Annotated in this window: 102 protein-coding genes and 9 tRNA genes (1 of these 111 running past the window's edge); 46 read left to right on the forward strand and 65 right to left on the reverse strand. The window is 41.0% G+C overall.

The features are described 5' to 3' along the window. Positions 1–95 precede the first annotated feature (95 nt). The 6 genes from AN391_RS02055 to AN391_RS02080 all read right to left on the reverse strand — a co-directional run bounded on the left by AN391_RS02055 (position 96) and on the right by AN391_RS02080 (position 4861). Positions 96–169 (reverse strand) — tRNA-Cys (locus AN391_RS02055). A gap of 27 nt (positions 170–196) precedes the next feature. Further along, a tRNA-Gly gene (locus tag AN391_RS02060) sits at positions 197–272 on the reverse strand. A gap of 205 nt (positions 273–477) precedes the next feature. After that, positions 478–1023: a CDP-diacylglycerol--glycerol-3-phosphate 3-phosphatidyltransferase gene (gene pgsA / locus AN391_RS02065; RefSeq protein WP_055013860.1), complete on the reverse strand. Its 546-nt coding sequence runs from the start codon at positions 1021–1023 to the stop codon at positions 478–480. Positions 1024–1065: 42 nt separating this feature from the next. Further along, positions 1066–2889, reverse strand: a complete 1824-nt coding sequence (gene uvrC / locus AN391_RS02070) for an excinuclease ABC subunit UvrC (RefSeq protein WP_055013861.1) — start codon at positions 2887–2889, stop codon at positions 1066–1068. 11 nt (positions 2890–2900) lie between these two features. Next, positions 2901–3551: a UvrY/SirA/GacA family response regulator transcription factor gene (gene uvrY / locus AN391_RS02075; protein WP_004589511.1), complete on the reverse strand. Its 651-nt coding sequence runs from the start codon at positions 3549–3551 to the stop codon at positions 2901–2903. Between the two features lie 158 nt (positions 3552–3709). Then, positions 3710–4861, reverse strand: coding sequence for a dicarboxylate/amino acid:cation symporter (locus tag AN391_RS02080; protein WP_055013862.1), 1152 nt, complete (start codon positions 4859–4861; stop codon positions 3710–3712). A gap of 371 nt (positions 4862–5232) precedes the next feature. Between AN391_RS02080 and cysK the strand changes: the two genes are divergently transcribed. After that, entirely contained in the window at positions 5233–6201 is a 969-nt protein-coding gene (gene cysK / locus AN391_RS02085) for a cysteine synthase A (RefSeq protein WP_055013863.1), read from the forward strand. Between the two features lie 145 nt (positions 6202–6346). Further along, entirely contained in the window at positions 6347–6781 is a 435-nt protein-coding gene (locus AN391_RS02090; RefSeq protein ID WP_055013864.1) for a hypothetical protein, read from the forward strand. Positions 6782–6859: 78 nt separating this feature from the next. Here AN391_RS02090 and AN391_RS02095 read toward each other — a convergent pair whose 3' ends face one another. After that, positions 6860–9136, reverse strand: coding sequence for an acyl-CoA dehydrogenase (locus AN391_RS02095; RefSeq protein WP_055013865.1), 2277 nt, complete (start codon positions 9134–9136; stop codon positions 6860–6862). Positions 9137–9303: 167 nt separating this feature from the next. Between AN391_RS02095 and AN391_RS02100 the strand changes: the two genes are divergently transcribed. Further along, a complete protein-coding gene (locus AN391_RS02100) occupies positions 9304–11151 on the forward strand; it encodes a M2 family metallopeptidase (protein WP_055013866.1) in 1848 nt (615 codons plus the stop codon). An 89-nt stretch (positions 11152–11240) separates the two neighbouring features. Here AN391_RS02100 and AN391_RS02105 read toward each other — a convergent pair whose 3' ends face one another. The 7 genes from AN391_RS02105 to AN391_RS02135 all read right to left on the reverse strand — a co-directional run bounded on the left by AN391_RS02105 (position 11241) and on the right by AN391_RS02135 (position 17273). Then, positions 11241–12035: a putative porin gene (locus AN391_RS02105; protein ID WP_055013867.1), complete on the reverse strand. Its 795-nt coding sequence runs from the start codon at positions 12033–12035 to the stop codon at positions 11241–11243. Positions 12036–12234: 199 nt separating this feature from the next. Beyond that, the gene (locus AN391_RS02110; RefSeq protein WP_004589518.1) at positions 12235–12609 is read right to left on the reverse strand and encodes a PH domain-containing protein; all 375 of its coding nucleotides are present in this window, start codon (positions 12607–12609) and stop codon (positions 12235–12237) included. Then, positions 12609–13517 carry an ABC transporter ATP-binding protein gene (locus AN391_RS02115; RefSeq protein ID WP_055013868.1) on the reverse strand — a complete coding sequence of 303 codons (909 nt, stop codon included), beginning with the start codon at positions 13515–13517 and terminating at the stop codon, positions 12609–12611. Before AN391_RS02115 ends, AN391_RS02110 begins: the two co-directional genes overlap by 1 nt. Beyond that, positions 13514–14341, reverse strand: a complete 828-nt coding sequence (locus AN391_RS02120) for an ABC transporter permease (RefSeq protein ID WP_055013869.1) — start codon at positions 14339–14341, stop codon at positions 13514–13516. The genes AN391_RS02115 and AN391_RS02120 overlap by 4 nt, the downstream gene beginning before the upstream one ends. Positions 14342–14505: 164 nt before the next feature. Next, positions 14506–15684 carry a cystathionine beta-lyase gene (locus AN391_RS02125; protein WP_055013870.1) on the reverse strand — a complete coding sequence of 393 codons (1179 nt, stop codon included), beginning with the start codon at positions 15682–15684 and terminating at the stop codon, positions 14506–14508. Positions 15685–15693: 9 nt separating this feature from the next. Next, complete coding sequence (gene nudC, locus AN391_RS02130) at positions 15694–16617, reverse strand: NAD(+) diphosphatase (protein WP_055013871.1); 924 nt, start codon at positions 16615–16617, stop codon at positions 15694–15696. 152 nt (positions 16618–16769) lie between these two features. Further along, on the reverse strand, positions 16770–17273 hold the full coding sequence (locus tag AN391_RS02135) for an NYN domain-containing protein (protein ID WP_055013872.1): 504 nt from the start codon (positions 17271–17273) through the stop codon (positions 16770–16772). 166 nt (positions 17274–17439) lie between these two features. On the opposite strand from AN391_RS02135, the gene AN391_RS02140 reads away from it, so the two are divergent. Together AN391_RS02140 and AN391_RS02145 are read left to right on the forward strand one after the other, a co-directional pair. Continuing rightward, entirely contained in the window at positions 17440–18063 is a 624-nt protein-coding gene (locus tag AN391_RS02140) for a hypothetical protein (protein ID WP_055013873.1), read from the forward strand. After that, positions 18063–18806: a DUF3307 domain-containing protein gene (locus AN391_RS02145; protein WP_055013874.1), complete on the forward strand. Its 744-nt coding sequence runs from the start codon at positions 18063–18065 to the stop codon at positions 18804–18806. The genes AN391_RS02140 and AN391_RS02145 overlap by 1 nt, the downstream gene beginning before the upstream one ends. 100 nt (positions 18807–18906) lie before the next feature. Here AN391_RS02145 and AN391_RS02150 read toward each other — a convergent pair whose 3' ends face one another. Continuing rightward, complete coding sequence (locus AN391_RS02150; RefSeq protein WP_055014121.1) at positions 18907–20301, reverse strand: DEAD/DEAH box helicase; 1395 nt, start codon at positions 20299–20301, stop codon at positions 18907–18909. Positions 20302–20590: 289 nt separating this feature from the next. Continuing rightward, positions 20591–21430, reverse strand: coding sequence for an isopenicillin N synthase family oxygenase (locus AN391_RS02155; RefSeq protein ID WP_055013875.1), 840 nt, complete (start codon positions 21428–21430; stop codon positions 20591–20593). Positions 21431–21696: 266 nt separating this feature from the next. On the opposite strand from AN391_RS02155, the gene AN391_RS02160 reads away from it, so the two are divergent. The 3 genes from AN391_RS02160 (at position 21697) to AN391_RS02170 (ending at position 24232) form a co-directional block, all read left to right on the forward strand. Further along, positions 21697–22899: a bifunctional alpha/beta hydrolase/OsmC family protein gene (locus AN391_RS02160; RefSeq protein ID WP_055013876.1), complete on the forward strand. Its 1203-nt coding sequence runs from the start codon at positions 21697–21699 to the stop codon at positions 22897–22899. Between the two features lie 152 nt (positions 22900–23051). Beyond that, positions 23052–23663, forward strand: a complete 612-nt coding sequence (locus AN391_RS02165; RefSeq protein ID WP_055013877.1) for a hypothetical protein — start codon at positions 23052–23054, stop codon at positions 23661–23663. Next, positions 23660–24232 (forward strand): hypothetical protein, encoded by a 573-nt coding sequence (locus tag AN391_RS02170; RefSeq protein ID WP_055013878.1) that lies wholly within the window; start codon positions 23660–23662, stop codon positions 24230–24232. The genes AN391_RS02165 and AN391_RS02170 overlap by 4 nt, the downstream gene beginning before the upstream one ends. Positions 24233–24335: 103 nt before the next feature. On the opposite strand, the gene AN391_RS02175 is transcribed toward AN391_RS02170, so the two are convergent. Then, on the reverse strand, positions 24336–25082 hold the full coding sequence (locus AN391_RS02175; RefSeq protein ID WP_055013879.1) for an alpha/beta hydrolase: 747 nt from the start codon (positions 25080–25082) through the stop codon (positions 24336–24338). Positions 25083–25208: 126 nt separating this feature from the next. On the opposite strand from AN391_RS02175, the gene AN391_RS02180 reads away from it, so the two are divergent. Continuing rightward, a complete protein-coding gene (locus AN391_RS02180) occupies positions 25209–25532 on the forward strand; it encodes a hypothetical protein (RefSeq protein ID WP_055014122.1) in 324 nt (107 codons plus the stop codon). A gap of 76 nt (positions 25533–25608) precedes the next feature. On the opposite strand, the gene AN391_RS02185 is transcribed toward AN391_RS02180, so the two are convergent. The 3 genes from AN391_RS02185 to aspS form a co-directional block, all read right to left on the reverse strand. Beyond that, on the reverse strand, positions 25609–26205 hold the full coding sequence (locus AN391_RS02185) for a pentapeptide repeat-containing protein (protein ID WP_055013880.1): 597 nt from the start codon (positions 26203–26205) through the stop codon (positions 25609–25611). Positions 26206–26234: 29 nt separating this feature from the next. Then, entirely contained in the window at positions 26235–26465 is a 231-nt protein-coding gene (locus AN391_RS02190) for a hypothetical protein (protein ID WP_055013881.1), read from the reverse strand. Between the two features lie 203 nt (positions 26466–26668). Beyond that, a complete protein-coding gene (aspS, locus tag AN391_RS02195) occupies positions 26669–28447 on the reverse strand; it encodes an aspartate--tRNA ligase (RefSeq protein WP_055013882.1) in 1779 nt (592 codons plus the stop codon). 247 nt (positions 28448–28694) lie between these two features. Here aspS and AN391_RS02200 point away from each other — a divergent pair, with 247 nt between their 5' ends. Both AN391_RS02200 and AN391_RS02205 read left to right on the forward strand, forming a co-directional pair. Next, complete coding sequence (locus tag AN391_RS02200) at positions 28695–29543, forward strand: DUF72 domain-containing protein (RefSeq protein WP_055013883.1); 849 nt, start codon at positions 28695–28697, stop codon at positions 29541–29543. Positions 29544–29556: 13 nt separating this feature from the next. Continuing rightward, entirely contained in the window at positions 29557–30051 is a 495-nt protein-coding gene (locus tag AN391_RS02205) for a M48 family metallopeptidase (protein WP_055013884.1), read from the forward strand. Positions 30052–30286: 235 nt separating this feature from the next. On the opposite strand, the gene AN391_RS02210 is transcribed toward AN391_RS02205, so the two are convergent. After that, positions 30287–30976 carry a DUF3334 family protein gene (locus AN391_RS02210; RefSeq protein ID WP_055013885.1) on the reverse strand — a complete coding sequence of 230 codons (690 nt, stop codon included), beginning with the start codon at positions 30974–30976 and terminating at the stop codon, positions 30287–30289. Positions 30977–31092: 116 nt separating this feature from the next. Here AN391_RS02210 and cmoA point away from each other — a divergent pair, with 116 nt between their 5' ends. The 5 genes from cmoA to AN391_RS02235 all read left to right on the forward strand — a co-directional run bounded on the left by cmoA (position 31093) and on the right by AN391_RS02235 (position 35454). Next, positions 31093–31818, forward strand: coding sequence for a carboxy-S-adenosyl-L-methionine synthase CmoA (cmoA, locus tag AN391_RS02215; protein WP_055013886.1), 726 nt, complete (start codon positions 31093–31095; stop codon positions 31816–31818). A gap of 12 nt (positions 31819–31830) precedes the next feature. After that, a complete protein-coding gene (cmoB, locus tag AN391_RS02220; RefSeq protein WP_055013887.1) occupies positions 31831–32799 on the forward strand; it encodes a tRNA 5-methoxyuridine(34)/uridine 5-oxyacetic acid(34) synthase CmoB in 969 nt (322 codons plus the stop codon). A 201-nt stretch (positions 32800–33000) separates the two neighbouring features. Beyond that, positions 33001–34053 carry a phosphoribosylformylglycinamidine cyclo-ligase gene (purM, locus tag AN391_RS02225; protein ID WP_055013888.1) on the forward strand — a complete coding sequence of 351 codons (1053 nt, stop codon included), beginning with the start codon at positions 33001–33003 and terminating at the stop codon, positions 34051–34053. Next, positions 34053–34700: a phosphoribosylglycinamide formyltransferase gene (gene purN / locus AN391_RS02230; RefSeq protein ID WP_004588939.1), complete on the forward strand. Its 648-nt coding sequence runs from the start codon at positions 34053–34055 to the stop codon at positions 34698–34700. The genes purM and purN overlap by 1 nt, the downstream gene beginning before the upstream one ends. Before the next feature lie 16 nt (positions 34701–34716). Then, a complete protein-coding gene (locus AN391_RS02235; RefSeq protein WP_055014123.1) occupies positions 34717–35454 on the forward strand; it encodes a DUF3108 domain-containing protein in 738 nt (245 codons plus the stop codon). A 71-nt stretch (positions 35455–35525) separates the two neighbouring features. Here AN391_RS02235 and AN391_RS02240 read toward each other — a convergent pair whose 3' ends face one another. After that, on the reverse strand, positions 35526–36290 hold the full coding sequence (locus AN391_RS02240) for a class II glutamine amidotransferase (protein WP_055013889.1): 765 nt from the start codon (positions 36288–36290) through the stop codon (positions 35526–35528). Positions 36291–36587: 297 nt separating this feature from the next. On the opposite strand from AN391_RS02240, the gene fadE reads away from it, so the two are divergent. Further along, positions 36588–39044, forward strand: coding sequence for an acyl-CoA dehydrogenase FadE (fadE, locus tag AN391_RS02245; protein WP_055013890.1), 2457 nt, complete (start codon positions 36588–36590; stop codon positions 39042–39044). A gap of 3 nt (positions 39045–39047) precedes the next feature. On the opposite strand, the gene AN391_RS02250 is transcribed toward fadE, so the two are convergent. The 15 genes from AN391_RS02250 to dnaQ form a co-directional block, all read right to left on the reverse strand. After that, positions 39048–40160 carry a DUF6136 family protein gene (locus AN391_RS02250; RefSeq protein ID WP_055013891.1) on the reverse strand — a complete coding sequence of 371 codons (1113 nt, stop codon included), beginning with the start codon at positions 40158–40160 and terminating at the stop codon, positions 39048–39050. Continuing rightward, positions 40157–40747, reverse strand: a complete 591-nt coding sequence (locus tag AN391_RS02255) for an ATP-binding cassette domain-containing protein (protein ID WP_055013892.1) — start codon at positions 40745–40747, stop codon at positions 40157–40159. Before AN391_RS02255 ends, AN391_RS02250 begins: the two co-directional genes overlap by 4 nt. Positions 40748–40947: 200 nt before the next feature. Beyond that, the gene (locus tag AN391_RS02260) at positions 40948–42081 is read right to left on the reverse strand and encodes a PepSY domain-containing protein (protein ID WP_055013893.1); all 1134 of its coding nucleotides are present in this window, start codon (positions 42079–42081) and stop codon (positions 40948–40950) included. A 17-nt stretch (positions 42082–42098) separates the two neighbouring features. Continuing rightward, on the reverse strand, positions 42099–44138 hold the full coding sequence (locus AN391_RS02265) for a TonB-dependent receptor domain-containing protein (protein WP_055013894.1): 2040 nt from the start codon (positions 44136–44138) through the stop codon (positions 42099–42101). 111 nt (positions 44139–44249) lie between these two features. Continuing rightward, a complete protein-coding gene (locus AN391_RS02270; RefSeq protein WP_055013895.1) occupies positions 44250–45605 on the reverse strand; it encodes a histidine kinase sensor domain-containing protein in 1356 nt (451 codons plus the stop codon). Next, positions 45602–46315, reverse strand: a complete 714-nt coding sequence (locus AN391_RS02275; RefSeq protein ID WP_055013896.1) for a response regulator transcription factor — start codon at positions 46313–46315, stop codon at positions 45602–45604. Before AN391_RS02275 ends, AN391_RS02270 begins: the two co-directional genes overlap by 4 nt. A gap of 240 nt (positions 46316–46555) precedes the next feature. Continuing rightward, a tRNA-Asp gene (locus tag AN391_RS02280) sits at positions 46556–46632 on the reverse strand. A gap of 53 nt (positions 46633–46685) precedes the next feature. Further along, positions 46686–46762 (reverse strand) — tRNA-Asp (locus tag AN391_RS02285). Positions 46763–46799: 37 nt separating this feature from the next. Continuing rightward, a tRNA-Asp gene (locus AN391_RS02290) sits at positions 46800–46876 on the reverse strand. A gap of 37 nt (positions 46877–46913) precedes the next feature. Continuing rightward, a tRNA-Asp gene (locus AN391_RS02295) sits at positions 46914–46990 on the reverse strand. Positions 46991–47021: 31 nt separating this feature from the next. Then, positions 47022–47098, reverse strand: a tRNA-Asp gene (locus tag AN391_RS02300). 41 nt (positions 47099–47139) lie between these two features. Further along, a tRNA-Asp gene (locus tag AN391_RS02305) sits at positions 47140–47216 on the reverse strand. A gap of 27 nt (positions 47217–47243) precedes the next feature. Further along, positions 47244–47320, reverse strand: a tRNA-Asp gene (locus AN391_RS02310). A 98-nt stretch (positions 47321–47418) separates the two neighbouring features. Then, positions 47419–48789: a TIGR03503 family protein gene (locus tag AN391_RS02315; RefSeq protein WP_055013897.1), complete on the reverse strand. Its 1371-nt coding sequence runs from the start codon at positions 48787–48789 to the stop codon at positions 47419–47421. A gap of 8 nt (positions 48790–48797) precedes the next feature. Continuing rightward, positions 48798–49511 (reverse strand): DNA polymerase III subunit epsilon, encoded by a 714-nt coding sequence (gene dnaQ / locus AN391_RS02320; protein WP_055013898.1) that lies wholly within the window; start codon positions 49509–49511, stop codon positions 48798–48800. A 68-nt stretch (positions 49512–49579) separates the two neighbouring features. Between dnaQ and rnhA the strand changes: the two genes are divergently transcribed. Continuing rightward, a complete protein-coding gene (gene rnhA, locus AN391_RS02325; protein WP_055013899.1) occupies positions 49580–50044 on the forward strand; it encodes a ribonuclease HI in 465 nt (154 codons plus the stop codon). Positions 50045–50122: 78 nt separating this feature from the next. On the opposite strand, the gene AN391_RS02330 is transcribed toward rnhA, so the two are convergent. Further along, positions 50123–50899 carry a class I SAM-dependent methyltransferase gene (locus AN391_RS02330; protein ID WP_004585979.1) on the reverse strand — a complete coding sequence of 259 codons (777 nt, stop codon included), beginning with the start codon at positions 50897–50899 and terminating at the stop codon, positions 50123–50125. A 53-nt stretch (positions 50900–50952) separates the two neighbouring features. On the opposite strand from AN391_RS02330, the gene gloB reads away from it, so the two are divergent. Together gloB and AN391_RS02340 are read left to right on the forward strand one after the other, a co-directional pair. Further along, the gene (gloB, locus tag AN391_RS02335) at positions 50953–51726 is read left to right on the forward strand and encodes a hydroxyacylglutathione hydrolase (protein ID WP_055013900.1); all 774 of its coding nucleotides are present in this window, start codon (positions 50953–50955) and stop codon (positions 51724–51726) included. Positions 51727–51910: 184 nt separating this feature from the next. Further along, the gene (locus tag AN391_RS02340; RefSeq protein WP_055013901.1) at positions 51911–53488 is read left to right on the forward strand and encodes a LysM peptidoglycan-binding domain-containing protein; all 1578 of its coding nucleotides are present in this window, start codon (positions 51911–51913) and stop codon (positions 53486–53488) included. Between the two features lie 279 nt (positions 53489–53767). Here the strand turns inward: AN391_RS02340 and AN391_RS02345 are convergent, their stop codons facing one another. From AN391_RS02345 to AN391_RS02355, 3 genes are read right to left on the reverse strand one after another with little or no spacing between them, the layout of a single operon-like run. Further along, a complete protein-coding gene (locus tag AN391_RS02345; RefSeq protein ID WP_055013902.1) occupies positions 53768–54217 on the reverse strand; it encodes a flavodoxin in 450 nt (149 codons plus the stop codon). After that, a complete protein-coding gene (gene truC, locus AN391_RS02350; RefSeq protein ID WP_055013903.1) occupies positions 54217–54981 on the reverse strand; it encodes a tRNA pseudouridine(65) synthase TruC in 765 nt (254 codons plus the stop codon). The genes AN391_RS02345 and truC overlap by 1 nt, the downstream gene beginning before the upstream one ends. Beyond that, complete coding sequence (locus AN391_RS02355; protein ID WP_055013904.1) at positions 54974–55294, reverse strand: YqcC family protein; 321 nt, start codon at positions 55292–55294, stop codon at positions 54974–54976. Before AN391_RS02355 ends, truC begins: the two co-directional genes overlap by 8 nt. A gap of 105 nt (positions 55295–55399) precedes the next feature. On the opposite strand from AN391_RS02355, the gene AN391_RS02360 reads away from it, so the two are divergent. Further along, entirely contained in the window at positions 55400–56428 is a 1029-nt protein-coding gene (locus AN391_RS02360; RefSeq protein ID WP_055013905.1) for a DUF3549 family protein, read from the forward strand. Continuing rightward, complete coding sequence (locus AN391_RS02365; protein ID WP_055013906.1) at positions 56428–56727, forward strand: DUF3301 domain-containing protein; 300 nt, start codon at positions 56428–56430, stop codon at positions 56725–56727. Before AN391_RS02360 ends, AN391_RS02365 begins: the two co-directional genes overlap by 1 nt. Positions 56728–57467: 740 nt before the next feature. Here the strand turns inward: AN391_RS02365 and AN391_RS02375 are convergent. Continuing rightward, positions 57468–58112, reverse strand: a complete 645-nt coding sequence (locus AN391_RS02375; RefSeq protein ID WP_055013908.1) for an N-acetyltransferase — start codon at positions 58110–58112, stop codon at positions 57468–57470. A gap of 210 nt (positions 58113–58322) precedes the next feature. Here AN391_RS02375 and AN391_RS02380 point away from each other — a divergent pair, with 210 nt between their 5' ends. The 3 genes from AN391_RS02380 (at position 58323) to AN391_RS02390 (ending at position 59722) form a co-directional block, all read left to right on the forward strand. Then, a complete protein-coding gene (locus tag AN391_RS02380) occupies positions 58323–58562 on the forward strand; it encodes a DUF2789 domain-containing protein (RefSeq protein ID WP_055013909.1) in 240 nt (79 codons plus the stop codon). 109 nt (positions 58563–58671) lie between these two features. Then, the gene (locus tag AN391_RS02385; protein WP_004585969.1) at positions 58672–58935 is read left to right on the forward strand and encodes a hypothetical protein; all 264 of its coding nucleotides are present in this window, start codon (positions 58672–58674) and stop codon (positions 58933–58935) included. Between the two features lie 13 nt (positions 58936–58948). Then, entirely contained in the window at positions 58949–59722 is a 774-nt protein-coding gene (locus tag AN391_RS02390; protein ID WP_055013910.1) for a Zn-ribbon-containing protein, read from the forward strand. Positions 59723–59766: 44 nt separating this feature from the next. Here the strand turns inward: AN391_RS02390 and syd are convergent, their stop codons facing one another. Beyond that, positions 59767–60306, reverse strand: coding sequence for a SecY-interacting protein (gene syd, locus AN391_RS02395; RefSeq protein ID WP_055013911.1), 540 nt, complete (start codon positions 60304–60306; stop codon positions 59767–59769). 59 nt (positions 60307–60365) lie between these two features. Here syd and queF point away from each other — a divergent pair, with 59 nt between their 5' ends. Then, complete coding sequence (gene queF / locus AN391_RS02400) at positions 60366–61211, forward strand: NADPH-dependent 7-cyano-7-deazaguanine reductase QueF (protein ID WP_055013912.1); 846 nt, start codon at positions 60366–60368, stop codon at positions 61209–61211. A gap of 67 nt (positions 61212–61278) precedes the next feature. Here the strand turns inward: queF and AN391_RS02405 are convergent, their stop codons facing one another. The 3 genes from AN391_RS02405 to AN391_RS02415 are packed head-to-tail and all read right to left on the reverse strand — an operon-like array spanning position 61279 to position 67557. After that, positions 61279–62160, reverse strand: coding sequence for a peptidylprolyl isomerase (locus AN391_RS02405; RefSeq protein WP_055013913.1), 882 nt, complete (start codon positions 62158–62160; stop codon positions 61279–61281). Positions 62161–62170: 10 nt separating this feature from the next. Beyond that, entirely contained in the window at positions 62171–65854 is a 3684-nt protein-coding gene (locus AN391_RS02410; protein ID WP_055013914.1) for a translocation/assembly module TamB domain-containing protein, read from the reverse strand. Next, entirely contained in the window at positions 65854–67557 is a 1704-nt protein-coding gene (locus tag AN391_RS02415; RefSeq protein ID WP_235576465.1) for an autotransporter assembly complex family protein, read from the reverse strand. The genes AN391_RS02410 and AN391_RS02415 overlap by 1 nt, the downstream gene beginning before the upstream one ends. A gap of 227 nt (positions 67558–67784) precedes the next feature. Between AN391_RS02415 and AN391_RS02420 the strand changes: the two genes are divergently transcribed. Then, complete coding sequence (locus tag AN391_RS02420) at positions 67785–68120, forward strand: ribonuclease E inhibitor RraB (protein ID WP_055014124.1); 336 nt, start codon at positions 67785–67787, stop codon at positions 68118–68120. A gap of 16 nt (positions 68121–68136) precedes the next feature. Here the strand turns inward: AN391_RS02420 and AN391_RS02425 are convergent, their stop codons facing one another. From AN391_RS02425 to AN391_RS02450, 6 genes are all read right to left on the reverse strand, one after another. After that, the gene (locus AN391_RS02425) at positions 68137–69888 is read right to left on the reverse strand and encodes a DEAD/DEAH box helicase (protein WP_055013916.1); all 1752 of its coding nucleotides are present in this window, start codon (positions 69886–69888) and stop codon (positions 68137–68139) included. 173 nt (positions 69889–70061) lie between these two features. Beyond that, positions 70062–70364, reverse strand: a complete 303-nt coding sequence (locus tag AN391_RS02430) for an H-NS family nucleoid-associated regulatory protein (protein ID WP_055013917.1) — start codon at positions 70362–70364, stop codon at positions 70062–70064. 153 nt (positions 70365–70517) lie between these two features. After that, positions 70518–73337, reverse strand: coding sequence for a TonB-dependent receptor domain-containing protein (locus AN391_RS02435; RefSeq protein ID WP_055013918.1), 2820 nt, complete (start codon positions 73335–73337; stop codon positions 70518–70520). A 451-nt stretch (positions 73338–73788) separates the two neighbouring features. Then, a complete protein-coding gene (locus AN391_RS02440) occupies positions 73789–74655 on the reverse strand; it encodes a class I SAM-dependent methyltransferase (RefSeq protein ID WP_055013919.1) in 867 nt (288 codons plus the stop codon). A 67-nt stretch (positions 74656–74722) separates the two neighbouring features. Continuing rightward, the gene (locus AN391_RS02445; protein ID WP_055013920.1) at positions 74723–77344 is read right to left on the reverse strand and encodes a TonB-dependent receptor domain-containing protein; all 2622 of its coding nucleotides are present in this window, start codon (positions 77342–77344) and stop codon (positions 74723–74725) included. Between the two features lie 245 nt (positions 77345–77589). Further along, a complete protein-coding gene (locus AN391_RS02450) occupies positions 77590–79932 on the reverse strand; it encodes a DNA polymerase II (RefSeq protein WP_055013921.1) in 2343 nt (780 codons plus the stop codon). Positions 79933–80165: 233 nt separating this feature from the next. Here AN391_RS02450 and dinG point away from each other — a divergent pair, with 233 nt between their 5' ends. From dinG to rsmS, 6 genes are read left to right on the forward strand one after another with little or no spacing between them, the layout of a single operon-like run. Further along, complete coding sequence (gene dinG, locus AN391_RS02455) at positions 80166–82241, forward strand: ATP-dependent DNA helicase DinG (RefSeq protein WP_055013922.1); 2076 nt, start codon at positions 80166–80168, stop codon at positions 82239–82241. Continuing rightward, positions 82241–83017 (forward strand): TSUP family transporter, encoded by a 777-nt coding sequence (locus AN391_RS02460; RefSeq protein WP_055013923.1) that lies wholly within the window; start codon positions 82241–82243, stop codon positions 83015–83017. The genes dinG and AN391_RS02460 overlap by 1 nt, the downstream gene beginning before the upstream one ends. Continuing rightward, a complete protein-coding gene (locus AN391_RS02465; RefSeq protein ID WP_055013924.1) occupies positions 83018–83626 on the forward strand; it encodes a primosomal replication protein in 609 nt (202 codons plus the stop codon). Further along, complete coding sequence (locus AN391_RS02470; RefSeq protein ID WP_055013925.1) at positions 83626–84522, forward strand: histone deacetylase; 897 nt, start codon at positions 83626–83628, stop codon at positions 84520–84522. The genes AN391_RS02465 and AN391_RS02470 overlap by 1 nt, the downstream gene beginning before the upstream one ends. Positions 84523–84571: 49 nt before the next feature. Then, the gene (locus AN391_RS02475) at positions 84572–84853 is read left to right on the forward strand and encodes a late competence development ComFB family protein (protein ID WP_055013926.1); all 282 of its coding nucleotides are present in this window, start codon (positions 84572–84574) and stop codon (positions 84851–84853) included. Then, positions 84837–84989, forward strand: a complete 153-nt coding sequence (gene rsmS, locus AN391_RS20320) for a pleiotropic regulatory protein RsmS (RefSeq protein ID WP_024033713.1) — start codon at positions 84837–84839, stop codon at positions 84987–84989. The genes AN391_RS02475 and rsmS overlap by 17 nt, the downstream gene beginning before the upstream one ends. A 2-nt stretch (positions 84990–84991) precedes the next feature. Here rsmS and AN391_RS02480 read toward each other — a convergent pair whose 3' ends face one another. Then, a complete protein-coding gene (locus AN391_RS02480; protein WP_055013927.1) occupies positions 84992–85516 on the reverse strand; it encodes a hypothetical protein in 525 nt (174 codons plus the stop codon). 105 nt (positions 85517–85621) lie between these two features. On the opposite strand from AN391_RS02480, the gene AN391_RS02485 reads away from it, so the two are divergent. Further along, positions 85622–86506, forward strand: coding sequence for a DMT family transporter (locus AN391_RS02485; protein ID WP_055013928.1), 885 nt, complete (start codon positions 85622–85624; stop codon positions 86504–86506). Positions 86507–86535: 29 nt separating this feature from the next. On the opposite strand, the gene AN391_RS02490 is transcribed toward AN391_RS02485, so the two are convergent. Both AN391_RS02490 and AN391_RS02495 read right to left on the reverse strand, forming a co-directional pair. Beyond that, on the reverse strand, positions 86536–87534 hold the full coding sequence (locus AN391_RS02490; RefSeq protein WP_055013929.1) for a cupin domain-containing protein: 999 nt from the start codon (positions 87532–87534) through the stop codon (positions 86536–86538). An 18-nt stretch (positions 87535–87552) separates the two neighbouring features. Then, positions 87553–88293, reverse strand: a complete 741-nt coding sequence (locus tag AN391_RS02495) for an SDR family NAD(P)-dependent oxidoreductase (RefSeq protein ID WP_055013930.1) — start codon at positions 88291–88293, stop codon at positions 87553–87555. Positions 88294–88422: 129 nt separating this feature from the next. Between AN391_RS02495 and hisD the strand changes: the two genes are divergently transcribed. Genes hisD through AN391_RS02520 form a run of 5 tightly spaced genes read left to right on the forward strand, consistent with a single transcriptional unit; the run spans position 88423 to position 93207 of the window. Further along, complete coding sequence (gene hisD, locus AN391_RS02500; RefSeq protein ID WP_055013931.1) at positions 88423–89697, forward strand: histidinol dehydrogenase; 1275 nt, start codon at positions 88423–88425, stop codon at positions 89695–89697. 3 nt (positions 89698–89700) lie between these two features. Further along, positions 89701–90705, forward strand: a complete 1005-nt coding sequence (locus tag AN391_RS02505) for a LacI family DNA-binding transcriptional regulator (RefSeq protein WP_055013932.1) — start codon at positions 89701–89703, stop codon at positions 90703–90705. Between the two features lie 14 nt (positions 90706–90719). Further along, the gene (locus tag AN391_RS02510) at positions 90720–91421 is read left to right on the forward strand and encodes an alpha/beta fold hydrolase (protein WP_055013933.1); all 702 of its coding nucleotides are present in this window, start codon (positions 90720–90722) and stop codon (positions 91419–91421) included. Beyond that, the gene (locus AN391_RS02515) at positions 91418–92185 is read left to right on the forward strand and encodes an HpcH/HpaI aldolase/citrate lyase family protein (RefSeq protein ID WP_055013934.1); all 768 of its coding nucleotides are present in this window, start codon (positions 91418–91420) and stop codon (positions 92183–92185) included. Before AN391_RS02510 ends, AN391_RS02515 begins: the two co-directional genes overlap by 4 nt. Further along, the gene (locus AN391_RS02520) at positions 92185–93207 is read left to right on the forward strand and encodes an ester cyclase (RefSeq protein WP_055013935.1); all 1023 of its coding nucleotides are present in this window, start codon (positions 92185–92187) and stop codon (positions 93205–93207) included. The genes AN391_RS02515 and AN391_RS02520 overlap by 1 nt, the downstream gene beginning before the upstream one ends. Positions 93208–93272: 65 nt before the next feature. Here AN391_RS02520 and AN391_RS02525 read toward each other — a convergent pair whose 3' ends face one another. Next, a complete protein-coding gene (locus AN391_RS02525; RefSeq protein ID WP_055013936.1) occupies positions 93273–94286 on the reverse strand; it encodes a polyketide cyclase in 1014 nt (337 codons plus the stop codon). A 237-nt stretch (positions 94287–94523) separates the two neighbouring features. On the opposite strand from AN391_RS02525, the gene AN391_RS02530 reads away from it, so the two are divergent. From AN391_RS02530 to AN391_RS02545, 4 genes are read left to right on the forward strand one after another with little or no spacing between them, the layout of a single operon-like run. After that, positions 94524–96134: a sodium:solute symporter family transporter gene (locus AN391_RS02530; RefSeq protein ID WP_055013937.1), complete on the forward strand. Its 1611-nt coding sequence runs from the start codon at positions 94524–94526 to the stop codon at positions 96132–96134. A 10-nt stretch (positions 96135–96144) separates the two neighbouring features. After that, a complete protein-coding gene (locus AN391_RS02535) occupies positions 96145–97110 on the forward strand; it encodes an ester cyclase (protein WP_055013938.1) in 966 nt (321 codons plus the stop codon). Positions 97111–97119: 9 nt separating this feature from the next. Continuing rightward, entirely contained in the window at positions 97120–98223 is a 1104-nt protein-coding gene (locus AN391_RS02540) for an ester cyclase (RefSeq protein WP_055013939.1), read from the forward strand. Then, positions 98220–99074 (forward strand): hypothetical protein, encoded by an 855-nt coding sequence (locus tag AN391_RS02545; RefSeq protein ID WP_055013940.1) that lies wholly within the window; start codon positions 98220–98222, stop codon positions 99072–99074. The genes AN391_RS02540 and AN391_RS02545 overlap by 4 nt, the downstream gene beginning before the upstream one ends. 339 nt (positions 99075–99413) lie before the next feature. Here AN391_RS02545 and AN391_RS02550 read toward each other — a convergent pair whose 3' ends face one another. The 5 genes from AN391_RS02550 to AN391_RS02570 all read right to left on the reverse strand — a co-directional run bounded on the left by AN391_RS02550 (position 99414) and on the right by AN391_RS02570 (position 106791). Then, the gene (locus AN391_RS02550; protein ID WP_055013941.1) at positions 99414–101816 is read right to left on the reverse strand and encodes a TonB-dependent receptor; all 2403 of its coding nucleotides are present in this window, start codon (positions 101814–101816) and stop codon (positions 99414–99416) included. A 351-nt stretch (positions 101817–102167) separates the two neighbouring features. Further along, on the reverse strand, positions 102168–104522 hold the full coding sequence (locus tag AN391_RS02555; protein WP_055013942.1) for a TonB-dependent receptor: 2355 nt from the start codon (positions 104520–104522) through the stop codon (positions 102168–102170). Positions 104523–105024: 502 nt separating this feature from the next. After that, on the reverse strand, positions 105025–105537 hold the full coding sequence (locus AN391_RS02560; RefSeq protein WP_055013943.1) for a CC0125/CC1285 family lipoprotein: 513 nt from the start codon (positions 105535–105537) through the stop codon (positions 105025–105027). Between the two features lie 25 nt (positions 105538–105562). Beyond that, a complete protein-coding gene (locus AN391_RS02565; RefSeq protein WP_055013944.1) occupies positions 105563–106303 on the reverse strand; it encodes an anti-sigma factor in 741 nt (246 codons plus the stop codon). After that, positions 106300–106791 (reverse strand): RNA polymerase sigma factor, encoded by a 492-nt coding sequence (locus tag AN391_RS02570; RefSeq protein WP_055013945.1) that lies wholly within the window; start codon positions 106789–106791, stop codon positions 106300–106302. Before AN391_RS02570 ends, AN391_RS02565 begins: the two co-directional genes overlap by 4 nt. A gap of 135 nt (positions 106792–106926) precedes the next feature. Here AN391_RS02570 and AN391_RS02575 point away from each other — a divergent pair, with 135 nt between their 5' ends. Further along, positions 106927–108273, forward strand: coding sequence for a S8 family serine peptidase (locus AN391_RS02575; protein WP_055013946.1), 1347 nt, complete (start codon positions 106927–106929; stop codon positions 108271–108273). On the opposite strand, the gene AN391_RS02580 is transcribed toward AN391_RS02575, so the two are convergent. From AN391_RS02580 to AN391_RS02590, 3 genes are all read right to left on the reverse strand, one after another. Next, positions 108257–109210 (reverse strand): surface lipoprotein assembly modifier, encoded by a 954-nt coding sequence (locus AN391_RS02580; RefSeq protein WP_055013947.1) that lies wholly within the window; start codon positions 109208–109210, stop codon positions 108257–108259. The two genes, AN391_RS02575 and AN391_RS02580, sit on opposite strands and share 17 nt — an antisense overlap. 62 nt (positions 109211–109272) lie before the next feature. Beyond that, entirely contained in the window at positions 109273–110154 is an 882-nt protein-coding gene (locus tag AN391_RS02585) for a hypothetical protein (RefSeq protein ID WP_055013948.1), read from the reverse strand. A gap of 136 nt (positions 110155–110290) precedes the next feature. Continuing rightward, positions 110291–112528, reverse strand: coding sequence for an exonuclease domain-containing protein (locus AN391_RS02590; RefSeq protein ID WP_055013949.1), 2238 nt, complete (start codon positions 112526–112528; stop codon positions 110291–110293). A gap of 89 nt (positions 112529–112617) precedes the next feature. On the opposite strand from AN391_RS02590, the gene AN391_RS02595 reads away from it, so the two are divergent. Then, a complete protein-coding gene (locus tag AN391_RS02595; RefSeq protein ID WP_055013950.1) occupies positions 112618–113112 on the forward strand; it encodes a dual specificity protein phosphatase family protein in 495 nt (164 codons plus the stop codon). 93 nt (positions 113113–113205) lie between these two features. Here AN391_RS02595 and AN391_RS02600 read toward each other — a convergent pair whose 3' ends face one another. Beyond that, positions 113206–114213, reverse strand: coding sequence for a hypothetical protein (locus AN391_RS02600; RefSeq protein WP_055013951.1), 1008 nt, complete (start codon positions 114211–114213; stop codon positions 113206–113208). A 437-nt stretch (positions 114214–114650) separates the two neighbouring features. Between AN391_RS02600 and AN391_RS02605 the strand changes: the two genes are divergently transcribed. Next, on the forward strand, positions 114651–115343 hold the beginning of the coding sequence (locus AN391_RS02605; protein WP_055013952.1) for a sugar porter family MFS transporter. It continues 732 nt past the right edge of the window; the window shows 693 of its 1425 coding nt (coding positions 1–693); its start codon is at positions 114651–114653; the stop codon falls past the right edge of the window.

The following is a 115343-nucleotide window of genomic DNA, read 5'->3' on the forward strand; positions in this document are numbered from 1 at the left end:
ACGACTTGTTAGTCGAGGGATTTTAAATCCCTTGTGTCTACCAATTCCACCACTCGGGCATCGAGTTTGCTATTTAAAGCATGTGGAGTGTTGAATGGAGGCGGAACCCGGAGTCGAACCGAGGTGGACGGATTTGCAATCCGCTGCATGGCCACTCTGCCATTCCGCCAAACCGTTGGACAACCTAATGAAAACTTGGAGCGGCACACGAGGCTCGAACTCGTGACCTCGACCTTGGCAAGGTCGCGCTCTACCAACTGAGCTAGTGCCGCATTATTTAATTATCTGCGTTATTCAACATCTTGCGATGTTTGCGCTGGTAATTAAGTAACTTTGGTTTTCTTTATCTTAGGGGCTATGCCCTCTCAACACGGACGCATTCTACAGAGATTATTAAACGCGTCAACACAAAAAATGCCACTTTTGAACTGTTTGATTATTTTTTATCTAAAACGGTGCGTTATTAGACGTTTACAATCAATTTTTGGTCAATTCACTCCATGCGGCCATTAAATATTGCACCATAGAACTCAGTGTTAAATAGGTAGCTATATACAATAAGGCAAAACTTAAATAGACCATCCACGTGTCAAATTGCCATATCAGGCCAATAATCGCCAGCATTTGCGCTGCGGTTTTTATTTTGCCCATATTTGATACTGCTACATTACCACGTTTACCTTGTTCGGCCATCCATTCGCGTAATGCAGAGATCACTATTTCACGGCTGATGATAATAAGCGCGGGGATTGTCATATACATAGACTGATAATGATCAGAGAGCGCAACAAGTGCAGCACACACCATAACCTTATCAGCTACCGGGTCTAAAAATGCACCAAAAGGCGTAGATTGCTCTAGCTTTCGCGCTAAATAGCCATCAAGTATATCGGTAATTGATGCCAGCCAAAAAATAAAAGCGGCAGCAAAAAACGCCCAGCTATAAGGCAAGTAAAATATCACCAAAAATATGGGGATAAGAAAAAGTCTAAAGGTTGTGAGTGTGTTTGGAATATTCCACATAACTACTTGGATATGTCTTTTTTTCTATATTCGCATGAAGGGCTAGCCCTTGTCATGCAAATGGTTAAATATCTTCTCAGCCATGTCAGGACTGATCCCAGGAACTTTTTTTAACTGTTCTATATTAGCAGCTTTTACCCCTTGCATGCCCCCTAAATATTTTAATAATGTTTGGCGACGCTTAGAGCCTACTCCGTTGATCTCTTCTAATAATGATTGCGTGCGCTGTTTTTGGCGCTTATTACGGTGCCCTGCAATGGCAAATCGATGCGATTCATCGCGTATATGCTGGATTAAATGAAGCGCTGGCGCATCCGAATCCATAGGAATCGTCTTTCGCCCGCCATCTATTAATAAGGTTTCAAGGCCTGGCTTTCTGCTTGTGCCTTTTGCTACACCCACTAACAGCGGCATTTTAGCATGTGGCCACGTAGCAAAGTATTGCTCAGCACGGCCTAGTTGCCCTTTACCACCGTCAATAAATATAACGTCAGGAATTTTTTCTTCATCTACCACTTTGTTATAGCGCTTGTTAAGGGCAAACTCCATTGCTGCGTAATCATCACCGCCGGTTATACCTGTCACGTTGTAACGCCTGTACTCTTTGTTATTTGGACCTTGCGAATCAAATACAACACAACTGGCTACTGTGTTCTCTCCCATGGTGTGGCTGATATCAAAACATTCCATTCTGTTTATATCATCTAACCCTAGGGTCGCTTTTAATTGTGCATAACGTTTGTTTATAGAATCTTGCGTACTTTGTTTTACGGTAATACTGTTTAGTGCATTTTTATTAGCAAGCTGAAGGTATTGTGCTCGCTCTCCGCGGGTAACCACTTTAAGGGATACTTTGCGCTCACTAATTTGCGTTAGGGCTTCACTCAATGCACTACTTTCTTCAATCTCAAACGGTAAAATAATTTCTTTTGCTATGCGCCCTGTCGCACCCGGCGCTAAATAATATTGCCCTAAAAACGAAGTGAGTATTTCCTCTTGGCCTGAATCTTTAGGCACCTTAGGGAAGTAGGTTTTACTGCCTAACACTTTATGATCGCGGATCATTAATAAGTGAATCCCATTTAGTCCATTTAAGTGCGCAAAACCCACCACATCCATTTCAGCAAAATTACCTGAAATAGACTGTTGCTCCTGCATTTTGCGAAGCAGCATGATTTGGTCACGCACTTTTGCTGCAAGCTCAAAGTTAAGATCTTTACTCGCCGCTTCCATTTTTTTTATTAAATCGGCTATTACTTCGTGCGACTTGCCAGTTAAAAACTTACGTACATAATCAACTTGTTCGGCGTACTCTTGCTCCGTCACTTTATTAACACACGGTGCGGAGCAACGCTTTAGCTGATACTGCAAACATGGACGGCTTCTGGCACGGTAATAGGCATCTTCGCACTGACGAACCGGAAATATTTTTTGCATTAAACGCAAACTTTCTGACACTGCACCAGCGCTTGGGAAAGGCCCAAAGTACTCGCCTTTTACCTTGCGGCTGCCTCTATGAAAGGCTAAACGCGGATGTTTATGACTGGTCAGTAATATATAGGGGTATGACTTATCATCACGTAGTAAAATGTTATAACGCGGCTGATATTTTTTTATAAGGTTGTTTTCAAGCAGTAGCGCTTCGGTTTCGGTGTTTGTAAGCGTCACTTCAATATCGAAAATATTACTCACTAACACACGGGTTTTGCTGTCGGTTAGATTAGATCTAAAGTAGCTACTTACCCGTTTTTTTAAGTTTTTAGCTTTACCGACATAAATAACTTGATGTTCACTATCAAGCATACGGTATACACCCGGCTCACTTGATAGCGTTTTTAAAAATTGGGCGTGATCGAATTCAGACATAAATTAAAAAATTAATGAGATACGTCTATATCAATCATTTTATGGCGAATAGCCAAATGAGTAAGCTCTACGTCGCCTCCTACGTTTAATTTTTCAAACATACGGTAACGGTAGCTATTAACTGTTTTTGAACTTAAATTTAAGCGCTCAGCAATATCTTGTGCTTTTTCACCTTTGGTGATCATTAGCATGATTTGTAGCTCGCGCTCAGATAAACTTTGAAAAGGGTTTTCGTCGGTACGCCCTGTTACTTGCGCCAGGGCAATTTGCTGTGCAATTTCAGGGGCTATATAACGCTGTCCCGCATGAACAGAACGTATAGCACGAACCATTTCATCAGAACCCGCACCTTTGGTTAAAAAGCCATGCGCGCCAATTTGCATCACTTTTGATGGAAATGGGTCTTCGCAATTAACCGTAAGCACAATAATTTTTACGTCTGGGCAATAGCGACAAATCTTTTTAGTAGCCTCTAAGCCGCCCATACCAGGCATGTTCATATCCATTAATACAATATTAGGTGCGTGCTGGCGACAAAACTGTACCGCAGCCTCTCCATCTTTAGCTTCGCCTACCACTTTAAAACCACGTACGTCATCTAATATACGTTTTATACCAGTTCGTACCAGCTCATGGTCATCAACTAAAAGCACATTAATCAATGTAATACCCTCATTAACCTAACAATACGCGACAAACAATCTAATTTGCCACATTACCACAGTTAAAGCGAAACAATAACTAATATTATTGCTTCGCTTTAGGTTTACTCATCTTTTAGCATTATTTTACTACTGCTAAAAACCAGTACTTTAGCTTTTTATGACGCTGCTTTTTCGCTAAAACGGTCTACCCAAAGGGCAATAATACCATCGCCTGTAACATTACATGCTGTACCAAAACTATCTTGCGCAAGGTAAAGAGCAATCATTAATGCAACAGCCCCTTCGTTAAAGCCAAGCATGCTGGTTAATAAGCCCAGCGCCGACATTACTGCTCCGCCAGGTGCACCTGGCGCTGCAATCATGACTACCCCTAACATCATAATAAACGGTAGCATCCCCACTAAAGAGGGAACTTCCATACTTGGCGATAAAAACATAACGGCCATTGCACATGTCACAATCGTAATAGTAGAGCCCGATAAGTGAATGGTAGCGCACAGTGGCACGGTAAAGTTTGCTACATCTTCTTTTACGTTATTTGCTTTACTTGATTGCAACGAAACTGGAATTGTAGCCGCGCTCGACATTGTCCCCAACGCTGTAAAATAAGCAGGCAGCATATTTTTAACTAACTCCAACGGGTTACGTTTAAGCAGTAACCCTGTAGAAACATACAATACGGTTAACCACAGCCAATGCATAACAAGTGCTGCAATAAGCACTACACCAAATGTTTGCAGTGTATCTACCACGGTACCAGCTACGGTCATTTCTGCAAATACACCCGCTATATAAAATGGTAACGCTGGAATAATTACTTTAGATAATAATGCATCGATTACATCGCGACCCTGATCAGACACTTTTTTAAGTGCTTCTAACTCAAGTTGGCTCATGCCTATGCCAAATACGAACGCAGTCACAAGGGCTGTCATTACCCCCATCAGCGGTGGGATTTCTAAATCAATAAAACTGCCAATTTCTGTAGCTACTTCGGCTTCAAATGTAATATTTCCACTTAAAAGTGGGATAACCGCACTTACCAGTAAAAATGCAAGCGTACCTGCAATTACTGTAGAGCTATAAGCAAAGCCAACTGTTTTACCTAATAAATGGCCTGACCCTTTAGGCAAGCCAGCAATTCCCGAAGCAATAAAAAATAAAATAATTAATGGGATGGTAAAAGATATGAGTTGGCCAATAAGTTCTTTAATAGTAAATAAAAGCTCAACACCAGTGAGAGGCACATAAAGCCCGACTAAAATACCGGCCACAATACCGGCAATTAATTTTAAGATTAACTTCATTGTGATTGCTTAGTTGAATTGAATATAGATAGTGTGTTTTTAACATGTTTTAGACGCGTTGTGTGATAAAAGTATTCAAGTTATATTCATGTGCACAAATAACACACAAAATCATCTCAATTATTAGCCTATCTCGCGCATTTTTTAACTAAGTGACAAGGTTTACTCTTTAAATTTAAAAATAAGCCCGCATTCTTAATAACTAAAGCAACAATAATAACTAATTTTTATTTCGGCTAGTTATAAGCTCAATAGATATATGTTATAGCCAAACTTTACTTTAGTTTTTTTAAACTCGCAGTAAAGTGTATTTATATAGTTAATAGCAAAGGCTATTAACACATTGATCAGATTGTATCCAAAGGAACATTATGTCTACTATTTTTGAAGATAACTCACTAAGCATTGGTAATACACCACTGGTAAAACTTAATCGCGTAACAGGCGGTAACGTTTACGCTAAAGTAGAATCGCGTAACCCTAGCTTTAGTATTAAATGTCGTATTGGTGCATCAATGATTTGGGAAGCTGAAAAATCAGGTCAGCTTGTTGAAGGTAAAGAACTAATTGAACCTACATCGGGTAATACAGGTATCGCCCTTGCATTTGTTGCAGCAGCACGTGGTTACAAATTAACACTCACCATGCCCAATACAATGAGCTTAGAGCGCCGCAAACTATTAAAAGCATTAGGCGCTAACTTAGTGCTGACAGATGGTGCTAAAGGTATGAATGGCGCAATTGAAAAAGCAAAAGAAATTCAAGCAACCGATCCAGAAAAATACATTTTATTACAACAGTTCGAAAACCCAGCTAACCCTAAAATTCACTTTGAAACAACGGGTCCAGAAATTTTTGAAGCACTTAATGGCAATATCGACTTTTTTGTAGCAGGCGTAGGCACTGGCGGTACTATTACAGGTGTTAGTCGTTACCTTAAAAACGAAAAAGGCCTAGATGTTAAAGCGATTGCAGTTGAGCCAACTAATTCACCTGTTATTAGCCAAACGCTTGCAGGCGAAGAAGTTAAACCAGGTCCACATAAAATACAGGGCATTGGCGCGGGCTTTATTCCTGGTAACCTTGATTTAAGTGTGATTGATACTGCTGAGCAAGTATCAAACGAAGATGCGATTGCAATGGCTCATGAACTAATGAAAAAAGAAGGTATTTTAGTAGGTATTTCTTCGGGCGCAGCGGTTGTTGCCGCTAAACGCTATGCTGAAAAACCAGAAAACGCGGACAAAAACATTGTGGTAATTTTACCAAGTGCAACGGAGCGTTACTTATCAAGCCCACTTTTTGCAGAAGAATTTAGCGAGCAAGAATTAGTACAGTAAACTTCTCTCCTTGAGATACTAAAAAGGATGCTTATGGCATCCTTTTTTATTATTTATGATTCGATTTTCTATTTATTACGCGGTGCTGCTTTACATCTTGTTTAATTAATCACACACTTTAAAAAATTAATTAAAAAAATACACCATGAAAAAAATAACAACTTATTTAAGTTTTATAGTTTGCATATTTTTAACCGCCTGTGGCGATAACGTGCAAACACTGGGCGACTCACCCGGCGACACAGCCACTGCCTACTTTGATGCGTTATACAATCAAAAAGATTTACAAAAAGCCAGTACAATGGCCACCCCAAATCTCAGCCGCATAATGAAATCTTACGGCACCGCTAAACAATTTGCCCGAAACTTAGTCAACCTACAATACGATGAAGTTGTGATTGAAGTCGATATGACCAATATGAGTGTGCGCGAACAATATGGTGATAACGCCAAAATAAATCTAATTTTTACCGGTTATTTTAATGGCGATAAAATTGACGATATGCGCAGCGTAAAAATGCTTCGTAAAAAAGGGAAATGGTATATAGACAAAATAGTGGCAGACCCTTACGCACGCTAAACGCGAGCTGCAAATACTCAATTATAAAAAAGGCCTCAAATACGAGGCCTTTTGCATTTTAGCTAAATGTGAATTTTATCAAAGCTCACCGGGTTTAAAGTTATCAACGGCAATGGCTTGTTTTCTTAGTTTATTGGTATGGTGCATTGCATCGGCATCAGCTTGCTCTAAAAAGCCTTGCTCTAACGCATAATTAATCGCGCCTTCTATATCCAGTGTCGCAGGTACCTTACCTTTTCGCTGCCATTGTTTTAAGTCTTTAAACTGTGTTTGCATATCGTGCATAGCTAAAAAAGCATTTTCCATCACGCCCGTGCCCGCATTTTCATCTACATAACATAAGTGCGTTAAACGGTTTCTAAACACCCCTGGTTGCGTCATATGCTCGCAAATACTTTGGGCTGTTTCATCACTTGGCTTGTGGTAATGATTCCCCAGCGGAAACACAATGCGTTTAAGTAAAAAGTTAACCACCGGGTTTGAAAAGTTTTTGAAAAAGCCATCAAACGCTTGGCCAATTTCATACAATGAGTTTTCAATTGCGTATTTCACAAACGGTAAGTCAGCTTGCTGACGACCTTCATCTTCAAAGCGCTTTAACACTGTAGACGCTAAATATAAATGACTTAGTACATCACCTAAACGCGCTGAAATCATCTCTTTACGCTTTAGCTCGCCACCAAGTACCAACATGGCTACATCGGTTGTAAAAGCAAGGCCTCGACTCATTCTGCTTAGCTGTTTGTAGTAAACAGCGGTTGCACCACACACGGGCGCTTTAGCAAAACAGCTACGTGTTAAGCCATGCAAAAAAGCCATGCCTGCATTACTGGCTGCAAATAAAATATGCTTCATCAATAAACTATCAAATTGATCAAGTGCTGCATCGTCGTCTTCCATTGCGGCAGCTTCCATTTCTTTTAACACAAACGGATGACAACGGGTGGCACCTTGTCCAAATATCATTAGGTTACGCGTTAAAATATTAGCCCCTTCAACCGTAATAGATACCGGAATGCCCATATAACCATGGGCTAAATAGTTATTAGGGCCCACTTGTATTCCTTTACCTGAGTGAATATCCATTGCATCGTTCATTACCGTACGGCCCATTTCGGTCATATGGTATTTTGCGATGGCGGTCACCACCGAGGGGCTTAATTTTAAATCAATGGCACCGGCAGTCATTAACCGTGCTGACTCAAGTGTATATGTTAATCCGCCAATACGGGCTAGTGCTTCTTGTACACCTTCAAACTGGCCAATAGATACACCAAACTGCTGGCGCACCATGGCGTAAGCAGAGGTCATTTTTGACGCTAAATGCCCTGTTGCCGTACTCAGTGCTGGCAATGAAATACCGCGCCCAGCACTTAAACACTCAACCAGCATACGCCAGCCTCGTCCTGCACCTTGTTGACCACCAATAATCCAATCTAGTGGAATAAATACATCTTTACCGTAAGTAGTCCCGTTCATGAATGCCATATTTAAAGGATAATGGCGCTCGCCGGTTTCTACCCCTTCGTGATCGGTAGGAATTAGTGCGCAGGTAATACCAAGCTCTTTTTCATCACCAAGTAGCCCATCGGGGTCATACATTTTAAAAGCAAGGCCAAGTACAGTTGCAATAGGCGCCAGTGTAATATAGCGCTTAGACCAATTTAAACGCAGGCCTATTACCTCTTCACCATTATGCTGGCCTTTACATACTACGCCAGAGTCAGGGATACTACCTGCATCAGAGCCAGCTTCTGGGCCAGTAAGTGCAAAACACGGCACATCTTTACCGTTAGCAAGTGTTGGTAACCAGCGCTCTTGTTGTTCTTTTGTACCGTAATGTAGTAATAACTCACCTGGGCCTAAGCTGTTAGGCACCATAACCGTCACAGCGGCAGTTAAGCTTTTAGTGGCAATTTTTGACACTATGGTTGAATTAGCAATGGCAGAGAACTCTCTCCCACCAAATTTTTCAGGAATGATCAGCGCAAAAAAGCCTTCTGTTTTTAAGTAATCCCAGACTTCTTTTGGCAGGTCTTTGTCTTTTTGTACAATTTGGTAATCATCTAGCATCGCCAGTAGCGTGTTAACCTGATTATCCATAAAGTCACTTTCTTTAGCACTAAGCTCAGGTTTAGGAAAGTTATGCAGTTTTTGCCAATCTGGGTTACCACTAAATAGCTCACCATCCCACCATACATCGCCGGCTTCCATTGCCTCTCGCTCAGTTTGCGAGAGCGGCGGAAGTACCTTTTTAAACATTTTAAACGTAGGACGGCTGATCAGGTTGAGGCGAATATCTTTGACTGCAAAAATAACCACCACCACGACCAGCAATATTATAAATACCGACATGAGCACATTCCTTTTACATTGAATGAAAATAGTAACTTAATTATGACCCATCTTAGTTTAAATACAATCATTGCGCGATGTGCCACACGCCTTAACGTATTAATTTCATTGTTTTAAACATCGCTGCTATTATCACTCTCTTAATAACAATAAACCAAAGGAATACAATGAACACACCACGCTTTAAATTAAGTATGAGCGCCTTAATAGTCGCAAGCACATTAGCGCTGAGCGCCTGCGAAGCTGAAATAGCCATAGACACTACCGATTCAGCACAATCAGAGTCTCCTCTTACAAAACAAGATGCCAATGCGTTTATTGCCAAAGCCGAGCAAGAACTCAGTGAGCTTTACCTAGAGTCGAGCCGCGCTGAGTGGATTTACGCAAATTTTATAACACACGACACCTCGGCGTTATCTGCCGAGGTTAATCGTAAAATGACCGAGTCGGTCGTACGTTTAGCTAATCAGGCAGCCCAATTTGACGACTTAGCGCTGGATTACGATGCACGCCGCAAGCTTAATAAACTTAAACTTGCGCTTACTTTACCCGCTCCACAGGACGCTGAAAAAACAGCTCAGCTTTCAACTATTGTGGCAGAGCTAGGTGGTTTATACGGTAAAGGTAAATATTGTAAAGACGATGGCAGCTGTTTAAGCCTTGGTGATATGACCGCAAAAATGGCCACCAGCCGTGATTACAACGAGCTACTTGATTTATGGCAAGGGTGGCGTCAAATTTCAAAGCCAATGCGCCCACTTTACGAGCAACAAGTAACCCTAACAAACGAAGGGGCTAAAGAGCTAGGTTATGCTGATACCGGCGCAATGTGGCGCAGCAAGTACGATATGCCCGCCGATGACTTTACAACCGAGCTTGACCGCATTTGGGGGCAAGTAAAGCCACTTTATAACTCACTGCATTGCCATGTACGCGCTAAATTAGGCGATAAATACGGCACCGATAAAGTGCCACAAGATGAGCCTATTCCTGCGCATTTATTAGGAAACATGTGGGCACAAGCATGGGGTAACATTTACGATGTAGTCGCACCAGAAAACGCCGATCCGGGTTACGATGTTACCGAGCTATTAGCTAAAAATAATTACGACGAGCTTAAGATGGTAAAAGGGGCTGAAACCTTTTTTACCTCAATGGGATTTGAGCCACTGCCAGAGACCTTTTACGAGCGCTCATTATTTGTAAAACCAAAAGACAGAGACGTGCAGTGTCATGCCTCTGCATGGAATATAGACAGTAAAGACGATTTACGTATTAAAATGTGTATTCAACGCACAGGCGAAGAGTTCTCTGTTATTCATCATGAGCTAGGCCACAATTTTTATCAGCGCGCTTATAATAAACAGCCTTTATTTTATCAAGAAAGTGCCAACGATGGTTTTCATGAAGCGATTGGCGACACCATTGCCCTTTCGGTTACACCAGGCTACTTAAAAGAAATTGGCTTACTAGAGCAAGTACCTGATGAGTCAAAAGACATTGGCTTACTAATGAAAATGGCGCTAGATAAAGTCGCCTTTGTGCCCTTTAGCTTAATGGTTGACCAATGGCGCTGGCAGGTATTTTCGGGCCAAGTAAAGCCACAAGATTATAATAAAGCATGGTGGGAGCTACGTGAAAAATACCAAGGTGTGAAAGCGCCTATTGCACGCAGCGAAGACGACTTTGACCCTGGTGCTAAATACCACGTACCAGGCAACACTCCTTATACACGTTACTTTTTAGCGCATATTTTACAGTTTGAATTTCATCGTAGTTTATGTGAAATAGCCGGTAACGATAAAGCCATTCACCGCTGCTCTATTTACAACTCAAAAGAAGCAGGCGAAAAACTAAACGCAATGCTTGAAATGGGCTCTTCTCGTCCATGGCAAGAAGCCCTTGAAACCATCACTGGCAAGCCGCAAATGGATGCAACCGCCATGCTTGATTACTTTGCACCGCTGCAACGCTATTTAGATGAGCAGAACAAAGGCCGTAATTGCGGCTGGTAATATAATTAAGCTCAAACATTAAAAACAACAAAGCCCGCTAATTAAGCGGGCTTTTTAATACTCTTGTTTTAACTAAGTCAGAAACTTAATTAAAACTGAAAACGCATGTTTGCAAAGTATGCATCGTTATCAGAGTCATCTGCATTGTTCTCGTAACCTACTTTAAGACCAATGTTTTTATTGATGAAGTGCTGAGCACCAAAGCTGTATGTATCTTGCTTGTTGTAGTTAGCAAATACCGAGGTTGCTTTTGAGAAGTAGTAGTTAGTTTCTGCTACCCACTGGTTTTCTGCATCTTCAATGCTCTCGTATTTACCTTCAAACGTTAAAAAATTACCTTGTTGTAAGTCTATAAAGTATTTAGCTGCAACGGCGCGGTAATCAAAATCGTCATCTGCGGTAAGTGTTACACCTACGTAGTCTGTGCTGTTTAGCATGTGATTGTATGCTAAATCAAACAAAGCAAAGTCATCGCCGTCTTTGTTTTCAACAAGCGTTACTTTTGCTAATAAATCAGGGTTAAAGAAGTAGCCACCAGTTAGCTTGTAAAGCTCACCGTTAGAGCCCGAATCTGGGTCAAGGTTTTCGTAAGAAGCACCTACTAAAAATTCATTAATGAAGTACTCACCACCAACATTCGTTAAATCGCCAAAGTCGTCATCAGCGTAGCTGCCGTATACGTTAGTTTGCTTATTGATGTATTCAAACTGATCGTACGGACCTAATGTTTTTTTAGGAGATAGGTAATAAATAGAGTCTACAGCAACAGTGTCGTTGTTATCGCTATCTTTGTAGCTTAAATTACTGATTGAATTGTAGCTGTCTGCAGCAGCCGCAGTGCTAGATAATAAAATGCTTGAAATAATAACTGCTAATTTTTTCATTGTAAGACTTCCCTTTGTGCATTGCTTTTTATGCTTTAGCTCATTGACTAAAGTGGGGACATGCTAACGCTGAGAAACTGAATGAAAACTTAATTAAGCAGTTGTATTTATTAAGTTAATTGTAAGTAGGTGTAAGAAACTGTAAATTTAAAGTAGTTGCAACATGTAGTCAACAACTACTTAAAACATGTTCAGCAAATTAAAGCGCATGCTGACTTATTACACGATAAACTTCGTTAATATTATCGCCCGATTTAAATTCTTTACTAATAGGCGTTGGATCTGACCCTATCCAAATTTTAAGCTCGGCGTCTAAGTCAAAGTGCCCTGCACTTTCTTTACTAAACTTAGTAATTTTAGAGTAAGCAATACTCACCATTTCCATTTTAGAGCCGGTCATACCTTGCTTATCAATTAAAATTAAACGCTTATTAGTAAAAATAAACATATCGCGAATCACCTTATAGGCTTTTTCTACTTGCTCGCCATCTATTAGCGTATTGGCAAGCACTTTTTCTAAATCAGAATCATCTACTTCGCTTGCGTTACCCATTAAACCACTGAGTAGTCCCATTATACTTTCTCCTGTGTAAATATTTGATTTTCTAATGTGTGGCCATTTACCAACTGCCTATATTGCCAATTTTGCTGATGGCAAAAGTTTAATAAAGCAATATCAAGTGGCTCACCGATTGGTTGGTACTCAATCACGTATTCTTTATGTTGGCTCATATACACACGGCTTACACCTGCTAACGCCTGCAGTTGCTGCTCCACATTTTGATACGCCTCGTTGAGCATTAAGGTATAAAAGTGAGTATGCATATTGTTGTCTTTTGTTTGGTGCTCGCTCAAAATGCCCTTATCTAGGTGGAGCACTTGGGAGCATAATCGCTCAAGTTCGGTTAAATCGTGCGAGCTTAAAATAAAGGTGGCCTCGCTACTTAAGCTCGATACCAGCTCGCGCACCTCTCTGGCATGAATAGGATCAAGCCCTGCTGTGGCCTCATCAAGCATCACTATTTTCGGCGAGCCAATCAGCGCTTGCGCTATCGTTACCCGTTTTCGCATACCATGAGATAAATCGCCCGCACGCTGTTTAGCGACTTCTTTTAAGCCAACTAAATCGAGTACGCGCAGCGCTTCATTGTGGCTTTGTTTAGCACCCATACCTTGCAACTTGCCATAAAACGCCAGTTGCTTATCTATATTAAAACGTGGATCTAACTGCGCATCTTGTGGCAAAGCACTCACTTGGTTAAACAATGCAGCGCTTCCAGGCTTATGTCCTAAAATACTCAGCTCACCATGGCTTGGGTTAATATAGCCGCACAATAAACTAAATAATGTGGTTTTACCGGCACCATTGGGGCCCACTAGCGCAACTGGCGCACCTTTACTAATTTCAAAGTTCACATTATTAAGTGCTTGCTTTGCGCCATACGATTTACACAAGCCGCTGGCTTTTATTAATACGCTCATAGCGAACTCCTTGTAAATAATTTATGTGCAATAGCGATAAATACAGCGCTTTGTATAAGTGGTACACCTAATGCGCTTAATAAAGGTAAGTTTTGTCCTGCTAATAACTCAGAGTTAACACCTGGGAATATATAATCGAGCGCATTTAAAGCCGGTACCTGCCATGCCAATATTCCTACAACAATGCCGCCTCCAGCAAAATATAAAATAGCCAATACAATGGCTAAACGTGATGAGCGAGCAAAGGTATTTATTAAACACATTAGTGCGATAAATGGGCTAAGCACTATTACCATGACCATAAAAATAGAAAGTGCGCGAATAAAGCCGCCCATTAACAAGCTGGGATCTCTATAACCAAGCACACCTAGTGTGGCAACAAGGGTTATAGCTAATAAACACGCCAATACACCAAGTTGCCCTAAAAAACGGCCAAATAAAATTTCAAAGCGCGTAGCGCGCAGCGATATAAACCTTAGCGTGCCACGCTCTCTATCGCCAACGGTTTGATCGCTTGATATAAAAATAGCAAACAGCGGAAAGCTATACAAAGCAACCAGCCAGTACATAGCAAATTCGGCTTCAGGCCAATCAAGTAACTTACTTAGGCCAATGCTGCCTGAAATATCGCGCACCATTTGTTCAAAATCAGGTGCACTAATAATGCTAACTGCTTGCCCTATTGGGTAGCGCAATATTAATAACCAAACTAGCGCAAAAGCGGCCATAGCAATTAAGCCGCGTTTAGTTAAAAACATACGTACTAGCTCAAAGCCCGCTATTTGGGTTAATCGCCCTATGTTTAGTAATGATGATGTTGCCATTGGCTTTCCTTAATGACGTTGCTCATGCTTTAAAATTAAGCGTAATATAACCACAGTAAGTGTAAACACCTTGAATTACCAGCAAAAAAAAGCTCACCTTAAGTGAGCTTTGTAACAAACCATTTAAATGTAACAGGCCAAACTCCGTTTATTTTGGCCAAATTTTATAAATGCTGCTGATATACTTTAAGCGCTTGGCTTAAGTCGTTAATTAAATCATCAACGTCTTCAAGGCCAATATGTAAGCGGATCACCGGGCCTAAATCCCAACCGGTTTTAGAGCGAAGCCCTTTCATGGTTAAATTAGCCGTCACTAGGCTTTCAAAACCGCCCCACGAAAAGCCCATTTTAATATGCTCAAGGCTATCTAAAAATGCATCAATGGCTTTTTGGTTACCGGTTTTCATTATAAATGAGAACAACCCATTGCTGCCATCAAAGTCGCGCTTAAAAAATTCATGCCCAGGGCAGGTTTCAAATGCAGGGTGGCGAATATGATCAACTAACTCATGTTGCTCAAGCCATTTTGCCACCTCTATAGCCGCCTTTTCGTGTTGGTTTAAACGCACCGCCATTGTACGTAAACCTCTAAGCGCTAAATAAGCATCATCGGCACTAGTGCACTGCCCTAATAAATACGACTGTTCACGCAGGGTTGGCCAGTACTTTTTATTTGCCACTGCGACCCCCATCATTACATCAGAATGGCCAACAATGTACTTAGTTGCTGCTTGAATACTAATATCCACGCCGTGCTCAAGTGGGCGGTAATGCAAGCCATTGCCGTAGGTGTTATCTAGCATGGTCATAATATTATGCTCATTGGCTACCTTTACCATAGCAGGCACATCTTGTATTTCCATGGTAATAGAACCTGGCGATTCTAAAAATAGCACCTTTGTGTTTGGCTGAATATACTCTTTAATACCCGCGCCTATTGTCGGGGGGTAATACGTGGTTGTTATTCCAAGGCCTGCTAAAATTTTATCGCAAAAATCACGCGTTGGTTCATACACGTTATCAACCATTAATATGTGATCGCCCGCTTTTACAAACGACAATAACGCTTGGCTTATTGCCGCTGCACCGCATGGGTAAAGCGCGCAGCCTTCGCCGCCCTCAAGCTCAGTAATCGCTTCTTGCAGGGCAAAATGCGTACTTGTGCCACGCCGACCATAAAATAAAGTTTTATCGCCGCGGGTTTTAGCCGCGTTTTTTAAATCGGCCACGCTATCAAATACAATCGTAGAGGCACGTTGCACCACAGGATTTACTACACCATGGGTATAGGCTTTTTTACGCCCTGATGACACTAACTGCGTGTTTTTATTTTTGCTCGACATTATTAATCCTTAAACCTTATTTGTAAGCCATTGTTCAATTAAAAAGCGCGAAATTGAATCGACCCGCGGGAGTTTATAATGATCGCCTTCATCGCCCATATTGCCAAACGCCCTCACTTCTTCGCGAGTAAACCATTTAGCATCGTCTAATTCGTCTTTATCTACGTTTATTTGCTCAGTTTTAGCCTCTGCAATAAAACCTAGCATAATAGATGAAGGAAAAGGCCATGGCTGAGAAGCAATGTAACGTACATTTTCAACATCAACGCCCGCCTCTTCTTTTACTTCACGCGCTACAGCTTGCTCTAGTGTTTCACCTGGGTCTACAAAACCCGCCAATGACGAATACATGCCTTGCTGCCATATTGCTTGGCGACCCAATAAACAGCGATCTACGCCATCTTCAAATACTTTAGTAACCACCATAATAACCGCAGGGTCAGTACGTGGAAATGTAGGGTGTTTACAGTGCTCGTTTTCACATAGGCGTGAGTGCCCTGCCTCTACTAATGTATTTTTACTGCCACAACGTCCACAAAAACTATGCGTTGCATGCCAATAACATAAGCCACGGGCAAGTGCGGCGATAGAGCCATCTTTTATATCAACGTGAGGGCCATATTGGCGTATATCAAAAAACTGTGCGTCGCCTATAACGTGATTGAGTTCGTCGTCGTGTATGGCTGAAACATCTAACGCAAACACACCCTGTTGCTCGGTATTTGAGCCTAAATAAATAGCGTTTGATAAATCTAAATGGGCAATTTGCTGATAAGTTAAGTAGCACACTTGAGCTGCGTCTTTATAAAACAAAGTGTGGTTATTATTCACCAAAAGCCACTTACTTTGTGCCGACATTTGCGCGTTTAACCACGCCGCGTTTTTACGAAAATTAGACCCGCGGTCTAATGGCATGTCGCTGTAATAAAGCATGTGAGTCCTCAATAACATGGTATGGCGTAAAATTACCATAACCGCTGAGTAAACCCAATTTATTACAGTAATAAAAAAAGCCTATATTAGCTTTATAGGCTCTTTATTAAAAACTCTCATGTTGCAGGCACTTAGCTGCTATATTTCACGCTTTAAAGTAGCAAATTGTCATCAATTAAGTGAAACTGCTCAGCACTTTGTTTAAGCACCTCAGCGGTTAACTTATCGGCGCCGTACACATCGCATGGTACATTGTATTGATTTTTTAAATGCCCGAGCAATAAAGCAAAGTCGCCATCACCAGAGAGCAAAATAACTTTATCGAGGTTTTTACCTTGCTCTAGCATATCTATGGTTATGCCTACATCCCAATCCCCTTTTGCGCTGCCGTCACGGCGCTGAATAAACGGCTTTAGTTTTACCTCAAAGCCAATAGCACGCAAAATATTTTGAAACTGGTTTTGTTTTTCGTCACCACGGTGAATGGCATACGCGAACGCGCACTCTATTGAGTATTGCTGTTTCATAAGCGCCCAGAATGCATTGTAATCAAAATTTTTACGGTAACTTTCGCGGCACGTGTAATAAATGTTTTGTACATCAACAAAAATACCGACTCGTGGCTTACTAGTTTGCTGATCGTTTTGTAAAGTCATTTGTTTCCTTAAGTACTCACAATTCAGCGTAGCTGAAATAAATAGCTATAAACGAGTGAGCCTTGCAATTTTGTTTTAAGTAACCTAAATTGGTTACTTAATTAAATGTAACCAAATTTGGTTACCTGATTTTATGTAACTGCATTAAGTTACTTTTTGGATTTTTATGATTGGTGTGATCAGCGGCGATATAATTAAATCGCAAAAAATACCTAAGCAACAATACGATGCCATGCTTTATCAGTTAGCGCAAAGTTTGCGTGCAAATTGTGACAAATCATCATTGTGGACCATGTACCGAGGCGATGCCTTTCAGCTACAAATAAACCAAAGTGAGCAATTAATAAAAACCGCTATTATTATTTATTTGCATTTAAAGTCGGCAGGTTATGAGCTGCGCCAAAGCATGGCCTTAGGCGAGATAGATAACCCACGCAGTGATATAAAAACAGCCACCGGCTCGGCCTTTGTGCTCTCTGGGCAAGGCCTTGATAAAATAGCCAACCAGCGCTTTACCTTACAGGTAGCAAAGCACAGCATAGATGAAGGCTTTAGCCTTAATCTTGCCTTTGTAGATACTTTGCTTAGCAAAATAACGCAAAAACAAGCTAATGCACTATACGTGTATTTAACTCAAGCCGATAACAGCCATGCAGCTTTAGCAAAAGAGCTCAATACCAGTCGCGAAAACGTGACTAAGTTATTAAACCTAGCCAATTATCAGCTAATAGAGCGCTTTATAATACATGCTAAGCAGGTCATAACCACGATTTCAAAAGGAAGTGAGTAATGGGGTTTTCGTTATTATTAGTGGCATTAATTATAGGCCACCTAGTCAGTGACTTTTTTTTACAACCAATGAGCTGGGTAAACGATAGAAACACCCATCACTTTAAAGCTAAAAAACTTTACCTGCATGTATTAGTGCACGGTGTGGTGAGCGCTATTATTTTAGCGTTTTGGGAGTATAGCTATGGCTGGCAACAACTAAGCACCGTGTTACTTTCTACAGCGGCAATTATGCTTAGCCACTACCTAATAGATATTACTAAGTCGTACTCAAATAAAGGGGTTGTGCCCTTTTTACTCGACCAAATAGCGCATATAGCCGTAATAATAGCACTGTGTATTTATATAACTGATAACCAAAGTTTAATCGCGTACGCAAGCGCACTTGCCACTGACCCGAAAGTACTTTGGGTTGTATGCGGATATTTAATTATATTAAGCCCAAGTGCCGTATTTATAAGAATGATGCTTGAAAGGCTCACCGCTAACTTTTCAAGTGAGGGCAGCTTACCACTGGCCGGACAAAGCATTGGCATGCTAGAGCGCGTATTAATGCTGAGCTTTATATTACTTGATCAATTTGCGGGGCTTGGTTTTTTGCTTGCAGCCAAATCGGTCTTTAGGTTTGGTGATTTAAGTGCCAGTAAGGATAAAAAGCTCACCGAGTACGTTATGCTTGGCACCTTATTAAGTGTAAGTGTTACCTTGTTTGTAGGTTTAGCCGTTAATTCGTTGATTAGGTAAGTGTAAATTTCAGATAATAAAAAACGCGCTACTTCTATTAAAAAGGTAGCGCGTTTTTTATTGGTGTTTAATTAAAGACCAATACAATCATTAATAATGATTAATCGTTATTATTTGCACGACGACGGCGTTGGCCATTGCCACCCACCGATTGACGCTTTGCCCATGGGTTTTGTGCATTATCATCGGTTCTAGCCGCTGGTTTTTTAGAGCCACCACGGCGAGGGCCTGTACCGTTGCCGCCATTGTTAGGCTTTTTACTGCTTGGCTTATCAGACTTAGGTTTGTTAAACGGCTGCTTTGCTTTTTTAGGCTTTTTAGGTTTAATTGGGCGCGCATCTAATGCGCGCTCAGGTACGGGGCTAGTTGGTTCAAACCCAGGCTCTTCAGCGCGAGGGATAAGCTCACCAATAAAACGTTCAATACCGTATAAATCAGCAGCGTCATCGGCAGTTACAAACGAAATAGCATGCCCTGATGCACCAGCACGGCCTGTACGACCAATACGGTGCACGTAATCTTCGTATACATTTGGTAAGTCGTAGTTAACCACATGCGGTAGTTCAACAATATCTAGACCACGTGCCACTATATCGGTCGCTACAAGTACACGTACTTCACCGCTTTTAAAGCCATCTAATGCTTTAACACGGGCACCTTGTGATTTATTACCATGAATAGCGGCGCCTGCAATGTTATCACGCTCGAGTTGTTTAACTAAACGGTTAGCACCGTGCTTGGTACGGCTAAACACTAATACTTGTTGCCAATCGTTGCTACGAATTAAATGGCTAAGTAATGCGGTTTTACGCGATTTATCAACCGCATAAACGCTTTGTGTTACGCTTTTAGCCGTGGTGTTTTTTGCCGCAACTGATATTTCAACAGGGTCATTAATTAGCCCTTTTGCTAACGCACGAATATCATCTGAAAACGTGGCCGAAAACATTAAGTTTTGGCGTTTAGGTGGCATTTTAGCAATCAGGCGTTTAATGTCGTGAATAAACCCCATATCAAGCATGCGGTCAGCTTCATCAAGTACCAGTACTTCAACGCTATCAAACTTAACTGCGTTTTGATTATGTAAATCAATTAAACGCCCTGGCGTTGCCACTAAAATATCAACCCCTTTACGAAGGCGCTGCATTTGTGGGTTTATTTTTACGCCGCCGTACACTACAAACGAACTTACATCAGAGTGCTTAGCGTATTCTTCAACGTTTTCGCTTACCTGCAAAGCCAGCTCGCGCGTAGGCGCTAAAATAAGGGCACGTACGTTATTGCTTTTTGCTTTATTGCCTTTAGATAACAGCTCAATTAGCGGTAACGTAAAACCGGCGGTTTTACCTGTACCTGTTTGTGCGGCCGCCATTACATCGCGACGTTCAATAATTGCAGGAATTGCTTGAGCCTGAATAGGCGTTGGCGTTTCATAGCCCTTTTCTAAAACCGCGTTAACTAAAGACTGTGATAAACCTAAACCATCAAAACTCATAAAATCTCTCAATAAAATAAAGGCCAAACCGGCCAAGGGCGCATTATACGCAACTAACTTAGAAATGCATGGAAATATTCACTTTGCCAAATAAGCTCCCATCGCAAAAAAGCAAATAGCAATACAAAACAGCACGATGGCATTAAAGCAGGCACGTTTTTATTAAATCAAAATATGTACTACCTAGGGGCGATTAAATCGCAGCGGGGGGATAACCCAATGGGTTATGTAAAACAACAAAAGCGGCTAAAAAGCCGCTTTTGAATAGATGCTATTTAAAAAGCAGCTATTATTTAACACCTAGCTCGCGTAAACGCTCTTGTAGGTAGCTGTCTGCAGTGTAGCGCTCAGAAAGCACAACATCAGGACGTGGGTGTAAAAACAGCGGTAAAGAAATACGCGACTTAGTCGACGCTTTACCCGTTGGGTTAATTACACGGTGAATAGTCGATGGGAAATACCCGCCCGACGCTTCTTGTAACATGTCACCAATATTAATAATTAAGCTACCAAAGTCACATGGCACATCTAACCAACCGCCATCAGTTTTTTGAACTTGCAGGCCTGGCTCGTTTGATGCCGGTAACACTGTTAATAAGTTAATGTCACCATGTGCTGCAGCGCGAATTGCACCTGGCTCTTCATCACCTGTCATTGGCGGGTAATGTAAAATACGTAACAATGTTTGCTCAGAATCAGCAATCATATCTTTTAAATCGATAGAAAACTTAGCACGTACATCGGCTGGTGCCTCTGCTTGAACCCAGCTTAAAAGCGTTGCTGCAAATTCGTTAGCTAAGCGGTAGTACTCACGTACGTCGGCTTCAAGCTCTGCAGGCACGCGACCTTTAGGGTAAACATGAAAGTACTCTTTAATGTCTTTAACTGTAAAGCCTTTAGCTACCTCAGAGACAGAAGGCGGGAAATAACCGTCTTGTGTTTCTTTAGAAAATAAAAAGTCGTGCTTTTGCTCTGAATTAAAAAAGTCTTGCCATTTTTCGTATATAGACTCAACTAAAGATTGCGGGATTGGGTGATTTTTTAATACACCAAAACCGGTGTTTCTTAACGATTCAACAAATTGAGCAGCCGCATCGGGAGCTTTATAATCAACAGTAGGTAATTGCATTGTACGTTCCAGTGAATAGGTTGTAAGAACAGTGCCGCTTTAAATATAGCTAATATGCCAAAATAAAGTAGCAAAGCCTTAATTATAGCGCTGTGCGAGGATAGACAAACCACCCCAAAAACATAAGGACAAATGTCCGCAAGGTGAATTAGTGAACAACTTACTTGATCAAGATCAAAGTATAAAAAACATTGAAATTGCACTCATTAGTGCTTATATCTTATCTATTATTGTAATGTATTTTCATGAAACACTAAGGCTCTTCTATGCGACAAAAAGTATCTTTTAAAAGCGGCGATTTAGAACTGGCAGGCCAGCTTGAGCGCCCAGCAGGAGATGTAAAGTTTTATGCTTTATTTGCACACTGCTTTACCTGTGGTAAAGATATTGCTGCCGCCACACGAATAAGCCGCGCCCTTACCCAACAAGGTATAGCCGTACTGCGCTTTGATTTTACCGGTCTTGGTAATAGTGACGGCGACTTCGCAAATAGTAACTTTTCATCCAATATTCAAGATTTAGTGGCCGCAGCCGATCACTTGCGCACACACTTTGACGCACCACAACTGTTAATTGGCCACAGCTTAGGCGGCGCTGCCGTACTGGCTGCTGCAGAGCATATTCCTGAAGTATCGGCTATTACAACCATTGGCGCCCCTTCAGATGCAAAACATGTTGCACATAACTTTGAAGCCCACTTAGATGAAATAAACGCTGCAGGCGAGGCAAAAGTGAGCTTAGCTGGGCGCGAATTTACCATAAAAAAACAGTTTGTAGAGGATATAGCAAAGTACGACCGTAGCCACATAGGAAAATTAAAACGCGCGCTTTTAGTTATGCACTCCCCTATTGATACCACGGTTAATATTTCAGAAGCCGAGAAAATTTACGCATCAGCCAAGCACCCTAAAAGCTTTATTAGCCTCGATAACGCCGACCACTTACTAAGTAATAAAAACGATGCCGAGTACGCTGCTACGCTTATTGCTAATTGGGCAAACCGCTACGTTAAATATGAGCAAAAAAACTACAGCGCAAAATTAGAAAACGGCAAAGTACTGGTTGAAGAAAAAGATCATATATTTACTCAGCACGTCAGTACTAAAGATCATACATGGCTTGCCGATGAGCCATTAAAGGTAGGTGGCAGTAATTTAGGGCCCGATCCTTACGACCATATACTCGCAGGCCTAGGCGCCTGTACCTCAATGACACTGCGTATGTATGCAACCTTAAAAAAGCTGCCGCTTGATCATGTAAAAGTAGAACTTGAACACACCCGCGACTACTACCAAGATTGCGACAATGGCGAGTGCACACAAAACCTAGAGGCCATTACCCGTAAAATTACCCTACGCGGCGACTTAACCGAAGTACAGCGCCAACGCCTGCTAGAAATAGCCGACAAATGCCCAGTGCATAAAACCCTGCATAACAGCCCAATTGTAGTAAGCGAATTAGTTGAGTAACTAAAACAAAAATAGCGCAGCTGTGGCTGCGCTACCTTAGATGTTCAATAAAGCAATCTCACAATCTGAGATAAAATATAGAGGTTGAATAACAGGTACAATTCTAGTAGTTTGTTGGTAAAATTATACAACCAAGGATAGGTATTTATAGTATGAATAAAAATACTTACTATGAGCGCAACAACTTTTCAATTTACGAAGTAACAAACAAAACAGGTATCGAGTTAACTTTATCTGAGCTAAAACAAATTGAATTGGCTATGCTAATTACCCCAAAAGCATTAACAACTTTTATTAATATATTGCACAACCCTGCTAACTTAGATAAAAAGAAAAAAGAAAAATTCGAATCAATTATGAAACAATATGGTTTTGTTAATTCAATTAATTTTGAAGCAACACGAACATTTTTAATCCGCCAAGCGCGTAAAGTAATTAACCTTATTGGTTCTATGTATTTGACTCCACAAAAATTGTATAAATGTGCTGAGTTTGGCGATGCTACCTATTATGAGAGATATGGAATTATAGGATTTGGCAAGAGTTTTTTTAGCGTAGGTACTGATAGAAAAGTAGATACTATTGTTCATGAGTTTAGTCACGCAGTTTGGACTTCTGAAGATACAGCATATAACGCGAGAACTGCTATAAAGGATCTTCATTTCATCGCTCAAAAGGCACAGATTTATCAAACTAATGAAGACAGAGATACATTGCTATATTCGGCATATCTTTTTGAAAATGCAGTGCGGACAGCTCAATGAAAACTTTGATCAATATTATATTTCTTTTAATTAGTTACTCTACTTTTGCCAACTCTGAAGAAGTTATCGAAGGTCCTATTGCTGCATCTTCTTATACATTTTGTCATATAGATACTAAATGTATAACTAGTATAAGGTTGGCAAATACTTCGCCTTATCAAGTTAAATTAAGCTCTCTCGCTTTCAATGAACAAGGTATCGACTTAAACTCAATGTTCATATATGAAGTGGACGAATACTTCTCAATAAGAGCAGAAAACCCAAATGCAAAGGTCCCTGAACAACCTATACAAGGGCGCCGGCGTGCACACAAAAAATTATCCTCGATAGAGTTCGAACCGCTTGAAGTAAAGTTTATAGAGCTAAAAGGCATGGAAGAAAAGTTTGCTTTGGACCCCGAAAAAAAATACTTAGTGAGTACAATTACACCGTTCGTCAACTTGTACATTAACGGTAAATTTGTTGATATCATTACCATAAGAACGAAATATTCACTCCTAGCTATTCCTACAAAAGATATGGAAATAAAGGAACGGCCAATAAAACAGTTTGCTACACCGCAAGGGTAATCTGCAATAATATACATGGTTTGTTTAATACCACTAAAAATTCTGCGTCAGCTTAAACCTTTATATATCAAGCCAGTTTAAAATTGGCTTAATTATATCTTGCCTAATTATCTAAAAACGCCACTACTTCTTTTCTCATTCTATCTACCAGCCACGCTGGCCCGCCATCATACATATCGTTATGGCGCGATTTTTCAATCATTACTTGGCTAACAGGGAACTTTTTAAGCTCTGTTTCATTTAATAAAACATTCGCATCGGCTGGATAGTCACTACCACGCAGTGTAAGCACGCGTATGTTTTTATTACGTGGGATCAACATGCGGCGGTGGTCGAGGGTAATCATTTGGCTTACTTCATTTGGGTAGATTGCAGCGTATAAAACGGATATATCGCCGCCGTTTGAGTGCCCAAATAGCGTGAGTTGGGAAAAGTCATACTCAGGGTATTGCGCACTGAGCTGATTAACTAAAAATTTAAGGGTAACCACACCGCGGTGCCAGTTTTCCATGCGGGTGGTTAAATAAGGCTGCTTACGGCTGAGTTTAGGATCGGTGTTAAGCTCATGCGCGACGGCAATGCTTAAATAGCCTTGTGCATTAAATAGCTTACTCGCAAATGAGTAGTTATTGTGGCTAATGCCATAGCCTGCATTTACAAATACTACGGGGCACTTTGCCTGCTCGCTGCATTGATTACTGTTATTTGGAAGCGTGATATTGATAGGTATGGTTCGATTGCGGCTTTGATCCACTATTACATTGTCATCAGCAACGCTTAATGGTGACATTAAACTCGCACTTAGGCTAAATGCGCTTAATGTTAGTAACTTCTTTATTATTTTATGCATGTTTTTAAATCGTATAAATTATTGTTTTTAAATAAAAATAACTTTTACTATAAAGGTTAGCGCGCGCCATTGCTAATGTATGCGATAATACAGGTATTATTTTTAGTTAATTTAGAAAAGTACCGCATGAAATCATACAGCACTATTGAACAACGTATCGACATTTTGCAAAGTCGCATAGAAGCCTATAAAGAAGAAATCGCCGTGTTACAGGCCGAGCCAAAAAGTAACAACGAGCGTATTATTTTTAAATTTATTGAAACGGGCAGCACAGGTAAAACAAAAGACTTTGTTCGCGAGCTTGGCATTAAGTCGCCGCGCGATAGCTTATATTCATCAGGTGATGTAACTAAGCTAATTAAAGACGGCGCTGATGACATTACCCCTGCACTGCTTGAAATTGCCCGCACACTTGCTAGCGCACGTAACAAAAATGGCCCTAGCTGTTAATTAGTTAGCTACTGGTCACTAACTTATTTAGAAGCTCGTAATTTGCAGCTTCTAAATAACCTCAATCATCGGATAATTAGTTACAGAGCTCTATATCAAGGCTTGTAAGCAAGTTAAGTGCTTCAAAGCGCTCGAACTTTGCCCCCGCTAATATATTATTGTTCAAATCAATATTAAACTCAGTTGCGCCAACAAAGTCACACTTAGTTAAATTGGTTTGAAAAAACTCACTATCGCGAAAATTACTCCCTGTAAATGTACTTTGCTTTAAATTGGCATGTCTAAAATCAACATTTTTTGCAAAGCAATGAATTAATTTGAGTGAATTTAACGTTAAGTCAAAAAAAGAGCTGTTACTAAGCTCACAGCTATTAAAGCTCACCGGCGCATGTATACTTAGCGCTCCCCAATCTGCATCGCCCCATTGCACGCTGTTTAACTTACAATGGCTAAAGCTTACACTTTCAAGGGAGCTATAGTCCCACTTGAGTGACGACAAATTACAATTTTTAAAACTGCACTCTATAAATCGGCACGTTTTAAATTGCGCCTGTGAGAAATCACACTCAGTAAACGTACACGCTTCAAATTCTGTGTTTTCGATTGTATTTTTTGCTAGCTGTAAGGCACTAAATTGCTGATCGCAATAATAGTTATTATTTGAAATTGGCACTGTGACTACGTGTCCGTATTTAGGGTTGTTTAATGGGCATAAGGGCTGGTTTTTGGCAAATCTTGTTTAAGCGCTAATAAGGCGATAAAAATTAGGCCAAACAGCGGAAATATCGCTAAGCATCCACCTACAAAGGCTAACACGCCCGGCATGGTGCTTTTACGTTTACCTATTTTGTAGCTAATAAGCGCAAAAATTGGAATGCAAAATAAAATAAAAAACGCTAAAAATTCACCAAATAATGTGAGATTAAACGACATAAGAACTCCCTCTCTATTGGATACTACCAATCTGCTTAAGTTACTAACCATTTATAGCGACAAATAAATAAAATGATAAAAGGCTAAATATTTAAATCGATTAGTATAATATTTAAACTACTTTAAATTTAACCATAAAAAAACCCCTAGGCATACTCCTAAGGGCTTTTAAATCTAGCGAGGCGCATCTACTGCGCGCGATATTACTCTTCGCTAGGTATTGCTTTTTCTACCACACTGATCGCAAGCTCAGTTAACGAGTCGCTATTCGCTTTGCTAGGTGCATCGGTTAATAAGCACGATGCTTGAGTGGTTTTAGGGAACGCAATAACGTCACGAATGTTATCAGTGCCACATAAAAGCATAACTAAACGGTCAAGACCAAAGGCTAAACCAGCATGTGGCGGTGTGCCGTATTTAAGGGCATCAAGTAAAAAGCCAAACTTGTCTTGTTGCTCTTGTGCTTCAATTCCTAAAATTCTAAATGCGGCCTCTTGCATATCTGCATTATGAATACGCACCGAACCACCACCTACTTCGTAGCCATTTAATACCATGTCGTAGGCATCTGAAATAGCCGCTGCTGGGTTTGCTTCAAGCTCTTCTGCGCTGATATCTTTAGGTGCAGTAAATGGATGATGCACAGCATGTAACGTGCCTTCGTCATCTTCTTCAAACATTGGGAAGTCAACAACCCAAAGTGGCGCCCAACTATCAAGATTAGTGATTTCTAAATCAACACCAATCTTCAAGCGAAGCGCGCCCATAGCTTCGTTTACAACGTTGCGTTTATCGGCACCAAATAAAATAATGTCGCCCGTTTGTGCGTTAGTACGCTCAAGTAACTGGGTAATTACCTCTTCGTTTAAAAACTTAGCAACTGGAGATTGAACGCCTTCAGCGCCTGCATCACGGTCGTTTACTTTCATCCACGCCATGCCTTTAGCGCCGTAAATGCCAATAAACTTAGTGTAATCGTCAAGCTGCTTACGCGAAAGTTTAGCGCCACCTGATACTGTTAATACAGCAACACGGCCTTTTTCGTCGTTAGCTGGGCCTGAAAATACGTTAAACTCTACGTCTTTTACCAAATCAGCTACATCAACAAGCTTCATTGGGTTACGTAAATCTGGCTTATCAGAACCGTATAGGCTCATTGCCTCAGAGTAAGGCATAATTGGAAAATCGCCTAAATCAACGTTTAATAATGATTGCCACATTTCACGGATCATTTTTTCGGTCATAGCACGTACTTGATCAGAGCTCATGAACGAGGTTTCTAAATCTATTTGGGTAAATTCAGGTTGGCGATCGGCACGTAAATCTTCATCACGAAAACATTTAACAATTTGGTAGTAACGGTCAAAACCCGACATCATCAACAATTGCTTAAACAACTGTGGTGACTGTGGTAATGCATAAAAGCTACCTTTATGAACACGACTCGGTACTAAGTAATCGCGTGCACCTTCTGGTGTTGCTTTGGTAAGTACAGGTGTTTCAATGTCTAAAAAGCCATTGTCATCTAAAAAGCGACGAACAAAGCTGCTTGCTTTAGCGCGCAGTTTAATACGGTCGCTCATTTCAAGGCGACGTAAATCTAAGTAGCGGTATTTTAAGCGACGCTCTTCTGAATTGGTCTGGTTAAAATCAAGCGGAAGCGGCTCAGAGCGGTTAATAATAGTTAGCTCAGTACCTAAAATTTCTACTTCGCCTGTTGCCATGTCTTTATTAACTTGGCTTTCTGGGCGTGCACGAACAACCCCTTTTAACTGAACACAAAATTCTTGACGAAGTTTGTTAGCGGTATCCATTAACCCTTCAACCTCTGGATCGAATACAACTTGTACTAACCCTTCTCTATCGCGTAAATCGACAAAGATAAGTCCACCAAGGTCACGTCGTTTGTTGATCCAGCCACATAGTTCAACTTCTTGATCTACGTGAGTTTTATTTAGCTGTCCGCAATATATAGAGCGCATAGTTTTCCTGTCAGATAAAAGGCTTGAACGGTTAAATTTATTTGTTTTAAGGCGTGTGATTTAAAAAACAGGTCACCACAATACAAATAAAGCCGCTAGCAATCTAAAAATAATCGAATTAAGCCCTGCATTATACCCAAGTAGTATCAAGATGCTAGGGCGTGTTGAACTTCGGCGGTTGAATTTACAGCAAGCACGGTATGTATTTGTTACACTAGCGCCACAAAGTCATTAAGCCACCCTTTTTATGTTATATATTGGATGCCCTCAGTGGTCGAGCAGCGCCTGGAAAGGCAACTTATTTACCCGCCAATGTAAAAATGTCGATATGCTAAACCAATATGCCCAGCATTTTAACTCAGTTGAAGGCAACACCAGCTTTTACGCAGATCCAGCACCAAGCACCGTTTTACGCTGGGCACAAAGCGTACCCGACAATTTTAAGTTTACGTTTAAATTTCATCGCCGTTTTAGCCACGAGCTTGCGCTTAGTAATGTTCAAACAGAACTTAATGACTGGCTTGCGTTATTTGCCCCAATACTTGAAAAAACAGGACAAATAATGTTGCAATTACCCAAAGCGTTTGGTCCAAACGATTTACCTAAATTAACGCAATTTATTAGCTTGCTCCCCAAAGAGCTAAATTACGGCGTAGAAGTACGCCATACTGATTTTTTTAAAAAAGGTGAGGCCGAAATTGCCCTTAATCAGCTATTAATGGCAAATAATATAAACCGTATTTCTATGGATACCCGTGCGCTTTTTTCAGTAAAGCCCACCACCGAGGCGCTAATAGATGCGCAACAAAAAAAGCCCCACTTACCTGTACATGCAATAGCGACTGGCTCGCAGCCCATGGCCCGCTTTGTCATAGCCGATTTACAAAACGACTATAAATCTTTTTACAAGCCGTGGCTTGGTAAAGTAAAACAATGGCTTGATGAGGGTAAAAGCCCGTATGTGTTTTTTCATACTGCCGACAACCAAGAGTCTCCGTTACTTGCTAGGCAGTTTTGTAAAGACCTAGGGTATAATCACCCGGTATTAAACCCATTCAGTGGCGAAAAAGAAGCCCACCAGCCAACGCTTTTTTAAATAGAGAATAAAAATGAGTGAATACGCACGTTACTTTACCGGCTACCCAGCTAACATTGTTGAGCAAGTATTAAGCCTTATAAATAACAACAAGGTGTGTGACTACTTACTAAAAAAGTACCCACACGCGCACACCATCACCACCGATAAACTGCTTTACAGCTACGCTACAGATTTAAAAAAACAGTATTTAAAAAATGCCCCACCGTTTGGCCGCGCTGCATTTAAAAAACAAGGTGATATGATCACCAATGCACTCGGTACACACACCTACCGCATGCAAGGTAAAACCCGTAAGCACGATTTAGCGATTAACAGTGATTTGCTGCGTGCGCCCGAGCCTTTATTAAAAGCATTAGTGGTACACGAGCTCGCACATTTTAAAGAAAAAGATCACAACAAAAGCTTTTATAAACTGTGCTGCCACATGGAGCCGCAGTATCATCAGTTAGAGTTAGATTTACGAATTTTTTGTGTGGTGGTAGCGATGGGAGAGAATCCTTATTGATCAGCGGTCAGCGGTCAGCGGTCAGCGGTCAGCGGTCAGCGGTCAGCGGTCAGCGGTCAGCGGTCAGCGGTCAGCGAAAATATAAATACAACCTAACTCGTAATCAAAATGCTCAATAATAAAAAACGCGATTTAAAATCGCGTTCTCCATCGTAACTTTTCTACTGACCGCTGATAGCTTAAAACTGACAGCTCAAAAGCACGTTGGGTTTCCCTTCGCTGAACCCAACCTACATTACAGCCCTAGTTCAGCCATAAAGTCGTCATCGGCATCATCTTGCTCTGCTTCTTTTGACTTAGCTTTCTCTTTTTGAGCCTTTTGTTTAGCTTCATTTTCAATAATATCATCAGGGTCTATGGCTTCTACAATGTCGAAGTCGTGTAGTTTAATAAACTCCGTTTTATCCATTGCCAGCTCTAGGTAAAAGATATTTTGGTTGCGTGTAGTAAAGGTTACGCGGCGTGCTTGAGGGCGATCCATTGTAGTATCTACCGATATTTGCACTTGTTTATTAATTGCCATCATTTTTGGCTGGTTTTGTGTAATAGAGGTATGTAATTGCTCGCGCACTTTAGAGGTAAAGTCGCCTACAATTTGGTTCATCAGCTCGCCCATTACATTTGAAACGTCATCGGATAAATGACTGTGGGCAATTTCCTCTTCAGGCATGCCCATATTGCGCATGTAATCGCCGTAAATTTCCATTGCCGCTTGCGCAGTAAAGTTGGTTACAACAAGGCCTGTAAAGCCACCATCAAATAATACAAAACAGCCAATGTCTGGTCGCATACAGGTGCGTGTTATTTTTTGCACCATGGCGGAGTAGCTAATTTCGTTGCCACTGGCTGATGACAGGACCCCAGTCACTGAATGACATAGGGTTGCTAATATATCGTCTGTGCTAATTACCTTACTTTTGCTCATTTAACGTTCTCTTTTATACTTATTATTCATAATTCTAGCCAAGCTACTGAATTTATCACTGACTATCCAGCATAAAATGTTAAAATAGTGCCATTATTTTTAAAGAGACTGCCTTAGTGAGTATAAAAGACAGTATTTACGCCTCTGAGCAACAAGTAAAAGATTTTAGCTTTGACCAAAATGTGGTTGAGGTTTTTCCAGATATGATCCAGCGCTCTGTGCCTGGGTACGCCACCATTGTAAGCACTATGGGTAAATTGGCCGGTGAATATGCGCAAAGTAATTCAAACCTTTACGATTTAGGCTGCTCGCTTGGTGCGGTTACCCTAAGTATGCGCCGTAACATTCGTACCGATAACTGCCACATTATTGCTGTAGATAACTCACAAGCTATGGTTGAGCGCTGTAAGGTACATTTACAAGGCTTTAAGTCTGACGTGCCTGTTACAGTAACTTTAGGCGATATTAACGAGCTTGAAATTCAAAATGCCTCGGTAGTGGCCATGAATTTTACCTTGCAATTTATTCCGCCTTTACAGCGCCAAGCCGTGCTTGAAAAAATTTACGCTAACTTAAAACCCGGTGGCGTACTACTCCTTAGCGAAAAAATTAAAGCCGAAAACGAACAGTGCGATAATTTGTTAATTGATTTGCACCACGACTTTAAACGCCACAATGGCTACTCAGAGCTTGAAATAAGCCAAAAGCGTACAGCCATTGAAAACGTGATGCGCCCCGATACACTAAACACGCACTTTAATCGTTTAAGCGACATTGGTTTTAGCCAAACGCAGGTGTGGTATCAATGTTTTAATTTTTGCTCAATGGTAGCAATTAAATAAAAAGAGTAATGTATGTCTCAATGGTTTAACCAATTTTACGCAGCAATTGCACAAAGCCCGCTTAGCCACTGGCTAGAAACCCTGCCCGGTCAATTAAAACATTGGCAAAACGAGGCAAGCCATGGCGATTTACCAAAATGGCAAAAAGTACTTAAAAATTTGCCTGAAGTAAAAACAACCCACGTTGATATTGCTACTAAAGTAGAAATTGGCGCACCAGGGGAAATGAGCGAAGGCGAGCAAAAACAAGCTACGCATTTATTAAAACGCATGATGCCATGGCGAAAAGGTCCCTTTACTGTACACGGTATTGCAATAAACACAGAGTGGCGCAGCGATTGGAAATGGGACCGTCTGCTTCCTCACATTGAGCCATTAAAAGGCCGTACAGTGTTAGATATAGGCTGCGGCTCTGGCTATCACTTATGGCGCATGCGCGGTGAAGGCGCAAAGTTTGTTGTGGGTATTGACCCGTCTGATTTATTTTTGTGTCAGTTTCAGGCTATTAAACACTACAACCCAGATGAAAACGTGCATTTATTACCGCTAGGTGTAGAGGCCCTCCCTGAGCTTAAAGCCTTTGATACGGTGTTTTCGATGGGGGTGCTTTATCATCGTCGCTCGCCAATTGATTTTTTAGCGCAGTTAAAAGCGCAGCTTCGCCCAGGTGGCGAGTTAGTGCTTGAAACGTTAGTGATTGAAGGCGATGAAAACACCGTACTAGTACCGACCGACCGCTACGCAAAAATGCGTAATGTGTGGTTTATTCCAAGTACTGCTGCACTCAAACTGTGGATGGAGCGCGTTGGCTTTAAAGATGTGCAAATAAAAGATTGCGCAATTACCACGCTTGATGAGCAACGCAAGACCGACTGGATGGAAAACGAATCGTTAGTTGATTTTTTAGACCCAAACGATACTAGCATAACCATTGAAGGTTACCCTGCTCCACTTAGAGCTATTTTAACTGCAAAAGCATAGCTGTTAATTTAACGCCTTTAATTACTAAAAAAACGCCTACGGGCGTTTTTTTGTTTATTTAAACAACAGGCAGCGGACAAGTGTCCTTGTTAATTATTTCAAAACTATATTTGAGCTAGCCGCGCAGTTGCAATTGTTGTAAAATACGCGCGTTTCTAAGCTATCGAAAAGCAACCCCAAGCAATTATTTGAGGAAAACCTGTGAGCGAACAAAAACAGTCATTAAGCTATAAAGACGCGGGCGTAGATATCGACGCTGGTAATGCACTTGTTGAGCGTATTAAAGGCGTAGTTAAAAAAACGCGTCGTCCAGAAGTAATGGGCGGAATTGGTGGTTTTGGCGCTCTTTGCGAAATTCCAGAAGGTTACAAACAGCCAGTACTAGTAGCAGGTACTGACGGTGTAGGTACTAAATTACGTTTAGCTATCGACTTAAAAAAACACGACACTGTAGGTATTGATTTAGTTGCAATGTGTGTAAACGATTTAATAGTACAAGGCGCTGAACCCCTGTTTTTTCTAGATTACTATGCAACAGGTAAACTAGATGTAGACACAGCGGCCGATGTAGTAACCGGTATTGGTAAAGGCTGTGAGATTTCTGGCTGTGCCCTGATTGGCGGCGAAACAGCAGAAATGCCGGGTATGTACGATGGTGAAGACTACGACATGGCCGGCTTTTGTACCGGTGTGGTAGAAAAATCTAAAATTATTGATGGCACAAAGGTAGCAGCTGGCGATCAACTTATTGCGCTTGCCTCTAGCGGTCCGCACTCAAATGGCTTTTCTTTAATTCGTAAAGTACTTGAAGTATCAAACGCCGATACTAACCAAACTATTGACGGTAAAACTTTAGGCGAGCACTTATTAGAACCTACACGTATTTACGTTAAACCTTTACTGGAGTTATTTAAGCAAGTTGACGTGCATGCCCTTTCGCACATTACTGGTGGCGGCTTTTGGGAAAACATTCCGCGCGTATTACCCGATTCTGCAAAAGCAGTAGTTAAAGGTGATAGCTGGCAGTGGCCAACCGTTTTTAACTGGTTACAAGAAAACGGCAACATTACTACCCACGAAATGTACCGTACATTTAACTGTGGTGTAGGCATGGTATTAGTAGTACCAGCCGATGCGCTTGAGCAAAGCTTATCAATATTAAAAGATTTAGGCGAAAACGCATGGCACCTAGGTGAAATACATGACGCGTCGCCTGGTGAAGAGCAAGTTGAAATTGTAGGTGGTGCTAAGTAATGGCACCCATTCGCTTAGTGGTATTAATATCGGGTAGTGGTTCTAATTTACAAGCCATTATTGATGCCTGCGAGCGCGGCGAAATAAACGGGCACATAGCAGCTGTTATCAGCAACAAAGCAGACGCTTACGGCCTAGAGCGTGCAAAACAAGCAGGCATTGCTACAAAAGTGCTCAGTCATAAAGATTTTGACTCGCGCGAGGCCTATGATGCGCAATTAATGAATGTAATTGACTCTTTTATGCCAAATCTAGTTGTATTAGCTGGTTTTATGCGTATTCTTACTCCTAGCTTAGTGCAAAAATATGTTGGAAAAATGTTGAACATTCATCCATCTTTGTTGCCTAAGTATCAGGGGCTGAATACCCACCAAAGAGCAATTGATGCAAAAGACGATGTTCATGGCGTAAGTGTTCACTTTGTAACTGAAGAATTAGACGGCGGTCCGGTTATTCTTCAGGCGCAAATACCTGTACTCAAGGATGATACAGCAGAGACATTAGCTAAACGCGTGCACGAACAAGAGCATATAATCTATCCTTTGGTGGTCAAATGGTTCAGTGAACACAGACTTACGATGGAAGCAGATTATGCAGTTCTTGACGAAAAACAACTTCCTGCACACGGCGCGCACTACCCACAATAAAAAAATAAGTGCCCTGCTGTTATGTGTGGGCGCTTTACTTCCTACTAGCCTAATTGCAGGCGAACTAACAGAATATCAAGCCAGCTACGATATTTTACGTAAAGGTAAAAATCATGGCGAGGCTGTACGCGAACTTAAAAAAGTTGGTGAGCAAACATATCAACTTACTTATCACAGCAATATTGAGTGGATGATTTTCTCTGACAAGCGAGAAGAAACCTCTGTATTTACTTTTTTAGATAACAAAGTCACGCCACATCATTACAACATGGTACGTACCGGCACCGGCCCAGATAAAGATTATAAAATAGACTTCGATACACAAAATAAAGTGGTCACCAGCAGCACTAGCAAATACCCGCTAAAATGCGAATGGACTGACGAATTTCAAGATGCTATTTCGTACCAAGTACAAGTACGCGAAGGTTTAAAAAAAGGCGAAACATATTTTTCGTTTCCGCTTATTGATAAAAAAGGCAATCGCCGCGACTACAACTTTGAAGTGGTTGGCAAAGAAATGATTTCGCTGCCAATTGGCAACGTAGAAGCTATAAAAGTAAAACGTTTATACGATAACGATAAACGCCAAGCCCTTGCTTGGTTTGCGCCAGAAATGGACTACATGCTAGTACGTATGTGGAAAGGCGAAAAAGGCATGGAGCAGTTTGAAGTACAAATGAATTCATTTACGGTTACCCAACCTGTTTCTACTCCAGCCACTGGTAGCAGTGAAGTTAGGTCAGAAGCGCCGTAAACACGGTGATAGCAAACATAAAAAACGCGATTTTATAATCGCGTTTTTTTGTTTGCCCTAAAAAGCGCGTATTAAATTAGCTCACCCATTTTAAATAACGCAAATTCACCCGGCTGCATTTTTTGCCAGCGCTCGTCGTTAGTGAGTGGCCTTGTAGCGATTACGGTTACTACATCATTTGGGGTTGTCTCTTTTTGAAAGTCTACCACCATATCAGCATCAATTAATGTTGCTTTACCAAATGGCGCACGACGCGTTATGTAATGTAAGTTATTTGTGCAGTAAGCTAAAACAAATACACCATCGGTCAACAGCATATTAAATACCCCCTTTTCACGTAGCGTATTTGAAAGCTTTGCCGCGTATCTAAAAACAGCGGCCATATTAGAGGGGCGTTTTGGGTACTTTTCGCGAATTTTGTCAAGCAACCAACAAAATGCCAGCTCGCTGTCGGTGTTACCCACTGAGCGATAATACTCTGGCTTTAAATCATGATAGTTAGATAACTGGCCATTATGTGCATAGGTGATCTCCCTCCCCCAAAGCTCACGGGTAAACGGATGGGTATTTTCAAGGCACACTCGGCCACGGTTTCCTTGGCGAATATGGCTAATTACCGACACACTTTTAATGGGGTAGGCTTTTACCAGTTTGGCAATTTCTGATTGATAACTTGGTTCAGGATCTTTAAAGGTTCTACACCCTTTGCCCTCGTAAAATGTAATACCCCAACCATCTTTATGCGGGCCAGTATTACCACCACGCTCTAATAGGCCTGAAAAACTAAAACAAATATCCGTAGGTACGTTGGCTGACATGCCAAGTAATTCACACATTAATAAACTAACCCTTAAAAAATACGTATAAATAGCGCTTTAATTTACTGTGCACTACAACAAACATACTTACTTAAAAAAACTTTTTTGGCTAGCTGATTTACTGATTTTTAGCGCTTAAATAAGCGTTGTGATTGAATTAAACACAGCAGTGGTGCATGCTAGTACCCAATAAAGGGAATTATGGTAAGCAAAATAGCAAGTTTGTCGTTAATTTAACACTGTAATGTACTTGAAACTTACGCTCACTAGCGCTACTCTAACTGAGGTGGTCTGACCTCTATTAAGGAATAAGCAATGACACTCATATTTACACTCGGTTTAATCGCACTGCTCAGCATCGCGGTTTACCACAGAGCGAGTTGGAACACAACACTTGGTGTTTCTGCCGCAACTTTATTAATTGGTACCTTTGCGGGTGCTTTTGGTTTAATTAGCTGGTTGATCTTTTTGATCATCGCGGTACCTCTTTCTGTTACTGGCATTCGTCAGCAATATATAATCAAGCCGATTTTTACTACCTTTAAAAAAGTAACGCCAAGCATGTCTGATACTGAAAAGTCAGCAATCGATGCAGGTACTACGTGGTGGGAAGCTGATTTATTTTGTGGTAACCCAGATTGGAAAAAGCTACACCAATACCCAGTACCTAAACTCACTATTGAAGAGCAAGCCTTTATTGATGGCCCTGTCGAAGTAGTTTGTAGCATGCTAGATGATTGGGAAGCAACACACGAGCTTACCGATTTACCGCAAGATGTATGGCAATATCTAAAAGATAATAAATTCTTTGCCATGATCATCAAAAAAGAATACGGCGGTTTAGAGTTTTCTGCATTTGCACAATCATGTGTTCTGCAAAAGCTAACCAGTAAGTCTACCCTGCTTTCTTCAATTGTAGGTGTACCAAACTCATTAGGTCCGGGTGAATTACTACAGCACTACGGTACTGAAGATCAAAAAAATCATTATTTGCCACGCTTAGCGCAAGGCCAAGAGATCCCATGTTTTGCATTAACCTCTCCAGAAGCAGGCTCTGACGCAAGCTCAATTCCAGACTACGGTGTAGTGTGTAAAGGGCAATGGAACGGCGAAGAAGTGGTAGGTATTAGCCTTACCTGGAACAAGCGTTACATTACCCTTGCCCCTGTGGCCACTGTACTTGGTCTTGCCTTTAAACTGCAAGATCCAGATGGTTTACTAAGCGACAACAAAGAGCCAGGCATTACCTGTGCACTTATTCCAACTAACACACCAGGTGTTGAGATTGGTCGTCGCCACTTCCCGCTTAACGTACCATTTCAAAATGGCCCGACCCGCGGTAAAGACATATTTGTTCCTCTTGATTACATTATTGGTGGCCCAGAAATGGCTGGCCAGGGCTGGCGCATGCTGGTTGAATGTTTATCGGTGGGCCGTGCAATTACGTTGCCGTCAAACTCTGCCGGCGGCATTAAAACAATCGCAACAGCAACAGGTGCATACAGCCGTATTCGTCGTCAGTTCCGCTTACCAATTGGTAAAATGGAAGGTGTTGAAGAATCGCTGGCTAAACTTGCAGGTTACGCTTACAGCTCTGATGCAGCAGTTAGCATGTCGACTGGTGCGGTAGATTTAGGTGAAAAGCCATCTGTTGTATCAGCTATTATTAAATACCACCTTACTGAACAAATGCGCGAGTCGACCATTCATGCAATGGATGTACTTGGCGGTAAAGGGATTATGCTTGGGCCAAATAACTATTTAGGTCGTGGCTATCAAGGTGCCCCTATTGCTATTACAGTAGAAGGTGCCAACATCTTGACCCGTAATATGATTATTTATGGTCAAGGTGCAATTCGTTGTCATCCATTTGTACTTACAGAGCTTGGTGCCTGTGAAATTGAAGACCGCGAAGAAGCGCTTAACGTATTTGATAAAGCGCTAATGGGCCACATTGGCTTTACTATGTCGAACCTTGTACGTACTAAGTGGCTTGCCCTTACCGGTGCACGTTTTACCAGCGTACCTTACAAAGACGACACAGCAGAGTTTTACCGTATAGCATCACGCTTTAGTGCATCACTTGCCCTAATGTCTGACATTAGCATGGCAGTATTTGGTGGCTCGCTTAAACGTAAAGAACGTATTTCGGCACGTTTAGGTGACTTACTAAGCTACTTATACTTAGTGTCTGCAACGCTTAAACGTTACAACGATGAAGGCCGTAAGCAAGAAGATTTAGCCCTAGTAAAATGGAGCTGTCAGGATCATCTTTACCACTGCCAACGTGCTCTAGCTGATTTGATTAATAACATGCCGTCTGCTCCATTACGTGGCGTATTAAAAGTATTGTTATTCCCGTTTGGTCGCCCGGTTCGTAAACCTACCGACAAGCTTGAACATAAACTAGCACAGATTCTACAAGTACCAAGCGAAACGCGTAACCGTTTAGCAAGTTATGTTTACTTAAAAGATGAGCCACTAAATCTAGTTGGCCGTCAAGAACAAACACTTAAAGATGTACTCGCTGTAGAGCCGTTATTTGAAAGAGTATGTAAAGAAAAAGGCGTTAAACTGCCATTCTTCCAACTTGATAAAGTAGCGCAAATGGGCCTTGAAGCTGGCATATTAAGCCAAGCAGAAGCTGATAAATTAGCTGCTGTAGAAAAAGCCCGTTTAGATGTAATTAACGTAGATGACTTTGACCCCGCTGATTTATTAGCAGGCAAAGCCGCACGTAAAAGTGAAGACAGCAAAGCAGATGCAGCTTAACCGTTAGGTTAACGCCGCCAACAGTCCGCCTGTTGTGATCACCCAAACCAGCGCGTAATGCGCTGGTTTTTTTTGTGCGATAACTTGTTGCAATAAGCACCAAATAATACCTATTAACACCAATACGCTATTTGTCAGATTGAATAAGATCATATACCCAATAAGTGCGGGCAATAACATAACTAAACTTGGGATAAATTGGCTAGCATAAAAGGCTGTTTGCTTGTTCTGCATTTTAAAAAACACACTGTATTGTTGATGTATATGACTACAATCAAAGTGCAATGAGCTACTAAACAACACCAAATAGGCAAGTGAAACAATACTGAAAATAGTAACTAAATCAGCTCGCTGTTGTAGCAACACCTGCGATACAACAAAGACGCACAGCAATAGAGCCCCTCGCCAAACTAAAGTCCAACTATTTTGCATAAAAAACATAAGCCAAAAGCCGGTAAGTGAGCTTAGCTCTAATTTAGCCGTAAAATTAAAAGGTACCATTAAGCTACTTAAGGCAAATAACAACACAAACCCACACTGATAAATCAGTGGACTTACATCAAACGGTAACATTAACCACATTGCGGATAACAAAAATCCATAAACAAGTGCTATTGGTTTGTATAAACATAAAATGCCGAGCGTAAATTGTAATAGTAAAAACACCAAAAAATGCGGCACTTGAAGCCACTGGTTTATGCTTAGATCGATTGCGATAACAAGGCTTGCAATCAACCAGCCATTACTTAACAGCAAAAGCTTTATATCTATTAAGACTAGCCAATATCGCTTTACCAACGTCTGTTGAAACGCTCGCTGGGGGGAGTTCTTTATTGCAGACTTCATTGCGCTTAACATGACACTTTGTAGCAACAAATACAGCCAGGCCATTTGCGCACCATATTGAGGTGCATCACTACTATCAATAATTTTTCCAAGCCCTAAAAGTAGTAGTAATACTAAACCTAATACTGATGAGCCTAACACCACTAAAAATAACAACCCAAAGCTTTTCAGTTGTAAAAATAATTGTGTAAGCTCGGCCTTGTATGCCCCAATACGATAATCCATAAAAAAGCGGTATTGGCCAATTGAGTGTTTTAAATTTGCAATCATAAAGGCATACACTCAAAGCCATGTTTTACAAAAGCAGCTGGCTCGTGACAGGTAATAATTATTTGACCCTGTGGCTTATGTACTAAATATTCATCAAGTAAAGTTAATAAATACGCAATACTCGCTTGATCAAGCGCTGCACTGGGTTCATCTAACAGTAAATACGGTGCATCGCGCATAAGCGCTAAAATTAACTGACATTTCTTTTGATTACCTGATGATAGAGCGTCAAAGCGTGTATTTAGAAATTCATTAAAATGAAATCCATCAACTATAGCTGTTGGCCAACGACAGCCAAATGTATTTGAGGATAAGTTAATTACTTGCTTTGCTGTTAAGAAGTCAGGTAAAGCAATACAATCTGAGGCTATAGCAACTTGCTTATGTGGTTCGGTTAATGTGTTTCCAGAAAACAAAAGCTCACCACTTTCGTAAGTTTCAAGCCCGGCTAGCATCATTAATAGCGTGGTTTTCCCTTGGCCATTAGGTGCTTCTATGCATAATTTAGGTGCTAAAAATTCTCTATTATAATTTTCATACAAAATACTATGACCAAACTGCTTATGTAATCCTTTAATTTGTATCATTGTTCACTCTATTTTTCAGACCCTTGTAGCAACATATCAAAAAGCACTATTCATTGTGATGTAACACTATACTTCTACACTCCCAGAGCGATATGTTGGGTCAAGTTGACGTGTTTTGCAATCCGCACCAATGAAAAAGCCGCCTTAATAAATTAAAGCGGCTTAGTTGACGAAAAGTTTATTTACTTATATTCGCCCTGCTAAGTTTTAACTTTGCGTCTAGGTACTAAACGCTGCCAGGCTAAAACAATACCAGTGTAAACCAGTAAACAGCACAAAAGTGAAGCAATACCAGCAATTGTTTGCCCAATGACACCAAAATATTCACCTGTATGTAAAAACCGCGCGGTGCCCCATGCTTGATCGCCAGGCGACCAATCCGATTTTCTTAAGGTTCTTATCTGATCTCCAGTTTGAGTATCTAAGTACAATGAATATGCTAGCTCCTGTCGATGACCAATACTGGTATCGATATAAAACCTAGCTACATGCTTTTTATTGCCCAGCTCTATCCAGATTGAATACCAATCAGCTGCACCATTATTATGTGCATGCGCTTTAGCCTGTTGCAGTAACACTTCATAAGGCTGAGTATCGGCCGATAAATCTGATACTGGCGGATGCCTCTCTCTTACTGGTACATCTTGAGAAAATGCGCCATACAACGCTTTATTGGCCCAATCAAAGTGAAACAAGGTTGCTGTCAACGACAAAACCAACAAGATAGGCAAACACCAAAAGCCAAACACAAAATGCCATTGCCGATCTCGTTGTTGAGTATGTTTATATTTTTTTGCGAGCAATAAACGGCCTTTCAGTGCCGATCGATTAAATCGTTTCGGGATCCAAAGATAGGCTCCTGATAGCAATAAGAAAATAAACAATAAATTGGCATAACCATTGATATTTTTTCCCACAGTTTGGGCTGGACCATGCAACAATAAATACCGATGCAGGTCTGTAACAACATGGAAAAAGTCTGCTGCAACCCCTTCACCCTCACGTAACACAGCACCAGAGTATGGATGTAATAAATAACTATGTTTACCAGCCCATGCTGGAATAGCGGCCCCTTCCCTATTTACCCAACGAATGTAAATATGTGGCTCATCTGGGTGCATTTTTTGCAAAATAGCCACAACCTCATCGGTTGATAAGGTGTGTTGTTGGTCAACCTTATCCACCGTAAAGCGCATTTCACTGAGCTCTACGATTTGTCGTTCATAAGTTAAAATAGCCCCCGTAAAAGCCATTATAAAAATAAATAAGCCCGCTAAAACACCAATAACTAAGTGGGTCCAAAAGACCCACTTTTTAAATAATTTTAAGAACATAATATTAAAACTATGTCTTAAAATTGATATGAGACAGATAAGCGAATATCACGTCCAGCTTCATAAGGGCCAACAACGGTAGGGAAAACTTCACTATAGTCACCTACGCTTGAATGATCGATATAAAGCGAGTCAAATAAATTCGTAATTGCCACATTTAATAACAGCTCACTAGTAACATGCCACTGAGAATAAATATCAACGGTGGTGTAACTTGGCTTATTTAATGTATAAATTGAATCAGTCCAGCCTAAATCAACCGCTTGATGTAATGTATCTAAATCCAGCGACTCAACGTTAGTTACACTTAAACCAACCTTTGCATCGGTATTAATTGTATAATCAACGCCAGCTACCCAAGTATTGCCTCGGCTATTACCTAAGCCAACAAATTCGTAACCATTAATATCAATTGCATCATAGTTTACAGAATATATGCCATCACGTGGTTCAAGTTCAGTATCAGTAGCAGAAAAGCCCAAGAAGAAATCAAATGCCTGTACTCGATAAGCTAGGTCAAACTCAACCCCTTTGGTATTAAGCGTACCAATATTATTGTATACCGAGTTACCTTCATACCCTTCAAAAATTACATCATCTAAGGCTGAATTATAAATACTGGCTTTAGCTGATAAGTTTTCACTTGAGTAAGAGATTGAAGCTTCAATATTTGTTACCGTCTCAGGAACCAGGCTTTCAGATACAACCGGCGCATCCGAGCCATCATATAAATACCCGTCAAGGGTGAAACCATCACCTATTTGTTTTCCTCTTGCAGCTTCTGCATAGCCTAAGCCGAACGTCCACGCTTCATTTATATCGTAGGCTAAGCCCACATTGAAGCTCACTTCACTGTCATCTAAACTTGATGCACTTTCTGTGATAGGCGTGCCATAGTATTCATCTAATAAAATGTGTTGTTGGAATTTGTAGCTGTCGTAGCGTACCCCGTAGCTCAGTAATAACTGGGGTGTAATATCGCTATAACCTTGAGCATATACACCTAAAACACTGCCTTGCTCAGCATTCTCTTTTGCTCCAGAGGCAGGGCCACTGCTGACTTCATCATCACGATAATCAACACCATAGATAAATTTATGTTCATCAATAATGCTGGTATTTCTAATATCAAAGCCATAGGTATCAATATCGGCAAGCCATGCAAAACGTCCACCTTCAAAAGATGATTCTGTTTTATATGCACTCAGTTCTAAATGTAATAACTGGCTATATGAGAAGGTATAATTTGCAACATAAGTATCGCGTTGGGCTTCACTTGGGTATAACGCTCCGCCTTCTTGTACAGCCCAGTTAGGACGAGCCGAAAACTCACCCTCTTCATCACGCTGCTCTACACTAAGCGACAGGTAGTGGTTATTAGCAAGCTCTCCGCTGGCTTTAATAAATAACATATCTTGATCTGCTGCAGTGCCATAAATGGTATCTCCATCGCCATCTTCCATGTTATTGCGCTCAACAGTGCTAAAGTAGCCTAAAACACCCCAGGTATCACTTAGCTTGCCATAGGCACTACCACTAAAACGAGTACCATCGTTTGAAAAGTAACTGGCTTTAACACGTCCGCCAAACTGTTCGTCTTCTTGTAATAAATCCTGTGCGTTTTTTGTTTTAAATCGAATTGAGCCACCTATTGCACCTGGACCGCTGGTTGCTTCGCCAGCACCGGCCTGCACATCAATCTGTTGTAATAAATCAGGGTCAATTGTTACACGGCCAATATGGTGAAATAGTGTTGACGTTTGCTGGGCGCCATCCACTGTAATGTTTAGCAAGGAATCCTCAACACCACGAATGTATATTTTTTGTGCTACCCCAACTGAGCCGCCCACGCTTACAGAAGGAGAGTAGCGGAAGATATCTGCTAAGTCATTAGCTTGATATTGCTCAATTTCTTCGGCTGAAACAGTGAGGTTAGTGGCAGAGCCCACAACCGTAATTTGTTCAACAGACGTTTTTGTTGTTTCGTTTTGTTGTTCAGCAACTGCAGATAAGCTAAATACACCAGCAATAGCGCTGGCTAGGGCTAACTTTTTCAAGGTAAGTATCCTTTTTTGTAAATAAAAAGAATTATCATTACCTTTAATGACTGTGTATAGCAATTTTACATTTGTTACATTTTAAACATAAAAAAATGCGCCTCTGCCAGTCTATTTTTTGGGTACCCATAGTGTCATGCTCAAGCCCCCTGTTGCGTTGTTATTTGCCACCACCTCTGCTGCAATCGCATGTAATTGACGTTGAGCTAAAGCTAGCCCTAAACCAAAGCTATCACTGTTACACGAACGAGAAGAGTCAACACGAAAGAAGGGTCTAAAAATAGTATTTAAATAATGCTCAGGAACCCCAGGACCTTGATCGGTAATAGTAATCCGGTATTTATTGCCACTATCGTGACAACTAATATCAACTTGTTTATTTTTTGGGGTATAGCGCAGTGCATTTCTTAATATATTTTCAATGGCTTGGCCAAGCGCCCTATGATTACTATTTTCAATAAGCGCTTGACTGGGTAACTGGGCTATTATTCTCTTATCGGGGTATTCAAAACGCGCATCTTCAATTAATATTTCAAGCAAGTCTACAATATCAAGCGACTCTACTCGTAACTGAGGTGATTCGTTGTCGAGCCAAGATAAAGTTAAGGTATCTTCAACCAGCTTACGAATATGTAACGACTCTTTATGAATGCGCTCTAATTTCGCTTGATTTGCGTGAGAAAATTCGTGCTGTTTGGCTAATAAGTTGTCTGTAGCAATATCTAGGCGTGTCAGTGGTGTACGCAGTTCGTGGGATAAATCGGTTAACAGCACTCTTTGATGCATAATTTGCTCGCTGATCCGCTCAGCCATTAAATCAAAAGTAGCTGCCAACTGGGTTAACTCATCTTTGCGAGAGCCAAACTGTTTTCTTACCCTCACACTATAGTCTCCCGAACTAAATGCGCGAGTGGCACTGTCCATTTCCCTAATGGGGTGCATAATATGGCGATATAACACAATGGATAAACACACTAAAATCAACATAGGTAAAAAAACCTGTAATGATAGGCGTGTAGCATTCCACAATGAACCAGGGCGCATACGCTCAGGCAGCTGCACTACTAAACTTGCTTCGTTATGAGTAAACGGTAATTGCATCACTGGGGCGTGATCAAAATACAGGTGAATTTTCCAATCAATACTACGACCCAAGTTATAACCGGTATATTCATAACGATGGTTTCGATTGCCAGCCAACTCAACTACATCTGCTCGGGCAATCACAGCCCAAATATTCTCTTGTTGTTGTAAGTTACTAACCCACTGTTCAAGCGCTTCAATATCGCCTTGGTGTAAAATATCTTCTGCTTGCTTTTGCCATTTAAGTAATTGCGCACGACTTGAGTCTGAGAGCATGCTCATATCGTTTTCAAAGTGAGTGACCGCAACATTGATTAAATAAAACATGGCCACCACACCGGTGCCAATAATTAAACATAGCTTCCAAAATAAACGACGGGTCATTTAATGCAATACCCCTTGCCGTGTACCGTTTGCAAACGCGTTCCGTCCCAGCCCGCATTATTAAGCTTTTTTCGTATTCGGCTCATATGCATATCTAGGCTACGATCATATTGACTAAAACGTTTATTCAATACCACTTGATATAAAAAAGGCTTTAGCAATATCTGCCCCGGATTTTTAATCAAAATATGTAATAAACCAAATTCAATAGGCGTAAAGGAAACTACTGCGCCATGTAAGCTCACCTGTTGATGTAAACTATCAACTTCGAGTCCTTCAATATTGGTAACATAAGGTGCTTTACCGTCTTGTTTAAAGGCGCGCCTTAACACAGAGTCGACTCGTAAAAGCAGCTCTTGGCTGTTAAATGGTTTGGCAAGATAATCATCAGCCCCTGCAGATAACCCCTTAATTCGCTCTTCTTCCGCATGTTTTGCCGAGACAATAATTACCGGGGTGTTATTACAACTGCGCAAGATATTTAACATCGTTAAACCATCTTTTCCCGGTAACATCACATCTAATAAGATCAGGTTAAAGCTTTGAGTTACCGCAAGGTGCAACGCATCATCACCGTCAAAACACGACGTTACAGCATAACCTTGAGCGGTTAGTAACTCACTCATTTGCTCATTGAGCAAGTTATCATCTTCAACGACTAAAATTTTAAATTCGAGGGTTGTGTGCTGAAAAGCGAAAGAGTTTGGCATATCAAACCAAGTTAGTTATCGAATGCAAAGAAACTAAAACAAATAGTAATACAAATCAATATCAAATACGTTAAATTAACTATTGTTCGTTATCTAATAAATTCAATAGTTGTATAAAAAATAAGCGTGACAGATAGCTTAAACACTAACGTTTTAAGGCTAAAAAACTTGAACAGGTAATTTCTAGTGATGATTATTTAAATAAGGTTTTTATAAGCTTGCTATTGAGGAAATAACAAGTGGCGGAGTGGACGGGACTCGAACCCGCGACCCCCGGCGTGACAGGCCGGTATTCTAACCAACTGAACTACCACTCCGCAGTGGCATGTGCATGGGGTAATGCACTTACTAATTTTGTTACGATATCAAATGGCGGAGTGGACGGGACTCGAACCCGCGACCCCCGGCGTGACAGGCCGGTATTCTAACCAACTGAACTACCACTCCGCAGAGATATCATATTACTTGTCATTACTAAATTTGTTGGCGGAGTGGACGGGACTCGAACCCGCGACCCCCGGCGTGACAGGCCGGTATTCTAACCAACTGAACTACCACTCCAGCATACAAATTTTGTAATATAACAGTGTTTAAATAGTGGCGGAGTGGACGGGACTCGAACCCGCGACCCCCGGCGTGACAGGCCGGTATTCTAACCAACTGAACTACCACTCCAGCGCATATTTAAACTGCTATTTTTTCTTATTGGCGGAGTGGACGGGACTCGAACCCGCGACCCCCGGCGTGACAGGCCGGTATTCTAACCAACTGAACTACCACTCCATAATAAGAATATGTTTTACAACCATATGTTGTGTAAGTGTTGGCGGAGTGGACGGGACTCGAACCCGCGACCCCCGGCGTGACAGGCCGGTATTCTAACCAACTGAACTACCACTCCAGCGTCTACTTACAAATTGTCGAAAATTGGCGGAGTGGACGGGACTCGAACCCGCGACCCCCGGCGTGACAGGCCGGTATTCTAACCAACTGAACTACCACTCCGCATTTTCGTTTCTGCTTAGGTCTCCCTTTGCAGCGGCGTGAATAATACGAATCAGCCCCTACTTCGTCAAGGGCTTTTTTGTTTTTTTACAGGTTTTTTAGTCATCTGACATCGAAAGGTTTAAAATTTCACCTGATTTGTCACTTTTTGAGCCATTTTTGCCGACTTGATTTTTTTCTGCCTCGCCATTGTGCTGACCGCCTACTTTCTTTTTGTTTAAAAAAGGGAGTTTAAAGTTAAATTTGATTGGCTTTTTCTGTACAAAAATACGAATTACTAACCAGCCTAACAATAAAATGAGCAAATTACAGCCCGCGATTAAAATCACTAAAGTAGAAGAGGCCATTTTTTCTTCAACGGGCTCTGTTTCCAAAGGGAGGTTTTGATCAATCAGCGTAGCTGGGTCTATTTCGGGCACTGCTTCTATGGGTCTTTCTATCTCAAACTTGTACGTTGGTATTGTGGCCATAAACTCACGCCCGTTTATATTAGTACCAAAAACAGACAGTTCAACGCTGTATCTTCCCCAATCATAGTTTTTAATTGCCAGTTGTCGTGTGTCACCTGCTTGCGCATCAATCGTAAACATCTGCTCTTCGTTGTTAGGGTAATAAATTTTCCCCTGTACAATAACGGTGTCGGGTTTAACTATGTTGCTATCTATATTAATAGTTAGCAAGTGCTCATCGGTATCAAGCTCTGCCAACGCTATTTCAGATTTAAATGGCGGTTCATGCACAATAATAGGGTCTTGCACAATACGTCGTTGTAGTAAAGGAGTGGCTATGTAGAGCTCAGGCGTCCACTGCCCTGCTGGAAAGTCTAATTTAAATTCGCCAGTAAACACCCCATCTTTAGGGCGTTCGTCAAAGCCGCGCCCATCGTCTTTAAATTCGGCAACTTCTTGAATGCCGGCACCAAAGTTTGCGTAGCTTTCATCGTTAGTGCTTACAAAGTCAACGTTAAGGCTTACCACATCTTTAAATAAGTTTGCATCGATAGGCTCATCATCATTTAAAATTTCGCCCGTTATTTTTATTGTCTCACCTCTAAACAGCATAGGGGGTAACGGCTGTGCTTTTAAAGACACCTCCCCCAAAACCACAATGCGGCTGTCGGGCAAAATACGGCCAATAACTTGCCATGGGCCCGCCATCGGTTTTTTTATGGTGATTAAATCGTAACTAAGCTCATCAAACCAATCGAGATTGGGATCTTTAACGGCGTTGGTGGCAAAGTATTTGCTGCCATCGGGCCTAACTAAAATAACCGCAGGCGACCCTGGCTTTCTAAAAAATAGTAAGGTTATTTCGTCTAATTGGCTGTCTATACGAAAACGGTTATCTAGCAGCGGTATTTCATTTTGTTGGCCGTCGCGTTTGAGCAGCTCTACTTGCTTAACGGCAAACGCACTGGCGCTAAACAGCGAGGCGGCGCATAGTGCAGTTATAAAATACATCGTTTTCATAGTTGGCCTTATTCAGCGCGCCATAAACAGTGGCCGCCTTCTTTGTTTACAAGATCGAGTCGTGCTTCGTGTGCGCTTTGCTCTGCATCGTTTGCGCGCAATACAACCAAAGGTGCTCGGTCACTACTTAAGCGCCTTATGCCGCCAGCTTGTTGCTCGCTGCCGTCATCTTTATTTTGGTTTAAGTTTAGCTTGGTTTGCCCGCCGGTCATGGCAAGGTAAACATCGGCTAAAATTTCAGAATCCAGTAACGCGCCGTGTAAGGTCCGTTTGGCGTTGTCTATATCATAACGACGGCACAAAGCATCGAGGTTATTCTTTTGACCAGGATGCAAGTCACGCGCCATTTTAAGGGTGTCGAGAACTTGGCAGTACTCGTGCGTATTTGGATAGCCTTGGTTAAGCAGCGCAAACTCGTTATCCATGTGGCCCACATCGAACGGGGCGTTATGTATTACAAGCTCTGCACCTTTAATGTAATCAAAAAACTCTTGCGCTATATCGCGATAAAGTGGTTTGTCACGTAAAAACTCATTGGTAATACCGTGAACATCTATTGCTTCTTCTTCAATACTACGTTGTGGATTTATATAAACGTGAAAATTGTTGCCGGTTAAGCGCCTGTTTACTAACTCTACACACCCAATTTCTATAATGCGGTGACCCTGTTTAGGGTCGATGCCGGTGGTTTCTGTATCTAAAACTATTTGTCTACGTGCCATATCGAATTTAGCCTGACTCTGGTATCTTTCTATAATCACTTTATTGTACATAATATCAAGGTAAAACAGTGCAAAAAACCGTAGAGATTTACACCGATGGCTCATGCTTAGGTAATCCAGGCCCGGGTGGTTATGGTATTTTTATGATTTATAACGGCCACGAAAAAAAATTAAGCCAAGGGTATAAGCTCACCACGAACAATCGCATGGAAATGCTCGCAGCCATTGTTGCCCTTGAATCACTTACCCGCCCTTGCACAGTTAACCTCACCACAGATAGCCAATATGTTAAGCAAGGCATTGAATCGTGGATTGCAAATTGGAAAAAGCGAGGCTGGCAAACATCAGCAAAAAAACCGGTTAAAAATGTCGATTTATGGAAACGCCTTGATAGCGCTTGTAGCGAGCACACGGTTACATGGAAATGGGTCAAGGGGCATAGCGGGCATAAATATAACGAAATAGTTGACGATTTAGCACGTGAAGCAGCAAGCAGTAGCAATCTACTTGATGATGAAGGCTATCAGCCTTAACCCGTTAAAGCTTACGCACTTTTTAATGTCATGAATGTTAGGTTTTTCGAGCCAATAAAAAAGTGCGTCTTACTTTCTTTAACTATTATTATTTTTTTGCTCACACTGCTTAAAGTGCTGTTTTGAGGTTTGCCTAAGCCCAGCCCCTTTTACGGGTGAAAACTGCGGCCTTGCATGCCACTTAGGTTTTATAGGCGTAAGCGGAGCTACGCGTTTTCGCGCCACCAGCATGTACACACTCCCCATAGGTTTTAAATACTGTTTGGCAAAACTGCGCCAAAATGCAAACCGCGAAAGCCTGTTACCACGCGCAAGAGATGAGTAAATAAAGCGCTCATCGCTAATAATTTCAAACCCCAATAAATTAAGCCAATCTTTTACCCGCGCAGGCGTAAAAAAACGCCCCGTCCACGGCAGTTTTTGGCCGCTAAAAGGCAACATTTGCGCCAATCCACATAAGCTAAACGGATTAAATCCGGTAATAACAATGTAACCACCGGGTATTAGCGTGCGGTGCGCCTCGCGTAATATGTGATGAGGGTCTGAGTGATACTCTAAGCAGTGGCTTAAAATACATGCATCCACACTGTGCTCATAAAAGGGCAACTCGTCTATATCGGCTATCACACCTGTGTAAGGCCCCTCTTCGGCAACACATACTTGGTGCTTTATAGTGCTTACACTGGTATTAAGCTCGCCACTTAAATTCCCCAATTTAAGCATATGGTAGCCAAACATACGTGGCAGCCATTGATCCATTTTTTGTTCAATGTCAGCACGTAAATAGTCCCCATGAGGGAACTGCTGCCATGACAGCGGTTTGGGTCCTTCTTGAAAACTAAGGGCTGGTTTCATTTTTATAGCTCGTTATACTAGGTGTTATCTGTCACTTTATAGAGCAAATTAATATGGTGCAAGTTAAAGCAATTAAAGCCTTTTCTGACAATTACATTTGGTGTTTAACTACCCATAATAGCGACCTAGCATGGGTGGTTGACCCTGGCGACGCTCAGCCCGTTATAGCACATTTAGCAGAGCATAATTTACAACTTGGTAGTATTTTAATTACCCATCATCATAGCGATCATACCGGTGGCGTAGGCGAACTTGTAAAACAGTTTCCAAGTATTGCCGTGTACGGCCCTATAAACAGTCCCTTTGCGGGAGTCACCAACACTCTGGTTGATGGCGATAGCATTGAGGTATTGGGTGTGCGTTTTAATATTATTACTACCCCAGGCCATACGCTTGATCACATTTGTTATACTCATGAAGAGTTGGCCTTTACAGGCGATACGCTTTTTAGCGGTGGCTGTGGGCGATTATTTGAAGGCACGCCAGAGCAAATGTGGCACTCGTTTAATAAGCTGCGTGAGCTACCTAAAACCTGCAAAGTGTATTGCACCCATGAATACACACAAGCTAATTTAGCATTTGCAAAAGCCGTAGAGCCGCGTAACCCTGAACTACTCCAATACAGCGATAAAGTAGATGCACAGCGCGCTAACAACGAAATTACACTGCCAAGTACAATAGGCCAAGAGCTAAAAGTTAATCCGTTTATGCGCAGCGACCTACCGACAATTACAGAGTTAATTCCAAAAGAGTTTGTGTTGGTTACAAAAAACAATGAACCCTGGGAAAACTTTGCCAGTCTGAGACGATTCAAAGACAACTTTTAGTTAGGATATGTTGACCTGCTGTTATTAATTTTGCAGCATCGTGGTTAGGTATGACCTAGATAAAACCATTGGTTTAAAAATAGCGAATGGTTTTATCAATATGTTAAGGTTGGTCGTTAAGTGGCAATGTTGACTCATAACGGGTAGTATTCGCCGAGTTTTTTTACCTGATGTATTGGTATATATGAATAAATCTCCTCTATTAATTGCCTTGGCGGTTGCGCTAAGTGGTTGTCAAACATTAACAACCGTAGATTCAGACGCACAAGCTGCTACCCAAGCAAATAAGCGCTTAGAAGGCGCAAGCCCTAACGATATTAACAATGCATTGATGGTAAACGCACAATATCAACACGTTGAACAGAGCGAAGGCGCCCCCGTTTTTGATGATGTGTGGGAGCGTATTCGCTACCAACTGTCTATTGATGTACCGCAAAACCGCCCTGTTGTTACTGAGCGCAATTACTATGCACGTCATCAAGCTTATTTAGATCGCATTTCAAAACGCGCAGAACCTTACTTACACTTTATTGTTGAAGAAGTAGAAAAGCGCGAAATGCCTATCGAAATCGCGCTTTTACCTATTGTAGAGAGCGCGTTTGACCCATTTGGCTACTCTAATCGCAGTGCTTCGGGTATTTGGCAATTTATGCCAGCCACAGGCGAGCGTTTTGATTTAAAACAAAACTGGTGGTACGACGGCCGACGCGACATAGTGCAATCTACGCGTGCTGCCCTTGATTACTTATCGTATTTACACAAAACCCTTGAGGGCGATTGGTTAAACGCCATTGCGGCTTATAATTCAGGCGAAGGGCGTTTAATGCGTGCGATTAAGAAAAACCGTAAAAAGCATTTACCCACCGACTTTTGGTCTTTGGATTTACCTAGCGAGACCACCGCGTACGTACCAAAACTTTTAGCCCTTGCCGATTTATTAAAACGCGCTGATGAGTTTAATGTAAAGTGGAAGCCGGTAATCAACGCGCAAGTTGTAGAAGTGGTTGATGTAGGCTCACAGATAGACTTAGCACTGGCCGCTGATATGGCCGATATGACCCTGACTGAGCTATACAGGTTAAACCCTGGCTTTAATCGCTGGGCGACCGATCCTAACGGCCCGCACTTTTTATTGTTACCCAGCGATAAAGCTGAGCAATTTAGCCAAAAGCTGGCACAAACCGATGTGAAAGACCGTTTACGTTGGCAACAATACACTGTGGCGCGCGGTGATAGCCTATCGGTTATTGCTAAAAAGTTTACCACCAGCACCAGTGCTATTCGCTCGCTTAATAAATTAAAGTCAAACACCATACGTATTGGCCAACAGTTATTGGTCCCCTTAACCGATGGGGCAATTAATAGCGAACATTTACCTAAACAAATGCGTTTAGCCGCTAATAAAGCCACCCGTAAAAAGCTGTCGCACACGGTTAAAAGTGGCGACACCCTGTGGGACATTAGTCGTGAATACGATGTCACCATGGATGAGCTGGCCTCGTGGAATAAACTGAAGAAAAACGCAGTGTTGCGCTTAAATCAAAAGCTCACTGTGTATAAATCAGCGAGTAAACCACAAGCAACTGCAAGTACTAATCGCACCATTACTTACAAAGTACGCCGTGGTGACTCGCTCGCACGTATTGCGTCTAAATTTAATTTAACCGTAAACGAAATTATTAAGTGGAATAACTTAGCCGGCCAAAAGTATTTACAACCAGGCCAAAAGTTAAAGCTTAAGGTTGATGTAAGAAGTAGTTAACCAACGGTTTAATATTTAAAAAAGGAGCGCATGCGCTCCTTTTTTGTTTTGTGCATATAATACCAATCCGCAATAATACTTAATCATTTTCAGGGACTAAACGTGTCACTATCTGCGTTTAAAAAATCTCATTTACGACTGCATGGATGCAGAAGGTAGAGCAATGCAGGAGCAATTGCCGAGAACAACTAAATCGCGAATTTTTTGCCTTGCTATCAACACGTTTATCCATCCTCAAAATAGATCACTTAATTATGCGCATTGGTATAAAGCAGTTTACTAAGCTGGTAACTTTTCAAGCCATGCTTTTAACCACGGCTCTGCTACAGGCCATGGCTCAAAGTCTTCACAGGCATCTATTTCTAAACGGTTTCCTATCGGCTTAGCTTGCAAGTCACGTAGTAGCTCATCAAAGCTGCGCCCTGCACCGCAAAACGTATCGCCGTAGCATCTATCGCCCATAGCAATAACACCAAATGGCTTATCGGTTAGCATCGGAAATGTGCTGTTCATAGCAAAGTAGAGCCCCGCTAAATTGCTAGGTACATCGCCCTGCCCTGTGGTTGAGGTAACAATTAATATATGTGAGGCGTTTTTTATATCATCAAGTGAGGCCTCACTAATAACGCTCGCAGTGTGCCCCGCTTTTTCTATTGTATTTGCAACGTCGTAGCTTAAACGTTCTGCGCCGCCGTTAACGCTGCCTACAAAAATACTAATATGTGCCATTAATAATCCTTTTCTTGCTGTGGCCAACCTAGTTGCTTACATATACTAAGCATGTCTTCACCTAGTGGCGCTTTAATTACGATGGGTTTATGCGTATAAGGGTGCACAAAGCTAAGCTGCGTTGCAAATAACATTAACCGCCTAAGTGCAAAATGCTCCCTAAAAAATTGATTGTGCTGATTATCACCATGATTTACATCACCAATAATAGGTATTGATAAATGATTAAGGTGGCGCCTAATCTGATGCTTTCGCCCAGTTTTTGGAAAACACTCTACGAGCGAGTAACGTACCGTGGGGTATTTACCGATAGGGATGGGTAGCGTGGCTTGATGCAGACAATTAAATTGCGTTTGCGCCGCTTGTGGCGCTTTATTTTGCGTAACAAATTTGTCAGCTATTTTATCAAGCTCTTCTTTTAATGGTTTATCTAAAAATACCGATTCAGGTGCAAAACCACGTACAAGCGCTAAATAACGTTTTGTAATCGTGCCGTCAATAAAAAGCGTGTTCATGTCTCGGGCGGCTTCTGAGCTTAGCGCAAATAACAGCACACCTGATGTTGGTCTATCTAGCCTGTGCACCGGAAATACATGTTGCCCTAGTTGGTCGCGCAGCATCTGCATTGCAAACTGGGTTTCGTGTTTATCTAAAAAAGAGCGATGAACCAATAAGCCTGCGGGCTTATCTATGGCAACAAAGTAGTCGTCTTGGTAAAGAATATTAAGCTCGCCGTACGCTATAGGTTCTCTCTTTTCAGTCATGGGGGTTACCTAAAAAAGCATCAAGCTCACTAAGTAACGCTATAATTTCGCCGCTGCCGGTTTTACCCACTAACGCCATTTCAGCCATGGGCGCAATAGCAAAATTTTGTGGTAATGGTTGGTTAAGCGTTATTAATTGCTGCATTTTTTCAATAAATACAAACTGTAACCACTGCTCAAATGCCATAGTATCGTGACAAAACGGCACTTGAGATTGTAATCTATTTGCCTCTATTGGCGTAATTTGCCACAGCTTATGTTTTTTTAAAAGTGTGCTTAATTGGTTTAAATAAGCCTGCGTTTGTTGATACATAACCACTCTTCTTTTTACGTTATGGGGCAATTATACCCTGTTCCCTCAATGCCTGCTATGGCGTATAATTGAGGTAATTTTGCAGTAAAAACAATTGAGATAACGATGAGCGAACACATAGCGACACTTGGCCAACTTTTAGATGGCGCCGGTACACAATGGCGTGCTTTTGATATTGGCAGGCATATTACTAAGCTTGATAAAAAACAGTTTTTAGCTATCGAGCAAGCGCAAGTTCCTTATCCTTATCCGCTTGCAGGGCATGCATGGCTGGCTATTCAATTTTGGGATAGCAAAGCAAGTAAAGAACCTTATGTGTGGTTTTTAAAATTTCCACTTGATGAGCAAAGTAAATTAGTGAGCGCGAGCCGCGATCATTTCGCTAATATGGTTATTGAGGCCCTAGGCAGCGAAATTACCGGCGAGCAAGCCGATGGTAAGCTAGATAATAACCCTTATGTTTTTACCCCTAATGCAAATAAATTAGCGGCTTTTAACGCCCAACTTAAAGTATTGTTAAAGCAGCCAGCCTCTAAATATTACGAGCATACGCAGCTGTACTTTAGTGGTGATTTAGGTTTTGATGATTGGCAAAGCGTTGCGCTACAAGGTATTGCGGATTTTGCACTGCGCCTAAATCACGACAACAACTTAGCAAACTTGCAAAATGCTTGGCCGCATTTACCACTTGAAGTATTACAGCCTCTGAGCGCTATGCTTGAACATGTAGAAATACCGCCATCACTCAGTGAGCTTTTAGTCGCCTATGGCCACACTGCCATTGAAAATAACGATACTATTGCACTGACTGCCGCACTGCGCTCACTTTCAAAAGGCCAAGCGCAAGGGCTGTGTATACAACTAGTAGATGCTGCATTAAGCTCATCTCTTAGTACTGATTCAGATGTACTTTTAACAATTGCAGGGCGTTGTTTTGCTCAACTAGAAGAGCCTGAGCGCTTACATATTTTTATGGATAATTGTGCGCACCACCAGCAAATTGCCGAGCTATTTCCCAGTATATTTGCTGATTTAGTTGCAATACCCACTATACGCCCACACTTATTAGGCTTATTACGTAAAGAAAATCGCAGCGAAACGCTCGCTCGCGCAATTGGAAGGTTGTTCTCTTAATGGCTACTTTGTGGACGTTTATCGCTATTGGCGCTGTAATATACTTATTTTGGCTAAACCGAAAAGTAGCAGAAGCTGCTAACAGTCATGCTGCGCGCCAAGCTGAACAATTACAGGTTCAGTTAATGAGCGTAGCGTGCACAAAGCGCCGCTTTGGCGTTTTAAAAAATGGCAAACCGGGGATCAAAAGCGAATTTATGTTTGAGTTTTCAAGTGATGGCGAAAATGCCTATCAAGGTATTTTAATTATGGAAAATGAAATGCTAAAAAGTGTTGTTGTGCCCCCACACAAAATTTAACGCTAATCGTTAAACCAGTGGGGTTAAAGTGAAACCACTAAAATAAGTTAATACATAAAACTAAGGCGTAACAAAAGTTACGCCTCACTCTTACAGCATCCTGCTTGTTATCCTTGACCCAAAATCCGTATTATCATCCCCTGAACGAGTAAACAACCCTATTTACCCTCAACATTGCATCCTGCAAAATCCATAACCATCCTGACTAACCCGCGTAAACTAACGCTTGGCTACTTACTGTAGCATCATCCTTGGTCATCCTTTTAAGTAGCTCCTGCCACTTTAAATGCATCCTGCATTTTCCACTTGCCGCCTTGGCCATCCTGCGTAAACTAACGCTCCTGCTACTTCCTGTAGCCTCATCCGTAAATATCCTTAAGTAGTTCCAACTACTAAGCGCTTCATGCACTTCCTCGTTCGTCCTTGCGTCCTTTTTAATTTGTCCTTTATGCTTCCTGCTGGCATCTGCTATGTTGCCTATTCCGTATCCTTGGCAGTAGCTTAGTCATTAAGCTATGTCGTCTTGACACGTTAAATACTACGCGAGTTTGGGTTTCATCCTACTAGGTAAACAAAATTAATTTTTCGTAATATATATGAAAAAATATGAAACCCCATACAAAACAGAACCTTACCCTATTAAAGCTGCATTTGTGAACGACCGTAACTGATAATGCGCACGTCAATGTAAGATATATCTCACGGGCATATGTCCGTAATGGCGCTTATCGCTTACAGACTTACTTTGCATATGGTTTAAAAAGAAGCTCTCCAGATACTTTATTAAAGGCAAGTGCTTTATAGGTGCTAAATCCTTCTGATTTAAAAAACGTATTATGCTCTTGGCGTGTAACAAAAACGGCAAGCCCTTTGGCTCCTGTGTTTTTAGTTGCTAAATCATCCAAGCCTCGTAACAGGAAACGCCCAAGGCCGTGGCCTTGCACGTGCGGGTCTACCGCAATAAACGCTAAATAGTAGTAATCGCCAATCTCATTAAGCGCAGTGCGTATTGTTTGCTCTTTTTCTATTAGTTGGTTGGTTTGCAAATACCCTGCACTGAGCATTAACTTTAAGCGCCAATGCCAATAACGCTCTGGTTGTAATTGGCTGCTTGACTCAAATACACACGCGACCGCCTTTAATTTATCATCGCGGTACAAGCCTATTAATGGCAGCTTTTCTTGCCAAAAAGCACTGAGTTCTTCGCGTATCACTGAGCGTAATTTTTTCTCGTAGGCAGCCATATTATGTTGATCATAACCTAATAAATTTTGCAGTAGCGGATCATCATGATAGGCCTGATAGATTAAACTCCCTGCCGTGCTTATATCTTCAGGGGCGAGGTATTGTACGCTTAATGTGTGCTCATTAGAGGTGACTGTCATTGTGTATCCTTTTTGCTTTTCTACCCTCAACGTTGCCAGTTGTTTACCACATGTAAGATGGTTGGTAATTGTATGGCGAAAATGTTTATCTATACTACACGTTAACTATATACCTAAAGCAAAAATACCGTCAATTCAGCGAGAGTTTAACTAGCAAAGCCTATAGTCTGGCTCTAAGCTTGGTTTAATTTAATCAGATGGAGTAATAATATGGATACGACAAAACATGATATGAAAACGTTGTTTGCACAATTGGGTTTACCTAGCTCAGAGCAACAGATTGACGATTTTATTGCTTCTCACTCACTAGAAGACACAACGCTTTTACAACACGCTCCTTTTTGGGATGAAGCACAGCAGCATTTTTTAGCAGAATCGCTAGCAGAAGATGGCGCGTGGAGCGAAGTAATTGATGAACTTGATGTAAGGCTTCGCCAAGAAGGTAAGTAATCCCCCCCTCTACTTATACCAAGGCTTTATGCGCCTTGGTATTGTTGCTACTATAGCACCCGCGCAACAAACACTTGCTGCGCATATATATTAAAGAGTTACAAATCTAATGAATGCAGTTGTATTTGATGCAATTAAAGTCCTTCTTGATGAAGGCAAAACCCCTACTGTTGCCCTAACTAAAAGCCGTTTAGCACAACCTGTGCCTATGCCGGTTATTATTGCTGCAGTAAGCCAATATAAAAATAATCCTGATTCAATTCATAATTTAATGAAAAACCCTGAGCAGAGCATCGTTGAGCCTAAAACATCTCAACTCGATCGCATTGAGAAAAAACTCGATAGGTTGCTAGCCCTGTTAGAGCAAAAATAATTTGAGACTATAAATGTTCGTTGTTGATTTAACGTTTGACTGCTACCAAGACACTACCCTAGAACACGCCGAGCAAGCCATTAACCGGTTAGTTAATGCACTGCGTTTTAATGGCCAAATTATGGGGGAAGAATTCCCAACTGTATTAAAAGATGGCTATTTTATTACCCGGGTAATGTGCCCAACCGAAGACGCCATGCACCCATTAAATAATAGCCCTTTTGTAAAACACAGTATTGAGAAGCTACACAGTGCTGGTTTGCTTGCCCCTAAAATAAAAGTGATTGGCCAAGACATTCACTCAAACGGTGCCGATACCTGTAAATCGCCTTCAAGCTATATTTTATACACAACCTATGTGCATACCTGTAGCCCACTGTATTGTGGTGATGACTTTTTACCTGTGCCATTGTTTACTATCCCCGCTATTGCAAATGGGGACTATAAAACACTCATAAAATGGCAAGAAGATTGGCAAGCCTGCGATCAAATACAAATTAATGGCGCTACGCGGTGCGAATTTCCCGCGCTTGAAGAAATATCAAGCACAAAAAGTGACTTATATCGCCGCGGTAAAGACATTGCTAAACGTATCCGCTTTTTAACTCAAAAACCGGTTTATTATTATTTATACCGTGTAGGTGGTGTCGATAAAGCCTCAGAGCTTGAGCGTAAATGCCCTAGCTGCAATAGTGAGTGGAAACTGCCAGAACCGTGGTTTGGGTTATTTGACTTTAGATGTGAGCCATGCGGGTTGGTATCTAATATTTCGTGGGATTTTCAGTAACAAACTAATAGGTGCCAGTAGTGAGTTAAGCTGGCACCTACTTTTTACACTGTTAACGCTTTTAAAAATGATTCTATATTGGGTGCAAGTACATGATGCGGCTTTTTACCCACGTACTCTAAACATACCTCACCGGTATTTACCTGCACGGTAACCAGTAGGTCATCTTGCTCAGTTAAACCAATGAATAGGGTTTCTGGCTGCTTTAACTTTCGTTTCATTAAGACATGGCCAGTAATATTTTGTTGCAGCAGGTCAAAATCATCTTTATTCCACGCTTGTAATAACTCAACACGGTGGCCATCGATGCTGGCTAAAATACTGCCGCCATACATGTGCCCATAAAACTCATCAAACCCTGCAGGGAAGCTCAGCTCAAGTGCGTTAGCTAAATCTGATAACGAACCTATGGGAGATTGCAAAGCACTTTTCCATTGAATATTGCCTTGGGCGTCTACTTCGCCAAATTCACACGGGCTAGGCCATTGCTCATCGTGTGCCATAAGCGGGTATTTAGCGGTGTTTTTAACGGTTTTTTCACAAAATTGTGCGTGAAGTTGGGCCATTTGCATTGCAACAGACATACTGCGAAACTCATTTAAATTAGATATAATCCATCTATTGTAACTATTTAAGAGCAAACATGACAGATTACAGCAATTCTCCAGATCTCAAAGGTAGTGTGTTAGGGCAGTCTACTGAATACGTAGATGTATATTCGCCTAGCTTACTTTTTCCTATTGCCCGCAAGTTAAATCGTGATGCTTTAAATATTGACGAAGCCGAGTTGCCCTTTAAAGGCCAAGATATTTGGACAGGTTATGAGCTTTCGTGGTTAAACGCTAAAGGTAAACCACAGGTTGCCGTGGCTTTATTTACTTTTGCGTGCCAAAGCAGCCATATTATTGAATCTAAGTCGTTTAAACTTTACTTAAATAGCTTTAATCAAACCCGCTTTGAAAGTATTGAGGTAGTAAGACAGCATTTAATTGAAGACTTATCAAATGCGGTAAATAGCGATGTAGCAGTAACTTTATACGCACCTGATGACTATAACTGCTTACCTTGCACGCAATTACCTGGGCAATGTATTGACGATTTAGATATTGAAATAGATAACTACGATATTGACGCCTACTCACTTAAATCAAAAAGTGACACCCAAGTAACTGAGACCCTGCACAGCCATTTACTTAAATCTAACTGCTTAATTACCTCGCAGCCTGATTGGGCCAGTATAATTATTCGCTACACTGGTGAGCAAATATGCCATGAGGCACTCTTGCGCTATTTAATTTCATTTAGAACGCACAATGAGTTCCATGAGCAATGTGTAGAGCGTATTTATAGTGATTTAACCACGCAGCTAAATATTAAAGAGCTTGAAGTCTATGCGCGTTATACACGCCGTGGTGGACTAGATATAAATCCGTATCGTTCAACGCACTATAACGATACGCCGTTTGCGGTAAAAATTAATCGCCAGTAATACCAATCGACTTAAATATCACTATAAAAAAAGGAGCCTAAGCTCCTTTTTTTATACACATTATATGCTAATTAATGCGCTTAGTCGGAATAGGCATTGCGCACACATCAACATAGTTATGGGCGTGCACAAACCAAGGTTCGGTACGATTTTTTCGCGCCTCAATCAATTCTCTAAATGATTGTGAGTCTGTGTTCATAACACTAAAGGTGCTTTTATCACGCTTAATATCGGCTAACACCTCAATGTTTGTAATTGGGTTAAATGGCGTATTAGGAACAGGCTTACGCTGTAAACGATTAAAGTGCTGCATACCTTCAAGCACTCTTCCAAACACAGTAATATTATTATCAAGGTAGCGCGGACCTTGCCCAATGGTGACAAAAAATTCCGTGCTTGCACTGTTTATCTCATTGCCACGCGCCATGGCAAACACGCCGTGGCAATGTACCTGCCAAGTTTTTGTATTAGTAGCATTTTGTGCGACGGCAAAACCGTTTAAAAACCCCGTTACAGGCGCGTACCCATCACCTTGCAGCTCTGTAATTTTAAGCGGCTGTGTAGTGGTATGGTAAAACTCCGCTGGCACCGTTTTATTAGCCGTTTTAATTGGTTTGTTGCCTGAGCTGTCGCCACCTTGTGCTACAAACCCTTCAACAAAACGATAAACACGGGTATTTTTGTAAAAACCTTCTCGTGCAAGTTGTTTTATGTGCGCAGTATGTTTAGCTGCAAGCTGCGGGTTAAGCTCAACATAAGCCGCCCCTGTAGGTAGCGTAATTTTTAAAATATTTTGCTTGTCTACATTTCGCCATTCGTGCGCTTTAGCCTGCTTTATTACCTCGCTTGCGCTACGTGTTGGGGTTTGTTGAGTACTCGCGTATTGCTCTGTGTGTTGGGCACAGCCAGTTAATCCTGTTATTAGTGCTGCTAAATATAATCCTTTCATATAATTCTATTTAATCCCAATCAAACTTATAGAGTAAATCAACATTTTGATTTAAACCACTGGTGATCTCTACATAAAATTGCGAAAGCAGCTGATAACGAATAGCGACCTCGCTGAGCGAGTCAAACACCCCTACGCTGTATTTAACTTGTAAGCTAGGCGCTACATAGCCAGATATTTCAAGTTTAGTGTTATCGCCAGAACCCGTTGAGCTTAAGCTTACATCAGATAAACCAATGGTTTCGCCAACTTTAGATACAACGCCTTCACTGCGGCTCACCCCTTGTGAGAGCAATAACTGAGTAAGCATGGCGTCGCTTGAACTGTCACCCTCGCCTAACGGCTGCCCATTGAGTAAATAAGCAAGCGCTTGTGCTTGGTCCATTGCCGGCTCAGAAAACACTTTTAAGGTAGGTTGCTCAACGTTACCAGTAAGCGTAACACCTGCCACAACACCGTTTGCTGTTGTGTCTGGATTACGTATGGCTTTAATATTTAAAAATGGTTGCTCAATCGAGCCACTGAACCCTATTTGCCCAGTACTAATAATTAAATCTTGGCCAAAAGCTAAATACGTTCCATCGATTAAATTGAGCTCGCCGGTGGCAATTATAGGGGCCCCTTGGCTCATTTTGATGGCCAAATCTCCCGCTATTTTAGACTCAAGGCCAAACGATTCTATTTTCACATCGTTTTTAACAATGACTTTTAAATTTACATCGTAGTCAAATGGCACGTTTTCTGATTTTTCCGTTTGCTGATCAACAATAATCTCATCGTCGCTCACTTGAACGGCGCCCTCTGGCAGCTCTTCAATCATTACTCTGCCATAAGGTACAATCACTTCGCCCGACAGCTTTAATGCATTATTTGCCAGTCCAATGGTTAAATCAGGAGATACTTTAAACGTCACGCCTTGCTGTGCACGCACAAAAAACTGCTCGCCATTAACGCTTACGTTTACCTCAGGCTGTGCGCTTTGCCAATCTACATCGCCAGTTAAGTTTATTTTACCACCTTGGCTGTCGTTTAAATTACCTTTAATTGTGGCGGTAGTTTTATCAAATAAAATGTTTATATTAGATTTTTGCAATACTATAGGTAACTGCTCACCTTCTAAATTGATATCACTAACATTTAGCTCACCTTTTAATAGTGGGTCTTGTAATGTGCCAGCAAGTGCCACATTACCGGTTACATCCCCTTTTAATTGCTCAAGGGTCTCTAAAAATGGATGTAAGTCTGATAGCAAAATTTTGTCTATATCGATGTTACCGTTTAATGTTTGCTGATTTTGAATATCATCAATATTAATTTGGGTGGTTATTTTACCCAGCACACTTGAGTCTAAATCTGCTTCTAGTTTACCTGTTTGAGAGTCAGTATAGGCACTGATTTTTAGCGTTTCTATAGGCAACCTAAACCGGTCTTCCTCTGAGGTAAGAACCGCAACAAGTTCGTGCGAATTTAAATTAGCCCGTAGTGTTTTTAAAGCGCCCTCGCTCCAATTTGCAGCAAAGTCGCCGCTTATATCGCCTCGCGTACGCATGTTATCTGGTAAAAAATGTTTTAGCTCTTCAAGCGCTAAATTGCTCAAGCTGGCATTAAATTGGCCCAAGTTTTTGGTTTGCGCAAGAGTGTTAATGCATAGCTCACTTTTGTTTGAGCGCCAACAATGCGCACTCACATCAAAGTCGCTGGTTTGAGTATTAAACATCACTGCAATTTTTTTACTATTACTAAAACTAAGCTTTTTATCACTTAGCGTTATGTTACTGAGCGAGCCATTCCACACGTCATTATTTAGCTTACCGGCTACTTCAAGCTCAGCAGCCCCTTGCTCTGCATCTATAGCGACAACAATTTGGTGATCGGTTTTATCGCCAGAGGCTGTTAGCTCAACGCGATTAATGATCTCATCAGCAACCTTTGCTGAGCCTACGTTTAAGCTCACATCAGTTTGCCAGTCTGCGGCGGTATCGAGCTTTCCTTTGAGGGCGAGTTTGTTAACGTTTATATCGTTATAGATAAAGTTGTCGAGTAATAACGATAAATCAACGGCAGGGGTTAAACGCTGGCCTCTGATTTTTAAATCGGCCTTACCATTTGCTACAAATGGCAGGTTTGTTTGCTCACTTCCTGTGAGTGTTACTTTCCCGTCAACCTGCCAGGTGTCGTCTACTTGCCCGCTCAAGGTTAACTTATTAGGCCCGCTACTCAAATACAGGCTATCTATGTTGGCTTTAAGCGTATTATTAAGTGTAAAGTTTGAGGCAAATTCAAGCGGTGTTTGGTTAAGTGTTCCTGTAAGCTGCGTATTATCCATTTGCAATTGCCAGTTTTGCCCTTCGCTATTAAAGCGCCCCTCTAGCTGACCAGAAATATCACTTGTAACGGTATCTGTTAAATACTGTGCTTTTAAACTATTTAACGAACCAGAAAATTCGGCCTGTATGCCCTTTTGCCAATTAACGTTGCCATTGAATATTGCACTACTGTCGTTTGCTTTTAGGCTTAAAGTGCTTAGCTGTGCTTGGCTAAGCGAGCCGTTTAATTGCGTATTTAATACAACAGCTGGATAGGCACCTAGCTGGCTATCCGCTTTTAAACTTAGCGTATAATCATCTGCATTACCCGAGGCTGATAAATCAACATGACTTACTTTTAGCTCATTACTTTGCGCGTCAATCAGCCACTGCTCAACTTTACCGGTAAGTTCAAATGGATAATTTTTTTGTTTTAAATTAGCCGTTGCCGTTAAATTCAATGGGTATTGGCCGGTTGTATTTAACTTTATATTTAAATCAGATAGATCGCCACTTAATGCCAGATTAGCTTGATGTAAGTCGCTATTTAAGGCTATTTCACCCTTTATCGGCAAGTTCCCGGTAAGTTCACTGCTCAACTGCGTATTTAATTGCCATTGTTGATACTGCGCGCTAAGGGTTTGTAAGTTAACTTTTTCATCTTCTACATTTAGTGCAAGCGCTATGTTTTCAATTGTATGTGTTTGCTCACCTTGTTCAATACCCACGTTTTTTACGTCAAACTGCTCTACCCGTAAATTAAGGGGCGATGTAAATTCTATATCTGGTAACGCGGGTAGCGCTGTTAGCGCCTGGCTTTGCTGAACCGTTGCCTGTTTGGATGAGGTGGGTTGCTCTTTAAGCTTTACCAGTACATCGCTAATAGTCAGGCTTTTTACCGCTAAGGTTGCATCTTCGGCTTTCGCTGCAAGGGTAAAGTTATTTACGGTTACATCAGCACTGGAATGATTTAATACAAATTCGTTTATTGCTATATTTTTTACTGCAATATTAAAGGGAAACGTAATTTTAGCTAATGGCTCTGAGGCGCTCTCTTGTGTAGCTTCGGGCGGATTGCCAAGAGCAAGCTTGACTGACCGCGCACTTACATTTTCAATACATAAGCCATCGCACTGCCACCAAAATAAATCTATTTTAAGCTGCTGGGCTTTAAAATCTGTACTTTGGTTTTTAAAGCTCACATTAAACGGGTTGTTATATAAAAAGCGCCCTTTTTTAATCTCAATATGTAAGCCGTCTACCATTTTGTTTGCACTATAAGCAATAAATTGATTACCGGGCGCAGTAAATAACAAACAAAATATAATAACGGCAAGCGTGATTAAAATGCCGATGACAGCGGCGGATATTTTTTTAAATACTGACATTAAATTTCTGGCCCTATGGTAATACTTAAACGTGTGCTTTTACTTTCTTTAGTCAGCCCCCATGCATGATCTACTTTTACGGGGCCTATGGGCGTTAAATAACGAAAGCCAAAGCCTGCGCCCACTTCAAAGTCATCCGAAAAGTCATTTGTGGCGGTACCACCATCTACAAATATGGCTGCGCGCCAGTTTTGCGCAAACTGGTAGTTGTACTCAATCGTACTAGTTAGTAAGTATTTACCACCAATTAAGTCACCGTCTTCATCTTCAGGAGAAATAGACTGATAAGCAAAACCACGTACACTTTGGTCACCACCGGCATAAAAACGCAACGAATAAGGTACGTTTTCAATATTATCGACCAGCATTGCGCCAACGTTTGCTTTTAAAAAAACTAAGTGTTTATCTAAATAAGTTCGTAGCCACGCATGCTGCAATTGCACCCGCACCAAGTTTGTAGTTGAAAGTACATCGTCTAAACCAAACTCTGCCGAAATTAACCACTGCTCCCCCCAATAAGGCGTTGTGCCCCCTTTTGTTTTTTTACGGGCATAGCTAATACCTGGCATTAGCATTTCGGTGCTTTCTTCAGGTTCATCACCAATGCGGTATGTTTCTTGGTCGCGGCGTAAAAATGCCGTGCGTACCCATTTATCTTCAGTTAACCATTGGCGCTGTAATTGTCCGGTCAGTATTTCACTGTAAATATCATCGGCAAGTTCATCTTCTAATTTGTAACCTACTGAAAACCGCCATAAATCGTCGTTCGGGTCATCGACTGGAATGGTGTACGCCATAGAAATATCTTGTTGTTTCTCAGCTACATTTAAATTGCTTTCGAGATAGTGCCCGTCATCGGTTATCCACGGTTTACTCCATTTAAAACGCACTTTTGGACCCAGTTCGGTATTGAAGCCGCCACCCACTTCGTAGCTATTAGCGGGTTTGTGCAGCACGTCAATATTAATCGGTACTTGCCCGTTGGCTCTTGCTGGTATATCGGCATAAATACGCACGCTTGAAAAATACGGCGTGCTTGAAAGTTCAAGGTTATAATCAGCAATCTGTGTGGCTTTATAGGCTTGACCTTGGGTAAAAGGTGCAAGTGAGCGAATGTATTTTTCTGCGGGTGTGTCTTTTGCGATAATAATATCGCCATAGGCGTAGCGCACGCCGGTGTCTATACTGAATGTGATAACGGCACTGTTTTTTTGCACTGATACAGCAAGCTTTCGAACTGGCCATTTAGCATCGAAATAGCCTAGTTCTAATAGCATCGACTCTATTTTTTTATGGGCTGAGTCGTACTTGCCATGATTAAGCACATCGCCTTGGGTTAAATTTAAGTTTTTAATAACATTTTGTAATTGCGAGTCGCTTTTCCCCTCACCATTGAGCGTTATATTAATTGCTTCAATGCGAGTGGCAGGTCCGCGTTCTATTTGGACGATAAGCTCTTTATCGTCTTTATCAAACTCAATGTCTATCGTTGGATTGTAATACCCCAGCGCTTTAATACTGCTTTGTACTTGCTTTTTGGCGTAGCGACGCAAGGTTCTTGTAGGCTTTTCACCAACTAGCTGCTTTAAATATAGCTCAACGTTACTTTCTAACTCGCCACTGATCCCTTTAATCTCGTAATCTTCAATTACCCTTTGCTCAGCGCTGACTTGAGTGCTTATGAAAAAAACGAAAAAAAACACAAAACGTAATAACTGTTTGAACAAGTAAATATCCTTACTTTTTATTCTTTAAATTTAACCTTGGATGAGTTGCATACTAACATAGCCATAATGAGCAACACATTAACTTAATCGTAATCTTGCACCAAATTTTGCTCGCTTTTAACGTTAAAATTAATACGCTTTAAAGCAATATTTTGGTTACAATAGCCACTACGAATACAAAATTAATTTTAAATGAGTTTTTAATGCAATTCCCTGATGATGATAACGGCCAACTTTTAGCCGAAATAGCCGCTGCTGGCGTTGATTTAAGCAAAATGCACCAAATCGATTTTTTCATTTTATTTGAACAACAAGCTGACGCTGAAAAGTTTGCTAAAGAAATAGTCTCTGATGCATTAGTACAAAGCACTAACGTTGAAAAATGCAAAGACACAGGCGTATGGGAAGTAATTACTCATGTACAAATGGTGCCAGAGCACACATTACTTGGCCAAGCAGAGCAATACCTTGAAAGCATTGCTAATAGCTACAATGGCTATGGCGATGGCTGGGGTTTAATGGACGAAGACGCCGCTTGATAAGGATCAGTTAAGCCTAGCCGCTTAACTGATTCGCTTTTCTAAAGCTGCCTGTGTAATCAAATAATTTATCAGATACCTTCCAGCCATACTTTTTACTTTTACGCGCGATAACAAAGTCAGGGTGCACTAAATCAAACTGTGCCTTAATAACCTGCTCAGCATTTTTAAATTCGACTGGCGCTTGCCCCTGCCCTAGGCGTTTTCCAAACTGTTTATTAAAAATATATTGCCCACCTTTACTGGCAAGGTTATATACCTCATCGCAACTTGCGCCATCTTCATCAAAGTAGGTTATTTTAATTAAATCATCTTTCAGTTTTACCACTGATAACCCGCTGCAGCGTAGTACTAACGCATCCTTTAAGTTAAGTGCGTTGCGTAGCTTGTCATCGGGGTCGGCCATTACAGCGCCGCAATCATGGCATTTACGCGCAGCAATATCGTTTTGAGCGCCACATTGGTCACACTCTTTAAACCTAAACCGATAATCGCATTGCTCTTTATGGCCTTCGTCATCTTCTAATAAACCTTGGCAGCGCCTACCAAAATGCTCAATGACTTTGCCTGCTGAATCGGTTTTTCCCCAAAAAATATTTGCAAACCCACACCCAGGGCAAAGCACTTGAACGGGTTCATTATCGCTGTCACCTTTTTTATCACCCACTTCAGGGTGAAATAAATCAAAGCCGTTGCCTGCGTAATCTATAACTAAGCAATCTGTTTTTCCTTCATTTAGCCTAAGTCCACGGCCAACAATTTGCTGGTATAGGCTAACCGATTCGGTAGGGCGTAAAATAGCGATAAAATCGACATGCGGCGCATCAAATCCGGTAGTTAAAACAGAAATATTAACGAGGTATTTGATGTTTTTTTGTTTAAATTGATTTATTAATTTATCGCGTTCAGCATTTGGGGTATCACCAGTTATAAGGGCACTTTGCTCTGCGGGTAAATAAGTTAAAATTTCTTGCGCGTGCATCACCGTTGCCGCAAATATCATTACGCCTTGGCGGGTTTCGCTGTATTGTATTACCTGCTTTAGTATAGCTTGCGTTGCGCGCTCACTGTTTTTTAAAAGCGCATTCATATCATCAGTCGTATATTGCCCAAACGCATTAGTAGCCAAAGACGAAAAGTCATAATGACTAATTGCCGCGTCCACTTCATTTGGCGGCGTTAAGTAGTTATGTTTGATCATATACCTGAGCGGTAATTCAAATATACAGTTTTTAAATGGGCTTTCTTTATTACCTTTTACAAAACCATGGTAATGATGATGGTATATCCACCCCATTCCTAATCTATAAGGTGTGGCCGTTAAACCCAATACTTTTAACTGAGGGTTATATTGTTTGAGCGTATTTATAACCTTTCCGTATTGGCTTTTTTTATCACCATTTACTCTGTGGCACTCATCAATAATAAGCAAAGAATAATGCTCATTTAATTTATTTAAATTACGCGATAAAGATTGAACACTGGCAAAGGTAACTTGGTGGCTAAGTGATTTTTCTTTTAACCCTGCTGAAAATATACTCGCTTTTAAACCAAAGCTTTTATATTTTTGTGCGTTTTGCTCTACAAGCTCTTTAACATGTGCAAGCACCAGTATTTTTTGTTTAGCTATTCGCGCAAGCTCTGCAATAACAAGGCTTTTACCGGCACCGGTAGGCAGTACAATTACGGCAGGGTCATTTGTTTTTCTAAAATGTAAAACGGTGCGCTCTACGGCCTCTTGCTGATACGGCCTTAATTTATAGCTCATGAAAATAGTAAATAGAATAACCAGAAATGCAGTTTAACAAATACTAAGCGACTGCGGGGAGTTTAAGGTAAGTTTTCGCCAATTAAACCTGACTTGCAAAGCGTAAGCCTAAGGTTTAGTTATTAAGTTATACATCATAAAAAAAGAGAAGCCGTAGCTTCTCTGTTATTTTATTAAGCTAGGTGCTTTTGTAAATCAACACCTTCAAACGCTTTAGGACGACGTCCACGACCGGTCCATTCAACCACCTCGCCATCTACTTCAATGCGATACTTAGCTTTTACTTTAGTTCGCTTATCTGCAGTACCATCTTGTAAATCTTCTAACGTAAGTCCTTTTTCTTTTAAAAGATCCAACACTTCCTGTTTAGCTTGTAGCTGCTCAGTATATTTTGCAATCGCATCAGTGATTAATTGTTGTGCTTTTTCTAGCTCAGTTAATGATGCTGTTTTAATAAAAGATCGAACTTCTTTCATTTATATCTCGCTAAATTATAGGGTTAGATTTTAATTCCTTTTTAGTATAAGCCTAAAATAGAAAATAGGCTACGAGAAGAAAGTATTAGCTATTTTTTTAAAGTTTAAAAAAAAGCCGCGATTAAAATCACGGCTTTGACATTTAATAACTAATTAAAACTTAGTAGTTAAACTTAATTGTAAGTATCTACCAGTTACATCATATGCTTCAGAAACTGTATTAATACCTGTACCACCACTAGAAGAACTTTGGTTAGCAACTGGTGGTTGCTTATCAAATAAGTTACGCACTGTTAATGTCACATTTGTACTATCAGAGAAGCTATAGCCTGCTGAAATATCGTGATAAACAACTGATGGGAATTCGTTATATTTCTCTAAAGGAGTAAAGTCTGTGTAGTTGAAGTTACCTCCATCAACACTATCTTTTGAACGATCCCAGTAACGCATACGCCACGAAAGATTTAAATCTTCTAAGCCGTAGCTTAAGTTAAGATTTGCTCTGTTATCTGGAGTGAATACTTGGCCAGCATATTCAACTGTTTCACCACTCTCGATACCTGTTTCATCATATTTGATTAGATGATTCCAAATCAGATTTGCACCAAATTCACCATGCTCAGTATCAATCTTGTACGCTAACTCAATGTCAAGACCAGCAGTTTCGATATTGTTTTCGTTACTTGTTCCTGAGTTTACTTCAACTAAAGCACCATTTTGGTCACGTAAAGAATTCCCACCACAAGTTGGATCAAAGTCAGCAGCACTTACATCAAAACAACGGTTTAGTACTGTAGTACGGCTTGTCGTTGAAATAGCATCTTCCACAGAGATATCATAGTAATCTACTGTTAAAGCAAACTCTTCAGTTGCTTGCCACACAACACCTAAGCTGTATGTATCTGCAGTTTCTTCTTGAACATCTTCATTACCACCAATAAAACCACCAGTGCTTTGTGCCTCTGTTTGTGTTAATTCAAACGAGCCATTTGCGGCAACACGAGCAGCAATCTCAGGAATTGATAAACAGTTTTGAGCTACATTACCAGTATCTGAAGCAGTCACACCACTACACGGATCTGTTACTGTAGCAAAGGTCTCACCTCGGCCACCAAATAAATCTGCAATGTTTGGTGTACGTATAGCTGTTGCTGCTGAAGCTCTAAATTTCAATGTATCAATTGGTGAGTATTGAATACCCGCATTCCATGTTGTTTGACCACCAACAATTTCATGATCTGAATAGCGAGCAGCTAAATCAAGCTCAAGATTATCTAAAATAGGTAATATTGTTTCTACATAGTAATCGTTAGAGTAGTAACTGCCATCAGTTGGTAATGAGCGGTTAGTACTTGACGCACCAGTTTGAGCTAGATCACCTGGGTTGAAGAAACCACTTTCTAAACGGTGCTCTGCCCCCATAGCTACACCAATTCTTCCGCCTGCTAGTTCAACTGGTAATTCACCAACTAAAGAAGCAGAAACTATAAATTGCTCAGTTTGGCCAGCAATTTTGGCAGGTACTTTAACATAATCAACAGCTTCTGCTGAAACAGAGCCCTCACCAAATAAATTTAATGGCACACAACCTTGTAAAACAGCTAGATCATTTGCACATTGAAGTGAACCATCATCGTTTTGTACTACATCAAAAGCTTGTGCTGCTCTTTCAATGTTAACTTGGCCACCACTGTCTTGACGTTGATCAGTTTTACCCCAAGATACATAAGTATTTAATGACCAGTCATCATTGATCATCCAATCTATGCCTGTCGCAATTCGAACAGTATCACGCTCTAAATCAGTAGAACGAGCACCAAACTCAACCATACGGCGAACTAGCTCGGGAATGTTATCATCTAAGCCATAACCGTCATTAAGAAGATTTTCACGAAGTAACTCCGGAACCATAGGATTACTAAGCTTTATCCCACCTTCTCCACCACGTTCTGGTAAGAATACATCATTAGTAGAAAATGGCGTTGGCTCAATAGTCGAGTTATAAGTTTTAGATGAGTTCCAGTTCATCTCAGCAAAGAATTCCACATCATCATTAATTTCTTGCTTGATGTTTAACGCAGCATACTTTCTTTCAAGTGGGGTAACTAATTGACGATAATCAGCTCTGTTAAATGCATCGCCACCTTCAAGCCCAGTGTAAGGAGTACCGTCAGCATTATACGAGCCGACACGCCCCTGAGGAGTATACGAAGAGAATACCTTCCCTACATACTCGTTACCGTTTTCATCAAGTAGTATCGCTTCATCAAACTCAGAAAACGCACGGTCAGAAGGTTTTAGACCTTTGTCATCATCATAACCAATAGCAACGGTTACATTACCTGAATCCCAACTATTACCAGCGGTTAGATTTAGAGAGTACTTCTCACGATCACCTTCGTCGGAAATACCAGTTTGAGCGTTAACTTCAACACCCTCTACGTTATCACGAGTGATAATATTTACTACACCAGCTACAGCATCTGTACCATAGATGGCAGATGAAGCGCTTTTTAATATTTCGATTCGCTCAATCATTGAGGCTGGGATGGCATTTAAATCAACGGCATAACCACTTGAAGGTGAACGACCAGATACAAAACGACGGCCGTTAACCAATACTAAAGTGCGCGCTTCACCTAAGTTTCTTAATGAGGTTGTATTTAAACCTACGCCAGAAGTACTGAATGAAGAGTTAGATTGGTCTGCGCCGGCTATAGCAACAGGTGATTGGTTTAAAACGTCAGCTACGTTTAATGCCCCCATTTGCTCTATATCTGTTCTGCCAATGATAGTCACAGGTACTGGTGTTTCTACGTCAGTACGCTTAATACGTGAACCAGTAACTTGAATACGTTCTACTTTTTCAACCCCTTCTTCAGCAGCAAATGTATTTGCTGAAAACGCAGCTGCAGATGCTGCACCAAAAGCAATCGCTAAGCGCACTGCCTTTGAAACTTTATGATTTAACATGTGATTCTCCCTGAAAGAATTTTATTTATATATTTATTATTTTAGCTATTAAATGAATAGCATAAGAAGTGAAAGCATCGCTTCTTTTGTAAATGTTATTACCAATATATAAACATAGTCAACACATTAAAAACCAATAATTCACATCACTTTAAATATAATTAACTAGAGTTTATTTCAATAAAAGGGACAAACAATTAAACTTAAATATACCAAAAATCGGAACGATGTGTTTTTAGGTATAAAGTCTAAAACACATTTATTTATTAACATTTTTAAAGGTATTAACAAGATAATTTAAAATTTATAAATGACAATGTGAGTGAAAATGTTGTTTAACAAGTCGCCACAAAGCTAGAAGGGGTGGGCTATGCAGCTCATACGGCCTATGAAATACCATCAAAGCTGCTAGGTTATTAATGCACAGAACGCATTTTAGTGATGAGGCTAGCTATTTGCGTCCCTTGTAAAGCGTTCCGATATATTCATTATTAGCGTCAACTAAAGCCTCTTTAGATATTTTATTGCCTAATAACAACTGGCTAATTTTCTGTGAATTTAACGCCGCTTGCTTTAAGTCATTTAGCCTAAAGGTCAGCCCCTCAAGCTCTTGAGTAAATAATTGATAGGCGCGTTCTAAATCTATTTTTCTATTATTCAAAATAAACTGAAAAAAGTCAGGATACCGTGTTCCATTAACTGCGTGTGGATGTACTTCCCTTTCAAGCTGGATAAGGTTATTTATTGTTTTTATCAAGTTATTGACCTGAGCATTATCACCTTTTGTTAACTCATCAATTAGCTGCTTTAAGGGGGTTAACAAGTCGCTACGTACGCGAACAGCAGACTCCAGTATAAGCACATTTGGTTTAACTATATCTGAGTCTATTTCATGGCAAACAATTTGATAAAACCCACCCGGTTTTAATACTCTAAATAATTCAGGAATACTTTTTGATAGTTCACTGTATTCAATTGCAAATTGAGCCACTATCGCATCAAATTCATTATTTTCAAAAGGTAAGGTCTCTGCACTTACACTTGATAAAATACGCGACTCAGGCACGCCTGTAACACTCTTTGCCACTGTTGCTTTATCGATACCAATAAAATTCAACTGATCTTTACTACTATCGTGTATGAGCTTTATCAGTGCGCCATTGCCAGTCCCTATGTCTAATATCTTACACTGTGGACTAAGCTCGCTAGCAAAACCTGTCCAGCTCTGCTTGAGCTTGCCTGTATAGTTTTTTTTAATATCCTGCCCAAATGAAGTTAAATACCCTTGAGACCAATACTCACTCCAATAATTTTCCATATAAAATCCCCATAAAAAAAGGGCTGAATAAATTCAGCCCTATATATCAACCTGTTTCTAATTAATATTAGAAGCTAATTGAGTAGTTTAGACGGTAATCACGACCAAAGTTGTTGTAAAGGTCTTGGTTATCCCATGTACCAGCTGAAGAAAGAACTGGGTCTTCATCAGTTAAGTTACTTACTGTAAATGTTACAGCGCCGTAAACACCTGCATTGTAGCTGTAAGTTAAGTTATGGATTAACCAGCTGTCTAAGTCACCTGATTGCTCGTAGAAACCATCACCATCTTCATCAACTTCAGTTTCAGACGTACTTGCTGTGTAAGTAGAGTTCCAAGATACTGTGTGATCATCAAGTGACCAAGAAATTGTTGCTACTGACTTAAGATCAGGTTGGCCAGACCAACCAGCAGTGTCTTGTACAACACCACCCACTTCAGAATCGTATGAAAGAGTTACACTGTTAACATTGTTAAAGCGGAAATCACCAAAATCAGTCTCTACGTTTGCATTAATAGTGAAGTCAAAACCTTCAATTTCGAAACCAGCACCGTTAAAGTAAGAAGTACCCGCTTCAAGTAGCGTACCTGAAGCAGAACGCTTAAGGTAGAAAGTTTCGTTAGACGTATCTGTATCAGCACTTACTGCAGTGATTAGGCCAGCTGCCTCATCAGATAATAAGCCCTGTAGAGATTTTGACTGTATAACGTTATCAATAGAAAGTTGGAAGTAATCTAACTTAAAGCTTAAGTTGTCGTTTACATCCCACGCCACACCTAAGTTGATGTAATCTGACTCTTCCGCTTCAAGCTCTGAGTTTGCTGTGTAGTACGTATCGTACTGACGTGATGTAGTAGAGCCTGCAGAGTAATCGATTGCAGATTCAGCTGAGAATGTACGTGCTGCGTTAAGTAAATCTAGGCCTGGCGCGCGGAAAGACTCAGAGTAAGAACCACGAATCACTACGTTATCAGCAACCTGCCAACGAGCAGATACTGCAGGAGCAAGGTTATCACCGAAGTCAGAGTAATCATCGTAACGAGCTTTTAAGTTTACTTCTACTGTATCAGAAACTGGTAGTACTGATTCGAAGAAGATAGCAGTAACATCACGGTCACCCATTGAAGAGTTACCAGCAGAGCCACCGATTAGGCCAGCTTCAGATTGACCATCGTAAATATCTTCGTAAGTTTGTTCAAAGTACTCAACACCTACGTAGTGAGCAACAGCGCCCCCTGGTAGTTCAAATAAGTCAAAACCTAAACCAGCAAAGTATTGGTCAAAAGTAGAAGCAGAGCTTTGTAACGTAGTCGATTTCATGTTGGCAATGCCTTCATCAGAGCCTAAATCGATATCGTTAGCTTCGTTGTATGCTAAACCGCTGTAAGAAAGGTAGTACTCACCCACAGATTTGTTATCTGCTTTGTTGTGGTGGTAGTAAACTTCCCAAGAAGCGTTGTTCCAATCTAAATCACCACGTAAACCAGCTGTTAAATCTTGGTTGTAATCGTCTACGTTACCATCACGTGTACCTATACCTACCCAACGGAATAAACCATATGCACCGTCTTCACCGTATGGGTTGTGTGGGTTATCAGCTGACATGTTTTCCCATGGTGCAGCCGGTGGAGCGTAACGACCAAATGAAGAGTTTTGTACAAACATTGTTTGAGCAAAGAACTCAATGTCGTCTGTTAGCTCGTAGTTAGCACTAACATATAATGTGTTACGGTCGATTGAAGCTGTGTTGTAAGATACGTTAGCGAACGCATACATACAGTACTCAGAGCCTGGACCCCAGCTTTCGTTTGCATCAACGCGACGGAAAGTATCTTCACCGTATTCAGAGATTAAATCGTCACATAAAAGTGAAGCTGATGCTGTAGCAAAATCAGGTGAAAGTACAGTAGCGCCGTAGTAAGACCAACCTACAGTATCTGCAGTGTAAGCCTCAATGTCGCCATCACCGTCTAAATCACCAATTTGCGCTTTAGTGTAGTCACGGTCAGCATCTGAAATGCCTTTACGAGATTGGTGGTCAAAAGAGAATGTAATGTTACCTTTATCGCTAGATACACCACCTGTTACAGAAAACTCTGTAGAAGTAGTACCTTCGTCTTGGTCACGGTGACCTGCACCGATGTTAAACGTTAGGCCTTCAAAGTTTTCTTTTAAAATTACGTTAACAACACCCGCCATTGCATCAGAACCATAAATAGAAGATGCACCTTCAGTCATGATATCGATACGTTCAACAGCAGCCATTGGAATAGCATTAAGGTTAGCAGAAGCACCACCTAATGTTGGTGAACCAGGGAAACGACGACCATTTAAAAGTACTAAAGTACGACGTGAGCCAGCACCACGTAAGTTGATAGTTGCCTGTGATTGAGCTGAGCTACCAGAACGCTCTGAAAACGAACCGAATGAGTTTAATGAACTAGAACGTAGCGCATCTGCAACTGTGTAGTCACCTTCTAGTTTAATATCAGCAGAAGTAATAGATACTACTGGAGAAGCACCCTCTAAATCTGTACGTTTGATACGTGAACCAGTTACTTGGATGCGTTCTACTTTCTCTGCAGACTCTTCTTCTGCAGCAAATGAACTTGACGAAAATGCAGCTGTTGATACTGCACCAAATGCAATCGCTAAGCGAACTGCCTTTGAAACTTTATTATTTAACATTTGATTCTCCCTGGGTCACCACTTGTTAGAAGCGACTATTATTTAATTATTTTTTGTTGTCACAGTTTGTTAACAGCGACTAAACCAAATACTAAACAAAAAATATCTAAAAGCCAACTACTGTTAACCAAATATTAATTAAAAAAGGGGTTTTTATTGGTTTTTAGCTTAAATGAAGAATTACTGTACAAAAATAGAGCTAAAACGTGGATTATGTAATCAAAAAATGCATTAATGGGTACAAGTTAGAACAATTCGAACTGTTTTAGCTCAAAATTGTTTACGTTAACGTTAACAAACTGTGCAACCATTTCTAATAAAGGTACAATCTGTTTATCTATATACAATGGGTAGTCATAGCTATGCAGCCCCTGATACAGCTCAACACCGTGGGTTGTGTAAACGAATGTAACAAATTCACCTCTTTTTGGCGTAAATTCACTATTTTGTTTCTGAAACTTTTTTACTGCTTGTACATGGGGTGGGATATTTTTTTGATAATCGGTTAAGTTTTGACCTAAACGTTTTTTAAAAACCAGCAAATGATCAAATTCGCCACGTAAAAGTTTACTAATGTAATCGTTTACAAGGTCACTAATTTGCTCAGGTTGATTAAAAAGGAGGGTAAATAAGTCAAATTGGAACTGTTGAGCCAGTTTAGTCCAGTCACTTCTTACGGTTTCTAAGCCTTTAAAAACCAATTTTGATTCTTCCGGCTTTATCAACTGACCTACATAGCGCTTTTTAGACCCCACACTTTTACCTCTTATGGTGGGTAAAAAGAACGGGCTGTAAAGCGATTCAAACTCTATTTCTAAATGGCTAGTTAAATTATATTTAGCGTGTATGTGTTGCTGCCACAACGTGTTTATGTGTTTAGCTAACTGTTTACCTATTTTATTACACACTTCAACACTTAAATCATCCGTTAATTTTACAAAGGTCGAATCGGTATCGCCGTAAATAACGCTATAACCTTGCTCTTCAATCCACTTTTTAGTTTGCTGCATTATTTCATGGCCACGTAAAGTAATAGAACTTGAGAGTCTAGGGTCATAAAAACGACAGCCTTGTGATCCTAATACACCATATAAGCTGTTCATTATTATTTTAATGGCTTGGGATAGCATTAAATCGTGATTATCTTTAGCTCGTTGACGCTGGAGTGCTAGGCTTTTTATAAGCTTGGGTAAGTGGTGCTGCTCTCGAGAAAACTGTGCGCTATTAAAACCTTCAATACTATTTTCAGGGTTTTCAATCCCTTCTATCAGGCCAAGCGGGTCTATATGAAAGGTTTGCATAATACTGGGGTACAGGCTTTTAAAATCAAGCACGATGACATTTTTATACAGCCCCGGTACCGACTCCATAACATAACCACCTGGACTTTCAAAAGTCAGCCCATGATCGCCCATATTGGGGGCTACATAACCGCTTCTATGTAGTAAAGGCAAATACATGTTTACAAAAGCCGCCACTGAGCCGCCACGCTTTTCGAGCTCAAGGCCGGTTAGCTGTGTGCGAATAACTGCAAAATCGAGAAGCTTTAGCTTATCGAAAATTTTATTAACAAGTATGCAGTCTTGGCGGTTGTAGTTAGCGAGCGCGAGCTTATCTTCATTAAATTGACGAATAATCTCTTGTAAGCCGTTACTGGACTCGATTAATTTAGATTCACCTAAAATCTCTTTTGAAACATTGGCAAGTGAGAAGGTCTCGAAGCTATAAGTGGCATTTTTTAAGGTATCAATGCCATCTATTACGCAGCGCCCAGGAATAGACACCCGTGTAAAATGCCCTTTTCGAACATATAAAGGAAGGTTTCCTCTTCCTAGTAATAGTTTTACTCCAAGTGCCACAGAGCGCTCATAAATAACTGCAAAATCAAACTCAATAACATTCCACCCAATAATAATATCTGGGTCGCATTGCTTAATAAGTGTTACAAGCTGATGCAATAGAGCAACCTCGTCTTCGCACCATATAATAGTATAACCAATGTTTGGATCATGATACTCAGGTTCGCCAATCATAATCACGCAGTCTAAACCACAGCCTACTAAGCCAACAGAAAACAGCACTCCACTTTCATTACACTCTATATCAAGTGATAACTTAGAAAGTGTAGGTGTATAGTCTGCGTTAGCTTTTAATTTAGCATCTAAAATTTCAATGTAATGCGCATGATCTACTCGTTTACCCGTAACCCACGCTCCACCTTTAATAAAGCGTTCCATTAAATAGCGCTCAATGGGCCTTATATCATCTTCATAAAGTGTAATACCGCGACTTTTTAACGCTTTGCTCGCACTATAAAAGTGTTTGAGCGAGTAAAAGTAACAGCCACACATTACTTGCTGCTGAAAGTTTTTAAGTGAAAGAGGTTTGATTAAAAAGTTCAGTGATTCGGCAGATAAAATAGCTTGAGCTGCTTTTTCATCTGACTTTTTTATAAAAAATAGCGCGGTTTCATTCTCAGAAATTGTTTTTATAGGTCCATTATCGGTAGCAAACCAAATTTCATATTGTAAACCCTGAGCGCTATCGTGCGCTTGTGCAGAAAGTACAAAGCCAGAAGTTAAATACACTATCAATAAACCTTACTTATATTTTGTTTTTCTACTTTAGGGCCTATAAACATTAAGGGTTGATAATTGTTCAATCTCAAAATATAAACAGACCACAATAGGGAGTAATTTATAAACTTAAAAAATCGCCGCATTAATTTACTAAATTAATTTCATCGTTGCTTGTAGTTACACGGTTATAACTCTAAAATTCCTACACTGTAATTATATACATATTTTAGGTTTATCTCCCCATGCTTTCTGACCAACTAAAAAAAACCATTAGGCAAGTACACCAGCATGTGGCTAATAACCTCATTGATTACCGCCCGCGTAGTAGCCAAAACTACCTAGTTGCCGAAATAGCAAAAACACTGGCTGGCGAATACCATAAAAAGCAGCGCATTTGTGTAATTGAAGCAGGCACAGGTACAGGTAAATCACTTGCCTATTGTTTAGGCGCACTACCGCTTGCCCTTGCACAAAAAAAGAAGCTAGTTATTTCTTCGGCTACCGTGGCACTGCAAGAGCAATTAATAGCAAAAGAGCTGCCTTTTTTTAAAAAGCATTCTGGGCTCGACTTTAAGTTTGACCTAGTAAAAGGCAGGCAGCGCTATATATGTGCCCATAAACTACATAACGCAGTTAATGGCGATAGCCAAACGCAAATGGAGTTTATGCCCACACTTACCTCGCCACTAAGTGATATGGAAACAAAGTGCTTAAAAGGTCTTTACGATGCATATGTAAATAAACAATGGCAAGGTGACAGAGATAGCTGGGCCGACACCATCCCCGATAGGGTATGGAACTTAATCGCCTGCGATAAACACGCATGCCAACGCCAAATGAAAGCCCACCAAACTTGTCCATTTCAGCTTGCTCGTAATCAGCTTATGCAAATGGATGTACTTGTAATTAATCATTCGTTATTACTCGCTGATTTGGATTTAGGGGGTGGTAAAATTTTACCCGAGCCCGATAATACTATTTATGTAATAGATGAAGCGCACCACCTTGCGCATATTACCCGCGACTTTTCATCGGCAGCGGCCACTATTAAAGGCACTATTGATTGGCTCGATAAGCTCACCAAATTTAGCGGCAAAATGTCTAAGGTACTAGTGGGGCAAAAAGCCATTGGGCAAAACTTTAAGCTATGCGATAGCATTAACGATGCTAATAAAGACTTAAAAGTAGTGCGTGATATTCTTGATAATGCCGACTTTGAATATTCAAAAGACGACACATACCGTTTTGAGCATGGCGAAATACCAAAATCATTGCACAACAAAGCTAAAGATATAAGTGATGCCACCCTAGATGCACTGCGTTGTTTAAATAAAATGCACGATACCCTCACGCAAGATGTAAGCGATGGCGATATAAAACCCTACGTTGCCGACCCTGTTTTGGCCGAAAGCGGACACTACATAAACCGCTTAGAGCAATTAAATAAGCTGTGGTATAGCTATGCAAATAAAGGCGAAGGCACACCCCACGCTAGGTGGATAAAGCGTTTAGAATATAAAAACCATCACGATCACCTATTAAGTGATTGTCCTATCGAAGTTGGCTACTACTTAAAAGACAAACTATGGAATGAATGCGCCGGTGCAGTTTTGTGTTCTGCTACTTTAAGTGCTCTCGGTTCGTTTGATCATTTTGCTTATGAAAGTGGCTTAGCAAAAGAAGAAGGTGTTAAGTTTATTAAGGTCCCCTCTCCTTTTGATTACCCTAAACAAGCAACCTTGCGTATTCCGGTAAGTAAAATTGAGCCAACCGACAAAGCCTTTAGCGATCATATAGCGCAAACCTTGCCTGAGTACTTAAACACAAAAAAAGCTAATTTAGTGTTGTTTGCATCGTATTGGCAAATGGACCATGTGGCTAAGTTTCTTAGAACAAAAGGTTTTAACTTATTAGTGCAGGGCGAAATGTCGCGAGAGGCATTATTAAAAAAGCACACTCAAAATATTGATAGTGGTAAAGGTAGTATTTTGTTTGGTACGCAAAGCCTCTCAGAAGGGCTTGATTTACCTGGTAAATATTTAGAAAACTTAATAATTACAAAAATACCGTTTGCCGTACCTACATCACCAATAGAAGAAGCCCAAGCCGAATTTGTACAAAGTAAAGGCGGTAACCCGTTTTTGTCTATCACCGTGCCCGATGCAGCAAAGAAATTGGTACAAAGCTGTGGTAGACTGCTGCGAAAAGAGAGCGATGAAGGCCGTATAACCATTCTCGATAGACGCTTAGTTACCAAGCGCTACGGCAAAGCCATGCTCGACACCTTACCACCTTTTAAAAGACAAATAGATTATTAATGTTTGAACTTGCACTAGATCCCACAACACTGGCAGTTTTATGTGCCGCGGCCCTTGCTGCTGGCTTTATTGATGCAATTGCCGGCGGCGGTGGGTTACTTACCGTACCCGCACTACTCACCGCAGGCTTGCCACCGCATGTAACGCTAGGCACAAACAAACTTGCGGCAAGCTTTGGCTCATTAACGGCCAGCTACACGTATTATAAAAAAAATCTCTTTAGCCCTAAATTTTGGGCAAATTCCATTATTGCTACCGCCATAGGCGCTGTTATTGGGACATTAATTGTTGACCATTTAAGTATTGAGTTTTTAAATAAGCTTTTACCTATCATTATAATTATGGTGGCGTGCTATAGCTTATTTGGTAGTTTAAGTACCACACAGGGCGATGATTTACCAAAAGTAACCCCAATACTTAAACTAAAGCAGTGGTTGCAGGGTTTGGCATTAGGTTTTTTTGATGGGGTAGCAGGCCCAGGCGCAGGTACTTTTTGGACCGCATCTAATAGTTTATTTTATAAAATGAGCTTGCTGCTTAACTGTGGATTAGCCCGTTCAATGAACTTTGTATCTAATTTTATATCGCTTATTACCTTTGTGGCACTTGGTCATGTAAACTTTTTATTAGGCCTAATCATGGGCTTTTTTATAATGTTAGGTGCTTGGATTGGCGCTCACTCAGCCATTCGCTTTGGCGGTAAGTTTATTCGCCCTGTTTTTAACACTATGGTTATACTGCTAGCATTAAAACTGATTTACGAGGCTTATTTGTAAATGCAAATACACGCGTTAGATAAATTACGCCAACAAGTTGCTACGCTTAAACAACAAGCTGAGCAATTTGATAGCGCAAAGTTGTTTTCTAAAAACCGCTATATGCAGGCGCAGCATAGTTTATTTGACCGCGGCGTATTTAGTACTAAAAGCATGAACTTAACTGACTACGTAACAGAAATTGAAGACGAAATTACCAGCTTACCACCCAGTGAACACCGCCATGCTTATGCTTATGCACTTGAGCGTATAGGTAATCAAGTACACGCTGTATTTAATGTTATTAAATCGACTCCTATTTGGGCAAAAGAAAACAAAAGCCAGTATAAACCAAGGCCAAAAAATACGGTTTATAAGCAAGCCGTAAAAAAAATTATGCAATCATCGCATGAGCTATACGACGAGCTTAAACAAAACCACGAGTTTGAACGACGCTTAGTGTTAATGATTGAAGAGCGCAAACTACAAATGGAAAAGGCTACCCCAGCGCAAGCACAAAAGCTTAATATGGAAATTTTAACCACGCATGCGCGTTTAGGGCGTTGCCGTAAAGCAATTTCGGCCACCGAAGATAAAATTCAACAAGTCGAAAAACAACAATTACGCTAATGCCGCTTTTTTACCACCCGCTCTACAGTGCTTTAACGCTTCCTGAGCGCCACCGTTTTCCTATTCAAAAATACCAAATGCTAAAAGCAGAAATAGAACGCTTAGGCTTTGGTACTACACAGTTTAATACACCAACCAAAGCAACGCCCGAGCAGCTCGCACTGTGCCATAGCCAAGACTACATAAATGATTTTTTAAACGCCACGCTCAGTAATAAAGCAATTAAAAAAATGGGTTTCCCGTATTCACGCGAATTAGTAGAGCGTACGCTGCTTTCAGTTGGGGCAAGTATTCAAGGCAGCGAATACGCCCTAAAACATGGCTTTTGCGCTAATTTAAGTGGAGGCTATCATCATGCATATAGTGATTACGGCAGCGGCTTTTGTATTTTTAACGATTTAGCTGTGGCTGGCGCGCATTTAATCAACACAAACCAAGTCGATACCGTATTAATATTTGATTGTGATGTACACCAAGGCGATGGCACGGCTCAAATTACGCAACATAATAACGCTATTATTACTTGCTCTATTCATTGTGAGCAAAATTTTCCGCGCTTAAAGCAGCAATCCGATTACGACTTCGCTCTGCCTGCCAACACCTCAGACACCGAATACTTAACAACGGTACAACAAGCTCTCGAATTTTGCGTGCGTATTCATAACCCCGATATTATTTTATATAACGCAGGGGCTGATATTTACAAAAAAGACGAGCTTGGTCTATTTAATGTATCCCTTGGAGGTGTTTACAAGCGCGATCACTTTATACTCAATTTTTGTAAAGAGAACAATTTACCTGTTATGTGCGCGCTTGGTGGGGGCTATCAACGCAACGTAGAGTCGTTAATAAATGTGCATAAACAACTATTTAAAGCGGCTATCGATTTATTTTAGTGCTTAGTATACACTCAAATAAACGGACCCCATAAAAGGCGCTAGCACGATGCGACTGCACGACGACATACATAACTTTTACGAAAAAATTGTGGTTGAAGAGATCATTAAACGTAAACTAGATAAAGTTTACAGTGAAGATGTAATGGCCGATTTTTGTTGTACGGTGCTCAATCAACTTCCCCCTCGCTATATTCGCTACGATGTAGATATGGCATTTTATTTACCGCAAAGTGAACGTATTCACATGGAAGAGCGCGTACAAACCGCTATTGATGTAGCCATTACTCAAATTTCAAAAAAGAAAGACTTAAATGACCAGCCCACTTGATAACGCCCCTACACATGTAAAACTTGCGGTGGATTTAATTATGCTGCTGGAGCAGCACGAGGTTGCTCCAGAGGATGTGTTAAAAGCACTCGAAATTGTAAAAAGTGACTTTGAGCAAAAACAAGCTACAGCTTAGCATTACTCTTTTGTTTGCACATCGTATTTAGTCACAGTGCCCTCGTGTTTGTTACAGTCTATTTTAATTTCGCCAAACGTGCGTCTTGGGGTAGTCGAGCGACGGCACGTCATTTTTTGTGCTTTACTACCATACTGGCTTATGTACAACGCAACGGTTTCGTCTATTTGTTGCTGTTGCGCCGAAGTAGCCGCGTTATAAAACGTATTGTATTGCGCCTGCCAACTTTCAACTCCAGCCTCTTTTGCAACCCCTAGCCACCCCATCCCCATGTTAGTGGATTGTGTTAAGTACTGCCCTTTTAAAAACATAAACGACAATGTGTATTGCGCACTTTTATAACCAAGCGCTGCAGGGTCTTTTAGGTACATAAAAGCTTGTTTAAAATCTCCTTTTTTATATGCTTTTATGCCGTTGTACTCATGTTTTTTCATGGTGGTGTCATCGTATAAATTAACAGGCGTAGACCCACAACCACTTAATAAACCCACTCCCATTATTGCTGTGATCAGTAAATACCGGCTCATGACTATTCCTTTTTTATTATTTTTATATGCGAGTACCGAATCTGGCTTACAGTTATTGCCAAGCCTGTTACTCTATAAATTAATTTGTATAATTAAAATACTATCATGAGCTTAGCAAGTTTACTTCGGTTATTTTTTCTGGCTGCAATTTGGGGCGCCTCATTTTTATTTATGCGAATGGCGGCAAATAGCCTAGGCCCAGCGGTGTTAATAGAATTTAGAGTCGGCTTTGCCGCACTCACCCTTTTTATAGTGGCGCTGTATTTAAAACGCCACTTGGCGTTTACTAAGCACACCAAGCACTTTTTTATAATTGGTGCGCTTAATTCTGCCCTTCCCTTTTTACTTTTTGCATACGCAGCGCAAACTATTAGCGCCTCTACTTTATCGATTTTAAATTCAACAACCCCTATTTGGGGCGCAGTGGTAGGTATTATTTGGAGTAAAATCAAACCGACTAAAAGTATGGTTTTAGGTTTGATGCTTGGTTTAATAGGCGTGGCAATTTTAGTTGGGCAAAATCATCTTGTATTAAATACTCATTCACTTATTGCGATTGCAGCAGCGCTAAGCGCCTCTCTGTGTTATGCCATTGCATCACATTATACAAAAAATGCCCCTAAGCTTGCACCGTTCGATAACGCACACGGCTCTATGTGGGCAGCCAGTTTTATAGTACTACCCCTTATACTTTTTATGCCTATTCGCGAAGTACCTAGTACCGACGTTATGCTTGGCGTGTTAGCCCTTGGCGTGGTGTGTACCGCACTTGCTTATATTTTATTTTTTAAACTTATTGACGATATAGGCCCAACCTCAGCTTTAACGGTCACGTTTTTAATTCCACTATTTGGCATTTTTTGGGGGCATGTAATTTTAGATGAGCAAATTGGGCCAAATACATTACTCGGCGCATTATTTGTTATTATGGGTACTATGCTAGTGACTGGTTTTTTACCACGAAAAAGGCACTTAGCTAAAACAAGCTAAGTGCCTTAAATAATTTATGGCATTAAAATTTAAATAAAGTGTGGGTCTTTTGGCATATCGTGGCGGCGCGTTATATAAAGCACACAGTCGGTTTGGCTATTATTGCTATAGGCTCTTACTTGCTCAATGGGCACTGAAAAAGTATCACCTTGGTTAAGCGTTAATACTTCATCACCTAAGTCTATTGTTACGCTTCCTTGATGAACAAATATAACCTCTTCTTCAAAACGAATATGGGGCGCAACTTGTGCATCAGGTTGTAACTTTAACGCAGAAATATTAAAACCATGAGGCCAATTTAACTGTGTTTGAATACATGTTTTGGCGTTTAAATTACCGACTAATGGCGCTTCATATACGCCGTCGAACTGGCTAAGGTACGAGCGTTTATTCCAGTTAAAGTTGCTGGCTTTAACCACAGTTTGTGCCAGCTCTTCATCGGTTATTACTCGGTGCTGCGCTATTTGCTCTTGACTGGTAACTGCCATGGGCTTAACGCCATCGGGAATTGTTTCATTTAACGTGGTATCTATTAAGCTGCCATTTTCTAGCAAAATTAGTCCGTATTCTTTTGCCATGTCAAATACTTGCGGAGCCCAAAGTACCCTACCAGGGTTATCACTTCCAAGTACCGCATATAAATAGCCTACGCCATCGCCAACATTTTCAAACCCTCTAAATATATCCATCGGGATCGAAATAATATCGCCTTCATTTAAAATCACTTTGGCATCTTTAGCGTCAACACCAGTATAAAAAGCCCACGTACCACTGTGAACTACAAAAATTTCTTCAGTTAAATGGCTATGCTGCGAATTTAAACACCCTGCAGGTTGGCGCGCACCACCAATATTAAACCCATGAGGAATAGAAATATGCACATGTTGATTTGGGTTTTCGGCAACACCTGGGCCAATAATTGTAAAATTCTCTTTTTGATCACTCCCCGGCGAGCGCGTGTCTATAAAGGCGTTTTTACACGCAATTAAATCATCGTATCTTACTAAGCGCTCTTTAAATAAACTCATTACTCTCTCCTAAACTAATTACTGAGCGGTCCAACCGCCATCAATTTTAATACTTGTACCGGTGATCATTGCCGAAAGGCCGCTTAGTAAAAACACACAAGCATTGGCAATATCATCGGTTTGAGCAATTTTTTTCAGTGGAATCATGTCGTAAACAAACTGTTTAAATGTCGCATCTTCTAGCATAGGTTTGGTCATTGGGGTTTCCACAAAGGTAGGGGCTACGGTGTTCACGCGCACATTTTTATCGGCAAGTTCAACCGCCATTGCTTTGCTCAATCCCTCTACCGCATGTTTGCTCATGCAATACAAAGTGCGTTTAGGTGAACCAACAAACCCCATTTGCGACGACATATTAACTACTGCACCAGTGCCAGAATTTATTAGCGCAGGCAGTGCCGCTTGGCTAATTTTATAAACGCTGCGAATATTCATCGCAATCACATCGTCAATATTCTCATCTGTTTGCTCAAGCATTGGCGCAACCCGATTAATACCGGCGTTATTTAACAGCCCATCGAGTGTTTTTAGCGCCTTTAAACGCTCAAAAAAAGCATCGCTATTAATATCTAGCGACCAAATTTCTATTTGCGAAGGCGCGTATTGCTGTAGTGTTTGTAAATCACTGAGGGTACGTGCTACTGCAATAACCTGAGCCCCTGCATCTACGCATTTTTCTACGCACGCTTTACCAATACCTTTGCCTGCACCAGTCACCAAAATGGTTTTACCCACTAAAAGCGTTTTATCAAATCCCATTTGCTCACCTAAATTCTATATTGCATTCGAAGTCATTATTAATTAGAGTGCAGTTAGATGCAAGACATTATTTAACCAATACGTCTCATCAAATGTGTATATAACAACGACTCACTAAGGACATTAGCAATGATAAAGCATTTAAAAAAGGGTCAACCAATTGACTCAAAACAAAAACAAAATCAATCAGTAAGAGATATTGTGGAAAATATTTTAGCGCATGTTGAAACCGAAGGTGACGCAGCCATTCGTGAATACTCTGAAAAGTTCGACAACTGGACTCCGGAGTCTTTCAAACTTTCAGAAGACGAAATTAAAGCCTGCTATACACAACTTGATGATCAATTAATCAACGATATTAAATGGGCACAAAGCCAAGTACGTAATTTTGCACAAATACAACGTGACTCAATGAAAGACGTAGAGGTAGAAACCCTACCTGGCGTAACCCTTGGCCATAAACATATCGCTATGGATAGCGTGGGCTGTTATGTGCCAGGTGGTAAATACCCGCTATTAGCCTCTGCGCACATGAGCGTATTAACCGCTAAAGTAGCGGGTGTTAAACGCGTAATAGCCATGGCTCCGCCGTTTAATGGCAAGCCATCACCTGAGATCGTAGTGGCTATGGATATGGCAGGCGCCGATGAAATTTATTGTTTAGGCGGCGTGCAAGCGGTAGCGGCAATGGCAATTGGTACACAAACTATTGCGCCAGTAGATATGATCGTAGGCCCGGGTAATGCGTTTGTTGCCGAAGCAAAACGCCAGCTATTTGGTCGCGTTGGTATAGATTTATTTGCAGGGCCTACCGAAACGCTTGTTATTGCTGATGACAGCGTAGATGGGGAACTATGTGCAGCTGATTTACTTGGTCAAGCAGAGCATGGCCCTACCTCTCCTGCTATTTTACTTACCAACTCAGAGCAATTAGCAAAAGATACAATGGCTGAGGTGCAAAGGCAGCTTACTATTTTACCGACAGCTGATATTGCAGGCGTAGCGTGGCAAGATCACGGCGAGGTGATAGTGTGTGACACTTACGAAGAAATGTTACAAGTAGCCAACGACTTAGCGTTTGAACACGTACAAGTAATGACCAGCAATACCGATTACTTTAAAGAAAACATGCAAAATTTTGGCGCTTTATTTTTAGGCCCACAAACTAACGTATCTTATGGTGACAAGTGTATTGGTACAAACCATACACTACCCACAGGTAAAGCTGCGCGTTATACTGGTGGACTATGGGTAGGTAAATTCATAAAAACATGTACTTTTCAGCAAGTAACAGAGCAAGCCTCGGTTGTTGTTGGTGAGTATTGTTCACGATTATGTGCTGCTGAAGGGTTCGCAGGCCACAAAGAACAAGCAGACATTCGTGTAAGACGATATAGGAAATAAACCTTGAAGCAAAAAAGAGTCACCTCATACGATGTTGCCCGTGAGGCGGGCGTATCGCAGTCAGCGGTATCACGTGTTTTTAGACCTGGTTTTAGTGTCTCTAAAAAAACCCGTGAAAAAGTAATCGCAACGGCCAATGAAATGGGCTATCGCCCTAATGCTATTGCCCGTATGTTGATCACCAAACAGTCGGGGATGGTTGCGGTTATTTTGTCATCGCAAGCAAACCTGAATTACCCAGAGGTGCTTTCTGAGCTAAATAGAGAGCTGGCACTGAACAATAAACGTGTGCTGCTCTTTACGCTTGATAACGCAGACGAGCTAGACGAGTTACTCGAAAACATTTGGACATTCCAAGTTGATGGTGTAATAGCCCTAGCCGCTCACTTTGATAGTAAAAGCTTAAACTTATTTGCTAAACACAGTACACCTATAGTGCTTTATAACCGCCATGTGCCGGAGTCAAATGCAAACACCGTTTGCTGTAATCACGACAAAGGCATTAAACAGTTAATCGATTTATTACACCAAGCTAACCATAAATCGTATTTAATTCTTTCAGGCCCTACCGACTCGGATGTTGCAAACGAGCGCAGAGAAATAGCCGAGAATTATTTACACACTCTGGGCGTACAAAATACCCCTGTTATTTATGGTGATTATGGGTATAAATCAGCACGTGATGCACTTAAAAAATGGTTAAAAAAACACCCTAAGCCCGATGCCATAATATGCAGTAATGACGCAATGGCTATTGGCGTAATTGATGAACTAAAAGAAAACTTTTGCATTAAAGTGCCCGACGACATATCAGTTGTAGGATTTGATGGTATTAATGCCTCTTCATGGTACAACTATCAAATAACCACAGTACAACAGCCTATGAAACAGCTTACCAAAGCCGCTGTTGATATTTTAATGGAGCGCATTGAAAACCCACAAGCGGCTGCAGAGGTGCGAGTGTTTACTGGTTCATTAATTGAAGGGAACTCTATTAAAAAACGTTAAATTAAGGAATTTTTGTGGCCAAAAATCCTGTTTATATTTTACCTGGTACGCTATGTAATCACCGCATGTTTGCAGCGCAAATTAACGCACTGCAAAATGCAGGATTTACACCATGTGTTATTCCTTTTACAGAGCAATCTAGCATTTTGCAAATGGTAGCGCTTTGCAAAAAAATAGCGCAAGAGCCCGGCCCATTTATTGGTTTTTCAATGGGCGGAATTGTTGCGCTAGCACTGTTAAAATCACACCCTGAGCTTGTTACCTCCTTGTGTTTGATATCGAGCAATTATTTAGCCGATAAACCTGAGCGCCCTGCAATTAGGCTCAAACAAATTGAACATGCCAAAAGCACAAGTTTAGAAGCCCTGCTTAAACGCGACTTTTTACCTCACTACTTTTACCAAACACATAAAGCCTATGAAGACACAATACTTAGCATGGCAAATGATCTTGGTATTAATGTCTTTAGCGCCCAATTGAGCGCCCTTGGCACCCGCGATGATACATTAAATGTAATAAAACAAAGTACTAAAAAGCTACTCATTATTGGGGGCGAGCATGACCCACTATGCCCAGTAAATATTCAGCAAACCATGCATGAAGCAGCGCCTAATAGTGACCTTATACTACTTGGTCATTGCGCCCATTTTGCCCCACTTGAACGAAGTAATACGGTAAACGCAATTTTATTAGACTGGTTGGAGTCTTTATCATGAATTTAAAGCAAAAGTTAAATGCAAAACAGCTACTGCTAGGTACCTTTATTAAAAGCACGCATTATCACAATACGGAAGTATTAGCCCACACTAATCTTGACGTTCTGTGCCTTGATGCAGAACATGCGCCGTTTGATAGAGGCGATTTAGATAGCTGCATAATGGCAGCGCGTACTAAAAATATGCCCACACTTATACGTGTTAGTAATACCGACCACGCCACGTTACTAAGCAGCTTAGATATAGGCGCAGATGGCCTTGTACTCCCACATATAAAAACACCTAAACAAGCAAAAGCAATTATTAAAAACTGCTTTTATGGCAATAACGGCCGAGGCTATGCCGGTTCAAGCCGCTTTGCAGGTTACACAACCCATGCCTTAACCGATAACCTAGCAAGCAATAAGTCATCAACCTGCATTATTGCACAAATAGAAGATGCCGATGCATTGGATAATATCGAGCAACTGTGCCAAATAGATGAAATTGACTGCATTTTTATAGGCCGTATGGATTTAACTATTTCCCTTGGCGAAACCAATCCAAGCGCTCCAATTGTCATAGAGGCAGTCACTAAAATAGCCAAGGCAGCGGCTAAATATAATAAATGCTGTGGCATGTTTGTGGGTAACTTAAGTGAGCTAAACCACTGGCAATCATTAGGGGTAAGTTTTTACTTATTAGGCTCTGATCATAGCTTTTTATTAAGTGGCGCAAAGCAATTGCGTAACGAGTTCGATAGTGCAATGGGAGCGTTAAAATAATGAGCTTACATAATAAAAACAAAAACTTACTACAAGGGTTTAGAGAAGCACTTTATAACTTTGATCAAAAAGCCCTACAAACACAAATTAACAGCGTATTTGCCGATGATGCGCTCGTGCAGCTATGTTACCCGTTTGAAACACTTGTCAACCCTAATGCACTTATTGAGCAAGTTTATTTACCACTTAGCGAGGCATTTGTAGGATTAGAGCGCCGCGATACAATTGTTATGGCAGGTAGCTCAATTAACGACTCAGACTGGGTAGGTTGTTGCGGTTATTATACCGGTTCGTTTGAAAAGCCATGGCTTGATATCCCCCCTACTGGGCACCAAGTTAGCATGCGTTTTCATGAATTTTACCGTATTAAAAATAACAAAGTGGTAGAAGTACAAGCTATTTGGGATATTCCCGAAGTAATGATGCAAGCTAAAGTATGGCCGCTTTCGGTGAGCTTAGGTAAAGAGTGGCATGTACCAGGCCCTGCAACGCAAGATGGATTAATCACAAACGAATACAATGAAGAGCACTCAGCACAAAGCTTAAAATTGGTGGGCGACATGTGCGAGCATTTAGGTTTTTATGTCAAAGGCGGTATAGAGGCTATGAAGCTGGAGCAATTTTGGCACCCGCACTGTAGCTGGTATGGGCCAAGTACCATAGGCACTGCACGAGGTATAAAAGGGTTTAGAAACTGGCATCAAATTCCGTTTTTAAATGCCCTCCCAAACCGTGTAGGTGATACAAGTAAAGGCTATTTATTTGCCGATGGAAACTATGTTGGCTTTACCGCGTGGCCGGGTATGAGCATGACTATTAGTAATGATGGTTGGTTAGGTATTGCGCCTGCAAATCAGCAAATAACCATGCGTAGTCTCGACTTTTGGCGCGCCGAGAATAACTTAATTCGCGAAAACTGGGTGCTGATAGATATTCTTGATGTGTACCATCAAATTGGGGTAGATGTACTCGCCCGCATGAAAGAGCTTAGCAAAGCCCGCTATTTAAACTTTGCGCCCTAGCAATTAAAGCCGTATAAACAAAAAAGGCTCTGTTAAACAGAGCTTTTTTTTGTAGCTAAATTAGGCTAGGCGCCAGGGTTTGCAATACTTTGCGTGCGCTTTAAAATATCTAGGCCTTGTTGTTTTAACCAATAAGGAATATCAATAATGACCCAGTTTTCTACTAATTTATCGCCCTCGCGGTGATACACATCAACCACGCGCATATCTGCTGGGGTATTAGCACCCGGTAGGCCTAAAAAGCCCCCAATGGCCGTGTTAGTTAAGTTAGGCCAGCCAAAAAAGCAGGCAAATTCGTCTTCTGCAAACCGGCAAATATGGCCGTTAAACACTTTACCCGTTAGCCCTTCTCTAAACGGATACATGTGCTGCTGCTGATAACGCTTAATTGTGTAAGTAGCGCCAATGCCAGCAGGGCCATACCACACCATGTTTTCATCCCAGGTTTTACCAAGCACTTCGGGCGGGCACGTATCAACCCCACTTTTGTTAAGCGCGGTTAGGTTATCAATCATTTGATTTACCAGCGCCATCGTTTTTTCGCTTTGCTCATCGCTACTTTTACCTAAACGAATACCATCGTGCGTACGCGGCCCGGGATACGTAAAATATTGCCCAGTAGAGAGCGGCAGCGGGTTTAGCCCCACTTGCATCATAAGGCCAATAATATCGACAAAAAAGCCGGTCTGAATTATTTTTCCGCCTTTAATGCAGTTAAACTCAGCATAACGCAAAGTGGCAAGCTTATGGGTTGGCGCAATACCTAGCCAGTCTTTATCAAATAAGCCCATAAAATGGCCCATACTCATCACCCACTGACCGCCGTCGGCCTCGCTTTGCCCTGCAATAAAAATATCCTCACGGCGTTGCAGCGCACTAAACGAGCTAAATAATGGCTGCCAAACTTGTGCAATTACATCATTAGTACACTCAAGTTCATTAAAAGGGTGCACCCCTTTAAAGCTATATTCATTAGCCATAAACTCTTTAAATACGGCTTGTAAGTTATTGCCCTGTGCTTTTTCTAATGCAGTATGAAATTGACGAACTAGTTGTTTATCTTTAAGTATATCTGCCATGATTATTCCTCATTGTTTGCGCAGTCAAATTAGTATCTTCAAACCGCCGTTAAGCACACTTTAACAAAATGTATTGCATTTAAAGAGTAATTAAAAGCCTGTGAATGGTAAGTTATAAATTGATTTAAAATAATACTAATGAGAATTGACTTCGAAGTCAAAGTGATTCATGATGATTCAAAATAAAAAATACAAATAGGCTCTCAAGCCCGTAAACCTAATCTAACAGGATTAATTATGAATGATTTTGGATTGTTGAATTGGAGCATTCTCATCGGGTACATAATTGCCAACCTAATTCTTGGGTTTGTAATTAGTAAAAAGATCAGTAGCGCTAACGACTTTTATATAGGTCGAAAAACAACACCGTGGTGGGCTATTGGTATATCGGTTGTTGCTACTTACGTCAGTGCGCTCACTTTTTTAGGTGCTCCAGCGTGGTCTTACAAAGAGGGACTTTCGGTTATTGCCATACACCTAAACTACCCGCTGGTTATAGTGGCGGTGGTGTGTTTGTTTTTTCCGTTTTTTTACAATGCTGGAGTGGCCTCTATTTACGAATACCAAGAGCGCCGATTTGGTAAAAAAGCCCGCTTACTTATCTCTACCATTTGGTTAATTTCGCAAACCATGGGTTCAGCCGCGGTGCTTTACGCCACCTCACTCGTACTGGCTTTTATTGTTGATATAAACGTTATAACCGCCATATTTTTGGTCACTATAATTGCCCTCATTTATACCATGCTAGGTGGCATAACCGCCGTTATATGGACCGATGTCATTCAGTCAGGCATCTTGTTTATAGGGGCAGGTATTATTATGTATGCGCTTATTACTTCAATGGATGGCTCGTTTAGCGCAACACTGAGCGAGCTAAAAACCCAAGGTAAGTTAGATCCGCTCAATTTTTCGCTCGACTTTACCCAAGTGACTACCGTGTGGTCTGGCGTGTTGGCTATGTCGCTGTACCACATTACTGTCTATGGCACTAACCAAATGATGGTGCAACGCACGCTCGCAGCTAAAAATATTGGCGATGCTAAAAAATCCTACTTACTAATGGGCTTTATCGCGTTCTTTATTTACTTGTTCTTTATATTTATGGGCGTGCTGTTTTATAGCTACTACGGCGGGCGTACTTTTGAAAACGACAACTTAATTATTTTACAATTTGCAGCCGACTATGGCCTACCAGGATTAATGGGTATTATTGCTGCTGCGGTAATGGCCGCTTCAATGTCGAGCCTCGATTCTGCGCTTAATTCACTTTCGACCATAAGTACTATCGATTTTTATAAAAAGTACTTTGCCCCAGAAAAAAACGACGCTCACTATTTAAATGTTACTCGCTTATTTACGCTAGGTTGGGCGGTGATCATTATTATTCCGGCCATTATGTATCACCTATACAGCGAAGGCTCAATTTTAGAAATACTCACTAAAGTAGGCTCGTACTTTGTGGGTGCACAACTTGGCATGTTTGCGCTTGGGTTTTTCTCAAAGCACACCACCGAAAAAGGCTTACTAATAGGTACTTTAGTGTCGTTTATTACCGTTGCTGTGTGCGCACTATTTACCGACATTGCATGGCCATGGTACTGCGCCATAGGGGCAATAACCTGCCTTGTATTTAGCATTGCGTTAAGTATTGCATTTGATGGCTATCAAGAGGATTACAACGAATACACCATTAAAGGTCAGTTAAAAGCATTTAAAGATCAAAAACGTCCAGAAAAAGAAAACGGCTGGTACTTAATTCCGGGTAAGTTTGACTCAATCAATTACTGGTTACTTGGCTTTTTTGTACTGAGCTTTGCCTCTCTCATGTTATTTGAATATTTTGTGTAAGGTGAAATAAATGAATATTTTAGAACAACTTTTTGAGAACTTCAGCGCTGCAGAATTGCCAAATCAAGCATTACTTGCAGACTCCGTTCAATGGCAGGTAAGCCACCCTTTTGAGCCTATTAGCACAAAGCAAAATGTGATTAATGATTACTTTGGCGTACTTAAACATTCGTTACCTGACATAGAGCGCAAACCGTTTATCTCTATTGAGGGAGACTATAAAGGCGAGCAGTGGGTGTGTGCCACAGGTTATTTTACCGGCACATTTACACAGCCTTTATTGGGTATTCCTGCCAGTGGCAAAAGTGTATTTATTCGCTACAGCGAAATGGCGCAAATAGAAAACAACCAAGTAGTTAATGTTTACACCTTTTTAGATTTAATTGATGTAATGAACCAAGTAGGCGTAAACCCATTACGCCCAAGCTTAGGTTACCCAGGTTTAGTTATGCCCCCCACCACACTTGATGGCGTACCAACAGGTGATAAAAACGAAACGCTTAGCAAAACCAACGAACAACTTGTGGTTGATATGCTCACAGAGCTTGGCCGCTATGATGGGAAAGACCTATACAGCATTAATTTAGAAAAATACTGGCACCCAGATTTTATTTGGTATGGCCCAGCAGGCATTGGTACAACCCGTGGAATTAGCGGCTTTAGAGAACACCATCAAGGGCCGTTTTTAAAAGGCTTTCCTGATCGCGGTATTAATAAAACACTGTGTTTAGTAAGTCACGATAACTTTGTTGCTACCGGCGGCTGGCCTCACATGTATGGCACCCATACCGGTGAAGACTGGTTAGGTTTACCGCCTTCTGGCAATAAGCTGTTCCCACGTGTAATGGACTTTTGGCGCTGCGAAAACGGCATATTAAAAGAAAACTGGGTCGCTATTGATATCCCTCATTTATTAGATGGAATGGGCATTGATATTTTTGAGCAAATGCAACGCAAAATAGCCGCAGCTAATTAAGAGGTGAGCATGAACAAACACAATAATATGACCCAACCTTACTGGCTGCCGTTATCAAGCGTGTTAAACCCGCAAGGTAACAAACAACAGCCTTTAATCGGTTTTGATGACGAATTTGTTGATATCGTTGATTATATTTTGCGTATAACACACCGTATATGGGAGCAAAAAAACATTGGCTTATGCTATCGCTATTACGCCGATATATGCCCTGTTTTTACCCTTGGTGCCTATGGCGAAAACATAGAAGATGTTATTCAAGGCACCCTTAAAACCATTGCGGCCTTCCCCGACAGAAGCCTAATTGGCGAAAACGTGGTGTTTTCAGAAGAAGCGAACGAGCATTATTATTCGTCACACTTAATTAGTAGTGTAATGACCAACACAGGTAACTCAGAGTTTGGCCCTGCAACGAATAAAACCGGCCGCGTTACAACCATAGCCGACTGCGTATGCTTTGAAAATAAAATAGTTAAAGAGTGGCTTGTGCGCGACAACGGCTTTTTAGTTAAACAGCTTGGCTTAAACATTATTAATGTAGCCAAACACATGGCAAACATTCCCAGTAAAGATAAGCACACACAGTGGCTAAATGATGAATTTAACCGTGTAGTAGCAATAGATCACCGCGTAGCAAGTACGCCCATTTTAGAAGGCGAATTGGCTGCATTTGCTCACCATTGGCTAGATACATTATTTAACCAAAAGCAGTTTGCTAAAGTGCACGAGTTTTACAGCTTAACGGCATCGCAGCAATGGCCTAGTGGCAGAATGGCCACCGGACTTGCACAAATAAACGGGGTATTTATACAATTTTTTGCCACCTGCCCCGATGCCAAATTAACAATCGATCATATAGCCATTACTCCATTTGACGAAACCACAACAGATGTAGCGATACGCTGGTCACTTGCTGGGCATTTTAATCCGCAAAATAGCGAGCTAAGTGAGCTTAAACAGCAGCCTTACTTTATTTTAGGCGCATCGCATTTACGCATTAAAAACAAAAAAATCATCGAAGAAATCACCGTTTTTGATGAAGTAGCACTTTATGCAAACTTATTTAAAGCACATGCATTAGTCAACAAAGCACAGCTGGAGGAAAATGCATGATCAACGCGATTATAGATTTATACACTAAAGCCGACATTGAAACACTAAGCAGCAAATTGCTTCGCAGCAGCCGCTGGCAACAGCACCACTTTACAGCCATGGGGGCTTTGCAGGCACAGCCTTTATGGCTTAGCTTTTTAGCTCAATATGGGGTGTCTGAGTGTGTATCGCACACACATAGTGTAGGTGCAGAACGTGAAACCTTACAGCTGGTTTTACAGCCTAAAAAGCTTAAAAACCCGGTGCGCTTAACGTTTGTAATTAGACATAACAACACCTTTATAAAAACAATAAAGTGCGTGGTGGATACGCTGTCGCTGGCTAATAATGAGTATGTAAATACAACAATAAATAACAGCTCGGTTATTCCTAAATTACCAAAAAGTGACCCTATTATTGTTAGCGATTTAGATAATCAGCTACACCCCACGACCTTTCATGCAACACCCAGTGCTATCTGCGAGCTACCCTCTCACATTGCTCGTACTTTAGATAACTGGTGGCAAATTTGGCAAACCAACAACCTGGCTCACTTTAATACCCTATATACTCCAAGCGCTACAGCCATTCTTGCAGGTAATACAGAGCCACAACCAATCTGTGCACTGCTGGATTGCCATTTAGATTTTACGCAATCGCTAAGTAGGCGTTATGCCCAGCTAGAAACCGTTGAGTATGACAGCACGCAAAACAAAGCCACCGTATGCTGGACCCTTGATGGCAGCTTTAATGCTAAAAACGTACGCGTACGTCAGCAAATACTCAGCGTTATTAGCATTACAGATAGCCAAATAACCCACGAAGTAATGCAATACGACACGCTGGCACTAAACCAGCAATTTGCACTATAGGTTAACCTTTTCACTTCCCTTCAAGCGCTCACTGAGCGCTTTTTTTTTACCAATACTCTATCACTTTGCGGGGCTAAATATGTCGCTACCTGCGTTTAAATACCCTCATTTACGACTGCATGGATACAGAAGGGAGAGCAATGCAGAAGCAATTGCCGAGCACAACTAAATAGCGATTTTTCTCCTAGCTATCAACACGTTTTCTAGCCTTAAAATTGATCGCTTAATTAAATGGATTGGCATTAATTAATTTTGAGGATGAGAGGAGCAGGAAACAAAAAAGCCAGCTAGTAAATAGCTGGCTGAAAGTAATGACCGTAGCGGCCATTTTAGGAAATTCTAAAACTGATATTTTAAGCTTGCGCCCCACGTACGTGGGTTGTTCCAGTTAGCTTGTACTGAGTTTGCAGGTAAGCCATCAACAATTTGTGAGTGCACTACACCACGGGTTAAAATGGCTTTATCACCAATATTTTTAACGTATGCCTCTACTTGCACACTGTCGTTTATGTACCACGTTAAACGTGCATCAGCCATTAAATGCGCATCTACTTGCACCTCTGGAATATTCGTATCAAACGCGTAGTAATCGTCTAAGTAATTTAGTTGAATATACGGTACTAAGTACGAGTCTCCCCCTAAGCTAAACTCATAACGAGCTGAAAAACCAACACTGTATTCAGGCGCCATAGCTGGGCTCCAGCCTTCAAAACTAAACTGGCTAGCGCTGTCGTTTATGTCTTGGCGGCCTTCTAAGTTACCTAAAGCCAATAATGGGCGAAGTTGCTCATTACCTACCGCGTAACCATCAGCAAATTCACTATCAAGCAGTGATACTGTACCGGTAAGTGTGAGGTTATCAATTGGAACCCATTGAATATCGGCTTCTAGGCCAATGGTTTCTACATCACCACCATTTTCGTAGTATTCAAATGTGGTAGCTGTACCTGCTGCAACACACTCTAAAACAGTATCGCCAGCGGTCGTATCGTTACATGATGTTGCAAATAACTGTGCTTTTACATCTTCATATTCGTTCATAAATACCGAAAGGTTTAAACGCATTGCGCCATCAAGCAAATAGCTTTTCATACCCATTTCGTAAGAGATAACATCTTCGTTATCATAAAGTGGGTCAGCACCGCGAGCCACTACGCGCGAATCGTTTGCGCCACCGGTTCTGTAGCCAGTTGCTACACTTGCATACACCATAATATCGTTATTAATGTCGTACTCGGCAGCCGCTTTATAAAGCAGTGCTGAGTCATCCCAATCAGGAATTGTATCGCCGGTAAATGTTTTATCGTCTTGGTTTACACGTAGGCCACCAATGACACGCAAATCTTCTGTTATTTGGTAACGTAATTGTCCATATGCCGCAATTGATTTAGCTGTATGTGGGTCGTAATCAGGGTTCCCCCACGAAGGCACTACAACAGAGTCTGATACACCGTCGCCTGTGGTATCTGCATGCGATAACCAGCTCCAGTCGGCTTCTTGATCAAAGTAATAAAGGCCACCAATCCACGAAAAGTCACCGTCATCGTTTGATGAAAATTGCAGTTCAGATGAAAGTGTTTTTTGGTCATCCTCACGGCCAAAGCCACCTACAAAATCTATGCCTCCGTCGCTGTAGTCGTTATCGTAATATTGCTTACCACTGAGTGTTGAATAATTAGTGGTCCATTTAATATCTGCAAAGTCGGTATACCACTCAAGTGCTAATGTGGTCGAAAAACTTTCTTGCTTATCAAGTGAAAAACCATTGCGGTAAACATCATACGGGCCAAGGTCTTCGTGCTGTGCATCACTTGGCTGATAAATATGCCCCTCGGTTATTGTAGGCGTGGTGTTAAATACACCCGACCCCGGCGAGGTTTCTTCAATTTGGTAGCCCGCTATTTGCTGGTAACCCCAAATAGCTTCTGAGTTTGAGTCTTTACGCGAGTAATCAAAGCGTACTGTGGCATTAAACTTTTCGTTTGGTTCCCACTTAGTAACGTTACGCATATAAAACTGGTTTTTTTCGCGTAAATCATCTGAAGGCCCTGGAACAACTAAATTATTGATATAACCATCATGGCGATCAGAGGCCACTACAAAACGAGTTGCCACGGTGTCGCTTACTGGAATATTTATAATTCCTTCGTAAGCGCTGCGGTTATAACTGCCTGTTTCAACTTTTATACTCCCCAGTAAATCGTCAAAAACAGGTTGGTTAGTAATAATATTAATACTGCCCGCAAACGTGTTTCGGCCATATAACGTACCTTGCGGCCCACGTAATACCTCAATACGTTGTACATCCACCAGTGCCCCTAAGCCTGATGAAGTGGTAGGTACATAAATACCATCTTGAAATATACCTACAATTTGCTCAGCAATACCGGTGCCTGCTACACCTACTTCGTTGGTGCGAGCGCCACGCATGGCAGGGCGAACCTCACCACCCGACGACCCCATACGTAAGCCTGGTACTACTTGTTCAAGACCAGTAACATCAATAATACCAGCGCGGGCAATGTCCCCTTCACCTAATGCTGTTATTGATGATGATACTTCCTGTAGGTCTTGCGAGCGTCTGTTAGCGGTTACCGCTATACGCTCAATGGCAGGTTCTTTAACGTGTTCTTGCACTTGTGCCGATTCAGGCTCTTGCGCGGCGTGGGCATTCATTGTGGCTGCTGCAATAGCGCCAGTGACAGCAAAATGAACGAGAGTCCGTGTAAATTTAGCTTTCATTATAATTATTCTCCCGAGTATAAAACGTATTTAGTTCTCCCCAAAACCTACATTTTCAATTATTACAGTAAACAAGTTGTATCAATTGAAAATGCATGGATCTAAAATAGACTTCGGAGTCAAAAAGATCAACAACTTTTTGTACGAATAATAACCTTGCCAACATTAACCATTATAAAACAACAAGTTAAAATTAAAATAAAGTGATTTCGAAACACAAAAAAGCCAGTAATAATTTATTACTGGCTCTATGTAAGCGATTGTTTAATTTAAAATTTAAACGCTATATTTTAGCAAAATGCACAAACTTACACTTATGCTAAAATCTTAAAGTACATCATTAAATAATGCCTAAAAGTTATAGCCTACCCTTACACCATAAGTGCGCGGATTAGCATAATCAGCCGCAGCTACATTACCACCAAAGCGGACTGTTCTAAGTAATATAAGCTCATCTCCAGCGTTTTGAACATACGCACGCACAGACCACTCATTATTTGCCGAATACCATGCAAGGCTAGCATCGTACTTTTGGTAACTTTCTTGAGTACCAAATGAAAAAGGCAAATCGTTGGTCGTATACGAATCCGATAATTGAATACTGGTAGCAGGCACCACTCGCCCATTATCACCTAAGTCAAACTCATAACTGGCCAATAGTGTAATATTGTATTTAGGACTTAGCTGCACGTCATTACCATCTAGTTGCAGTAAGTTATCTACACCGTTAATGGTCTCTCCACCTTCTTCAAATACGTTTGGTGTTACAAAGTCGCCATACGTTGAGTCTGTAAACGCGGCGCGTGCCCCTAGGCGAAGTGCATCACTTACCTGCCAATCAATTTCAAGCTCTAAGCCTGTCGCATCAATTTCGCCTGCATTACCAAAAAACGAGACTGCCGTACCACCCACGTTTTGAAAACGGGTAGAGAGGAGATCTTCGTACTGGTTATAATATAAAGAAGCATTAAGTCTTAATGAATTATCAAGCAACATGCTTTTAAAGCCAACCTCGTAAGCCGTTACTGTTTGCTCGTCATAGCTATTTTCGCCATTAAAAGCACCCTGAGCATTACCCGCTAAAAAGCCTGTAGATACCGTTGCATAAAGCAGTTGAGAATTTGTTAAATCGTGCTCAAGCCCTAATTTCCATGTTACTTTGCTCCAGTCGTCATCTGCGTTATCAACCTCAAGCACAGAAAAATCAAGCGTACTTAAATTATCTGGATTTTGCCCGTAAATATCCCACTCACGGCTATCATTTGTGTATCTAATACCCGCTATACCACGAGTATCATCACTAAAAGCATAGTTACCTTGGAAGTAAGCAGCTGCGGATCGCGTTTCTAATTGAATTTGATTTAACCAAGACGCGTACTGAAATTCTTGTGGTTGGGTTGTATCTGGCACATTGTCAACCACGGCACCATAGCTGCCATTTAAAAATGCATTATCTAAATCTTCTGAAAACAAATAAATACCGGCTACCCATTCAAAGTCGCTTTCATACGTTGAGCTAACCTGCACTTCTAGCGAGTTTGTTTTTGATTCAATCGCATTACCATCAACTGTGGTTGCATACGTCGAAAAATCACCATCAGTAAGACGCGTTTCTTCGTAATCCATTGAGGCTGCAATCACTTTTAAATCCACCGACTCTAATGACCAGTTAAGCTCTGCACTAATGCTTACATCACTTACATCCCGCGATGGATTATAGTCAAACTGCTGAGTGAATGGATCTGACGATACCGCCTGTGCTGTATCAAGCCCTGGTGTTGCTACGTTATCTAAACCTGCACCAAAGCGGCCACAATTACTGCCACATACATCATCGCGACCTATTCGCTCAGTTAATGGGGCCGACAAGCTTGTTTTACCTGTGGCTGGATTTATAGGCACACCTAAAATATGATAACCAAATGCACCACCGCCATTAGAGTCGTCTTGCCAGGTCTCTACTTTTACATTTAAATTTATATCGTCGTTAATTTCGGTAAAAACTTGGCCACGTAAAAAATACATATCAGCATCTTTTAAGCCTGCATCTTCATTAAATGTATTTTCAACGTAGGGATCCCTTATTTCTCGAACCCCAGTAAAACGTACTGCAGTGTCATCAGTAAGCGCTGTATTAAAAAAGCCTTCACCACGTAAATGACCATAATTACCAAATGTAACAGCCATACCACCTTCGGTAATATCTAGCTCTGGCTTTTTAGCAATTACATCAATTGCCCCACCAAATGAGTTTCGTCCAAACAATGTACCTTGTGGCCCACGTAATACTTCAACACGTTCTAAATCTACAAAACCAGCAAGCGCCTGCCCGTGGCGAGGACGATAAACACCGTTAGAATAAAACGCGATAGCAACATCGTTAGCTTCTACTTGCTCTGTTCTGGCACCGCGCATAGCTGGGCGAGCATCACTACCCGACACGCCAGACTTTAAACCTGGCGCTAAGCTGTCAAGGTTTAAGATATCAGTAACGCCATTTTCAAGTAAATCTTTAGCCGATACAGCGGTCACAGCCAAAGGCACCGACTGAATACTTTTAACACGCTTAGTTGAGGTAACCGAAATAACCTCCAACTCTTTGTTAGGGTTTAACTTTGCCTCTTGCGAGTATACAGAGGCCGAGCCCAATATCGCCGTGTTTACTGCAGCAAAAATAAGTGTTTTACGTAAAATATGTGCGGCCATGAGATTAGTTCTCCACCTGTTGATATAAGTTATTTTATTAAGCATTTAAGGGCTAAATAACCCGCTACCAAATTTTTAGTATTTATAATTATTAAAAGCGCGATTTAAATGCCTATTTTTTCGACTTATAAAAACTATCGCTTTTTGCATTCGAATGCAATAAAGATTATATAAAAGTTTTACATGTTCATAACACTAAAAACGAAGCAGCGTATTAAAATAAAAATAAAACCTTTAAAATCAAAGGGTTATTTTTCAGGCTTATTCTTTAAAGCACTGGTTTGATCTGTCTAATTTAACAAAAACAACCAAAGAAAGAAGTATGGTGGAGAAAATGTCGATTAAAAGACTTCGAAGTCTAGGTGGAGGGGTAAGCACATTTAAAGTAGGCACCTAACTGACTTACAATTATGTGCTCACTGTCACTAAAATTTAGGGCGTAAGTGTACGGCTGAAATATAATCACATGTAAAATAGCGACAGCTAATAACTATTCTCATAATTACTTTTGTGCTTTTTTGCTTAAGTTTTCAATTAAGTCTTGGGCGCTAAAGCTGTTGTCGCTGGGTTTTATACCTTTGCCCATTTTAATATCAATTAAGGTGTGCACTTCTTTGCGTTTATCATGATTGCTTAACTGTACGCCTACGCTGCTTGTTGGGCGTGCGCGTGTTTCGCAGGTTAATAAACCACAGTTTCGCTCATATTGCGGGCTGTGTGATGCACTAATAGATGACGTGGGGGCTTGCGATTTAGACTCAACAAAGGTTTCTTTATTTGTTACAACAAACCAGTCGTAGCCTTGCGCTTGGGTAAGCTCAGCCGCGCGTAATAATGCATAGTCACCGGCATCGGCTACGTTGTTTGATACACTTTTAAACTCGACGCGGTATTGATCGTCACTAATTTTTTGCTCGCTATAACCTTGTGAGCCATTATTAGCTGGGCGGTAGTCGGGTTTTGATGCGCAACCCGCCATAAGTAAAATACTGATAATTAAAATAGATGTTTTCATCATTCACCTCGATTTATAAAAACTATTATTGGTTTAACTGCCACTTTGCACTAATTGCTTGCTGCTCTTGCGCTCTATCTAGTGGTGCGCCGCTGATCATGCTGTCTATAACAGCATCTAACTCATTGTTGTTAGACGCTGTATGATATTGCGCGCCGTTATTACTTTGCTGCGCGACTGTTTGCGCTTTAATTTGCCAACCGCTTTGTGTTTTACAAGCAATGCTTGTTTGCGTTGTATTGTTTGAGCTTAGTGCATACTGCCTACAAAGCTCACCTTGCTGATTTTTAAAACTAAGCTGCGCGCTAAATACTGAGCCATCACTTTGCTCATATTTACCACTACTTAGCTGTGTATTAAGGGCTGAAGCTATGTTACTGGCTACTAAATTTTGCGACTCATTGGGTTGTAAATAGCTCGTCATTGCAATACCAAATACCACGGCAACGCTTGCAGCTATTGCTAAACCTTTATTAGCCGACTGCTTAACCCTTTGCCAAGGGGTTAACGTAACTACATTGCTATTTGACGTGTTTTTAATCGTTGCTGTATCAAGCTTTGCAACCGATTTAGCTAATGAGTCACTAAGGGGGGCGTCATCAATACTTGAAGCGTGCTCTTTCACTAGCATGTCTACTTCGCTTAGCTCTGCAAGTCGCATTACTAGTTCATCATTGGTTTCGAGGGCTTTACGCACTTGCTCCATTTCGTGCTCGCTGAGTTCTGAGTCTAAAAAGGCGCTAAGTGTTTCGTCGTTAATGTTCATACTTGCTCCTTTTTAAAGTCGGGTTTTATTAAGTTATAAAGTGTACTGCGTGCGCGCGATAATTTACTCATTACACTGCCTATAGGTATATCGAGCGTTTGTGCGACTTCTTTGTAAGCCATGCCCTGCACTGCCACAAGCGATACAATGGCGCGTTGCTCTTCGGGTAATTGCCCAAGTGCTGTATTTACATTTTTAAGCATTTGTTTGTTTTCGAGTGTTTGGTGCTCATTACTTGAAATTGGCTCTGGTAAAACATCGGCCTGAGCCGTATTTTGCCTTACTTTGCGTGAGCGGTATTCGTCTATCCACACATTTCGGCAAATTTTAAACGCCCATTTAGCAGGATCAACGTCATCCGGAATGCCTTTTACTAATAGTTTTTCAATTGTTATTTGCACTACATCGTCTGCATCTGCTTTACTACCCGTTAGCGAATAGGCAAAACGCCTAAGCATGGGCAATAAGGTTTTTAGAGTTTCGTTCATTGATTTTTACCCCTTTTATAAAGAAGACGATTCAAAAAAAAATTTATTCCCAAATAATCAAAATAATTTGAATAATGAAATATTTCTATGTGTTAAACGTTAACTAACAGTGTAATAAAAAATAAGTAACCCAGTATGAACATGAAAAAAGTCCGCGTTAAACACATAATAGCCGCCTCGCTTTGCATATTTAGCGCAACGAGCTCAGCCAATATAGTGAGAGTCGATCAGGTACTTGGGCAGCTAAACCCAATAGAGCAGCGTATTGAGCAAACTATAGAGCGGGCACAACGCCTGCCGCTTCCGGTGCCTGTTCCACAAATATCGATTGATGAACTAAAAGCGCAAATTAGTGAGCCAATTAGCAGCTTACCCAATGTGCTTAACATTAATATAAATAGCCAAAACACCGCATTTGTTGAAGTAGAGCTTGAAAACGGCTTTAGAGCAATAGAGCGCCAATGGTTATTAATGGCAAATAGCCAACAACTTAATACCCTAAAGCAGCAAAATGTAACCATTTTATCGGTAAAAAATTACAACGCACTTAACATGAGCTTAGTGCGCTTTAACGTGCCCCAAGGTGTTAATTCTAAAAGTGAGTTATTAAAAGCGCTTAACTTAGATGAGTCTGCAATACTTGACCGAAACCACATTTACCAAGCGCAAACAGGCGAGCCTACCTTAAAAGTAACGCAAAATAAGCCTGTTGCGCCTTACTGCACACAAAGTGTAAAAATTGGCATGATCGACAGCGCCATTAATACCAAACACGGTGCATTTAAAGGCGCAAATATCATCACACAAAGCTTTTTACCACAAGGGTTAAGCTCGCCAAATTTACACGGCACCGCCATAGCGGGGTTAATTACGGGTAAAGGCGAAAAACTTAGCCCGCTTTTAGGCAGTGCCAAGCTTTACAGTGCCGAGGTGTTTTATAGGCAATCTGAATATGCACAAGGGGCTACATTATTTGCCATAGTAGAGGCACTTAACTGGTTAGTTAGTAAAAAAATACCCGTTATAAATATGAGCCTAACAGGGCCAAATAACGCAGTTTTAGAAGCAAGTATTACTGCTGCAATAAAACAAAATGTGTTAATTGTAGCTGCTGCAGGTAACCAAGGGCCGGCGTCGCAGCCGTTATACCCAGGCGCGTATAAAAGCGTGATAGCGGTAAGTGCTATTGATGCAAATAACCACATTTATAGATGGTCAAATAAAGGCGATTACATAGACTTTACAGCCCTTGGTGTAAATGTTGTTACAAGCCAAGGCAATGGAAAATTTGGGAGGGAGTCGGGTACGTCAATGGCGGCGCCGCATGTAAGCGCGGCATTGAGTTGTTTATTGTTAAAGCATGGTAATAATAAAACCAAAGCACTTAAAGAACTTACATCGCTTGCCAAAGATTTAGGCGAGCAAGGCAAAGACACCACCTTTGGTTATGGCGCCATTTACCCACCTAAAAGTGCACTTTAACTGACGCCGATAAAACCGATTGCGTATAGGTATTGCTACTAAGCTTAGATTGATAATCGCCATATTCAGCCTCGGCTATGAGTGTTACGTGCTCAAATACAGCTAAATTATAAAACGCATTAACTACATTTCGGTGCTCATCTCGCGACGGTATTTGCTCAAAAAAGTCATCCGTTGTTTGTTCATCGTAATCTTTATTTTGATAACGCCAGCCAGCCCCCACTTTGTTAGCCACATTAAAGGCCGTAAATTTGTGCGTAACTTTAGTAGTAAAACCGTAGCCGTTAAAGTCGTATTGGTTGTCGTCGGCGTTTTCTTTATCGGCACTTAGCGCTGCCATTAGCATGGTTTGCCCATTATTTATAAAATGATAAAGCGCTACATCGCCGCCTACACCGTCGGCATTACGTGCTTTTGCAGTAGTAAAACGTTTAGCTTTGGTTTTTATACTCATACGCAAATACGTATGCGGGTTTAAAAAATGACCATAATAAGCACTGGCTTGGTTGAAGTGTAAAAATGGTTCGCTATCTACATTTGCTTTTGCGCCATCGTAACGAACTCCTACCTCATGGCTATTAAAGCTATAGCTGCCATCTAAACCATATTGATGCAGGCCTAAATCGTATTGATCAAACTCATCGTAGTCTTGTTGTTCAAACTTATAGCTTGAAGTTAATTTAGCGCCTTTGGTTAATTGCCATTTTGCATTAACACCGGCTGCGGTTTTTATGCCGCTATCACTTTGCGAGGAAATATCGTCGAGCTCTTGAACAGAGAGCGCCGAGTTACTTAATACCCCAACTTCAGCATCTGCGTTTAGCTCAAAGCTACTTTTAAAGGGTTTAGTTTGCTCAGGTGTTTTAACGTGGTTGGTTTGTGCAAGCACCGCTTGGGCACTAAAAACACACAATGTGGCGGTAATAACTGCTTTCATATTTATTCTCCAACAGGCCGAATAGGTTTCCCTATTCGGCATTTTTGCAAACACGTGGCGTATTAAAGGCCTAGGTCTAAATCGTTAGTAATGTTGGTTACTACTTCATTTGCGGTGCTAAGTGCTACATCGTTACTAATTTGATCAGTGACCGCCGCACTCACCTGCCCGCTAACACTTTGCTGTACCGTGCTTTGTAAACTGCTAACCGTACTATCTTGCACACTGGCAATTAAAGATTGCTGAACACTGCTTACTACTTCATTACTGGTATTAATTACATCACCTACTTGCAGTGCAGAACTCACTGAGTTTGCAGCCGTATTAGTCATTGCTAGTTGGTTTGTAAGCTCACCCGCATTAAGCGCATTTGTTGCATCAGCTGGTGTTACTGAATCGGTAGCGCTACTCACATTTGAAAGTAAAGAGGCACTTGTTGGTGTATCAGTAGTATCAGGCTGAGCGGCTTGCTCAGAGCTAACAGAAAGTAATGACGACTGGCTCACAGCGGTTGTTAAGTTACCCGCCGATGAGGTTAACTGCGCTGTTGTATCAAGCGCTGTATCGACTGCGGTATTGCCTGTGGCATTTAAAGACGAAGCCGATGCGTTCAATGAGTTATTTAAAGATGAGCCGGCAGATGCAACTAATGAACTTGCAGGCTCTGCGGTCTCGCTGCTTTCTTGCGCTGGAGTTTGTGAATTATTAGCCGTTGAATCTGTATTTTGCGAGTCATCAGCCGTTACTTGTGTATCGTTAGATACGTCTGTGTCATTGCTACCACTGGCTGTTAAACCATTTTGTGAAAGCGTAATAGATGTAGATGTTTGTTGCTGCGCCGACGTTGACTGAGATATTTCAATATCAGCGGCGTGCACTGCACCTGTAAAAGTACACACACCGCTTAACATCATTACGCTTACAATTTTATTTAATTTAGTCATTGTTTTGTCCTCTAGTTTGTCGGATTGACATAAAGAAGACGATTTACAAAAACCCTTTATTCCAAAAACAAATAAAAATTTGTAGTAACGTTAATTAATTACTTAATTTTCATATTCTTAAATATAAGTTACTCGTTTACTGCGTGTGCGTTTCACTGTTTTGGATCAGCAATAACAGCTCGGCAGTGGCTGTAGCATCGGCCAATGCGCGGTGATGGCTGGTTAAATTTAAATTAAAATGCGCGCTAAGGTTACCAAGCGAATACGACTTTAACCCTTTAAACGCTTTGCGCGATTCAACCACGGTGCACATTTTTGGCATTTTAAAAAAGTGCCCTGCAGCCTCGCATTCTTTTTTTATAAAACCGTAATCAAAGTTTACGTTATGGGCTACAAAAATACTGCCTGCGAGTTTATCTAGTAGTGGCTGTGCTATATCGGCAAATACAGGCGCGTTGTAAACCATGCCATCGCTTATGCCGGTTAGTTTAGTAATAAAGCTTGGGATATGGCGCTGCGGATTAACAAGTGTCGTCCAGGTATCTATTACTTTACCGTGCTGTACTTTAACTATGCCAATTTCGGTAATACGGTTACCGCCTTTTAAGCCGCCGGTGGTTTCTATATCAACGATGCTGTAAACACGGTTAGGGTCTACAAACCATTTAACTGCGGCAATGTGTACCGTAAAGCCTACATTTTTTAAATTATCAATAGTAGTAAGTTGGTTGCGCCTAAGCTTATCGCCTGGGGCTTTTACCTCTTCAAAGTGTACTTGGCCATTATTAATAACCATTAAGTCGGGGTAGCCGTCTTTTAACTGTAAATACTGTTTGCTCATGGCCGTTAAGTGCGCAATTAACGCTTCAAGCGGGCTATTTAAAATAAGCGCCTCTAGTGGCTCTAATAAATTGCTGCGCCATCTAAATAACCCATTGGGCTGGTCAAAGTATTGCGCGGCATGTTTACATACCAAATTAAGCAGCGCCTGATTAGTGCTACAGCTTTTTAAACGTGCGTCAATTTGCGTACTTTGTGCTTCATAAAAATTATCAAGTTGTAAAACTTGCGGGTAAATATCAAATTCATTACACGGCGGGTAAGGCGACTCTATAAACAACTCGTGCCAAAATACTAAACCAAATAAGCTTTGCCATAAGGTGTTTTCCGTATTAAAAACCGTTAACCCTTTTGCGGTGTAATGCTCATTTACGCCTTGCTCTACATCGCCTCGGTAAATTTCGTCAATTTCAAGCACACATTGGGTATCGGCCAGCATAGTGCTTAAGCGCGAACGCGTTTGTTTATTAAACTTACGCATTAAAAAGTCGTCCGCAAAGTACAGTAGGTCGTCGGTGAGCGGATTTTCTATTATTTGCTCTAGCTGCGCTTTTACCCACTCTTTATTACCTAAACGGTATTGCTCTCTTATTTGAATCTCTTGGGCTTCGGCGTAATCGGTGCAGTCTTCTAGTAGGCTAAAGGCAAGTTCGCTATTGGTATTTTTAAGTTGTTTATACAGCCTAACCAGCAGCTTGTTTTTAATATCGTGCGCTTGTGCACCGTTCGCCGGTTGCGCTAAAACTAAATGCGCAAGCTCGGTGTAAGGTGTTTTATCATCCAAGGTTTCAGCTTTTGTATTACCGGCTGTTTTGCCAATGTTTTTAAACGCTAAACGGTAACGGTTTAAAACATAATTAGATTGCGCCTCAGCGAGTGTATTAAAGCGCGACAAGCTCTCGCTGTGCCCTTCGCGGGTAGCGGTTAACCCTAAATCGCGCATAACAAAGCGGTTTTGATGATTTACATCGCCACTACTTAAGCGCCCTGCAAATAAAAACTCAAAATACTCGTAATAATCTTCTCGGTTATTAATGACATACTGGCTATATAAAGAGGCTAAATCATCTGCGCGCCCACTAAAAAATTGGCACGCAATAGTGACCAACTCCCCTTTAGCTGCGCTTTTTTTAAAGCTTACTTGCTCACTGTAATTACTGAGCAACTCCACCAGCATGGGCTTAGTTAAATGCGCTATAAGTAGCTTGTAATGCTGCGCGTTTGGCTCATATAAAATACCCGCTGTTTTTAGCGTATAAATAGCCTGATGCGGCGAGGTTATTTCTTCATAATTGAGCGATTGCGCCTGCACTAAATAAGGCTTGCGCGAATAGACACGTGCCAACATGCATTGGCTTTGCTCATCAAGCTGGTTAATTTTACTAATAAATTGGCTGTGTTTGGGCTCAAGTAAATGCATACATTTACTTGTTACAAACTCAATAAGCTCTCTAAAATGCGCTAAATAGTATTTTGCTGGTAATTCTTTTTTCATAACATCGCCACAACTGTATATAAAAACAGTATCTAGCATTTATGCTTATTATTCAATCTTAAACTTGCAACTAAAACACGCTATAGTGATCGTATAAAAGTAAATTCATTAAAAATAAAGGACTTACCATGAGCGCGCACCCGTACGATGTTTTATCACTCAATAACGGCGCAAATATTATTTTTACGCCTTGCCCTGGTACAAAAACACAAAACCTAGCGGATTCAATTGCCACATTAAAAGCCGCTGACACTCACATGCTGCTATCGCTTATGCCGCAAAAGGAGCTTGAAAAAAACAACGTAGAAAGCATTAATAGTGAGTGCAAAAAGCACGGTATAACCTGGTTTCATTTACCTATAAATGACGACGAAGCACCCAAACAGCCTTTTACATCAAGCTGGAACACCCACAAAACCGACATACTTCAAGCCATACAGCAAAAACAAACCATTGCCATACATTGTAAAGGCGGCACTGGTCGCACAGGGTTGGTGGCTGCACTTATTTTAAATTCGGCAGGTTGCACAAAAGAAGAGGTATATAGCTTAGTACAAAGTATTCGCCCTAAAGCACTGACTATAGAGCTGCAAAAAGAGTACTTTAATAACTTTGAGGTATGAGGGAGAAACTGGGGAAGATTTAGCACTATGTATAGTGCTAAAAATATTCTTAATGCTAGTTATGTGTTAGCAGTTGATGGGGTTAATCACTCGTTAGGCAGTTTTTCCTAAAGTGCTTAATGATGACTGATTTTGCTTTTGATCTTGAGGATCTGATACCAAGACGGTTAAACCAGAACCTTCGTTAATCCATTGATTACAATTAATTGAAATTTCCTTTTTGTCATCTGATATATCTAAATAATAATTAGCCCCCACAACAAAAATACAATGTTCTTGTACTTCAATATCATCTGCACAGTGTAAAATAAACTTAAAACCATCTGTTGGTTGTAACGCTTTAAAATCAATTAAAGCCCAATGATCAGAGCCGTACTCTGTAATTTTAAGCTCAACATCTAAGTGAGGTTGTTCATCAAAATCATCTGTGTTTACATATGTGATTTTACTAATATCACCACCATCATTCTTCTCCTCAAACGTAAATTTATCAATTAACTTACGTTTACCATCAGGTGTGCTAATGGCTACATGATGACATTGAGAAGGACCAGTAAGGCCTTCCTGAAACCCAATAGTGATTCTTTGAAATCCATCAGAAGATGGATAGACTCTATAACTATAAACACTACTTATGGCTAACCTACTTTGTATCTCGTCAATAAATACACGTGCAGCAATTTGATAATTACTTCGGACTGATTTTGTGCCTATTTCTAGAGTTTTATTTATAAAGTGACCATAATAGTCACCTATATTAGGATATTTACTTGATTCACTAATAGTTGGTTGAATTAGTGATTTTAAAGCCTCTTTTTTGCCTTCTGAGTCAATATTACCTAAAAAATTCCTTTTAATTATAATGTCTTCTAATAAACCTTTTATTTTATCTACAAATTGCGATGTACCAGAAGCAAAAGTAAAAATAGATGCAATTAGAATAGCAATTCCAATAGAGTTTAATAAACTGACTAGTATGGGTAGGAAAAAGCCTTTATCCGGGTAATGCACATCGATAATTATTGATATAAGAACTATGACAACACCTAGCCATAAATAATTAACAAAAAACTTCCGTAACCATCCAATACCTAAATTCATTTTATATCCTTGATTGAATTGAACACTGCGAATACAGCCTATCAACTTAGCCTACGACACCTGTCAATTTTGGCCAATTAATATCCCTATCTTATAGTGCGTTCACTTTAACCACCAAATAACCACATGTAAACAATTACTAAACCTCATATCAGTTTCTGCAATTGAGAAATACACCAAAAAGGGTGAGATCAGCAATATTTATCAAACAAGGCATTAACCATACAAAGCATATTGTTTATTAAAATTCAGTCTGTTTTATCTAAAAAGGCAGTTGCTTATTTTAAAGTATTCAAACTAATGCCCTTAAATTAAAACCTTCAAAGCACTGCTTAATTTATACTCGCCAAACCCTTTATACCTGCACAAATGTATTCAGCCATAGCGCTTTACGATATTATGCTCCTTTATATTCAATTTATATTTCAGGGCATATAATGACAACGCACACACCGCCTTCCCACTCAGCCAACACAGCTGAAAATTCTTCTCTTTTTTACGTAATTTTTATCTCTGCCGTGGCTGCTATTGGTGGCTTTTTATTTGGTTTTGACTCGGGCGTTATTAACGGCACGGTGTCGGCACTCGGTAATGCTTTTAATTCAAGCAGTGTGGCTACGGGGTTTAATGTAGCCTCGGTATTATTAGGCTGCGCCGTGGGGGCACTTGCTACGGGGCCGCTGGCTGATAAGTTTGGCCGCCGTGCAATTATGATCATCACTGCGATTATTTTTGCTATTAGCGCGTTTGGCTCAGGCATTAGCGAAAGCTCGGCTGAATTTATTTTTTACCGCTTATTTGGTGGGTTAGGTATTGGTGCTGCATCGGTATTGGCGCCAGCTTATATTGCAGAGGTTGCACCACCAGCGCTTCGTGGTCGTTTAGCCACATTACAACAGCTTGCTATTGTATTGGGTTTATTTGCTGCGTTTTTAAGTAACTATTTAATTGCTGATGCAGCTGGCAGCGCGCAAAATATTTTAATGCTTGATATAGCCGCTTGGCGCTGGATGTTTTGGGCTGAGCTGGTGCCTGCAATACTGTTTTTAGTGGGTGTGTTGTTTATTCCTGAGTCGCCTCGTTATTTAGTGGCGCAAGGTAAAGTAGCCGATGCAAAAACGGTATTTAGT

The organism is Pseudoalteromonas sp. P1-13-1a, assembly GCF_001401875.1.
Lineage (GTDB): Bacteria > Pseudomonadota > Gammaproteobacteria > Enterobacterales > Alteromonadaceae > Pseudoalteromonas.

Excerpts from the sequence above, each read along its gene's own strand:
- AN391_RS02575 (WP_055013946.1), top strand. The coding sequence starts at position 106,927 with ATGAACATGAAAAAAGTCCGCGTTAAACACATAATAGCCGCCTCGCTT.
- AN391_RS02535 (WP_055013938.1), top strand. The coding sequence starts at position 96,145 with ATGAATATTTTAGAACAACTTTTTGAGAACTTCAGCGCTGCAGAATTG.
- pgsA (WP_055013860.1), bottom strand. The coding sequence starts at position 1,023 with ATGTGGAATATTCCAAACACACTCACAACCTTTAGACTTTTTCTTATC.
- AN391_RS02330 (WP_004585979.1), bottom strand. The coding sequence starts at position 50,899 with ATGAAACCAGCCCTTAGTTTTCAAGAAGGACCCAAACCGCTGTCATGG.
- AN391_RS02205 (WP_055013884.1), top strand. The coding sequence starts at position 29,557 with ATGAGTGAATACGCACGTTACTTTACCGGCTACCCAGCTAACATTGTT.
- AN391_RS02170 (WP_055013878.1), top strand. The coding sequence starts at position 23,660 with ATGAAAACTTTGATCAATATTATATTTCTTTTAATTAGTTACTCTACT.
- AN391_RS02485 (WP_055013928.1), top strand. The coding sequence starts at position 85,622 with ATGAGCTTAGCAAGTTTACTTCGGTTATTTTTTCTGGCTGCAATTTGG.
- AN391_RS02570 (WP_055013945.1), bottom strand. The coding sequence starts at position 106,791 with ATGAACGAAACTCTAAAAACCTTATTGCCCATGCTTAGGCGTTTTGCC.
- AN391_RS02465 (WP_055013924.1), top strand. The coding sequence starts at position 83,018 with ATGCAAATACACGCGTTAGATAAATTACGCCAACAAGTTGCTACGCTT.
- AN391_RS02180 (WP_055014122.1), top strand. The coding sequence starts at position 25,209 with ATGAAATCATACAGCACTATTGAACAACGTATCGACATTTTGCAAAGT.
- AN391_RS02210 (WP_055013885.1), bottom strand. The coding sequence starts at position 30,976 with ATGAGCAAAAGTAAGGTAATTAGCACAGACGATATATTAGCAACCCTA.
- AN391_RS02480 (WP_055013927.1), bottom strand. The coding sequence starts at position 85,516 with ATGAGCCGGTATTTACTGATCACAGCAATAATGGGAGTGGGTTTATTA.
- AN391_RS02420 (WP_055014124.1), top strand. The coding sequence starts at position 67,785 with ATGCAATTCCCTGATGATGATAACGGCCAACTTTTAGCCGAAATAGCC.
- AN391_RS02080 (WP_055013862.1), bottom strand. The coding sequence starts at position 4,861 with ATGAAGTTAATCTTAAAATTAATTGCCGGTATTGTGGCCGGTATTTTA.
- AN391_RS02240 (WP_055013889.1), bottom strand. The coding sequence starts at position 36,290 with ATGTGTGAATTACTTGGCATGTCAGCCAACGTACCTACGGATATTTGT.
- AN391_RS02430 (WP_055013917.1), bottom strand. The coding sequence starts at position 70,364 with ATGAAAGAAGTTCGATCTTTTATTAAAACAGCATCATTAACTGAGCTA.
- AN391_RS02410 (WP_055013914.1), bottom strand. The coding sequence starts at position 65,854 with ATGTCAGTATTTAAAAAAATATCCGCCGCTGTCATCGGCATTTTAATC.
- AN391_RS02115 (WP_055013868.1), bottom strand. The coding sequence starts at position 13,517 with ATGAGCGTATTAATAAAAGCCAGCGGCTTGTGTAAATCGTATGGCGCA.
- AN391_RS02425 (WP_055013916.1), bottom strand. The coding sequence starts at position 69,888 with ATGAGCTATAAATTAAGGCCGTATCAGCAAGAGGCCGTAGAGCGCACC.
- AN391_RS02365 (WP_055013906.1), top strand. The coding sequence starts at position 56,428 with ATGGCTACTTTGTGGACGTTTATCGCTATTGGCGCTGTAATATACTTA.
- AN391_RS02120 (WP_055013869.1), bottom strand. The coding sequence starts at position 14,341 with ATGGCAACATCATCATTACTAAACATAGGGCGATTAACCCAAATAGCG.
- AN391_RS02595 (WP_055013950.1), top strand. The coding sequence starts at position 112,618 with ATGAGCGCGCACCCGTACGATGTTTTATCACTCAATAACGGCGCAAAT.
- AN391_RS02145 (WP_055013874.1), top strand. The coding sequence starts at position 18,063 with ATGGGGTTTTCGTTATTATTAGTGGCATTAATTATAGGCCACCTAGTC.
- AN391_RS02275 (WP_055013896.1), bottom strand. The coding sequence starts at position 46,315 with ATGCCAAACTCTTTCGCTTTTCAGCACACAACCCTCGAATTTAAAATT.
- purN (WP_004588939.1), top strand. The coding sequence starts at position 34,053 with ATGGCACCCATTCGCTTAGTGGTATTAATATCGGGTAGTGGTTCTAAT.
- AN391_RS02565 (WP_055013944.1), bottom strand. The coding sequence starts at position 106,303 with ATGAACATTAACGACGAAACACTTAGCGCCTTTTTAGACTCAGAACTC.
- gloB (WP_055013900.1), top strand. The coding sequence starts at position 50,953 with ATGGTGCAAGTTAAAGCAATTAAAGCCTTTTCTGACAATTACATTTGG.
- AN391_RS02255 (WP_055013892.1), bottom strand. The coding sequence starts at position 40,747 with ATGATACAAATTAAAGGATTACATAAGCAGTTTGGTCATAGTATTTTG.
- hisD (WP_055013931.1), top strand. The coding sequence starts at position 88,423 with ATGATAAAGCATTTAAAAAAGGGTCAACCAATTGACTCAAAACAAAAA.
- AN391_RS02545 (WP_055013940.1), top strand. The coding sequence starts at position 98,220 with ATGATCAACGCGATTATAGATTTATACACTAAAGCCGACATTGAAACA.
- AN391_RS02200 (WP_055013883.1), top strand. The coding sequence starts at position 28,695 with ATGTTATATATTGGATGCCCTCAGTGGTCGAGCAGCGCCTGGAAAGGC.
- AN391_RS02105 (WP_055013867.1), bottom strand. The coding sequence starts at position 12,035 with ATGAAAAAATTAGCAGTTATTATTTCAAGCATTTTATTATCTAGCACT.
- AN391_RS02090 (WP_055013864.1), top strand. The coding sequence starts at position 6,347 with ATGAAAAAAATAACAACTTATTTAAGTTTTATAGTTTGCATATTTTTA.
- cysK (WP_055013863.1), top strand. The coding sequence starts at position 5,233 with ATGTCTACTATTTTTGAAGATAACTCACTAAGCATTGGTAATACACCA.
- AN391_RS02475 (WP_055013926.1), top strand. The coding sequence starts at position 84,572 with ATGCGACTGCACGACGACATACATAACTTTTACGAAAAAATTGTGGTT.
- dnaQ (WP_055013898.1), bottom strand. The coding sequence starts at position 49,511 with ATGGCACGTAGACAAATAGTTTTAGATACAGAAACCACCGGCATCGAC.
- AN391_RS02315 (WP_055013897.1), bottom strand. The coding sequence starts at position 48,789 with ATGAAAACGATGTATTTTATAACTGCACTATGCGCCGCCTCGCTGTTT.
- AN391_RS02590 (WP_055013949.1), bottom strand. The coding sequence starts at position 112,528 with ATGCTAGATACTGTTTTTATATACAGTTGTGGCGATGTTATGAAAAAA.
- AN391_RS02340 (WP_055013901.1), top strand. The coding sequence starts at position 51,911 with ATGAATAAATCTCCTCTATTAATTGCCTTGGCGGTTGCGCTAAGTGGT.
- AN391_RS02555 (WP_055013942.1), bottom strand. The coding sequence starts at position 104,522 with ATGGCCGCACATATTTTACGTAAAACACTTATTTTTGCTGCAGTAAAC.
- AN391_RS02375 (WP_055013908.1), bottom strand. The coding sequence starts at position 58,112 with ATGACAGTCACCTCTAATGAGCACACATTAAGCGTACAATACCTCGCC.
- AN391_RS02460 (WP_055013923.1), top strand. The coding sequence starts at position 82,241 with ATGTTTGAACTTGCACTAGATCCCACAACACTGGCAGTTTTATGTGCC.
- AN391_RS02435 (WP_055013918.1), bottom strand. The coding sequence starts at position 73,337 with ATGTTAAATCATAAAGTTTCAAAGGCAGTGCGCTTAGCGATTGCTTTT.
- AN391_RS02580 (WP_055013947.1), bottom strand. The coding sequence starts at position 109,210 with ATGAAAGCAGTTATTACCGCCACATTGTGTGTTTTTAGTGCCCAAGCG.
- AN391_RS02345 (WP_055013902.1), bottom strand. The coding sequence starts at position 54,217 with ATGGCACATATTAGTATTTTTGTAGGCAGCGTTAACGGCGGCGCAGAA.
- AN391_RS02385 (WP_004585969.1), top strand. The coding sequence starts at position 58,672 with ATGAATGCAGTTGTATTTGATGCAATTAAAGTCCTTCTTGATGAAGGC.
- truC (WP_055013903.1), bottom strand. The coding sequence starts at position 54,981 with ATGACTGAAAAGAGAGAACCTATAGCGTACGGCGAGCTTAATATTCTT.
- AN391_RS02095 (WP_055013865.1), bottom strand. The coding sequence starts at position 9,136 with ATGTCGGTATTTATAATATTGCTGGTCGTGGTGGTGGTTATTTTTGCA.
- AN391_RS02390 (WP_055013910.1), top strand. The coding sequence starts at position 58,949 with ATGTTCGTTGTTGATTTAACGTTTGACTGCTACCAAGACACTACCCTA.
- AN391_RS02470 (WP_055013925.1), top strand. The coding sequence starts at position 83,626 with ATGCCGCTTTTTTACCACCCGCTCTACAGTGCTTTAACGCTTCCTGAG.
- AN391_RS02525 (WP_055013936.1), bottom strand. The coding sequence starts at position 94,286 with ATGGCAGATATACTTAAAGATAAACAACTAGTTCGTCAATTTCATACT.
- syd (WP_055013911.1), bottom strand. The coding sequence starts at position 60,306 with ATGTCTGTTGCAATGCAAATGGCCCAACTTCACGCACAATTTTGTGAA.
- AN391_RS02260 (WP_055013893.1), bottom strand. The coding sequence starts at position 42,081 with ATGTTCTTAAAATTATTTAAAAAGTGGGTCTTTTGGACCCACTTAGTT.
- AN391_RS02140 (WP_055013873.1), top strand. The coding sequence starts at position 17,440 with ATGATTGGTGTGATCAGCGGCGATATAATTAAATCGCAAAAAATACCT.
- AN391_RS02490 (WP_055013929.1), bottom strand. The coding sequence starts at position 87,534 with ATGAGTTTATTTAAAGAGCGCTTAGTAAGATACGATGATTTAATTGCG.
- AN391_RS02550 (WP_055013941.1), bottom strand. The coding sequence starts at position 101,816 with ATGAAAGCTAAATTTACACGGACTCTCGTTCATTTTGCTGTCACTGGC.
- AN391_RS02530 (WP_055013937.1), top strand. The coding sequence starts at position 94,524 with ATGAATGATTTTGGATTGTTGAATTGGAGCATTCTCATCGGGTACATA.
- AN391_RS02380 (WP_055013909.1), top strand. The coding sequence starts at position 58,323 with ATGGATACGACAAAACATGATATGAAAACGTTGTTTGCACAATTGGGT.
- AN391_RS02175 (WP_055013879.1), bottom strand. The coding sequence starts at position 25,082 with ATGCATAAAATAATAAAGAAGTTACTAACATTAAGCGCATTTAGCCTA.
- AN391_RS02190 (WP_055013881.1), bottom strand. The coding sequence starts at position 26,465 with ATGTCGTTTAATCTCACATTATTTGGTGAATTTTTAGCGTTTTTTATT.
- dinG (WP_055013922.1), top strand. The coding sequence starts at position 80,166 with ATGCTTTCTGACCAACTAAAAAAAACCATTAGGCAAGTACACCAGCAT.
- AN391_RS02160 (WP_055013876.1), top strand. The coding sequence starts at position 21,697 with ATGCGACAAAAAGTATCTTTTAAAAGCGGCGATTTAGAACTGGCAGGC.
- AN391_RS02440 (WP_055013919.1), bottom strand. The coding sequence starts at position 74,655 with ATGGAAAATTATTGGAGTGAGTATTGGTCTCAAGGGTATTTAACTTCA.
- AN391_RS02540 (WP_055013939.1), top strand. The coding sequence starts at position 97,120 with ATGAACAAACACAATAATATGACCCAACCTTACTGGCTGCCGTTATCA.
- nudC (WP_055013871.1), bottom strand. The coding sequence starts at position 16,617 with ATGCTTTATTACAGCGACATGCCATTAGACCGCGGGTCTAATTTTCGT.
- uvrC (WP_055013861.1), bottom strand. The coding sequence starts at position 2,889 with ATGTCTGAATTCGATCACGCCCAATTTTTAAAAACGCTATCAAGTGAG.
- AN391_RS02520 (WP_055013935.1), top strand. The coding sequence starts at position 92,185 with ATGAGCTTACATAATAAAAACAAAAACTTACTACAAGGGTTTAGAGAA.
- AN391_RS02360 (WP_055013905.1), top strand. The coding sequence starts at position 55,400 with ATGAGCGAACACATAGCGACACTTGGCCAACTTTTAGATGGCGCCGGT.
- AN391_RS02405 (WP_055013913.1), bottom strand. The coding sequence starts at position 62,160 with ATGAAAGGATTATATTTAGCAGCACTAATAACAGGATTAACTGGCTGT.
- AN391_RS02250 (WP_055013891.1), bottom strand. The coding sequence starts at position 40,160 with ATGATTGCAAATTTAAAACACTCAATTGGCCAATACCGCTTTTTTATG.
- queF (WP_055013912.1), top strand. The coding sequence starts at position 60,366 with ATGACAGATTACAGCAATTCTCCAGATCTCAAAGGTAGTGTGTTAGGG.
- AN391_RS02560 (WP_055013943.1), bottom strand. The coding sequence starts at position 105,537 with ATGAAAACATCTATTTTAATTATCAGTATTTTACTTATGGCGGGTTGC.
- rsmS (WP_024033713.1), top strand. The coding sequence starts at position 84,837 with ATGACCAGCCCACTTGATAACGCCCCTACACATGTAAAACTTGCGGTG.
- AN391_RS02135 (WP_055013872.1), bottom strand. The coding sequence starts at position 17,273 with ATGACTTTACAAAACGATCAGCAAACTAGTAAGCCACGAGTCGGTATT.
- AN391_RS02515 (WP_055013934.1), top strand. The coding sequence starts at position 91,418 with ATGAATTTAAAGCAAAAGTTAAATGCAAAACAGCTACTGCTAGGTACC.
- AN391_RS02445 (WP_055013920.1), bottom strand. The coding sequence starts at position 77,344 with ATGTTAAATAATAAAGTTTCAAAGGCAGTTCGCTTAGCGATTGCATTT.
- aspS (WP_055013882.1), bottom strand. The coding sequence starts at position 28,447 with ATGCGCTCTATATATTGCGGACAGCTAAATAAAACTCACGTAGATCAA.
- AN391_RS02600 (WP_055013951.1), bottom strand. The coding sequence starts at position 114,213 with ATGAATTTAGGTATTGGATGGTTACGGAAGTTTTTTGTTAATTATTTA.
- AN391_RS02270 (WP_055013895.1), bottom strand. The coding sequence starts at position 45,605 with ATGACCCGTCGTTTATTTTGGAAGCTATGTTTAATTATTGGCACCGGT.
- AN391_RS02585 (WP_055013948.1), bottom strand. The coding sequence starts at position 110,154 with ATGACTAAATTAAATAAAATTGTAAGCGTAATGATGTTAAGCGGTGTG.
- AN391_RS02495 (WP_055013930.1), bottom strand. The coding sequence starts at position 88,293 with ATGGGATTTGATAAAACGCTTTTAGTGGGTAAAACCATTTTGGTGACT.
- AN391_RS02125 (WP_055013870.1), bottom strand. The coding sequence starts at position 15,684 with ATGTCGAGCAAAAATAAAAACACGCAGTTAGTGTCATCAGGGCGTAAA.
- AN391_RS02355 (WP_055013904.1), bottom strand. The coding sequence starts at position 55,294 with ATGTATCAACAAACGCAGGCTTATTTAAACCAATTAAGCACACTTTTA.
- AN391_RS02110 (WP_004589518.1), bottom strand. The coding sequence starts at position 12,609 with ATGGGACTACTCAGTGGTTTAATGGGTAACGCAAGCGAAGTAGATGAT.
- AN391_RS02155 (WP_055013875.1), bottom strand. The coding sequence starts at position 21,430 with ATGCAATTACCTACTGTTGATTATAAAGCTCCCGATGCGGCTGCTCAA.
- AN391_RS02165 (WP_055013877.1), top strand. The coding sequence starts at position 23,052 with ATGAATAAAAATACTTACTATGAGCGCAACAACTTTTCAATTTACGAA.
- AN391_RS02150 (WP_055014121.1), bottom strand. The coding sequence starts at position 20,301 with ATGAGTTTTGATGGTTTAGGTTTATCACAGTCTTTAGTTAACGCGGTT.
- AN391_RS02100 (WP_055013866.1), top strand. The coding sequence starts at position 9,304 with ATGAACACACCACGCTTTAAATTAAGTATGAGCGCCTTAATAGTCGCA.
- fadE (WP_055013890.1), top strand. The coding sequence starts at position 36,588 with ATGACACTCATATTTACACTCGGTTTAATCGCACTGCTCAGCATCGCG.
- cmoB (WP_055013887.1), top strand. The coding sequence starts at position 31,831 with ATGTCTCAATGGTTTAACCAATTTTACGCAGCAATTGCACAAAGCCCG.